Below are 115,343 nucleotides of genomic sequence, written 5' to 3'. Positions count from 1 at the left end.
GCCTGATGCTGCGCTTGCTGTGCCTGCTGGCGTGCGGCTGCGGCTTCGCGTTTTGCCTGGGCGGCTTGGCGCTGCGCCTGGGCGGCCTGGCGCTGGATCGCCTGCTGGCGCGCGCGGTCTTGCTGCATCTGGCGCTGCTGCGCTTGTTTTTGCTGCTGTGCTGTACGCTGTTGCGCCGCGCGTTGCTGGGCCTGGGTACGGGCCGCCTGTACGGCGTTGGCGTGGGCGAGGGCCTTGGCCTGCGCCCCAGCGCGGGCCTGCTGCTGCATGGCCGCCTTGCGCTGCTGTTCTGCCTGGCGCTGCATGGTCTGCTGGCGGGCCGCCTGGAGCCTGGCCTGCTGCTGCGACAGGCGGGCCTGTTCCTGGGCGATCTTCTGTTGCCGCGCATTCTGCTGGGCTTGCTGCGCGGCGATTTGCCGCTGCGTGCGCTGGATTGCCGCCTGCTGGTCCTGCTGGCGCCGGGCCTGGTCGCGCTGCTGTTGTTGTTGCTGCTGCTGGCGCTGCAGGTCTTGGCGGCGCCGGGCATCCTGCTGCGCCTGGCGGTCGCCACCAAGCCAGCTTGGCATCCAACTGGACGCGCGCGGCTCGCGCTGCGGCGGTGCATAGTTGACCGGCTGCGGCGGCGCAGAGCGGAAGCCCACGCGCTGCCATTGGTCGAAACGCTGTGCCTCGGCCGCGCGGCGCTGGCTTTCTTCCTGCCAGTGCGCGCGCTCCTGCGCCTCGTGCGCCTGGTGATAGGCGCGCCACTGGTCCTGCTCGGCCATGTCTTGCGCCCATTGCGCGCGCGAAGCCGCGATTTCGGCGCGGCGCGCGGCCCAGTTCGCGGCAATCACCCCGCGATGCTCGCGCTCGCGCGAAAGGCGATAAAGATAATTGGCGCGATCATAATAGCGCGACGCGTAATCGGCGCGGCGTTCATAGACATCTGACGGCAACAGGCCGCCGCGCTGGTCATATACAGCCACCAGTTGCGGCCCCGAATAGGCGTAGCTGTATTGTGGGTCGCGCACGAGGTAGGGCGTATCGGCGCCCGGCTGGTAATAGTAATAGCGATAGCCGCCATCGATCGGTTCGGCATAGCGGCGATCGCCCTGGCTGGTCTGCCAGACCCATGGGCTGACGCCGCCATCGTCATAGGTGTAATCCGGCGGCGCATCGCCGATCGCCTGGGTCACGCTCTGGGCGCGATCGAGATAGGCATAGGCATCGCTGCGGTTTTGCACCTGCGCCACGCGCACGCGCTGCTGCACCGGCAGGGCCTGGGCCGCCGGCGCGGGGGCCATTGCAGTGGCGGCGCCCGGTTGCAGCGGCACCGCCGCCGGCAATGCCGGCAGCGCGCCGCTGGCCTGGGCCGAAGGGCTCGCTTCGGGCGTGTCAGCCTTGTTGCAGGCGGTCAGAGCTATCGCCATGGCACTGGCCAGGGCGATTTTGAGCGTTGTCTGGCATTTCGACATGGCGTTTCATCCTGTTGCGCCGATCGCGCGGTGTTGCTTGCCACGATGCTCGCAGCAGCCTGAACCCACGTTGGCTCGCGCATTCATCGGCCCATAACGCGCCGATGCCGGTGATGATCCGCAAACAGATGAAACGCCGCGCCGCCCGGCCCCTTTTCGCGCGTCAGAAGTGGTACTTGCCGGCCAGTTCCAGCTTGTCGAGCGTGCCGGCCGGTGCCGCGGTTATGAAGGTCTTGCGGGCGTGACGATATTCATAGCCGATGTCGATGGCGGGAAGCGGCGACCAGAACAGGTTGAACGCGGTGCTCCACACCGTGTGGGTATTGCCGTTGGCATAGACCTGGTTCATGCCGGGCAGCATCTCGTAATGGTTGCTCTGCCAGGCGCCGATCAGGTTGGCGCGGAGCGTCGACCCCAGCGGCACGTGCAGCGCCGCCATGACGGCCGCGGTGTCGATGTTGCCATAGCCCCTGGCGCGCACGCCGTTGCCCACCATTTGATATTCCTGGGCCAGATCGGTCGAGCCCAGGCCGACATAGCGCCCGATGTTGCGGCCATAGGTGATCATGAACCGCAAGTCCGCGCCCTGGTCTTCATCCAGCCAGATCTTGCCACCCAGGCTGCCGCCAACGCCCAGCCGGCGGAAGTTGCCGGCTTCGCCGTGGATCTCGCGGGCCAGCCCGGCCAGCGAGAGTTCGCCTTGGCGCCCGCTCCAGCCCAGCCGCGCGGCCAGGTCCGGCTTTTGCGAGCGATGGTTGTCTGCCCAGCCGTTGCTGCTGGTTTCCGCCACATGGCTTTCCGGCTTTTCCAGCGCAACATGCAGCGCCAGGCCATCGCCCAGCGGCTGGGAATAGCGCACCAGGGGCTGGCGCACGAAAACCAGTCCTTCGGTGGCGCCGATATAGTCGGTCGATTCCGGCAAGGCCCCGGTGAACTGGAACGTGGTCCAGTCCTGGCCCACTGTCCAGCGATCGACTTTCACGAACGCGCGGCGCAGATAGGGCGTTTCGCGGTTGGGCACCGTCAGGTCGGCATCGGGCCCCGGCAGTGGCTGGAAATCCACCTCGACATAGCCGTCGATGGTGTGGCCGGCCACGATGTGGTGGGTGGACAGGTGCAGCTCGGTCTGGCGCAGGCTGGTATTGGTAAACCGCCGGCCGCTGCCGGTTGGCGATGGGATCATGGTGGGCACATAGATGTCGCGCCCCAGCGCATTGTTGGCCAGGCTGGTGGATTCCACCCGTGCGATCGACGCCACCATCTTGATCGTGCCGCCCAGGCGTATCGCCGGCTGGCCCTCATCGCGCGGCGACGCCGGGCGATCGGGGGTGATTGCACCATGTGCCCGTTCCGCTGTGGGTGCCGAGGCGGCAGCCAAGGCCGTTGGCGTTGGCGCTACAACAGCAGGTGCGGGGCCGCCTTGGGGTGTGGCGCGCGCGGCGGCCAGTTCCTGGCGTGCTGCGGCCAGGTCGTCCTGCATCTGCGCCATCTGCGCTTCGATCCGCGCAATGCGCGCTTCCAGCGCTTTTTGCGGGTCGTCGGGCGCCTGGGCAGCATTGTCTGCCGCCGCCGGGCTGGCAAAGGCCGGGGTGCCAAGGGCGGGCGTGGCCAGCATGGTGGCGGCCATCAGCAAGGCGGGGAAGCGAGGAGATTGGGTCAAAGGGGCACCTGGTCCGAAGATGAAACCTTGAACCGCCTGGCGGCGGCATGCGGTGCGACCCGATGCGTTGCTTTGTCTGGCAAGCGTTTTATTGCGGGAATGTATAAGGATAATTGCGTATTTTGTCCAACGGTTTGCCGCCTTGCAAAACCGCTTCTCACACAGGCCACAAAAAAGGCGCACCCGGCAGGGCGCGCCTTTTTTGGTTTGGGCTTTTCCGGCTCGACCGGGGCCGATGGGTTCAGCCCTTGGGGGCGAGCACCATCAGCATCTGGCGGCCTTCCATGCGGGGGAACGCCTCGATCTTGGCGATTTCAGCGACATCTTCCTGCACGCGCTTGAGCAGGTTCATGCCCAGCTGCTGGTGCGAAAGCTCACGGCCGCGGAAGCGCAGGGTGACCTTCACCTTGTCCCCATCCTCGATGAAGCGATGCACATTGCGCATCTTCACGTCATAGTCGTGATCATCGATGTTCGGACGCATCTTGATCTCCTTGATCTCCTGCGTCTTCTGGCTCTTGCGGGCGGCGTTGGCCTTTTTCTGCGCCTCGTAGCGGAACTTGCCCACGTCGAGGAACTTGCACACCGGCGGATCGGCGTTGGGCGAGACTTCGACCAGGTCCAAGCCGACTTCGGCTGCCTGATCGATCGCTTCACGCGTGTACATCACGCCAAGATTCTCGCCGTTTTCGTCGATCACGCGCACCTTGGGCACGTTGATCATCTGGTTGTAGCGAGGGCCGCTCTTGACGGGGGGCGCCAACATGCGCCGGGGCGGGGGAGCTATAGTGCTATCTCCTGAAGTTGATCCGGGTGCGAGTCATGGAAAGGACTCAAGGCGCGCTCATATCACAACAGCGCGGTAGATAAAGGGCCTTCGGGCGAATGTGGGCCTGCAATCGGTGTCTTTCAAGCCGCAGCGGCCTGCCACAGTGGGAATTGGGCCACACGTGCGGCCGTTGGCACCAGTGCCGTGATGCTGCGCGCCGGTTGCATTGCCTTGAGCAGCGCGGGATGCGCAGCATCGAGGCCGCCGGTCAGCGCGCCGAATGCCGGCAGGATCAGCTTGCGTTCGCTCATCACCGCGCAGGGGCGGCTGACCCGGCGGCCGCGCGTGGCCAGGCGCAGGCAGGGGTGGAAGTGGCCGGAAAGCTCGGGCCGGGTTTCGCTGGCCTGCGCCTCGTGGCGCAGCACGATCCCGTCCACTTCCAGTTCGGCCAGCATTGTCCCTGATGCCGCCCCATCCTTTTCGTCATGGTTGCCGGTGATCCACACCCAGTCCACCCGCGCGGCCAGTGCCGCCAGCCGCTCTGCCGCGCGCGGCTCCAGCCGGGCAGGGCCATGGGCATCGTGGAAATTGTCCCCCAGGCAGAACACACGCCGCGCGCCGGTGTGGCTGATCAGCGCAGACAGCCGGTCCAGCGTTTCGCGGCTGTCATAGGGGGGCAGCATCTGGCCGGTTCGCGCAAACCAGCTGGCCTTTTCCAGGTGGAGGTCGGCCACCAGCAGCGCCTGCTGCGCCGGCCACACCAGCGCGCGGGCCGGGCCGAGCAGCCATTCCTGGCCGGCAAAGGGGAAGGGGGCGAACGAAAGGGGAACCATGGCTTTCCCTTGCCGCAGCCCCGCCGATTTGGCAAGCGCTGGTACCCAAGGAGATGGCATGACCGACTGGACCACCCACACCGCCCGCGCCCGCGCCTGGTTCGAAAGCCTGCGCGACCGGATCTGCGCGGAATTCGAGGCGATCGAGCGGGAGGCGGGCAGTGACGCGCGCTTTACCTATCGCCCGTGGAACCGCGAGCACGAGGGCGAGCCGGTGGAAAACGGCGGCGGCGGCGTGCAGGGCCTGATGAAAGGCCAGGTGTTCGAGAAAGTGGGCGTCAACGTCTCCACCGTGCACGGCGCGTTCAGCCCGGAATTTGCCCGCACCATCAACGGCGCGGACCCCGAAAACCCTACGTTCACCGCCACCGGCATCAGTCTGGTGGCGCACATGGCCAATCCCCATGTGCCGGCCGTGCACATGAACACGCGCTTCCTCACCACGCGCAAGGCCTGGTTCGGCGGCGGCGGCGATCTCAATCCGCCCTTGCCCTATGCCGAAGATACCGCCGATTTCCACGCCCGCTTCCAGGCGGCCTGCGATGCGCACGATCCGGCCTATTACCCCCGGTTCAAGGCCTGGGCGGACGAATACTTCTACATCCCCCACCGCAAGGTCCATCGCGGCGTGGGCGGCATTTTCTACGATCACCTGGAATGCGACAGCGACGCCGCGTTCGAGGCGAACTTTGCTCTGACGCGCGACGTGGGCGAGGCGTTCCTCGATGTCTATCCCCGCCTGGTGCGCCGCCGCATGGGCCAGGCCTTTACCGCGCAGGACGAGCAGCAGATGCTGGAATGGCGCGGCCGCTATGCGGAATTCAACCTGGTCTATGACCGGGGCACGCTGTTCGGCCTCAAGACCGGCGGCAATATCGAGGCCATCCTGATGAGCCTGCCGCCGCGCGCGGTGTGGAGCTGACGCCATGGCCATTGCCGACGTTGCCGCGCCGCTGGGGCAGGGCTTTCACGCGCTCGCGCCGGGCGACCTTGCCGCCGTGGTCACCGCGCTGGACATGCGCGAGGCGCCCGCCAGCCTCAAGCGGCTGGTGCCCGAGGCCGAGGTGCCGCTGCAACTGGTGCGCTGGAAAGCGGCCGACCCGGCCAAGTACCGCCTGCTCTACCGCCGCGTGGGCGCCAAGTGGCTGTGGTGGTCGCGCCTCGCGCTCGACGACGCCGCGCTCGCCGCGATCATCCACGATCCCCAGGTGGAGATTTACGCCGTGGCCGACCGCGCCGGGGTGGAAGTGGGCATGCTGGAACTCGATTTCCGCAAGCCCGGCGAAGCGGAAATCGCCTTCTTCGGCCTGATCCCCGGCGCCACCGGCAAAGGCTTCGGCAAATGGCTGATGCGCCGCGCCCTGCAAAAGGCGTGGAGCCATGATGGCGTAGGCCGCGTTTGGGTGCACACCTGCACGCTCGATGGGCCGAGCGCGCTGCCGTTCTATATGGCGCAGGGGTTCGCGCCTTACGCGCGCTTCGTGGAAGTCTTTCCCGACCCGCGTGGGCTGGGGCTGCTGGGGGATGAAGCGCCGCAGGTGCCGGTTTTGGGGGTGGGGTGACGATTTGGGAGTGAATCGGAGTCACAGGTTGCGCAACCGACTTGCGGATAACTGCCACTGTCTTGTTTTTCGGCACTACGCTAGCCTCGCAATTCAACAAACCGAAGCTGAAACCCGCCGTTTGATGGCTATGAGATGTCTCTCCCGCCGAGTTCAAGCGGCAGCAGATTTGAGCGCTGAAGACGCCTAGAAAACTAGGGGGCATTCAATGCTTGCAATCACCTCTGTTCGCCGCTCTTGTAAAAGGTAACGTACGGGGGAAGCAGATGGTCGAGCCCAGATGGAAAACGTTTGAAGAACAAGTGCGGGGTATTGCTGCACTGATTTTCGGCCGCCCTTGCGATCCCGGCCGTATCGCTGGAGTGAATTTCGACGGCCTCGTCGAGATCAGTGAATTGGAGACCGCAGCCATCGAGATCAGTATCCAGCATGATCTCGATAAGGTGCGTCAGGGCATCACCCGCTTAACGCTCGCCCGGCAGACTCTCGCCGTTGAGGCTACCTTACTTAGAGGCTTCATAGTTCTATCGAGGGAGCCGACTCAGGCGATGCTCGATGCCGCCGCCGCTGCAAAGGTGGTCGTGGCATCCCTCAACCAGTTTGCAGCCACTTACTTTGAGTTTCCCCGATACAAAGACGCACGGCTTGCTGCATCGTTTGGAAGTTCGATCGATCCGGTGACCGGTGGGATCGATACGGTGAAATACGTCTCCGTCAACTATGAGCGAGTGGGTGGAGGCCCAGACATCTCTGTGCCTGATATTGCACAAATTCTACTTAATGGACATAATATTGTCTTGCTTGGTGAATATGGCTCTGGGAAAAGCAGATGTATTAGAGAGATATTTTCCTATCTTTCGAAAAATTGGGATGTTACGTTCCCATTCCCATACGCAATTAACTTACGTGAATGCTGGGGGCTGGATAGAGGTGATGAAGTCATTAGGCGAGGGGCCTATACACTCGGCCTTGATGACCTTGCGGCTGCTACGGTGCGTGCTTTCAATCGCGGGAGCCTTATCCTTCTTTTGGATGGCTTCGACGAATTAGGTAGCCAATCCTGGAGTACAGATGAAAGCCGGCTTCGGCAATTGCGTGCGAGGGCACTTAGCGGTGTAAAGGACCTTGTTACAAAATCAACGTCAGGATGTTTAATTGCGGGCAGGGAGCATTATTTTTCATCTAATGAAGAAATGCTTTCATCTTTAGGTTTATCGAGTATTAACACTACTATACTTCGCGCTAAAGATCAATTTACAGACACTGAGCTAGAGCAGTATTTTGATGCTGCAGGACTGGCGATTGAGCTTCCGTCGTGGCTGCCAAAAAAGCCGCTCATTTGTCAGACGATTGCTTTGCTCTCGGATGATGAACTGGGGCAAATGTTTTCAATAAAAAGCGAAGGGGTTGAGTTTTGGAATCACTTTATTCGAGTTGTTTGCCAGCGTGACGCACGGATCAACGCATTTTTTGACGCTAACACGATCTACCTTGTCTTCGTAGCCCTGAGCCGGATCACAAGAACCCGGCCAGCGAATATCGGCCCGGTCTCACAGCGGGATCTCCAAGATGCGTTTGAAGCCGTCGTTGGGCAATTGCCAGTGGAGGAAGCCTCGGCAATGCTGCAGCGCTTGCCAAGCCTAGGTCGCATCGGAGCCGAATCTCAAGATCGACAGTTCGTAGATATGTTTATCCTTGATGGTCTGAGGGCCAAAGACGTTGCATCCTTGGCGATCGTAGATGACCCGCAGCGACAGAAGGTGTTTGTAGAGCCATGGATTAATGCACTCGAGCCGCTTGGCCAGGCGATCTTGGCTTCTGACATCACGAGTCGAGTGGACCAGTTCAGACAGATCGCTGCGAGGTCCAGTGCGGACAAAAATGCGACGTTGGCGTCTGACATTGTAAGCAGCATCTGCCGCGCCGATATTAAGGGTGCAGACCTGCAGGGTTTATCTATCTCGGGCGGAACATTTACTGAGCTGACGCTGAATGACACACCCGTATCGAATTTGACGATCTCGGAGGCCACGATTAGGCATCTAATTTTGCCTAATTCCCCCCCACCGAAAGTGCTGATTCAGACGTCCCTAGTCGAGAAGGTTTCTGGGGCAGCGTCATTTTCAGGCCTTCCCGGGTGGGTGCGCCTTGAATCGGTGGACCAGTTTGACAGCGTTCAGACAGTAGCGCAAATTCGAAAGGCGGGCCTTTCTCCGGCTCATGAAATACTCGTAGGAATATTGAAGAAAACGTTCAAGCAAAAGGGCGCTGGTCGCAAAGAAGAAGCATTGTTGCGTGGATTTGGGGCAGGCGCATCAAAAAAACTTGCGACCGAAGTTCTTTCTCTACTGATGAGAGAGAAAATTCTTGATCGTCACAAAGGAGACGAGGGCTGGATATACAGTCCCAGTCGTAGCCAGACGGCGCGAGTGTTCACTTTGCTCGACCAACTGCGCTCGTCGAATGATGCCTTGTGGTCATCCGTCGACAATCTCAACTAGGGGATTTTTCTGTAGAGACGGCGGCTACGCTAATCTGATTAAATAACCAGTCGGTCAGCGGCTCAGGTTAGGCCATTTGAGCATGTAGATGTCGCACGAACGGAGGACGGCTCAGGCCGGCGCCGCGAATGTCGAGTTTTGCTGCCGTCCCCGCAGCCCACCACACTTCTGTCTCCTGGGCTTACGCCATCCGGTCCAGACTAGGCTGTTAAGGCATGACACTGTTACCCCCCAATCACACTTATCGCCAAAATCCCCCAGCCTTTCCCCTTGCCCTAGACCACCGCTTTCCCCCATCTAGGGCAGGTAATGCTCCGCCAATATGAACTTGTCGAACGTGTGCTGGCCTATGCTCCCCAGGCGGACGAGGCCATGCTCAATCGTGCCTATGTCTATACCGTGCAGAAACACGGGACGCAGAAGCGCGCCAGCGGGGATCCCTATTTCTCGCACCCGGTGGAAGTGGCCGGGTTGATGACCGAGCTGAAGCTCGACCAGGAAACCATCGTTACCGCGTTGCTCCACGATACGGTGGAGGATACGCTGGCCACGGTCGAGGAAATCGAGCGCCTGTTCGGCCCCGACGTGGCGCGGCTGGTCGATGGGGTGACCAAGCTTTCCAAGATCGAGACGATGACGGAAAGCGAGCGCGCGGCGGAGAACCTGCGCAAGTTCCTGCTGGCGATGAGCGAGGACTTGCGCGTCCTGCTGGTAAAGCTGGCCGACCGCCTGCACAACATGCGCACGCTCCATTTCATCAAGAGCGAGGACAAGCGCCGCCGCATCGCGCGCGAGACGATGGAGATCTATGCCCCGCTGGCGCAGCGCGTGGGCATGTACGAATATATGCGGGAAATGCAGTTGCTGGCGTTCGAGCAACTGGAACCCGAAGCCTATGCCACGATCACCGGGCGCCTTTCGGCGATCCGCAGCGAGGGCGGGGGCGAGGTGGGCGACATTGCCCTGTCGATCAAGCAGGCCCTGGCCGAAGCGGGCATGCGGGTGGAAGTGGCGGGGCGCGAGAAGCACCCCTATTCGATCTGGAAGAAGATGGCCGAACGGCACGTCTCGTTCGAGCAGATCACCGATATCATGGCGTTCCGCGTGTTGGTGGACGATGTGGGCGATTGCTATCGCGCGCTCGGCATCCTGCACCAGACCTGGCAGATGATCCCCGGGCGGTTCAAGGACTATATCTCCACGCCCAAGATCAACGGCTATAAGAGCCTGCATACCTCGCTGATCTACAACAACGCCCGCCGCGTGGAAGTGCAGCTCAAGACGCGCGAGATGCACCACCGCAACGAATACGGCCTGGCCGCGCATTGGGCCTACAAGCAGGGCGGGGAGCCCGATGCCCAGGTGGGCTGGCTGCGCGACCTGGTCGAGATTCTCGATGCCAGCCACGATCCCGACGAGCTGCTCGAAAACACCAAGATGGCGATCTACCAGGATCGCATCTTTGCTTTCACCCCCAAGGGTTCGTTGTTCCAGTTGCCCAAGGGCGCCACGCCGATCGACTTTGCCTTTGCCGTGCACACCAACCTGGGCGCGCAGGCGGTGGGGGCCAAGATCAATGGCCGCCACGTGCCGCTGCGCACCCCGCTGGGCAATGGCGACGTGGTGGAAATCATCAAGAGCCGCAATTCCGAGCCGCAGCTTTCGTGGCTGGGCTTTGCCGTCACGGGCAAGGCGCGCGCCGCCATCCGCCGCGCGGTGCGGCAGAAGGAACGCGCCGAAGTGGCCCTGATCGGGCGCAAGCTCTATGAGGAAATCACCGAGCGGCTGCCCACGCAAGTGGGCAAGAAAGCCCTGGCCGATGCGATCAAGCGGCTGAAAATGAACGGCGAGGAAGACCTGATGGTGGCCATCGGCACCGCCAAGCTGGATGATCGGCAGGTGATGGAAGCGCTGGTTCCCGGTAGCACCGCGAACTTGCCCAACCCGGAAGACTGGCCGCGCCAGCAGCGCGCCATCGCCGTGCGCGGGTTGACGCCGGGCATGGCGTTCAAGCTCGCCGAATGCTGCCACCCGGTGCCGGGCGATCGCATCGTCGGCCTGCGCCGGCCGGGCAAGGGCGTGGAAGTCCATTCGATCGATTGCGAGCGCCTGGCCGATGGCGTCGATGCCGATTGGATCGACCTGTCATGGGACAAGCGCACCGACGGCGCCGTGGGCCGCCTGCGGGCAGAGCTCTACAACCGCCCGGGCACGCTGGCGGAAATGGCCGGGATCTTTGCCAAGAACCACGCCAACGTGGTCAACCTGGAAATGACCCAGCGCGAAAACCCGTTCCACACGTATCTGGTCGATCTGGAAGTGCGCGACCTGGCCCATCTGACGCGGATCGTCAGCGCCTTGCGCGCCAGCGATGCGGTGGCGCAGGCAGACCGCATCTAGCCGATCCAGCCGCGCGCCGGCGCGCGCCCTGGTCAGCGATAGCGCTCGATCGCGGTCAGCGGCTGAAACGCTGCCGCGCCGTGCCCGGCATAGACTTCCTGGCGCAGCCAGAGCCTTTCCGCCTCGGCTTCGTCGGCCGAAATGTCGCGCGTCCAGAACCGCAGGGTTGCGTTCCAGCGATAGGCACGCGCCTTGAGGCGGTCCTTGGCTTCGAACGGCGCATCCACGGCGTTGACGCGAAAGCTGTCGCGCGCCGACGCGGCGAGCAGGTGCGAGAGGATCGTGCTGTCGTCGTCCAGCCGATGCGCGAGCAGGGTGAGCAGCGCGAGAATGTCGTTTTCGGCGCGGTGCCCCTCGTAGAACCAACCGCATTGCGCGACGAGATGGGCCAGCGCCCGCCCGTCGAACCCCAGCGCCAGCCAATCCAGTTCGGCCATGGAGCAGGCCCAGGCCTTACCGGCGGCGGCGGGCAGGCGCTTGTCGACGAAGGGACGGTCGAACCGCGCGTTGTGGGCAATCACCAGGTCGGCCGAGGCGAGCAGTTCGAGCGCCATGGCTTCGTCGATCGCCTGGTCCTTGAGCACGGCATCGGTGAGGCCGGTCAGCGCGGTGATCCGGGGATCGAGCGGAAACCCAGGGTCTTCGCGCCAGACGCGCGGCTGGCCCACTTCCACGATATGCCCCGCCGCATCATAACGAAAACGCTGGATCGCCAGTTCGATGATCTTGTCGCTCTGCGCGTCGAGTCCGGTGGTCTCCACGTCGAGCACGACCCCGATCCTTAGCGGCGCGCCGGGATCGGCCTGGTGGAACCGGCGCACGGGGCGCAGGCGCCGCAGCACGCGATAGTCGGCGCTTTCCGCCAGGAAACGCGCGGCACGGGCAAATTCGTCGGGGGCAACGGCGGACATGATCGCGCCCTACCGCCAAAATGGACGGAATTGAACCCGGTCCGCAGGCGGCCTCAGGGTTTGCGCATGGCATGGCGGACGAAAACCGCCCGAACGATGGAATCGAGATCCTCGGTGCTGATATCGGGCCGGTCTTCCAATTCATCGAGGACTGTGGCCAGGTCGGCAGGATCATAGTCGATCGCCATCGGCACGCCATGTTCGGGCAGAGTTTCGTTGTGATGCGGATAGCGGCTGCCGGTGCAGTTGTTGAACAGCCACCCCGCCGCCAGCAGCGCCAGCGTATTGCTCGCCGCGGGCGACAGCAGGAATGTCCAGGGCCAGGGCGCGCCATGCGCCCCCATCGCCGCGACCAGCGCCATCGCCCCGCCCGGCGGATGCAGGCATCGCAATGCATGCATGGCCAGAATGGCCAGGCCCACCGCGAGCGGCAAGACCAGCCACGGCTCCAGCCCGACCCTGGCCAGCAGCATCCCGATCAGGGCCGAGACGAGATTGCCGCCCAAGACGGCGCGCGGCTGGGCAAGCGGGCTGGCCGGAACCGCAAACACCAGCACCGCCGATGCGCCGATCGGCGCGACCAGCGCCGCCGACGCTCCAAACGCCCCCATTGCCCAGGTCCCGAGCGCCAGGCTTGTGCCCATGCCCAACCACGCACCAATCGACGAGCGAAGCGGATGCTGCCCGCGCGCCAGCCACGAGCGGGCAGCGCGGGAAGGGGAGAACACCGCCATCCAGTTCATGCCTCGCTGCCTGGCCATCGCCCCCCGGTCCCATCCTTGGGCGGCAATCTGGATCAAGGCCATGCCGCGCGCTACCGGCCGATAGCGACCCGCGCCGAATTTACCAACCGCATGAGAGGTTTTGCCCTGGAAAACACGCACGATGATGCCGGTGTACAGCCACGAAGCGAAGCGACGAGCCTTGTCGAACGACCTGGCTTTCGCACGCAAACCCTTGAAAAGGCGCGCATATTCGAAATCATAGCGGGCCTTTGGTGCATCACCTGCCTGCCAACGGTTCGCGTACCACCCTGACGCGTTGTCGGATCAGCTTCATCGCGCGGCAACCCAGGGCGAACGTGCGCCGATCGGGCCCAGCTTTTCCAGCAAGTGCATGCCCTGCAACTTGCCATCGTAATAACGATGCATCTGCGCCACGGTGATCGAGGCGGGGGTGGGCAGAAGCTCGGGCTGCGTCTCGTATCGGCCGGTGCGGTGCTGCGCTGCCAGCAGATCGAGATAAGGCTGGCCCAACGAGGTCGGCACGAACGCCGAGATGGTGGGGTGCGTAATGAGGTAAGGCTGCACCAGCCCCGACATGGTGCCGATGCTGACGACGATCCCCTGCTGCACATCGACGATGTCGGTGCGTGCATCCGGGTCGGTCGGGCGGATCGGCGGCGCGCCGCAAGGAATCGGCACCGAACCGTCGGGATTGGCCGGAAGCTGCGGAGCGTCTCCGCCAATGACCTTGAGCACTTCGGCGTCTTCGGCAACGGGGCCGCCATTCTCCATCATGCGGCAGCTTTCCGCCGGGGGCGGACCTTCGATCGCGGTGTCGAAAATGGAACGTCCGGCCCGCAGCAATGTCGCGCGGTCGGGCAGCCGGTTGGGGGTGACATTCTGCGTCCACGCAGCGGGCAGATGCGCAAGCCCGTTGGGGTTGAACATGAAGCCGCCATCGCTGCGCGATCGGTCGACATAGAACTCGATCTCGGTGATCTTGCGATCCGCGAGCCTGATGCGGCCGAACAGCAGGGCCTGGTGCGTGCCCTCGGCGATGTTCGCCAGGAGGAACAGGTTCTGGGTTTCCGGGTCGATGACATAGAATTTGTCACTGGCGCGCGTGGCGGTGTGCCAGATCGTCATCATCGCCAACGCGGCCGGAACGCCGTTTTCGGTGGCGCGATAATGGCGCGCCAACGGCACCGCGCCGGGATCGTGCGCGACGATGGAGGCGAGCACCTGGTCCGCCGCCTGGGCCAGGCAAGCGCGGCTGCAGGCAGTGCCGGCCGGTTCGGCGTGAACCGCCGGTGCAGATGCAAGCATGGCAGAGCAGAGCAAGTGTCGAAGCGAGAGGCGCATCGTCGGTAGTCTCCAGTAGGAAGGCAACAAATTCATGCCGCTTTGTGCTTGCGCACGCGTGCAAGGGCGGCAATTTGACCGTCATGAGCGACGATCAACGGCGAATCCGAACCAAGGCGGCAACCTCTTTCGATGTCGCGCGGCTTGCCGGCGTTTCGCGCTCGGCGGTCTCCCGCACCTTCACCCAGGGCGCCAGCGTCGCCCCGGAAACACGGTCGCGGGTGATGGAAGCGGCCAAGGCCCTGCGATATCGGCCCAACCTGGCGGCGCGATCGCTGATCACGCGGCGCTCCATGATCGTGGCCATCGCCGTCAGCCATCTCGACAACCAGTTCTACCCGGCGATCGTGCAGCGCATTTCCGAGCAATTGGCGCCGCTTGGCTATCGCCTGCTGCTTTACGTCACCCATGGCGAGGAAAGCCACGAGCCGCTGCTGGGGGAACTGCGCCATTTCGGGGTCGATGCCCTGATCCTGGCATCGCGAGGCTTTGCGCCGGAACTGCTCGCCGAATGCGACCTGGCCGGGTTGCCGGTGGTCATGCTCAACAATGCCAGCCCGGCTTCGCACGGCGTCATGGTGGTGGGCGACAATTATCGCGGCGGGGCCGCCCTGGCGCGCTTCCTGATCGCCGGAGAACACCGCCGTTTCGCCTACCTTGCCGGTGATCGCGGGGTTTCCAGTTCCGAAGAACGGCTGGCAGGATATGCCGCCGCGCTGGCCGAAGGCGGCAGGGACGCGCCGCTGGTGGTCGACGCCGGCTTCGAATTCGAGCGCGCCTTTGCGGCTGCCAGCGATGTGCTGCGCGGTCCCGCGCGGCCCGACGCGCTGTTCTGCGCCAACGACAACATGGCCTTTGCCGCGCTGCAGGTGGCCCGGCAAAATGGCCTGGCCCCGGGACGGGACATTTCCATCGTCGGGTTCGACAATGTCGCGATCAGCGGTTGGCCCGACCTGGCGCTGACCACCTATTCCCAACCGGTCGATGCCCTGGGCGCCAAAGTTGTCGAGGTGCTCGTGGCGCTGATGGCAGGCAAGGCGGATGATACGACCGAGCATCGCGTGCCTGGCCGCCTTGTCGTGCGCGACACCGCACGCCAGCCGGCCCACGGCATCTTCACCTACGCCGATGGCGAACGCGGCTGGCATCCTGGCGCGCCCTAGAACCGCACGGTGGCGGCCACGCCATAGGTGCACGGCGGGGCGATCAACAGCACGCTGTCGATGGGATTGCTCGCGCCCAGGGTACGCACCGCCCGGTTCTCGATATTGCGCACAAACGCACGCACATCCCAGGCCTTGGTGCCCGCCTCATAGCGTAGGAATGCATCGCTTCGGGTGAAGCTGCCCTGATAGGAATCGGTCGATCGCTCGACGGTCGTCCAATAGCCGCTGCTGATATGCGTGTTGGCATGGAACGTCACCGTGCCGCCATTGCCGAGATGGAAGTCGTGATCATAGGCAACGTCGAACGCGGCCGTCGGCGAGTTCGGCATTTCCTCGGCCGTATGATCCACGCTGCCAGCCAGCACCGAGGTATAGCGGAATGCCCCGAAACGGGTATGCAGGTACGTGGCATTGACCATCAACCTATCGTCGGCAGACAAGCGCAGGCGAGCCTCTGCTTCGGCACCATAAATCTTGGCCGTGGCAGCGTTGGCCGTGACCAGTGCAAAGGAACCGTCAACGAGATCGGGATATTGCGCCTGATAGTCGCGATAGCTGTAGTGGAAGGCTGCAAGGTTCAGCGTAAGCAGATTGCCGAAGAAGCGGTTCTTGCTGCCGATTTCAACCGAAGTGATCTTTTCGGGATTGTAAGAAGCGGCCGGGAACTGCTGCGCAAAGCCGCCAGCCTTGAACCCGCTGGCAACTTGCGCATAAAGCAGCGAGGCCGACGCGAGATCGGCCTCCACGCCCGCTTTATAGGTCAGCGAATTCCACGCCCGGCTGGCAATGGCGTCAGGCGCCCCGCTGCCATCGGTATAGACAAAACGCGCGTCCTTGCTGTCGCGCGTATAGCGCAGGCCGCCGGTCAGGCGCAGGGTTCGTGTCAGCGGCACGGTCACATTTGCAAAGGCGGCATAAGACTTTGCCGTGGCCGTGCGCAGTTCCGGGTTGGAAGCGGCCGCCGCCGTGGCGTCGATCGGGCTATCGACCACCTGGCGCAATTCCTGGTCGTGGTAATAGAACAGGCCGGTGACCCACTTGATGGCTGAGCCATCGGGCGAACTGGCGCGCAACTCGACGGAATTCTGGCGCCCCTCGCGATGCACCGACACAGCTGTAGGCGAAAGCAGGACGTTTGCCTCGTTCTTGCTGAAATCGTTGTGCGAGGCGAGCAGCGTGAAATTGGCGATCGAGGTGGTGTAATCGATCTGCGCGCGAGCGTTCCAGGAATCGATATCCAGCAAGCCCTTCGGCTTGTCGCTATACCACGCATCGCCATGCGAAGAGAGCGGCGCCTCGACGCTGCCGACATCGTGGCCGCCTGAATGCAGGTAATCGCCGGCGATCAGGATGCGCAGCGAATCCGTCGGCTTGGTCAACAGCTTGAGCCGACCGGCCGTCATCCTGGCGTCGTTGTTGCCGTTGGATAGATAGCCGCTGTGATTTTCCGTGGCAATGGCCGCGCGCACGGCCGTGTCTTCGCCGATCGGGGCATTGATGGCGCCTTCGGCATGAACGGCATCGTAGTTGCCGACCTGGGCCGTGGCATAGCCCTCGAAGCGCCCGAGCACCGGATCGTTGGTGACGATGTTGACCGCGCCCGCCGTGGCGTTGCGGCCATAGAGCGTTCCTTGCGGCCCGCGCAGCACCTCGACGCGATTGACGTCGAACATCAGGCTTGTCGGCACCTCGGTCTGCTGCTGATAGACGCCATCGACGTTGAGATTGACCGCCGGATCGCCCAGTTGCGCGTCGGCGTTCGACCCAACGCCACGAATGTAGATCTGGGCGCCGTTGGCATTGCCTTGCACTTGCACCGAAGGCACGGTCGCGATGGCATCGGCCACGCTGTTGCGCGCCTGGTTGAGCAAATCGCCGCCGCTGAACGCGGTGATGGCAACGGCTGCCTTTTGCACGGACTCGCTATGGCGTTGCGCGGTAACGATGATGTCCCCCGCGGCCGAAGCGCCTTCGCTCCCGGCAGACACTTGGGCGTCCTGCGCCCATGCGCCGGGGGCGTAAAGCAATGCCGCTCCGGCGAGCAAATGGAAACCAAGGCGCATCGATCCAATCCTCTCTCTGCGTGGTCAAAGGCCACGCTTGCGCCTGTTTTTGCACAGGTGTGCAAAATCCGTTTATCGATTATTTGGGAGCGTATTCATCCATTGCGGCGATAACCGGAAAACCGCGTGGCCGATCGGCACCGGCACGATCGGTTCGCGTGGACGGCCCGATGGAAGGCGGTAACCCCACAATCGATTTTTGCACGGCAGCCGCACGCCTCTTGGGCGCAGCCTGCGTCGGCGAGACGCTGCACGCCACGGCGTCCCAGGCCACTATCTGCTTTCCGAGCAGGGCCGGGCGCTGTCGCCCATGCTCCAGCGCTGGATGGCGGACCGCATGCGCGCCACCGTGCGCAGCGTGCCTTCCACAGGTCCCCATCGCCCAGATAGTCTGGATTTATCGCGCCTAGGCGGCGCTGCGCGATCGACGATCAAGATCGATTTCTCGTTCCCGTCGGATTTGAACTTCAGCCGCGAGAGCGCGGAGCCCTGGGTCGACCCGTAGAGATCGAGCTCGTGTGCGCCCACCAGTTTGCAGGCCTTTGGCACGGGCCTGGCGGAGCGGAAGGTCCCCGCCGGCAGAGTCCCTCGCGCGCTATGCGATCGAGCGCACCGCTTGATGCCCCGCGCCCGGTTCGGGCGCGGGGCGGTCCGCTCAGTCGGCAGGGTTCCAGATGATCGCGAAGGCGTCCTCGTCGTCCTGCCCGGCGGCGCGGCCGAGGTTGGCGTAGAGTCGGCGCGGACCGAATTCGGGGGCGGCGAGCGACAGCGATACATAGTCGCGGCCAGACATCTCGCCGCGCCGGATCCATCCGGCCCCGACCTCGACACAGGCCGCGTGTGATTTTCATCGCTTGCGGCCGGGTTGCAGCGGCACAACGGACGGGGCACGTTTTCAGGGCTGCGCCACGGTTATTGCGTTCCCGAATGGCTAGGCGGCGTGGACAAATTCCACAGCGCCACGGCTGGAGGCAAAAACCGCCAGTTCAAGGAGGCGAGGTGAAGCAATAGTGGGCCTATTGCTAGCCGAGCCGACGTGGAAATGGCGGTTTTTGGTCCAGCCCCGCAGGGGTTGCCCTGTAAAAGGCCCTGGCAGCGTTGCTCTGCCTTGAAAGAGGCCCACTCTTCCTGCGGCTTCGCGCCTCGCCAGGGCCTTTTACAGGGCAACCGTGGCGTTGTGGAATTTGTCCACGCCGCCTAGCGCGATCAGCAATTTCTGACCACTTGGAGATCTTCCAGGTTCGGCGTGTGAACATCTCCTCCCGACGAAGGCCGCCCTTTGCACAAGAACCAAATACTTTCGCTGACACTAAAGCCGATCTAATGTCGGGCCGCTGATGTAATCCCAGTTTCACATTGCGGATGCGTGAAGCAAGGAGGAGGCGTGCCATGGACTATTCCATCGATTATGTTCGGAAGCATCTGCCACCCGAGGACCCGCCGCTCGAGCGAGTGCCGCGCGATGTTGTAAACGAGATTGCGCGGTGGCGTGATGTGATCAAGGATGGCGATGTCGAACTGACCGCGAGGGCGACTCGTTGGACCTATGCGGTGTTCGCCGAGCTTGACCTTGGTCGCTTCCTGTTCGAGCGGGACTTTCCGCTCTTCTGGCCGTCCGTTGCGCTGTCCTCGAGTCCTTTCGAAGCTGTGTCGTTCGGGCTGTTCGACGAGAAGAGCGAGGCAGCGGGCCTCGGCATAATCATCGATGTGCCGGGAATGCGAGACCGCAGGTTTGAAATCGTCGATTACCTTCTGTTCCCGCGCCTCAACAACCAGAAGTTCCCGCTCGCTATCCGTTACTCCGAACTCGACCTACACGTTGCGCACCCGCAGGGCGCGACCAGTGCTTGCTGGGCCAAATGCAATCGGAACAGCTCTGTCTGGGGTGTGCTGACGGCGGGGCACGCGGTCTCGACCCGAACCGGTGGATCGGTGCCCATGGTGACGGGGGGATCCGCGAGCGTGGCCAGGACCTACTATCAACCGGTCGATGCGGCGTTCGTGAAGACTGCCGCGCCGACCGGGGCGACCTATCAACTCGGCGTTTTGTCCTTCCCGGCGATGACCATGACGGTGACAGTGCATTGCCAGGGCGGCAGCACAACGCGCACGATCGTCGATGTGACCACCAATTGCGGCGTCACCCACACGCGCAAGATTGGGATTCGCTTCTGCATCGACCGTCCGGCGAGCCCGGGAGATTCCGGCGCGTTGGTGACCGTCGCCAACGGCGATGCGGTCGGCATCTACACTGGCGACATGAAGGTGCCGGGACCACCACCTGGCGTGCGCGGCCACGCCCAGAATTTCGAGCAAGCAGTTTACGCGCTCGACGTCACCCCTTACCTTTGAGGAGCAGGCCGATGGCCGATGAATCGCGAGAAGACTGGGAACTCTCGATCTTTGTTCCGGAGGACACGACTGCAATCGAAGTCACGCCTGATGACGCGGTTGGCGAACATTCGCTGCGAGATTTGCTCTCTGGCGCCAAGCGGGTCACGCGGGTCGGCGCGGTCGAGATCCAGGCGCAATGGGTGCGGACCGTCGATGCGTTGATGAAGTTGAGCTCGACTATCGCCAATCGCTCGAAGGAATGGACGATCGATGAGATCGAGGTCGGATTGACGCTCAGCGCCAAAGGCGAGTTGCTGTTCATCGCCGAGGCTGGAGCCGAGGCCAGCATCAAGTTCACGCTAAAGCGTCGATCGGATGCAGGTGCAGCGGCAAACCCGCCGGCGGCCTTGCCGTAGGGCAACTGATCGCGGCGTTCGGGAACATTCCTTCGTGAGGTAGCCCGAACCGGCCATCGTAATTGTCGCCGCGCAGCCTGGCGCATTTCGTAAGGCGCCGATACCCGCTTCGCTGGGCAGAGCACCATGTGAATGCAGAAGGTCGCCGCATGAACGGCGGCTTTTCTGAAACCGGCCATTCGCTGTTGGCCTCCTGAATGACGGGAATGTCCAACGACGCGGCGTTCGCCGCAGGAAAACCGACCAAAGCCGGCCATGCGAGCGATTTCCTCTGAACGTCTCCTTCGAACATGAGCTGCCGTTTGAATGCACCGCCCAGGAGGACCGGGCGGTGCGTTCGATCACGCTTGGGCGGCGAAAGTGCGGGCTACGTCAGCGGCGCTTATGCCCTCTAGCGCGAGCCCGTAGCCGGTCCCTTCATCGATCAGCCGTCGGAGCGTCTGGGTCAGCGCGATGCGGGTGTAGCGGCCGGTGAGCGGCGGCAGCGCGGCGATGCCGTCGGCGATCTCATGGGCGCGGGCGAGCAGGCGATCGGCAGGCACGATCTCGTTCACGACGCCGTAGTCCTTCGCCGTTTCGGCATCGAGCACCTGCCGGGTCAGCAGGAAGTAGCGGCCGCGCACCGATCCGATCACGTGTGGCCACAGGACGTGTACGCCGTCGCCCGGGACGATGCCGAGCTCGAAATGCGGCTTGTCCTGGAACACGGTCTGGGGCGTGGCGAGGATGATGTCGGTAAGCAGCGCATATTCGCTGTGGAGGAGCACCGGCCCATTCAGCGCGGTGATCATTGGCACCTCGATGTCGAGGATGTTCGACAGCACCTTGCGGCCCTCGCGCAGTATCTTGTCGTAGCCTTGGGGCGTAAAGAAGTCGAAACCGTCGGCGTCGATCGTGTCCATGAAGGCATCCCCCGAGCCCGTCAGGATCACCGCGCGGTTCTCGCGGTCCTCACCGATCTGGTGGAACAGTTCGACGAACTGCTCATGCGTGTGACCGTTAAACACGAGCTTGCCGCCGTCGGTGTGCAGCGCCACTTCGAGCACGCCATTGTCCTTGCGGGTGAGGTGGGCGTTGGGGAATGCGTCGCGATAGGTCTCGAACTTTGCCATGATGCTGATCCTCTTGGGTAGACCGCCCGGAAGCGGCGGCGTGAGCATCAGCTAGGCGGTTCAAGGCCGCGACGGACGATAGTGCAGGGCGATAAGGCTTATGCCTTGCCGGAATAGCTGCCCGTTATTGCCGCTTCCACAAAGCTCGCGAACTGGCGTGCCTTGGCACTCGCCATCCTCCCGGCCGGGAACACGGCCCAAAGATCGATCGGCGGAAGCGCCCAGTCGGTGAGCACTCGTTTGACCGCGCCGCTCGCCAGTTCGGGCACGAACATCCAGTCCGAGCCGATCGTCAGGCCGATGTCGGCCAAGACCGCAGCGCGCAATCCCTCCGCCGCGCTTACCCGCACACGGCCGCGCACCGTAACCGATGCAACCGTCCCCTCCCGCGTGAACGACCACGTGTTCGACAGCTGACTGTAGATGATCGTCTCGTGCTCGGCGAGATCGGCGGGGGTGCGCGGTTCTCCGGCGCGCGCGAGGTAGCTGGGTGTGGCGAACACGGAGCGACCGCCCGTCGCCAGCCTGCGGGCGACTGCGGCGGAATCCGGCAGCGACCCCATACGAAGCGAGATGTCGATGCCCTCCGCGACCAGATCGATGACGCGATCGTCCAGGATCACGTCGATCTCCAGTTCGGGATGGTGTTCGAGGAAGTGTGGCAGCAGCGGTATGATGTGAAGCCGCGCAAAGGTTGTCGCCGCTGAAACGCGCAGGCACCCTGACAATCCGGCGCCGGCACCGCGCGCGGCAAGCTCGGCTTCGTCCGCCTCCTGAAGGGCGGCCTTGGCACGCTCGTAGAAGCGTTGGCCGGCCTCGGTCGGCGTCAATCCGTGAGTGGAGCGGATCAACAGGCTGACCTGAAGCCTGCCTTCGAGCTGCGCGATCGTCTTGGAGACGGCGGGCTGGCCGACGTTGAGCTGGCGTGCGGCAGCCGAGAACGACCCGGTTTCCACCACTCGGACAAGAGTCAACATTGCCTGATACCGGTCCATGCCATTCCTCCTTGGAATGAGCGTTATCGCTCAGGCCCTGCTGCCGTGTCGAGCGGGATAGAGGCATTTGTCTTTCACGCCTTCGGATGGGCCGAAGCGATGGGAGCGCCAGAACATGATGACGTGGCTGATGCGGGCTGCTGCGGGGTCGTCCGTGCTCGACAGCCTCCTCGTCTTTCAGATCACCGGCAGCCCGGTTCCGGCGCTCCTCGCGCTGGCGGCACCCATCCTGCACTCCCGTCTGCCTCTCAAGGAAAATGATCATGTTTGACGTCTACGCCTTCGCCACGCCCAACAGCATCAAGGTACCGATCGCGCTTGAAGAGCTGGGCCTCGATTATGCCCTCCACACCGTCAACGTACGCAAGGGCGAACAGAAGGCTTCCGACTTCCTGACGCTCAACCCGAACGCCAAGGTGCCGGTGCTGGTCGACCCCGACGCGGAGAACGGACGGTTCGTCCTGACCGAGTCCGCCGCCATCCTCGTCTATCTCGCCGAGAAGACCGGTCGCCTGCTGCCCACCTCGGGTGAGGGCCGGGCGCGTGTCTTCGAGCAGCTTTTCTTCCACGCCTCGGCTCTCAGCCCTGCCTTCGGTCAGTCCGGCTTCTTCCAGCGCTTTGCCACCGAGCCGCAGCCGATCGCCATCGAGCGCTTTTCGAGCGAAGCCAGGCGCACGGTCGCCGTTGTCGATGGCCTGCTGGCCAAGCACCGCTTCGTTGCCGGGGACGCATTCACGATCGCCGACATCGCCCATTTCGGCTGGCTGTGGCGCCGCGAATTCGCCGGCGTCGGGCTCGACGACACGCCCAATGTCGCCCGCTGGTACACCGAAATCGAGGCTCGCCCCGCGGTTCTGCGCGCCATCGCCCGGGTGAATGCACTGATCCCTGCCGCTTGAGCGCCAGTCTAGGAGTAATCGTCATGTCCAAGTTGTTCACGCCGGTTGCGGCCGGTGCGCTCTCCCTCGACCACCGCGTCGTCATGGCTCCGCTTACGCGGATGCGGTCCGATCCGGGTGATCGGCCGAACGCGCTGATGCGCGACTATTACGCGCAGCGGGCCTCGCGCGGTGGCCTCATCATCTCGGAAGCGACCCCGATTTCGCGCCAGGGCTATGGTTATGCCGGCGCACCTGGCATCTACGATGACGCGCAGATCGCGGGTTGGCGGGCGATCACCGATGCCGTGCATGAGCGGGGCGGCCAGATCGTCATGCAGCTCTGGCATGTCGGGCGCCAGTCGCATCCAGACATCCAGCCTGATGGCGAGGCTCCGGTCGCGCCATCGGCTATCGCGGCAGAGGGCTATGGCTATGCCGCACATGGGCCGGTGCCTTTTACGATGCCACGTGCCCTGGAGCGCGCCGAGATTCCCGGCATCATCGCCGAATTCGGTGCAGGCGCCGCGCGTGCCAGGGCCGCCGGATTCGACGGCGTCGAGATCCACGGTGCCAACGGCTATCTGCCCGACCAGTTTCTGCAGGACGGCACCAACAAGCGCACCGACGATTATGGCGGGCCGATCGAGAACCGGGCACGCTTTCTGCTCGAGGTCACCCAGGCCGCGATCGCCGCTTTCGGCGCCGATCGGGTCGGCGTGCGCCTGAGCCCGAGCGGCACTTATGGTTCGATGTCGGACAGCGATCCCCAGGCGACCTTCGGTTACGTGGCAGGCAAGCTCGACGAGCTGGGCATCGCCTATCTTCATGTGGTCGAACCCCGTATCAAGGGAACCGAGCTGATCGCGGCGAGCGAGCCGATCGCGGTGCGTCACCTCCGCCAGCTCTTTCGCGGCTCGATCATTGCCGCTGGCGGGTTCGACCGCGTGGGCGCCGAAGCCGTCCTCGACAGTGGCGACGCCGATGCGGTGGCATTCGGTCGGGCCTTCATCGCCAACCCGGATCTGCCCGAACGGCTCCGCCTCGGCCGGCCGCTCACGCCTTATGACCGGGCGACCTTCTACGGCGGCGATGCGCGCGGTTACACCGATTACCCGTTTTACGCCCACGCCGCCTGAACGCCATTTCGCGGCGGAATGGGGCGATAGTCCGCTTGCGCGACTGCCAGTCCGGGCGGGACCAGCCCACCTCTCCCCTGCTACCCGATACACGGAGACCTGACATGACCCTTCAAGCCAAACTCGACGCCTTCAAGACCGATTTTGAAGCGGGCAAGCCGCCCTACAATGTTCCGCCGGCCGTCATCGAAACGATGCACCGCGCAACCGCTGAATTGATCGCTAGTGGCGCCACTACCCGCGTGCTCAAGGCCGGCGACAAGGCGCCATCGTTCACGCTGAGCGACCCGGACGGCAATTCCGTCTCGTCAGAGAACCTCCTCGCCAAAGGGCCGCTTGTGGTGAGCTTCTACCGCGGGGTTTGGTGCCCTTATTGCAACATGGAGCTACAGGCGCTCCAGGCGGCGCTTCCCGAGTTCGAGAAACTTGGCGCCAGCCTGGTCGCCATCTCGCCCCAGACTGCGGTGAACAGTCGCAAATCGGTCCGCCAGAACCAACTCGGCTTTCCGATCCTGTCTGACGCGCACAACGACGTCGCGGCCGCCTTCGGCCTACGCTTCGAGCTGCCCGACTATCTGGTCGACCTCTATAAGGGCCTGAAGAACGACTTGCCGGCGTTCAACGGTGACCCGAGCTGGACGCTGCCGATGCCCGGTCGCTTCGTCATCGCCCGGGATGGCGTGATCCTCTACGCCGAGGTGAACCCGGACTATACCCGCCTCCCCGAGCCCGAGGACATGCTCCCGGCGCTGCGTCGCGCCGCGACCGTCTCTGCCTGAACATCGACCCCGGCTGCTGTTTGCGGCCGGGGCCTTTCTTGACGAGGTGCCTGATGTCTCGAACCTTCCTCATCACCGGCGCCAGCAAAGGCATCGGCCTGGCGCTCGCGCATTGGCTGACACGCGACGGGCATCAGGTCGTCGGTCTTGCACGCCATACTGTGCCAGACTTTCCTGGCGTGCTTCTGCCTGTCGACCTCGCCGACGCACAGGCGACCGATGACGCGCTGATGGATCTTACGGCCCGCTTTCGCTTCGACGGCGTGATCAACAATGTCGGCCTCGTCCGGCCGCAACGGCTCGGCGCGGTGGAACTGCCCGCGCTGGACGAGGTCATGCGTGTCAATCTTCATCCGGCGCTTCAAACCGTTCAGGCGCTACTTCCGGGCATGGCCGAGCGACGCTGGGGACGGATCATCAACATTTCCAGCCTCACCGTCCTCGGCTCGGTCGAGCGCACTGCCTATGCCGCGGCGAAGGCTGCGCTGGTCAGCTTCAGCCGATCCTGGGCGCTGGAACTGGCGACCACCGGTATCACCGTCAATGCGGTGTCGCCCGGTCCGACCGAGACTGAACTCTTTCGCGCCAACAACCCGCCCGGCAGCGATGGCGAGCGCCGCTACTTGTCCGGCGTGCCGATGGGCCGCTTCGGCCAGCCCGACGAGATTGCCGCCGCGATCGCCTTCCTCTTGTCCGAGAGGGCCGGCTTCATCACCGGCCAAACCCTGCACGTCGATGGCGGAGCCTCGATCGGCAAAGCTGCCTTCTGACGGCGACACCCAATATGGATATCGAAAATATGACCGATCAAACTGTCCTCGTCGTTGGCGCTTCCCGCGGGCTGGGCTTTGCTCTCGCTGCCGAATGGCTCGACCGCGGCTGGCACGTCATTGCAACGGCACGCGGCAGGTCGGACGGACTGGCCGCACTCGCGGAGCGCCATGACGACAGGTTAGAGATTGAGACAGTCGACATCAACGACGCTGACGGCGTGCGGGCCTTGCGCAATCGGTTGGACGGCCGTCGTCTGGACGTCCTCTTCATCAACGCGGGCATTGCTCGCGCGATCGAGGAGAGCCCCGCAACTGCAAGTGAGCGCGATTTCCTGGACATGATGCTGACCAACGCCTTCTCGCCTGTACGCGCGGCCGAGATGCTACGCGACGTGGTATCCGAAGGAGGGACGATTGCGATCATGACATCCGAACTCGGCAGCATTGCGAACGCCAACGGGGGCTGGCAACTCTACTCGTCCAGCAAAGCCGCGCTCAACATGCTCATGAAGGGCTATGCTGCGAAAAACGCTGCCGACGGGCACACGCTGCTGCTCGTCGCGCCGGGCTGGGTTCGGACTGAAATGGGCGGCAGCGAAGCGACCCTTTCGATCGAGGAAAGCATCCCTCTTGTCGTTGATATGATCGCAGCAAGTCGCGGCAAGCCGGGTTTGCGCTATGTTGACCGCTTCGATGAAGAACTGCCTTGGTGAGCGTTGCATAGCTCGCCGCTCGGAAAAGCAGCGCGGAGGCGCAACCGCGCTGCGGGCGCACATACCGGTTGAGTAAACGCTGGCCGTTGGGTCCCGACGGGACATGCCGTTCGGCAGATCACTCGGAAACGGCAAAGCGCGTCCCAAGCGCCCGTGTCCGGCTCTCTATCGGAAACGGGCGCCGAAGAGTTCCGATCTCGGTGTTTTCGGCGTGGGCAAACAGGGGCTTGGCGGAGCGGGAGGGATTCGAACCCTCGATACGCTTTTGACGTATACTCACTTTCCAGGCGAGCGCCTTCGACCACTCGGCCACCGCTCCGCGTGCACTGGAAGGCGCGCACTAGCGGGCTGTGTGGGGTTGCGCAAGGGCGGTTTGGCGATCACAACAGCAAAATGTGGATACGCCCCGTTGCCGCGCTTGCGCTGGTTGTTGCCGCCCCCGGTTTTGCACAGGGACAGGCTGCTGCGCCTGTTGCCGCGCCCAGTTCGGCGCCCAGCCCCGCGCAGATCGTCGCGGCGGCGCCGGCTGCGGATTGGGTGGCGATCGCGGCCGATCAACTGCTGGTGATGGATCTGGCACCGGGCCGGGATCGCGCCGCGCGGCGGGTGGTGATCCAGCTTTTGCCCGCGCCCTGGTCGCAAGGCTGGGTGGGCAATATCCGCAAGCTGGCCGCCGCGCATTGGTGGGATGGCACGGCAATCAACCGCGTGCAGGACGGCTATGTGGTGCAATGGGGTGATCCCTTTGCCGAGGACAAGGCGCGCGCGCGGGCTTTGCCAGCGGGGCTGCAAAGCGTGCCACAGAGTGGCTACACCTTGGCGGCCGGTGCTGCGCCGGGGTTGGAAGGGCCTCGCCTGACCGATGGCATCTATGCAGCGTCGGGCCGGTTCTACCAGGGCTGGCCGATCGCGGCGGGGCCGGGCGCATCGCCGGAAACCTGGCCGGTGCATTGCTATGGCACGGTCGGCGTAGGGCGCGACATGCCGCCCGACAGCGGCACGGGGGCTGAACTCTATGCGGTGATTGGCGATGCGCCGCGCCAGCTCGATCGCAATATCGCGGTGGTGGGGCGGGTGATTTCCGGCATGGAGTGGCTGTCCAGCCTGCCGCGTGGCAAAGGCGAGATGGGCTTCTATCGCCAGGCAAAAGAGCGCACGCCGATCGTGCGCGTGCGCCTGGGCAGCGAGGTGCCGGGCCTGCCGACGTGGCAATACCTGTCCACCAGCAGCGACAGCTTTGCCCGCTATGTCGATGCCCGCGCCAACCGGCGCGATCCGTTCTACATTCGCCCGGCAGGCCGGGTGGACATCTGCAACGCGCCGGTGCCGATCCGCCCCAAGCCGTGACGCCGCCGTTGTTCATCATGCATCCGTTCGGGCAGCACGGCTGATTGCCGGCCAAGGGAGCCCCACCATGACCGATATTGCCGCCATCCTGCCCGACTTGGTTGCCCTGCGCCGCGACATTCACCAGCATCCCGAGCTTGGCTTTTGCGAACATCGCACCGCGGCGCGCATCGCCGAGGAACTGCGCGCCTTGGGCCTGGCCGTGCACGAGGGCATCGGCGGCACCGGCCTGGTGGGCGTGCTCAAGGGGACGCGGCCGGGCACGCGCACGGTGGGCCTGCGCGCCGACATGGACGCGCTGCCGATTACCGAGCAGACCAATCTGCCCTGGGCCAGCCGCACGCCTGGCACGTTCCACGGCTGCGGGCATGATGGCCATGTCGCCATGCTGCTGGGCGCGGCGCGGGTGCTGGCGGCCGAACCCGATTTTGCCGGCACCGTCCATTTCATCTTCCAGCCGGCCGAAGAAGGGCAGGGCGGGGCGCGGGCGATGATCGAGGAAGGACTGTTCGAACGGTTCCCCTGCGATCGCGTCTATGCCCTGCACAACTGGCCGGGGCTGCCCGCGGGCACCATCGCCACCCGGCCCGGCGCAATCATGGGCGCGGCTGACAAGTTTCGCGTGGTGATCACGGGCAAGGGCGGGCATGCCGCCATCCCGCAGGATACCCCTGATGCGATTCTGGCCGCAGCGGCCCTCGTGCAACAGCTCAACACCATCGTGTCACGCGCGGTGCCCCCTGTGCAGGCAGCGGTGCTCTCGGTCACCGAAATCCACGGCGGCGAAGCGCATAACGTGATCCCATCCGATGTCGTGGTGGGGGGCACCGTGCGCACGTTCGATCCGCAGGTGCAGGCGCGGATCGAGGCGCGCATCCAGGCCATTGCGGCAGGTATCGCCACGGCGTTCGAAGTGCGGTGCGACCTTGCCTATGATCGCTATTACCCGGCCACGATCAACGATCCGGCCGCTGCCGCCGATGCCCTGGCCGTAGCCGCCACGGTGGCCAATGCCGAACTGGCGCCCGAACCGGCTGCCACTTCGGAAGACTTTTCGTTCATGCTGCAACAGCGGCCCGGCGCCTATATTTGGCTGGGCCAGGGCGTGGGCGACCATCCCGCGCCGCTGCACAATCCGCACTACGATTTCAACGACGCCGTGCTCGAAACCGGCATTCGCCTGCACTGCGCGCTGGCCCGCCACTGGCTGGCCTGAGAGCCTGAGCCGAAAGTCCTGCGGGCCGGTTTGGCGGGTCTTTTGCGCCACGACAGCGTCGGCCGTTCGCTTACCCTTCGGCGCAATACCGGCGCATCTGCGCCACCAGATGGGCAAAGACCGCGTCGATGCGCGGCGCATGGCGCAAGTCTTCGTGCGTCACCACCCAGGCATCGAGATGGGCCACGGTGATCTGCGGGAACACGCGCACCAGGTCTTGCCGGCCCACCGGCACCTGGATCACGCCGATCCCCAGGCCGGCGGCCACGGCGGCGCGCTGGGTCGGGTGGCTGTCGGTGCGTATGGCAAAGCGCACCGGCCGGCCGACGAATTCGGCCAGGCGGCCGGCCAGGGCCAGGTCTGCGCTGGCGCGATCCGGGCCGATCAGGCGGTGATCGACAAGTTCGGCCGGGCTGGCGGGCAGGCCATGGGCCGCGACATAGGCAGGCGCCGCAAACAGGCCCAGCGCGATCTGCCCGACATGCTGCGCGCGCAGGGCACCTTGGCTCGGGCGGACCATGCGGATGGCGATGTCGGCTTCCTGGTGCAGCAGGTCTGCCGACTGGTTGCTGAGCGCCAGTTCGATATCGAGCGCGTGATGGCGTGCCAGCAAGGGTTCCAGCATCGCAGGCAGCACGGCAATCCCGATGAAATCAGCCACGCTCAGCCGCACGGTTCCGGCAATCTCCCCCGGCGCCCCGCTGGCGGCGCGGTGAAAAGCCTGGGCGGCATGGGCCATCTGCCGCGCCGGTTCGGCCAAGGCCAGGGCTTGGGCCGTGGGCACCATTCCCCCCGCGGCGCGAATGAACAGCGGCTGGCCCAGCGACCTTTCCAGGGCATCGATGCGAAAGCGCACGGTCGGCTGCGCCAACCCCAGCGCGCGCGCCGCCGCCGACAGGCTGCCCGTATCGATCACGGCCAGGAACGCCTGGTGACTGTCCCAATCGAGTGTGCGCATGTTCATTGAAAAATGATGAGCCGCTTGCAGCTTCCTGTCAATTTTCGATATGCCATGCAGCGCCTAGGTCTGGGCCTTCGACAATGAAGGATCATGACCATGACCAAGACCATCCTGATTTTGGGCGCCACCGGCGGCATCGGCGGCGCGGTTGCGCGCACGATGCTGGCGCGGGGCTGGGCGGTGCGGGCGCTGGTGCGCGATACCGGCCGGGCGGCAGCCCAGTGGGGGGAGGGGGCGGCGCCGCAATGGCTTGAGGGCGATGCGCTGCGCGCCGACGATGTGATGGCCGCAGCGCAAGGCGCGGCGGCGCTGCTCCACGGCGTCAACCCGCCGGGCTATCGCAACTGGGAAACCCTGGTTCTGCCAATGCTCGATGCCAGCCTTGCAGCGGCACGGCGCCACGGCGCGCGCCTGCTCTTGCCCGGTACGATCTACAACTATGATGCGGCGGCAACCCCGGTGATCGACGCTGCCACGCCGCAGCATCCGCGCGGCCGCAAGGGCGCGATCCGTGTGGAAATGGAACGCCGCCTGGCCGCCGCCGCGCCCGAAGTGAGCAGCATCGTCCTGCGGGCGGGGGATTTCTTTGGGCCCGGTGCTGCTCAAAGCTGGTTTTCCCAGGCGCTGGCCCAGCCGCCCTACCGCGTGATCACCCAGCCGGGCCGCGCCGGCATTGGCCATACCTGGGCCTATCTGCCCGATCTGGCCGAAACCTTTGCCCGCCTGCTGGAATTGCCCGAAGGGAAACTGGCCGCGGCCGAACGCCTGCAATTCGGCGGGTTTTGGGACCACGATGGCCGCCAGATGGCCCAGCACGTGCGGGCTGCACTGGCGCAGCCCGACCTTGCCGAGCGGGCGTTTCCTTGGTGGCTCATGCGGATGGCCGCGCCGCTGGGTGGCTTCCCGCGCGACGTGGCCGAAGTGGCGCAGTTCTGGCGCCACCCCGTGCGGCTGGACAATGCACGGCTGGTTGCGCTGTTGGGCAAGGAGCCCGCGACGCCCATCGCCCAGGCGATAGGCGCCAGCCTTTCCGCGCCGGCCTGATGCGCGTGGGGGGCGAGCGCCGCGCCACAGGATTTGGCGATGTGCGAAGACCTTAGCACGCTTGGCACCATGGAACGATGCCCGCCGGCAATCGTTAAGGCCCGTGATTTCCCCATAGCGAAAGGGCGCATCGTGATTGGCAAGATCGTATCTGCAGTGATCGGCAAGAAGATCGCCGAACGTACCCCCGGGCTGAGCGAAGGCGGTGGCGCGCTGCTGGGCGTGGCTGCGGCCACGGCGCTGCGCCGTCTGGGCCCGATGGGCATGGTGGCTGCGGCAACCGGCGGCTGGCTGGTGAAGCGCCACCTGGCCAAGCGGCAGGCCCGCCAACAGCAGGCTTACTGATTTCCTGGGCCGCGCGTGCCGGTTGCACGCGCGGCCAATAACTGAACGAAACCGTTTCATTTTTCGTTCGCATCTCCGGGCAGGGCGCATCGGTGCCCGGTCCGTGTGTCCGCTTGCGCGCTGCGCAGGGCGGCGCCAATGGCACAAGGACCCATTCCCATGGCACGCAAGCCCCAGACTCCGTCGACCCCCGCCGAACATTCGCCTGCGCTGGACAACGCCCTGCGTGATCACCAGCCCGGCGCAGGCCGGGCCGATTACGCGACAGAGCCCGGCAATGCGGGCGAAACGCACCAGAACGTGCAGCAGGGCGAGCCGGGCGCCTACCTCACCGACAATTTCGGCCATCGCCTGGCGGACAACCAGAACAGCCTGAAGGCCGGAGAGCGTGGGCCTGCGCTGCTGGAAGACTTCATCCTGCGCGAAAAGATCTTCCATTTCGATCACGAGCGCATTCCCGAGCGCATCGTTCACGCGCGCGGATCGGGCGCGCATGGCGTGTTCGAAGTGACCAAGGCGATTCCTGAACTGACCAAGGCCGGCCTGTTCCAGGAAGCGGGCAAGACCTGCCCGGTGTTCGTGCGCTTTTCCACCGTGGCCGGCGGCGCCGGATCGGTGGACACCCCGCGCGACGTGCGCGGCTTTGCCGTGAAGTTCTATACCGAGGAAGGCAACTGGGACTTGGTGGGCAACAACATCCCGGTGTTCTTCATCCAGGATGCGATCAAGTTTCCCGACCTCATCCACTCGGTGAAGATGGAAGCCGATCGCGGCTATCCCCAGGCTGCCAGCGCGCATGACACGTTCTGGGATTTCGTCGGGCTGATGCCCGAATCCATCCACATGATCATGTGGGCGATGAGCGACCGCGCCATTCCGCGCACGTTGCGCACGATGGAGGGCTTTGGCGTCCACACCTTCCGCCTGGTCAATGCCAAGGGCGAAGGCCACTTCGTCAAGTTCCACTGGAAGCCGGTGCAGGGCCTGGAATCGCTGATCTGGGACGAGGCGGTGAAGATTGCCGGGGCCGATCCCGATTTCCATCGCCGCGACTTGTTCGAAGCGATCGAGCGCGGCGCGTTCCCGGCCTGGGACCTGGGCGTGCAGGTGTTCGACGAGGCCTTCGCGGCCAAGCAACCCTATGACGTGCTCGACGCGACCAAGCTGGTGCCCGAGGAAGACGTGCCGGTGCAGATCGTGGGCCGCATGACGCTCAACCGCAACGTGGACAATTTCTTTGCCGAGACCGAGCAGGTTGCGTTCCTGCCATCGAACGTTTTGCCGGGCATCGATTTTTCCAACGATCCACTGCTCCAGGGCCGGCTGTTCTCGTACCTCGACACGCAGAAATCGCGCCTCGGCACGACCAATTTCCACCAGATCCCGGTCAACGCGCCCAAGTGCCCGTTCCACAACATGCAGCGCGATGGCCTGATGCAGACGCTGGTGCCGACCGGCCGCGCCAATTACGAGCCCAACTCACTCAACGAAGCGGGTGAGGACAGCGGCCCGCGTGCCAGCCCCGAAACCGGCTTCACCTCGTTCCGCGAAAACGGCGAACGCAACGATCCCACGGAAAAGGTGCGGGTCCGCGCCGAGCTGTTTGCCGATCACTATAGCCAGGCTGCGCTGTTCTTCCATTCGCAGACGCAAAGCGAGCAGGCGCACATCGCCTCGGCGCTGGTGTTCGAACTGTCGAAGGTGAGCCTCGACCATGTGCGCGCACGCGTGCTGTCGCGGTTGCGCAATGTGGACGAGACACTGGCGCAGCGCGTGGCCGATGGCCTGGCGGTGGACCTGCCGGAAAAGGCCCCTGCGGCCCGCAAGCCGGTGGCGATGAAGCCGTCCGACGCGCTGTCGATCCAGAAGCAGGCCAAGAACACCTTCGAAGGCCGCAAGGTGGGCATCCTGTTTGCCGAAGGTTCGGACAAGGCAACGATCGACACGCTCAAGCAAGGGATCGAGAAGGCCGGCGGCGCCGTGGTCCTGGTGGCGCCCAAGGTTGGCGGCATCGCGGTCAAGGGCGGCACGCTCAAGGCGGATGGCCAGCTGGACGGTACGCCCTCGGTCATGTTCGATGCCGTGGCATCGGTGTTGATGCCCGAAGCAGCGGCCAAGCTGGCGCAGCAGGGTGCGGCGGTGCAGTGGTTCATGGACGCCTATGGCCATTGCAAGACCATTGCCCATTGTCCCGGCACGCAAGTTATCCTCGACAAGGCCGGGGTGGAGAAGGACGAAGGCGTGGTGCCCAACGAAGACCTGCTCAAGGTGGGCCCGGTGCGCCATTTCGCCCGCGAGCCCAAGGTGCGCGCGCTGGCGTGATGCCGGGCCCGTCCGCTGCATGAATTCCGTCACCCCGGATCAAGTCCGGGGTGACGAACGTATAGCATAAGCCGAACCATACAGGACACGCCGACAATGACCCAGCGCCAGACCCCGGAAGCAGAGGCACAAGCGATCAAGGTGCCCGAAGCGGCCGGGGGATGGGGATCGCTGGAGGGCATTGTCGCGACCGAGCTATCCCAAGCCGCCGGGCCAGGCGCGCTGGACACGTTGCGCCATCTCAACAAGCCCGACGGCACGGCCTGCACTTCTTGTGCCTGGATCAAGCCGCCCAATCCGGCGGCTTTCGAGTTTTGCGAGAACGGCGCGAAGGCGACGCTGTGGGACCTGACCAGCGCGCGCTGCACCCCGGCGTTCTTTGACCAGCACACGGTCAGCGAACTGTGGGGCTTGAGCGCCAACGAACTGGAGCGCGAAGGCCGGCTGACCGAGCCGCTTCGCTATGACCCTGCCAGCGATCGCTATGTCCGCGCCACCTGGGACGAGGCATTTGCCGCGATCGGCAGCCGGCTGAAGCAGACGCCGCCAGACGCCATGACATTCTATGCCAGCGGCAAGGCAGCGCTCGAACCGAGCTATCTGTTTGCCGCTTTCGCGCGGATGCTGGGGCACAACAACCTGCCCGACAGCTCGAACATGTGCCACGAGACCACGTCGGTGGGGCTCAAGAAAGTGATCGGTTCGCCGGTCGGCACCTGCCAGTTGGAAGACCTGGAGCAGTGCGACGCGATCTTTTACTTGGGCCAGAACCCCGGCACAAATTCCCCGCGCATCCTGCATCCCTTGCAGCAGGCGGTGAAGCGCGGTTGCAAGATCGTGACGTTCAACCCGCTCAAAGAAGCCGGGCTGGTCGAGTTCATCAACCCGCAAAGCCCGGTCGAAATGCTCACCGGCAAGGCGACGCGGTTGAGCCATCTCTACCTGCAAGTTCGCCCCGGCGGTGACATCGCCGCGCTGATGGGCGTGTGCAAGCATGTGCTGGCGCGCGCCGAGCGCGAGGAAGGGCTGCTGGACCAAGATTTTATTGCGCAACATTCGCATGGTTTCGAGGCGTTCCGCGCCAAAGTGGAGGCGACCGGCTGGGACGCGCTGGAGGCGGCAAGCGGCGTGACGCGGGCCGAGATGGAAGCGGCGGGCGACGTCTATGCCGATGCCAAGGCGGTGATCGGCATCTATGGCATGGGCCTGACGCAACAGGTGCATGGCAGCGAGGCGATTGGCCTGCTCGTCAACCTGCTGTTGCTGCGCGGCAATATCGGCCGGCCGGGGGCGGGTTGTTCGCCCATTCGCGGCCATTCCAACGTGCAAGGCCAGCGCACCGTGGGCATCACCGAAAAGGTTTCGCTCGCCCCGGTGGAAAAGTACCGCGAAGTGCTGGGCCTGGAAACACCGCAGGAAGATGGCCACAACACCGCCAAATTCCTGGAGGCGCTGCTGGCGGGCAAGAACCGTGTCTACCTGGGCCTGGGCGGCAACCTGGCCATGGCGGTGCCCGACCACGGGCCCGTGCACGCAGCCTGGCGGGAGATGGACCTGACGGTGCACATCGCCACGCGCCTCAACCACACGCACCTGCTGCCGGGCAAGGAAAGCTGGATCCTGCCCTGCCTGGTGCGCTCGGAAGAGGATATCCAGGAAAGCGGCAACCAGTTCGTCAGCATCGAGGACAGCTTCAGCCACATCTACAGCTCGATGGGCCGGCGCAAGCCGGCGAGCGCGCATGTGATGAGCGAGACGGCAATCCTGTGCGAACTGGCCAAGGCCACCCTGCCGTTCCACCCGCGCTGGCTGTGGGACGAATGGCGCGCCGATTACACGCGCATCCGCGAATTGATCGCGCAGACCTTTCCCAAGGAATTTGCCGAGATGGACCGCCGGATGCACGAGCCGGGCGGCTTTTTCCGGGGCAACGACGCGCGCCGCCGTGTGTGGCACACGCAGAGCGGCAAGGCGGAATTCACCGATCCCAGCGTGCTCAATGCAGGGCCACAGGATGAAGCGGCCGATACGCTGCGCCTTGTCACGCTGCGGTCCAACGACCAGTTCAACACCACGGTCTATGGCATGAATGACCGGCTGCGCGGTCTTTCGGGCGAGCGCACCATCGCATTGATGGCGCCGGGCGAGATTGCCCGGCTGGGCCTGGCCGAAGGGCAGCGGATCACGCTGGTGACGGCCACCGACACGGCCACGCGCCGCGCGGTGGGCGGCCTGAAAGTCGTGCCCTATGACCTGCCGGCTGGCACGGTGGCGGGCTATTTCCCCGAACTCAACGCGCTGGTGCCTCTCGGCTTGCGGGAAAAGCTGTCTGACACGCCGGCGTCAAAGGGGGTGCCGGTCAGGGTCGAGGCCTGACCGGCGGGCTTTCAACTCAGTTGGCCGCTTCTTCCGCATGCGCCACCGGGCAGCCTTGCTGCATGGCCACGCGGAAAGTGGACGACTGGCGATAGGCGCGGCGGCGGGCGCGGTTGATGCCGCCGAGCGGGCGGTGGGCGGCCAGGGCGTTCCAGGGCGAGAAGTGCAGCGTTTCATCGATGCGCTCCACTTTGTCGGCGCTCCAGCTATCCTGCGGCTCCATGCGCAGCGTGGCGACCTGCACGAACGGCGAAACCGCTTCGGGCCATTCCACGCTGGCATCCTCGACCGGTTGCTGCCCGAGATCGCGCAGCAACTGCACTTCGAATGCCCATTCGCCGGTGAGGCCCGCGGCATCCTGGCGGATGGTTTCGCGCAAGCCATCGGGCCGGCCTTTGGTGTCGATCACCTGGCCGGTCAGCGCCGTCAGCGCCGGTGACAGCGGGCGCAGGCGAAACTTGGCGACGTGATCACCAAAGCGGAACGGCGTGGTGGAAAAATAGGTTTCCCCCAGGGGATGCACCTGCGGCGCGCCACCCATGGCGGCCAGTGCGCCCGATTCCAGGCCGACCTTGCCCAAGGCGCTGTTGATGAAGCCGAGCACCGTGGACAGCGCAACCTTGGCACCGGGCGCGCGGTCGGTCGTTGCGGCGAGCAGCTTGAGCTTCCCGGCAAACTTGTCGGCGCTGGGCGCGGCAAACACCGGGCTGTTGACCATCAGGAAGTCCTGCGCGTCGCCTTCGGCCTCAGCCACGAATTCGCCCGGCACGCCTTCCACTTTCAGGGCAAGGCCGCGCGGCAGCACGACATTGTCATCCAGGATATCGCCCGGATTGGTGGAGACACGGAAGGAGGCGCGATAGCTGCCCGGCGTGGCGAACAGACCCTGGGCCAGTTCCGGCGGCAAATGCGCGTCGATGGTAAACGTGCCTTCGAACAGGCCATGGGCCTTGGCATGAACGGCGCGCACCGGCCGGCCATAATCCTTGGCGGTGGTGTGCAGGATGTGGTCGAACGACTTTTCCAGGGAAGCGTCGGTTTCCGCTTCGTTGTCCTGAACGTGTTCGATATCGGGCGAATAGCGGATGGGGGCTGTAAGCACGAAAGCCTTCCTTTCAGACGGCGGATGCAAAGGGATCGGGCAGGGCGGGGATGATCTTGTCGAGCGTGAGGGGGAAGCTGCGCACGCGCACGCCACAGGCGTTGTAGACCGCGTTGGCAATCGCCCCGGCCGCGCCGCAGATGCCCAGTTCGCCCACGCCCTTGGCCTGGAGCGGGCTGGCCGCCGCGTCCCGCTCTTCCAGCAGGATCACCTCGATCGCCGGCACGTCGGCATGCACCGGCACGTGGTATTCGGCGAGGTCGTGGTTGACCAGGTGGCCATCGCGCGTGTCGAAGGCGAGTTCCTCGGTCAAGGCGCTGCCGATACCCCAGACCATCCCGCCCAGGCATTGCGAGCGGGCGGTCTTGGCGTTGAGCACGCGGCCAAAGCCGAAAGCGCCGGTCATGCGGCGTACCCGCACTTCGCCGGTAAAGGCATGGACGGCCACTTCGGCAAAGAATGCGCCGTAGCTTGCCTGTGAAAATTCCTTGGCGGTCTTGCCCGGTTTGATCGAGCCGGTTTCGACCAAGTCGTGCCCATCGAGCAGATCGGGCAAGCCGCGGCTTTCGCCGCCCGGCCCACTGGCGCTGCCATCCTTGAGGGCAAGGTCGGTTTCGTCGCAGCCCAGGCGCTTGGCCAGCGTTTCGCGGATGGCCTCGCACGCGCGCATCACGGCGGAGCCAGTGGAGATCGCGCCGAAGCTGCCCCCCGAACCCGCGCCGGCGGGAAAGGCGGTATCACCGAGCGTCACGGTCACTTGCGCGATCGGTAGGCCCAGCATTTCGCCCGCAATCTGGCCCAGGATGGCATATGTGCCGGTGCCGATGTCGGTCTGGTCGGTTTCCACCAGCGCGCTGCCATCGGCCCGCAGGGTGACGCGTGCCTGGGCAGGCACCATCATGTTGACACGGGCGGCGCTGGCCATGCCCATGCCGATCCACCATTCACCCTCGCGGGTCTGGCACGGCCGGGTTTGCCGCGCGCTCCAGCCAAAGGCCTTCACGCCTTCTTCCAACGCCTGGGTCAACATCCGCGAGGAATAGGGCGTGCCCTCAACCGGCACGGTGGCGGGCAGGTTGCGCTTGCGCAAGTCGATGGGATCGATGCCGATCTTTTCGGCCAGTTCGTCCATCGCCGCTTCCAGCACTTGCATGCCGACCGCTTCGCCCGGCGCGCGGACAGAGCCGGCGGTAAGGCGGCTGATGCGTGCCACCTCCACCTTGAGCAGGCGGTTTTCGCCGCCATAAAGGAATTCCGTGGCCTGGGTGACGGGTTCGGCAAACTTTTCGCCCGGCAGGTTGGATACCAGCGCTTCGTGGCCCAAGCCGATCAACCGGCCGGCGGGATCAGCCGCCAGCCGCACGCGCTGGCGCGTTTCGGAACGGCGCATCACGGTCTGGAACACCTGCTGCCGGGTCATCACCACGCGCACCGGGCGGCCCAGTTCGCGCGCGGCGATCGCGGCCGAGACGGCTTCGTGCGTGATGCCCAGCTTCGATCCAAAGCCGCCGCCGACATAAGGCGCGATGATCCGCACCTTGTCCGCCGCAATGCCCAGGCAATCGGCGATTTCCTTAACGTTGTAGGCCAGCATCTGATAGCTGCCGTGCAGGACCAGATTGTCGCCCTGCCATTGCGCGATGGTCGCATGCGGCTCCATCGCGGCGCTGGCGTGGCCGGGCGTTTCGTATTCCACGTCGATGCTGAACGCGGCCGTTTCCATCGCCTGGTCGAGGTCTCCGCCCTCCACCGGCTTGCTGTCGGACGGTGCTTCCACCTTCACGCCGGAGCCATGCGGATCGAAGGGTGCGGGATCGCTGGCATCGGTATAGTCGATACGCAGCGCCAGCGCCGCGTCGCGCGCCTGTTCAAAGGTTTGCGCCACGACCAGGGCCACCGGCTGGCCGAAATATTCGACGCGTGCAGCGTCCTGTTGCGGTGCCTTGGCGGCCATGCCCTGGGCAGAGCGACGCGTCATCGCCGGATCGGCGATCACCGCCAGCACGCCTTCGCGCGCGAGAACGTCGTCGCGATGGATCGCGCTGACCTGGCCCTGCGCGATCGAGGCGAGGACGAGAACGCCGTCGACACAGCCGGCGATGCGCCATTCCGCAGCGTAAGTGGCCGTGCCGCTGACCTTGAGCGGCCCTTCGGGGCGATCGAGCGGCTTGCCGATCACGCCCTGGCGCATGTGGTCGAGCCGGTTGCGCTCGTCGGGTTGGTTGTACATGTCGGAAAGGGGCAGGTGCATCAGCTCAACCCTTCGTCGCTTGCGCCAGCGTCGCGGCAAGGGCGCGCGCGGCAAGGGGAATCTTGAAGTCGTTGGCGCCAAAGCCACGCGCATCGCGCAGCAAGATCTCCGCGGCCTGGGCAAACAGCGCGGGCGAGGGGACCTCGCCCACCAGCACGGCTTCCACCGCCGGATCGCGCCACGGCACGGTGCCAAGGCTGCCGAAGGCCAGCGCGCAGCGGGCGATACGCCCCTGTTCCATCGTCAGGTCCACGGCCACCGAAACCAGGGCAAAGGCATAGGACGCGCGATCGCGCACCTTGCGGTAGACCTGGCGGCCGCCGGTGGGCGCGGGCAGCTTGACCGCGGTGATCAACTCGCCCGGTTGCAGCACATTGTCGCGGCTGGGGTCTTCGCCCGGCTCGCGGTGGAACATGGCGAGCGGGATCTGGCGCAGGCCGAAGGGCCCTTGGGTGAGCACCACCGCGTCGAGCGCGAGCAGCGCCACGGCCATGTCACCAGGATACGTGGCAATGCAGGCCTCGCTGGTGCCCAGCACGGCGTGGATGCGGTTGAACCCTTCGCGCGCGGCGCAGCCGGTCCCAGGCTCCCGCTTGTTGCAGGCTTGCGTGGTGTCGGTGAAATAGCCGCAGCGGGTGCGCTGGCACAAATTGCCGCCGGTGGTGGCGCGGTTGCGCAGTTGCGGGCTAGCGCCGGCAAGGATCGCCTGCGAGAGCAGCGGCCAATCCTGGCGCACGCGCATGTCGGCCGCGCAATCGGCATTGGTGACGAGCGCGCCGATGCGCAGGCCATCACCGTCATAGCCGATGGTGTCCAGCCCGGTGCGGCGGATCGAGACCAGCCGTTCGGGCGTGGCGACCTGCAATTTCATCAGGTCCACCAGGTTTGTGCCACCGGCAATCGCCGTGGCGCCCTGGCCCATCGCGGCAAGTGCGGTGTCGGCGTTGGGAGCGTGGTCGAGCGTGAAGGCCTTCATGCCACGTCCTCCGCCGCGATGACGTCTTCCAGCGCGGCAATGATATTGGCATAGGCGCCGCAGCGGCACAGGTTACCGCTCATCCGCTCGCGCAGTTCATCGGGCGTGGGGGTGGGATGGGCAGCCACGTCGGCGCTGACCGCGCTGGGCCAGCCCTGGGCAAGTTCTTCCATCAGCGCCTTGGCCGAACAGATCTGGCCCGGCGTGCAATAGCCGCACTGGAACCCATCGTGCGTCACGAAGGCGCGCTGCAAAGGGGCCAGCACATCGGGCGTGCCGATCCCCTCGATCGTTTCGATCGTGTCGCCCCCGTGCAGGGCGGCGAGCGACAGGCAGGCGTTGATCCGCCGGCCATCGACCAGCACGGTGCAGGCACCGCACTGGCCATGGTCGCAGCCCTTCTTCGTGCCGGTCAGGCCAAGATCGTCGCGCAGCCAATCAAGCAGGGTGCGGCGGGGGTCGGTCGGCAGCGCATGCTGCGTGCCATTGACGTTTGCCGTGCTGTCAGGCGCGGTGAGTTGGGCGGTCGCCAGATTGGTGGCCATGGCCGGAAGCAAGCCTCGTCTTGGGGGGATTGTCCGGTTCGAACGCGCAACAGGCCGCAATGATCCTGGGATACCGTTATTGCCGCAATGGGTGGGGCGCGTTCAGGCGAAGCGGCGGGCGCCCAGCGCACTGGCTGCCACCACCGCCATCACCGGCAAGGCTGCCGGGCTCACGCTTTCGCCCAAGACCAGCGCCGCGAGGCCTAGGCCGAGGAACGGTTGTAGTAATTGCAGCTGGCCCACGCTGGCAATGCCGCCCAGATCGAGGCCGCGATACCAGAAGATGAAGCCCACCAGCATCGAGATCAACGAGACATAGGCAAGGCCCGCCCAGCTTTGCCAACCCACGCCCGCGAGGCCAGCGGCAGGGTGCAGCGCCAGCGTGCCGAGCAGCGCGGCGGGCAGGCTCAGCACCAGGGCCCAGCAGATCACCTGCCAACCGCCCAGCGCCCGCGTCAGCACGGCGCCTTCGGCATAGCCCAGCCCGCACACCACCACCGCCGCCAGCATCAGTCCATCGCCCAGGGCAGAGCCCGCCGCCCCGCGCGACAGGGCAAAACCCGCCACGGCCGCCGCACCCAGCGCGGCAAAGGCCCAGAATGCCGGGGAGGGGCGCTCTTGCGCGCGCAGCACGCCAAACGTGGCGGTGCTGAGCGGCAGCAGGCCGGTGAAGACCAGCGAGCGCGCGGCCGAGATATGTTCGAGCGCGAGGGCGGAAAGCAGCGGAAAGCCGAGCACGCAGCCGCCCGCGACGACCACCAGCGCGCGCCATTGCCCGCCTTGTGGCAAGGGCTGGCGGCCGAGCACTAGCATGGCGCCGCCGATCAGCCCGGCAATGAGGGCGCGTGCGCTGGTCAGCAAGAGCGGGGCAATGCCGATAATCGCCAGGCGCGTGGCCGGCATCGATCCGGCAAACATCGCCACGGCGAGCATGCCGTTGGCCCAGCCGCGTTGTCTTGCATCCATCGTTTGCATCCCTGTGTTTTGCAGATGCGCGCCGGTTTCGCGAAAACGGGCTGGTGCGGCCAGATACAGGGCGGTACAGTGATGCTATTCTGTACCGGTCAAAGGGGTGATACAGTTGGCCACGACTACGCGCATCGACAGTGTGATTGCGGGCATACGCAGCCGCATTGCCGCACGCCTGCTGTGCGCGGGCGATCGCCTGCCTTCGGTGCGACAAAGCGCGGCCAGCTTTGGCGTGTCGCCCGCAACCGTGGTGGAAGCCTATGACCGGCTGGTGGCCGATGGCGTGATCCAGGCGGTGCCGCGCTCGGGCTTTTTCGTCAGCCACCTGGCCAGCGCGCCGCAAAGCCCATCGGCGCGCGCGCCGGTGCGCGACCATGCGATCGACCCGTTCTGGGTTTCGCGCGAGTCGCTGGACCAGGGCGGCGGCGCAGTGGCGATGCCGGGTTGCGGCTGGCTGCCGGCGGAGTGGATGCCCCAGGCGGCGCTGCAGCGCGCGCTGCGCGAGGCGATGCGCGACCCTGCCAACCTGGTGCATTACGGCACCACCGCCGGCGACCCGGCGTTGCGCCGCCAGATCGCCTTGCGCTTCGCCGCCGAAGGCATGGTCTGCGATCCCGATCGCATCCTGCTGACCGCCTCGGGATCGGCGGCGGTGGACCTGATCTGCCGCCTGCTGTTGCGCCCAGGCGATACCGTGCTGCTCGATGATCCGTGCTATTTCAATTACCAGGCGCTGGTGGCGGCCCATGCCGTGCGGGCGGTGAGCGTGCCGTTCGGCCCGGGCGGCCCCGATGCCGATGCCTTTGCCGCCGTGGTCGCCGCGGAACGGCCGCGCCTCTATCTCACCAATTCCAGCCTGCACAATCCCACCGGCGGCAGCCTGTCGCTGCCCACGGCGCACCGCCTGCCCGGCATTGCCGCCGCGCACGGCATGGTGATCGTGGAGGATGACATCTTTGCCGATTTCGCCCCCGGTCGCCCGACCATGGCCGCGCTCGACGGGCTATCGGGCGTGATCCGCGTGGGCAGCTTTTCCAAGACGATTTCGGCCTCGGTGCGCTGCGGCTATATCGCCGCGCGGGGCGAATGGATTGCCGCGCTGGCCGATCTGCAACTGGCAACCGGGTTTGGCGGGCCAAGCCCGCTGGTCACGGCCGCGATCGGCCTGGTGCTGGGCCAGGGCGCCTATCGTCGCCATGTCGAGCAGTTGCGCCGCCGCCTGTCGCGCGCGCGGCGACACACCGCGCAGGCCCTGGCCCGGCTGGGCATCGAGACGCGCCCTGACGAAGGCGCCGGCTTTACCCTGTGGTGCCGCCTGCCCGCCGGGATGGACAGCGCGGTTCTGGCGCAACGCTGCCTGGACCTGGGCGTGGTGCTGGCGCCCGGCAACGTGTTCAGCCCCAGCCAGAGCGCGGGCGCGTTCATGCGCTGGAACGTGGCGCAATCGAGCGATGCGGCCCTGGCCGCGCTGGCGCAGGCGATGGCTAGGTCGTGAACTCATAAATGGCGCCCCCGAGGCGCCAAAATGGCGAACATATCGGGCCAAAGTGACCGCCGCGAAGGCCGGTAGCCTTTGCAAGGGCACTTTGGGTTGAGATGGAAGCCATTTTGGCGTCCCTCCGGGATTTGACCCAAAGGCCCCCTCGCAGCGTCGAAAGCACTTGAAATATGTAAGATATTCCTGCGCGCTTTCTACTCGCGACGGGGCCTTTGGCCTCAAACCTCGGGGGCGCCATTTATGAGTTCACGACCTAGACCGTGACGGCCTGGGCCACCTGGCCCTCTGCCCCGAAGACGCGGAGATAGCGGGCAATCTCGTCCGGGGTGCCGGTGGCCTTGGCGGGGTTGTCAGACAGCTTGACCGCCGGGTGGCCATTGGCGCTGGTGACCTTGCAAACCAGCGAGATCGGTTCGAGCGCGGCGTCGCCATCGGGCGCGCAGCCGCGGAAATCGTTGGTGAGATTGGTGCCCCAGCCAAAGCTCATCCGCACCCGCCCGTGAAAATGGCGATAGGTCTGCTCGATCGTGTCCACGTCCATGCCATCGGAAAAGATCAGCAGGCGTTGGCGCGGATCGACGCCATGGGCCTGCCACCAGGCGATGATCTGCTCGCCGGCGGGAATGGGCGGGGCGCTGTCGGGCCGGAAGCCGGTCCACCCTGCCAGCCAATCGGGGGCATGGGCCAGGAACGCCGTGGTGCCAAACGCATCGGGCAGGGCGATGAGCAGGTTGCCGTTGTAGTGCTGGCGCCATTCTTCCAGCACGCGATAGGGCGCCTGGGCCAGTTCCGCATCATCCTTGGCCAGGGCAGCGGCCACCATGGGCAATTCGTGTGCGTTGGTGCCGATCGCCTCCAGATCGGCATCCATGGCCAGAAGCACGTTGGACGTGCCGATGAAGCGATCGCCCAGGCCCTCTTTCAGCGCTTCCACGCACCAGCGCTGCCACAGGAAGCCGTGGCGCCGCCGCGTGCCGAAATCCGAGAGGACCAGATCGGGCAGGGTGCGCAAGCGCTCCACCTTGTTCCACAGCTTGGCCTTGGCGCGGGCATAGGTGACATCGAGCGCGAACTTGCCCTTGTCGCGCAGGGCGGCGCGCGAACGCAGTTCGTTGATGATCGCCAGCGCCGGGATTTCCCACATCGTGGTGTGCGTCCAGGGCCCGGCGAAATGCAGTTCGTACTGTCCGTCGCGGCGGTGAAGCGCGTATTCCGGCAGTTGGAAATCGGCGAGCCAGGCGATGAAATCCGGCGCGAACATCTGCTGGCGGCCATAGAAGCTGTTGCCGGCCAGCCAGATCAGTTCCTTCTTGGTGAACCGCACGGTGCGCGCATGATCGAGCTGGGCGCGCAGTTCGCCTTCGTCGATCACATCGGCCAGGCGCACCCGCGTGGTTCGGTTGATCAGCGAAAACGTGGTGGCAACGTCCGGATGCACATGCCGGATCATCTGCAACATCAGCAGCTTGTAGAAATCCGTATCGAGCAGGCTGCGCACGATCGGATCGAGCCGGAAATTGTGGTCATAGGCGCGACGGGCGATGTCGGTGAACGTCATGGCCCGTCCTTACGCCATTGGTCGCGCTTGGGAAGATGCGCCCGCCGGCGATCGTGCCGGCGGGCGCGGGAAAGGTCAGGCGAAAGACTGGCGCGGCAGGCCTTGCGGATTGGCCGCCTGCAGCGCGGCGGGCAGCAGTGCATCGGGCAGCGCCTGGTAGCACACCGGGCGCAGGAAGCGGTGGATGGCCATGGCGCCGACCGAAGTGGAACGCCCGTCGCTGGTGGCCGGATAAGGGCCGCCGTGAACCATCGAGCGGCTTACTTCCACGCCCGTGGGCCAGCCATTGGCGAGGATGCGTCCCACCTTGCGCTCCAGCACCGGGATCAGCGGCGCGGCCAAAGCGTGGTCCGCTTCATCGAGGTGCAGCGTGGCGGTAAGTTGGCCTTCGAGGGCTTCGAGCAATTGGGCGATCTCGTCAGTGCTCTGCGCGCGCACCACCAGCGAGGAGGGGCCGAACACTTCCTCGGTCAACCGGGAATCGGCCAGCAGCCGCGCAGCATCCACGGTGAGCAGGCGCGCCGCGCCGGTTTGCGCATTGCCGGCGGCACCGGCGGCCACGACGTTCACGCCATCGCTGCTGGCCAGGGTTTCGATGCCCTGGGCATAGGCGGCGGCAATCGCGCGGGTCAGCATGACCTGGGGCGCAACACCGGCCAGCGCCTGCGCTGCGGCGGCGAGGAAGCGTTCGAGATCGGGGCTGTCGAGCGCGATGACCAGGCCCGGATTGGTGCAGAACTGCCCGGCAAACAGGCTGAGCGAGCCGACATAGGCCTTGCCCAGGTCTTCCGCGCGCGCGGCGAGCGCGGCGGGGAACAGCAGCACCGGGTTGATAGACGACATTTCGGCATAGACCGGGATCGGCTCAGCGCGCGCCGCGGCCACGCCCATCAGCGCCACGCCACCCCGGCGCGAGCCGGTAAAGCCCACCGCCTTGATCGCCGGATCAGCCACCAGCGCGGTGCCGATATCGTTGCCCGGCCCCTGGACCAGGCTGAACACCCCACCGGGCAGCCCGCTCTTGGCCACGGCCTCGGCAATGGCTTCGCCCGCCAGGCGCGAGGTGCCGGGGTGCGCGGGATGGGCCTTGACCACCACCGGACAGCCGGCGGCGAGGGCCGAGGCGGTGTCACCACCGGCCACGCTGAAAGCCAGCGGGAAGTTGGAGGCACCGAACACGGCCACGGGGCCAAGCGGGATCTGCCGCGCAGCGAGAGCCGGGCGGGGCAGGGGCTGGCGATCGGGCAAGGCGGCCTCGATCACCGCGCCGGCCCAGGCACCTTCGCGCACGACCGTGGCAAACAGGCGCAACTGGCCCGTGGTGCGGCCCAGTTCGCCCGCCAGGCGGCCCTGCGGCAGGCCGGTTTCAAGCATGGCGCGGGCGATGATCGCCTCGGCCCGTGCTTCGAGCGCGGTGGCGATCGCTTCGAGGAAAGAGGCGCGGGTTTCGGGCGCGGTTTCGCGATAGGTATCGAACGCGGTGGCGGCCAGGGCGCACGCCTGGGCGATATCGGCCAGCGGCGTGATCGAGAAATCGCCTTCCAGGGCATGGCCGGTGGCGGCCTCGATCCCGGTGAAGGTTTCGGTGCTGGTGCGGCTTTCGCCGCCGATCAGATAGGCACCGTCCATGGGCGCATGCTCCTTCGCAGTTTCAATGGCAATCGCGGCTGTGTGATGGGGCACGCCTTGGGCACCGCCCTTATCGCCTTTGCCGCACGGCAGATAGGAAATCTGTCGTGGTTGCGCTACCATCAATATCGCCCGGTGGCGAGAAACTCCGTCATGCGCGCTGCCTCGGCGGCGATGTCGAGGTTGCGACCGGCGAGCCATTCATCGTTGAAGCACGTCGAAGCATAGCGTTCGCCGGAATCGCACAGGATCGTGACGATCGAGCCCTGTTGCCCGGCCTGCGCCATCTGCGTGGCGAGGCGCGCGCAGGCAACCAGGTTGGTGCCGGTCGATCCGCCCACCCGGCGGCCGAGATGGCGCGAGAGCACGCGCGCGGCTGCGATCGAGGCGGCATCCTCCACCACTTCCATCCGGTCGATCACGGCGGGCACGAACGAGGGTTCGACGCGCGGGCGGCCGATCCCCTCGATCACGCTGCATGCGCCGTCCTTGCGCAGGATCGTGCGGTCATGCCAGTGGCGGTGGAACACCGATGCCGCCGGATCGGCCACGCAGATGCGCGTGGCATGGCGGTGATAGCGCACGAAGCGGCCCAGCGTGGCCGAGGTGCCGCCGGTGCCCGCGCCGCAGACGATCCAGGTGGGAACCGGCGCGGGCTCGCGCGCCATTTGGGCAAAGATGCTTTCGGCGATGTTGTTGTTGCCGCGCCAATCGGTGGCACGCTCGGCAAAGGTGAACTGGTCCATGTAGTGCCCGCCGCGCGCGGCCGCGAGGGCCTGGGCTGCGCCGTAGACGGCGCCGGGCTGGTCCACTTTATGGCATTGGCCGCCCAAGGCTTCGATCGCGGCGATCTTTTCAGCGGCCGTGGTGGCCGGGATCACCGCCACGAACGGCAGGCCAAGCATTCGTGCGAAATAGGCTTCGGATACGGCGGTAGAACCCGACGAGGCTTCTACCACCGTGGTGCCTTCACTTATCCAGCCGCTGCACAAGGCGTGGAGGAACAGCGAGCGCGCGAGGCGGTGCTTGAGGCTGCCGGTGGGATGGCTGCTTTCATCCTTGAGGTAGATGGCAACATCGGGCAGCGCGGGCAGATCGAGCGGAATCAGATGGGTGTCGGCCGATCGGGCATAGTCCGCCTCGATCCGGGCGATGGCCCAATCGGCCCAGCGTCGCGGTTGGGCGATGGTGTCCTGGTCCTGACCGATCTGGCGCGCGTGCATCCTGATAAATCCCTCCTGCTGGCAAATCCGTGTGCAGCATAGCAGCGCGCGGGACGCAGGAGGGTGCAAAGACCACGGCCATTTCCGCCGTCCGTGCAATTTAGATGCGTAAAATCCGGATCGGATTGCATCCTGGTTGCGCCTGATGGCGCAACCGGTTCATTTCACCTCGACGTGGCCGCCAAAGCCATAACGCATGGCGGAGAGCACCTTGTCGCCAAATGTGGTTTCGTTGCGGCTGCGATAGCGGGCGAACAGCGCGGCGGAGAGCACATAGGCCGGGGCGGCCTGTTCCATCGCCGCTTCCACCGTCCAGCGGCCTTCGCCCGAATCCGCAACATTGCCGGCAAAGCCATCGAGCGCATGGTCGCGCGCCAGGGCATCGGCCGTGAGATCGAGCAGCCACGAGGCAACGACGCTGCCGCGGCGCCAGGTCTCGGCAATGTCGGGCAGGTTGAGATCGAAGCGCTCGTCTTCGGGCAGCGTGTCCGACGCCCTGCTTTTCAGGATATCGAAGCCTTCGGCAAAGGCCGCCATCATGCCGTATTCGATGCCGTTGTGCACCATCTTGACGAAGTGGCCGGCCCCGGCCGGGCCCGCGTGAAGATAGCCCTTTTCGGGGCGCGGATCGGCTTGTTCGTCGCGGCCGGCCGTGCGCTCGATCGTGCCGACGCCCGGCGCCAGGGCTTCGAGAATCGGATCGATCGTGGCCACCGCTTCGGCAGCGCCGCCCACCATCATGCTGAAACCGCGGTCAAAACCCCAGACCCCGCCCGACGTGCCCACGTCGACATAGTGGATGCCCTTTTCGGCCAAGGCCTTGGCACGGCGAACGTCATCCTTGAAAAAGCTGTTGCCGCCATCGATCACGATGTCACCGCTCTGGGCGAGATCGGCAAGCTGGGCGACGGTCTGTTCGGTGATCTCGCCAGCGGGCAACATCACCCAGAACACGCGTTGCCCGTCGAACTGTCCGGCGGCGTTGGCCAGCGACGTCGCGCCTTTGGCGCCTTGCTCGACCAGGGCGGCGACGGCCTTTTCCGAAACGTCGAAGGCAATGATTTCATGGCCGGCGCGCATCAGGCGTCGGGCGATACCGGCGCCCATGCGGCCCAGGCCGATGATGGCAACACGCATGCAAGCAATCTCCTGTCGAAATCCTGTAGAGGGTGGCCACACGGCAGATTTCAGCGGCCCCGCGCGATCGCCTCGTGCGCCAGCTTGATCACGTTGTCACGGGTGTAGCCGAACTTTTCCTGAAGTTTGGCGAGCGGGGCAGACGCACCGAACGTGGCCATGGTCACGGTGGCGCCGTCGAGGCCGACATAGCGATCCCAGCCTAGCGCGCCGCCCTGTTCGACCGCCACGCGGGCCCTGACGGCATGGGGCAGCACGCTTTCGCGATAGGCGGCGTCCTGCGCTTCGAAGCGGTGCCAACTGGGCATCGACACCACCCGCGCACGCACGCCCTGGTTTTTCAGCTCTTCCCAGGCGGAGACGACGAGCGGCAGTTCCGATCCGGTGCCGATCAGGATGACCTCTGGCGCACCCTCGCAATCACCCAGCACATAGGCGCCGCGCACCACGCCTTCGGCACTGGCAAGGTTGCTGCGATCGAGCGTGGGGATGGCCTGGCGCGAAAGGATCAGCGCCGTCGGCGTATGCGTGCTTTCGAGCGCCAGCCGCCAGGCCACGCTCACTTCGTTGGCATCGCCAGGGCGGATCGTGTCGAGGCCGGGAATGGCCCGCAGCGTGGCCAGGTGCTCGATCGGCTGGTGGGTTGGCCCATCCTCGCCCACGCCAATGGAATCGTGGGTGAACACGAAGACCGTGGGCAATTCCATGATCGCGGCCAGGCGGATGGGCGCGCGCATGTAATCGGCAAAGACCAGGAACGTGGCGGTGTAGGGCCGCAGGTAAGACAGCGCGAGCCCATTGGCGATCGCCCCCATGGCATGCTCGCGCACGCCGAAATGCAGGTTTCGCCCGCCGCGATCGGCCACGGAAAACGAAGCGACGCCGGTGATCTCGGTCTTGGTGGAGGGGGAAAGGTCGGCCGCGCCGCCGATCAGCGCCGGAATATGCGGGGCCAGGGCGTTGAGCACTTTGCCGCCCGCCTCGCGCGAGGCGAGGCCCTTGGCATCGGGCGCAAAGCTGGGCAGGGCATCCTGCCAGCCTTCGGGCAGGCGCCCGGCACGCAGCAGGTCGAACTCTGCCGCGAGCGCGGGGTAGACCGCACGATAGCGTTCGAACAGGGCTTCCCACGCTTCGCGCAGCGGGCGGCCGCGCCCGGCAACGGCGGCGGAAAAGCTTTCCTTGACCCCATCGGGCACGAAGAACGACTTGTCCTGTGGCCAGCCATAGGCGGCCTTGGTGGCGCGCACGCCGTCATCGCCCAACGGCTCGCCATGGGCCTTGGCGCTGCCCGCGCGCGGGCTGCCCCAGCCGATGACCGATCGCACCACGATCAGCGTGGGGCGGTCGGTAGTGGCCTGGAACTGCGCCAGCGCGCCGTGCAAGGCGCCCAGATCGTTGGCATCGTCCACGTGCAGCACTTGCCAGCCATAGGCCTGGAACCGCGCGCCCACGTCTTCGGTAAAGGCAAGGTCGGTCGATCCCTCGATCGAGATCGTGTTGCTGTCATAGATCCAGCACAAGTTGGACAGGCGCAGATGCCCGGCGAGCGAGGCCGCTTCGCCCGAGATGCCCTCCATCATGTCGCCATCGCCGCACAGGGCATAGACGGCATGGTCGAACAGGGGGAAGCCTTCACGGTTGAAATGCGCGGCCAGGGCCTGCTCGGCCATGGCCATGCCCACGGCATTGGCCACGCCCTGGCCGAGCGGGCCGGTGGTGGTTTCCACCCCCGTGGTCATGCGATATTCCGGGTGGCCCGGCGTCTTGGAGCCCAACTGGCGGAAATTCTCGATATCTTCCAGGCTGACGGCGGGCTTGCCGGTCTTGGCGCCCTGCGCGTCGATTTCTTCCACGCCGGCCAGGTGCAACACGGCATAGAGCAGCATCGAGGCGTGGCCAACCGAGAGCACGAAGCGATCGCGGTTGGGCCAATCGGGGCATGCCGGATCGGTGCGCAAGACATCGTGCCACAGTGCATAGGCCACCGGCGCCAGGGCCATCGGGGTGCCGGGATGCCCGGAATTGGCCTTCTGCACGGCATCCATCGCCAGGGTGCGGATCGTGTCGATGGCCAGAACGTCGGGCGCCAGGCGTTCCGGGCTGTGGTCGATGGTATCGGGCATGGCAGGGTTTCCCGTCGTGGCAGGGAGGGAGATCGGGCAGGCGAATTACGGATCAGGCAACGAACCATCCCGCCCCTGGTTTCGCACGACGCGGTGGGCCGAGACGATTTTGCCTTTTTGTGCAGGAGCCTGATGCCCGGCGCGGCGTTTGTTCGGCAATGATGGGCACCCGGGGTGCCCCTGCCGGAAAGGATGCCCGATGCCCGATGCCGAGCTACCCATCGATGCCACGGCGCTGCGGGCCAGGGTGGCCGCCGCCGTATTGCCGCCGCCGATCGTGGAATTCTGGCAGCGCGCGCATGTCAGGCTGATGCCCGATGCCACGCGAACCGTGCTGCGCCCGTTCGAGCTGGCCTATCCGCAAGACTATTCCAGCGAGCCGGGCGACCGCGTGCGCGCGATCGTGGACCGGGTGATCGGCCTCGACGATGCGGCCGTGACCCAGGCCTTGGCCTATATGAAGGAATTGCTTGATGCGCGGCACCGCAACGTGCTGGGCACGCTGGAGCGGCGCGCGGCAGAGATCATCGCCATCGCGCCGCAAGCCGCACGGCTGGAAGTGGACCGTCGCCTGCTGATCGGTGGCATGTTCCTGCAGGAATATGCCTTCGAGGCGGCCGCCCTGTTCAACCCGTCGATCGTGCCGGCGCCCCGGCAGGAGGGCGCGCCCGATGGGGGCATGCGTTTCATCTGCGCGTTGCGCGGAATCGGTGAAGGGCACGTGTCGTCAATCACGTTCCGCACCGGAGACTGGGATGGCGTGGCGCAAGTGACCATCGATTCCCCCGCGCGGCTGGCTGCGTCCCCCCGGATCGACGCGCAGGATGAAGACGGCAATGCCCTGCGGCTGCATTTCGATGGCGTGCAGGATGTGTCCGAAGCCGTGCTCTTTCCGCTCACGGCGGCGCAGGCCCGCGGGCTGGAAGACCTGCGGCTCGTGCAGTTTGCCCAGGATGATGGCAGCATCTGCTACCACGGCACGTTCACCGCGTTCGATGGCGTGACCGGCCGCACGCAGATGCTCTCCACCCGCGATTTCCGCCGGTTCGACATGCGCACGCTGACCGGGCGGGTGGCGGTGAACAAGGGCATGGCGCTGTTCCCCCGGAAAGTGGGTGGCCGCTATGCCATGATCGGCCGGCAGGACAACGAGAACATCTGGCTGATGCGATCCGACAGCCTGTGGCACTGGGACGAGGCCGAGAAGATCGTGTGCCCGCAATATGTGTGGGAATTCGTACAGATGGGCAATTGCGGATCACCGATCGAGATCGACGAGGGCTGGCTGCTCATGACCCACGGCGTCGGGCCGGTGCGCAATTACACGATCGGCGCCGTGCTGCTCGATCGCGATGACCCCTCGCGCGTGCTGGCGCGGGCCAAGCTGCCGCTGTTGCGCCCTGGCCCGGAACAGCGCGATGGCTATGTGCCCAATGTCGTCTACAGTTGCGGCAGTCTGGCATTGGGGCGGCGCCTGCTGGTGCCCTATGGCATTGCCGACAATTTCGCGAGCTTCGTCACTTGCGACCTAGATCCCTTGCTGGCGCACATGGGCTGACCCTGCAAACAGGGCGTGGACGCTGCTGAGCGGGCGCTAGGCGCGGGCGGTCTGGCGCAGCCAGGCATTGACGCGCGCGGTGTCAGTCAGTTGTGGCCGGGTGAGTGGCTCGACCAGGTGATAGCCCCGCGGGCTGGACAAGGGGCGTTCGGTCAGCCGTACCAGGCTGCCCGTCCTGACCAGGTCGTCGATCAGCGGGGCCCAGCCCAGCGCCACGCCTTGTCCGAGCATCGCGGCCTGTAGCACGATCTGATAGTTGTTGAATGCCAAGTCCTGGCGCGCGGCAGGTGCAGGCACGCCCATGCCGGCAAACCAGTCTGGCCAGTCGAACCAGCGGGTGGGGCCGCCACCACGCAAGTGGAGCAGGCGCATCTGGGCGATATCGGACGGGGCCAGGGGCAGGGCCAGGGGCAGGGGGCGCTGCGCCAGATAGCTTGGCGCGCAGACCGGATGGACTTCTTCGGCAAACAGGCGGTGCGCGCGGCATCCGGGCCATTGGCCATTGCCGAACAGCACGGCCAGGTCGAAGTCGCTGCCCAGGGCATCGGTGGTGCCCTGCGAGGTGGTAAGGCGGATTTCCACCTCGGGCATCAGGTCGGTCAATTCCGCGATGCGCGGCATCAGCCACCAGGCGGCAAAGCCGAAATCGGTCAGGATCGTGACCGTCCGCGTAGCGCGGTGGCGCGATGCGCTGGCAACGCCGGTGGCCAGCGCTTGCAGCCCTTCTTCCACGCGGGGCAAAAGCCGCTCTCCCGCCGCGGTCAGTTCCACGCCGCGATGATGGCGTTCGAACAGGGATACGCCCAGTTCGGCCTCCAGGTGGCCGATATGCTGGCTGATTGCGGCCTGGGTCATGGCCAGTTCGCGCGCGGCGCCCGAAAAGGTCCCCCGCCGGGCTGCCGCTTCAAACACCAGAAGGCCGCGGAGCGGCAGCCGTGCATAGGTCCCAGGCGAAAGCTCCACTTATACCCCCTTAAGCAGACAGCGGCTTCCCCGCCGCTTTGCCTTCGTTCTAGCTTATGCCTTCCGATTTGCCAGGGTGGATTGCGGGGCATGACCGAAAAGCCGAACTTCCTCGTTCTCATGGCAGACCAGTTGATGGCCGATGCGCTGCCGTTCCTGGGGCAATGGCCGGTGCACGCCCCGCGGATGGCGGCGCTGGCCGAACGCGGGGTGGTGTTCGCCAATGCCTATTGCCCGAGCCCGCTGTGCGCGCCATCGCGCTTTTCGCTCTTGGCCAGCCAATTGCCCTCGCGCATCGGCGCGTATGACAATGCGGCCGACTTTGCCGGCGATACACCCACGATCGCCCACTATCTGCGTGCCGGCGGGTGGCACACGATCCTGTCGGGCAAGATGCACTTCGTGGGCGCAGACCAGTTGCACGGGTTTGAAGAGCGGCTGACGACCGACATCTATCCCGCCGACTATGGCTGGACCCCGGATTGGACGCGGCCCGAACACCGCCCCACCTGGTATCATTCGATGGACTCGGTGGTTACCGCCGGGCCCACGGTGCGCACCAACCAGATCGATTTCGACGAAGAAGTGGTCTTTACCACGCGGCGCAAGCTGTTCGACATCGCCCGCAATCCGGCGGCACGGCCGTTTTTCCTGGTTGCCTCGCTCACCCATCCGCACGATCCCTTTGCCATCCACCGCCGCTACTGGGATCTGTATGAAGGCGTCGACATTCCCATGCCCCGCCTGGGGCGCGCCGACGTGGCCGACGATCCCCACGCGCAGCGCCTGCGCCATATTTGCGGCACCGATCTGATGCCGGTGACCGAGGATCAGGTGCGCGCCGCGCGCCGCGCCTATTTCGGGGCGATCAGCTTCGTCGACGAGCAGTTCGGCCTGATCCTAGACACGCTGGAGGAAACCGGGCTGGCCGACAACACCGTGGTGCTGGTCTGCGGCGATCACGGCGAGATGCTGGGCGAGCGTGGGCTGTGGTACAAGATGAACTTCTTCGAGAACGCCGCACGTGTGCCGCTCTTGGTCCATGCCCCGGCGCGCTTTGCCCCAGCGCGGGTGGATGCGGCTGTCTCGACACTCGACATCCTGCCCACCTTGCTCGATCTTGCTGGCCTGCCGCCGGCCGATGCCGCCCCGGTCGACGGGCAGAGCCTGGTGCCGCACCTGCAGGGCGAGCAGGGCCATGACGAGGCCTTGGCCGAATACCTGGGCGAAGGGGCGATCGCGCCGGTGGTGATGATCCGGCGCGGGGACTGGAAGTTCATCCATTGCCCCGCCGATCCCGACCAACTTTACAACCTGGCGCAAGACCGCGACGAAACCCGCAACCTGGCCAATGATCCGGCGCATGCCGCATTGGTGGCCAGCCTGCGCGAGGAAGTGGCCGCGCGCTGGGACCTGCCCACCATCGCTGCGCAAGTCGTGGCCAGCCAGCGCCGGCGCCATCTGGTGGCCCAGGCCAATGCCACTGGCACGCTGACCCATTGGGATCACCAGGTGCCGCGCGATGCGTCACGCGAATATATCCGCGCGCACATGGACCTGGAATTGCTGGAAGCGGTTGCCCGTTTCCCGCGCGTGCGCTTCGATTGATCGCAAGGGGGGACGGGGCAATGGGGGCAGGCATGGTGCAGCAGACCGACAAGGGCCCCGCAACTGCCCCGCCGGGCCCGGCGGCACCGCGCGCCGGCCTCACTCTGGCAGCGATCGGCGCCGGCACGGCAGCGGCGCATATCGGCAACAATTTCACCACCTATCTCGTGGGTGGATTGATCGACGCCTATGGTTTTTCCGCCAGCGCGATGGGGCTGTTCGCCATGCTGGAAACGCTCGCCTATGGCGCGGCCATGCTGGGCGTGGCGCGCTGGGGCGGCGGGGGCGGCGTGGTCGGGGGGCCACGCCGCCTTGCGCTGGCCAGCACCGTGCTGGTGGTCTTGGCGCAGGCGCTGTCGGGGCTGGGGGGCAACCTGCCGCTGCTCCTGGCCGGACGGCTGGTCACCGGCTTCGGCTTTGGCCTGATGAACGGCGCGGTGAACCTGGCAGCGGGGCAGACGGCGCATCCGGCACGGGCGATTTCGGTGGGCATCGCCTGCCAGACGGTGCTGTTTGCCGTGGTCAACATCGTCTTGCCCGAAGTTTCCGCGCATCATGGCCTGGCCGCGATGTTTGCCGCGCTGGCCTTGCTTTCGGCGGTTCTGGGCCTGGGCGCCATGGCACTGCCGGGTGCGGCGCGCGCCGGCCACGCTGCAATGGCGGCGCGCCAGCCGATGACGCGGGCGGGCTGGCGTCTCTTGTTCGCCATGGGCCTGTTTGCCGGGGGAAGCCTGTCGATCTGGCCGTTCATGGAACGCGCCGGCCACGCCATCGGCCTGGCGGCCACCACGTTTGGCCGCTACCAATCGCTGGCCACGATCGCCAGCGCGCTGGGCAATGCCGCGCTTGCCGTGGTGATCACCCGGCTGCCGCGCCGGGCCCTGCTGGCGGGCGGGTTGGTGGCCTGCGCGGTTTCCTGTGCTTTGCTTACCACGGCCAGCCTGGCCTGGGTCTTTGCCGTGGCCCTGGTGGTGTTCAACGCCAGCTGGTTCATTGCCTATCCCATGCTGTTGGGCCTGGCCTATGACGAAGCGCCCGACGGCCGGCTGGCGGTGATGATGACGGCCACCTGGCTGCTGGCACAATCGGTGGGGGCGCTGGCCGCTGGCGTACTGGCCGATGCCACCGGATCGTTTGCCGGGGTTGGCCTGGTCGGCTTTGCCGGCTGCGCCCTGGCACTGCTGCTGACACTGCCCATGGCGCGCAGCCCGGCGCGGCCAGCGGCCCTCGCATCTTGACAGCGCCGCCCTGGCCCTCTCTGTGCTGGGGCAATGACCGCATCCACGCCCCCATTGCCCGCCGCCCTGCCGATGCACGAGCGCATCCGCCAGGAAATCGAGGCGCGCATCATGGCGGGCGAACTTCGTCCGGGCGAGCGCATCCCGTCCGAACTCGAACTCATGGCGCATTATGGCTGCGCGCGGATGACGGTGAACAAGGCGCTCTCGCGCCTTGCCGAAAGCGGCCTGCTGGAACGGCGCAAGCGGGCGGGCACGTTCGTGGCGCGGCCGCGCACGGTCTCGATGGTGCTCGACATTCCCGACCTCGCGCTCGAAGTGCAGGGGCGCGGGCAGGTCTATGGCTTTCGCCTGCTTTCGCGCAGCCTGGGGGACACCGCCAGCGACCGCGAGGCGGCGGCCGAACTGGGTGACGTTGGGCCGATCCTGCGGCTTTCAGGCCTGCACCTGGCCGATGGCGCGCCGCTCGCCGTGGAAGAGCGCGTGACCAACCTGGCGCTGGTGCCGGGGATGGCGGATGTGGATTTTACCGCCGATCCCCCCGGTGGCTGGCTCTTGCGCCATATCCCCTGGACCGAGGCGGAAAACCGCATCGGCGCGCTTGCCGCCAGCCGCGAACAGGCCAAGGCGCTGGGCATTCCCGCCGGATCGCCCTGCCTGGTGGTGGCGCGCCACACGTGGCGCGGGGCGGACAGCGTCACCTTCGTGCGCCAGGTTTTCGTGGCCGGCGCCTATGAACTCGTCGCGCGGTTCGGGCCGGCGCGGTAGTTGCACAATTTGCGCGCCTGATGCACGATTGGCGCATGGATCGCACAGACCTTCGCATTCTTGCGCAGCTTCAGGCCGATGCCTCGGCCAGCCATGCCGACTTGGCCGAGGCCGTGCACCTCTCCCCCTCGCAATGTTCGCGCCGCATTGCGCGCCTGCGCGAAACGGGGGTGATCCGGGGCCAGGTGGCCTTGCTGGACGAAGCGGCGCTGGGGCTGGGCGTGGAAGCCTATGTCACGGTGACGATGGCATCTTATGCGCGCGAGGTGGTGGGCGGCTTTCACGAACGCATCGCAGGGCTCACCGCCGTGGTCGATTGCTGCGCCTTGACCGGAGACGCCGACTACCTCCTGCGCATCGTCGCCACCGACCTGGCCGCGTTCACCCGCCTGATCAACGACGAGATCCTGGGCCATGGTGACGTCGCCAACTTGCGCTCGTCCATCGTGCTCGACCGGATCAAGCGCACCACGGCCTTGCCCTTGCCGCGCGGTTGACGCGTAGAATGGTGCTTTTCTGCGTTAGTCACGCATATTTAGGGGTTTTTCCTCGTAACTTCGCGCGGAACGTGCATCGGCTTTGGAGTAGACTGCCAGGGTCAAGCCGGCCGCTTTTGATGGCCGGCACCTGCTGGTGGAGAGACACGCGCCATGGCCGCATCGACCGATCTTTTCGACAATCCCCTGGGCCTTGATGGGTTCGAGTTCATCGAGTTTGCCAGCGCCGAACGCGGCAGCCTGGGCCCGGTGTTTGCGCGCATGGGATTTACCCACATCGCCAACCACCGCAGCAAGGATGTGGAACTGTGGCGCCAGGGCGGCATCAACCTGATCGCCAACTATGAGACCCGCAGCCCGGCCGCCTATTTCGCCGCCGAGCATGGCCCTTCGGCCTGCGGCATGGGCTGGCGCGTGCGCGATGCGGCCAAGGCCTATGCCGCGGCGCTCGACCGCGGGGCCGAGCCGGTGGAAGTGCAGACCGGGCCGATGGAATTGCGCATTCCCGCCATTCGCGGCATTGGCGGGTCGATCATCTATCTCGTCGACCGCTATCACGGCGGCCAGTTCGGCGATCTTTCGATCTACGATATCGATTTCGTGTATCTGCCCGGCGTGGACCGCCAGCCCAAGGGCGCGGGCTTCCACACCATCGATCACCTCACCCACAACGTCTATGGCGGGCGCATGGCGCACTGGGCCAGCTTCTACGAGCGCGTCTTCGGCTTCCGCGAGATCCGCTATTTCGACATCAAGGGCGAATATACCGGCCTTACCAGCCGGGCGATGACCGCGCCCGATGGCAAGATCCGCATTCCCTTGAACGAGGAATCGCAGAAGGGCGGCGGCCAGATCGAGGAATTCCTGCGCGCCTACAACGGCGAGGGCATCCAGCACATCGCCTTTGCCTGTGATGACCTGATTGCCGGATGGGACACGCTCAAGGCCAGCGGCACCCCGTTCATGAGCGCGCCGCCGGCCACCTATTACGAGATGCTGGAAGAGCGCCTGCCCGGCCATGGCGAGCCGGTGGACGAATTGCAAAAGCGCGGCATCCTGCTCGATGGCTCCACCGTGCAGGGCGATCCGCGCCTGCTGCTGCAGATCTTTTCCGAAACGCAGGTCGGGCCGGTGTTCTTCGAATTCATCCAGCGCAAGAAGGACGAGGGCTTTGGCGAAGGCAACTTCACCGCCCTGTTCGAAAGCATGGAGCGCGATCAGCTGCGCCGTGGCGTGCTGAAAGTGGGGGAGGACGCCTGATGGCCATGGCCCAGACCCAGGCCCCGCTGCTGGGCGGGGTGCACCACGCGGCCTATCGCTGCCGCGATGCCAAGGAAACCGTGGAATGGTATGCCCGCGTGCTGGGCATGGCCTATACCACTGCCTTTGCCGAGGATCACGTGCCCTCCACCGGCGCGTTCGATCCCTATATGCACGTGTTCCTCGATGCTGGCGGCGGCAACGTGCTGGCTTTCTTCGAGCTGCCCAACCAGCCCGAGATGGGCCGCGATCCGGCCACGCCCGCGTGGGTGCAGCACCTGGCGTTCAAGGTGGCGGACGAGGCCGCGCTGCTGAGCGCCAAGGCGCATATCGAGGCGCAGGGCATCGATGTGCTGGGCCCCACCTGGCACGGGCTGTTCAAGTCTATCTATTTCTTCGATCCCAATGGGCACCGGCTGGAACTGGCGTGTGACATCGGCACGGATGAGCAAGTGGCCAAGGCGCGCGAGGTGGCCCCGGCCATGCTGGAAGAATGGGCGCAGACCCGCCGTGCGCCGCGCCACGCTGCGTGGTTGCACGAGCAGCCTGGCGAGGAGCCGCAGGCGTGATCGACCATACCCACGATCCCCGCGCGCAAAGCTGGGTGGAGGGCGCTGCCGGCCATCCCGATTTCCCGGTGCAGAACCTGCCGCTTGGCGTGTTTTCCCTGGGCGAGGGCGAGCCCCGGCGCATCGGCACGGCAATCGGTGGCCATGTGCTCGACCTGGCGGGCCTTGCCGCCGATGGCGCTTTGCCACAGGGCTTGGCCACGGCGCTGGCCCAGCCCACGCTCAACGCGCTGTTTGCGTTGGACGATGCGGAGCGGGTGGCGCTGCGCCATGCGCTGTTTGCGCTGCTGTCGAGCGAGCGATGCCGGCTGAAAGTGACGCCGCACCTCCATCGCAGCGAGGACGTGGCGCTGCATCTGCCCTTTGCCATCGGCGATTACACCGATTTCTACGTGGGCATTCACCACGCCACGGCCATCGGCAAGCTGTTCCGGCCGGATAATCCGCTGCTGCCCAACTACAAGCATGTGCCGATCGGCTATCATGGGCGCGCCTCGTCCGTGCGGGTTTCGGGCACGCCGGTGACGCGGCCGTGGGGCCAGCTCAAGGCGCCCGATGCGCCAGCGCCGGTGCATGCGCCGTGCCGCCGGCTGGACCACGAGCTGGAACTGGGCCTGTGGATCGCCGGGGATAACGCGCTGGGCGAGCCGGTGCCGATCGACACGGCCTGGGACCGGATCGGCGGGCTGTGCCTGCTCAACGATTGGTCTGCGCGCGATATCCAGGCCTGGGAATACCAGCCGCTGGGGCCATTCCTGGCCAAGAACTTTGCCACCACGGTATCGCCCTGGGTGATCACCGCGCAGGCGCTGGCGCCGTTTCGCATGGCCGCTGCGCCCCGGCCCGACGGCGATCCGCAGCCCTTGCCCTATCTGCGCGAAGGTGGGGAGGGCGCGCTTTCGATCACGCTGGAAACCACGCTGCACACCGCCGCGATGCGCGCGGCGGGGCTGGCGCCGCATCGGCTGAGCCAGGGCAACGCGTTTGACGCGATGTATTGGACACCCGCGCAGATCGTGGCGCACCATGCCTCGAACGGCTGCGATCTGCACGCGGGCGATCTGCTGGGCACCGGCACGCTTTCCGGGCCCACGCCAGACAGCGCAGGCAGCCTGATGGAACTGAGCCAGGGCGGCAAGGCGCCGCTGGCTCTGCCCGGCGGGGAAACCCGCACGTTTCTGGAGGACGGGGACGAACTGGCGCTGCACGCGCGGGCCGAGCGGGACGGTTATGCCACGATCGGCTTTGGCCCGTGCGTGGGCCGGATCGCGGCGGCGCGCCATGCCTGACCTGACGCTGCACGGTTATTGGCGATCCAGCGCGGCATGGCGCGTGCGCATCGCGCTGGCGCTCAAGGGCTTGCCCTATGCCACCGTGGCGCACGATCTGCGCACTGGTGCGCAAGCTGCAGCGGCCTATCGCGCGTGCAATCCGCAGGGGCTGGTGCCGGCGCTGGACACGGGGGAGGGCGAGGAAGCGCCGCTCACCCAATCGCTGGCGATCATCGAATGGCTGGAGGAAACCCAGGCCCAGCCCGCGCTGTTGCCGGCCGATCCCTTGGGGCGGGCGCGGGTGCGGGCCATGGCCCAGGTGATTGCCTGCGACGTCCATCCGCTGGGCAACTTGCGCGTGCTCAAGGCCTTGCGCGGCGATCTGGGTGCCGATGAGGCGCAGGTTGCGGCGTGGCTGGCACGCTGGATGGGGGATGGGTTCGCCGCCTTGGAAACCATGGTGGCACAATGGGGTGGGGCCTTCGCCTTTGGCGATGCGCCCGGCCTTGCCGATTGCTGCCTGGTGCCGCAGATTTACGCTGCGCGCCGGTTTGGCGTGGGCCTGGACGCCTATCCCCGTCTGGTGGCGATCGACGCCCGCTGCGCCGGCCTTGCCGCCTTTGCCATGGCACATCCGGCCGCGCAGGCCGATGCCGATCCGTCCTGACGCTTAGAGCGCGCTAATCGCCGGGCGAAAGCGGCGCGATCGGGATTGGCATGGCCGGCACGGGAAAGGGAAACCGTCCATCCTGGACTGTCTCTTCCAGGCTGCTGGCATTGAGCACCAGGCCCTTTTCGGTGACGACGCGAAAACTTCTGCGGGTATCCAGGTCCCAGCGCAGCATCAGCCGGACGATTTTGGCCAGGGGTTCGGGGCGCACGCTTTCCACCCTCGTGAAAGTCGAGCTTGGAAACGGTGACAGGCCATCCTCACCTGGATCGGCGTCGGGTGCGGACCATTCCAGCCAGGCGCGCTCCGTCCAATCGATGTGCATGGCGGCCCCCGTGTTGTTGGCGCCGTGTTATTGCGGTGCCAAATGAAACTTTCTGCCAGTCGAAAGAAGCGGTCCCGGACCAAACCATAGACGTTTGGGGCCAAAAAGCAATTGCTTGCCAAAATGGCGGCATGTTCTTGCGATCCGATATATTGCATTGCACCAATTGCTCGATCGGCTGAGTACCTGACGCCGTGCGCAGACACGAGCCGGGCGGGCATGCCGGGTGCAAAGTGGCGAAGGGATTGAAGGCCACGGCCTTTTATGAAATGAAGCCAGGGAAATCCTAACAAACGTGAAGGTTGGGATGACCGGGAGATAGGGAATGGCCAAGCGAATGGGCCTGATGGCCGCACGGCCTGCCATACTGATGGCCATGCTGGCGGTGCCAGGCGTGGCTTTGGCCCATGGCGCGCCAACGACAGCCCTGGCCAATCGCTGCCCCGCGCTGGCCGGCGCACGGTTTGCGCCAGCCGACGGCGGCCGCCCCGTGCAGATCCTGGCGGCGCGATTGGTGCCGGCCAGTGCCGCAGCGCCCGCGGCGCAAGGCGAGACGATGCCCGCATTGCCCGCCCATTGCCAGGTGACCGGCGTGATCGATCCGCGCACGGGCGCCCATGGGAAGCCCTATGGCATCCGTTTCGAAGTCAACCTGCCGCTTGCCTGGAACGGCCGCTTTCTGTTGCAGGGTGGGGGCGGGCTCAACGGCACGGTGCGGCCGGCAGTGGGCAGCGACGCGGCCGGCACGGTGCCGGCACTGGCGCGTGGCTTTGCCGTGGCCAGCCATGACAGCGGGCACCAGGGCGCCGTGTTCGATGCCGCATTCCGTGCTGACCAGCGCGCCACGCTCGATTTCGCGCAAGCCGCCGTACCGGCCGTGGCGCAACTGGGCAAGGCGATTGCCGCGCGGTTCTATGGGCGGGCGCCCTCACGCAGCTATATGGCGGGCTGCTCCACCGGCGGGCGTGAGACGATGCTGGCCATGGAACGCTATCCCACGCTGTTCGATGGCCTGGTGATTGGTGCGCCGGCCATGCGCACCGGCTTTTCCAACCTGGGCACGTCTTATGCCAAGGTCATGTTCAACCAGGCCGCGCCGCGCGATCCGCAGGGGCTGCCCATGCCCGACAAGGCCTTTTCCCCGGCCGATCGCAAGACGATCCGTGACGGCTTGCTGGCGCAATGCGATGCGCTGGACGGGCGGGCCGATGGCATGATCATGGCCGTGGCGCAGTGTCACTTTCGCCCGGCCGCGCTGCAATGCCGGGAAGGCCAGCAGAGCGGATGCCTGAGCGCGGGCCAGGTGAATGCGCTCACCCGCGCCTTTGCCGGGCCACGCGACGCGGCCGGCCATCCGCTCTATGCCCCGGTGCCGTTCGATACCGGCGTGGTCGATACGGCCGGGCCGATTTCCGGTTATATCGCCGACGGGCGGAGCGATATCCTGGGGCCACCCAATCGTGACCTGGCGATCGATCTCGATGCCCGCGCTGCCGTGATCCGGGCCGATTGGATGCAGGCGCTGACCGATACCGATGGCTGGACCGACCTTGGCACGTTCCTGGGCCATCAGGGCAAGGTGCTGTTTTACCATGGTGTCAGCGACCCGTGGTTCTCCGCGCTCGACACGCTCGATTACTGGCAGCGGGCGGGGAAGAGCAATGGCGCGGCCTGGGCGCAGGGCAGCCGGTTCTACATGGTGCCGGGCATGGCCCATTGCCGCGGCGGCGATGCGTTCGACCGGTTCGATCTGCTGGGCGCCGTGGTCGATTGGGTGGAACAGGGCAAGGCGCCCGCTGGCGTGGTCGCCACGCGCAGCGCGGGCACGGCGGCGCGGCCGCTCTGCCCCTGGCCGTCTTACGCCCGGTATCGCGGGGGTGATCCGGCGCTGGCGGAAAGCTATTCTTGCGCTGACGCGGGCGCGGGGGGCACTGAGGCGGGCGGCTGATCGGTCCACCGGCCGCCCACGGCCTGGGCCAGGGAAATGGCGGCGGTCTGGCGATCGATCACCGCCTGGATTTCCGTCTGCCGGGCCGAAAGCGCCGCGGTCTGCGCGGTGATGACCGAGGCATAATCGACCAGGCCATTGCGGTACTGGTTGTTGGCGATGGTTTCGGCCTTGCTTGCCGAAGCGGTCGCTTCCGTCCGGCGCTGCGCCACCTCGGCCAGCACGCGCGTGCCGGCCAGATTGTCTTCCACCTGCTGGAACGCGGTGAGCACGGTCTGGCGATAGGTGGCCACGGTCTGGTCATACTGCGCGCGCGCCTGCACCACCGCGCCGTGGCGGGCGCCGAAATCGAGCAGGGTCATCGCGCCGCTCACGCCCAGCGACCATAGGCTGGTGGCCGCGCGAAACAGCTGGTCGATCACGCTGCTGTTGGTGCCCACGCTGCCCGACAGCGTGACCTGGGGGAAATAGGCGGCCTTCTGGATGCCGACATTGGCATTGGCGGCAGCGACGCGGCGTTCGGCCGCGGCGATATCGGGCCGGCGTTGCAGCAGGGCGGCGGGCACTTGCGCCGGGATTTCGGGCACGACCGGCTGCCATTCGACCGGCGCCAGCGCGAACGTGGAGGGATTTTCCCCCACCAGCACGGCAATGGCGTGTTCCAGCACGGCGCGCTGGCGATCGAGATCGGCGCGCGTGGCCTGGGCATTGCTCAGCGTGGTCTGCGCCTCGAACACGTCGGAATGCGCAACGGTGCCCGCATTGTACTTGTTGGTGGCGATGGTCAGCGCACGGGTATAATCGGCCACGGTGCGATCGAGCAGCACCCGCTGTGCATCGATGCCGCGAAGCTGCACATAGTTCGTGGCGAGTTCGCCTTGGGCGGAAAGCGTGGCGTTGGCGAGGTCGCCCTCGCTGGCCTGGGCACTGGCTTTGGCCTGGCTCAGCGTGTTGCCGAGGCGCCCCCACAGGTCGGGCTCCCAACTGGCGCCGATGGACAGCGAATAGCGCGAAACCGCAGCGCCGGTGTTGGTGGTGGTCGCGCCGGTGCCGCCGGTCACGGTTTCACCCTCGAAGGTTTGCGAGCGGGTGCCGCTGACCGAACCGGTGAGCGAGGGAAACAGGGCGGAGCGCTGCACCTGGACGAGGCCGCGCGCGGCCTGGTACGCGGCGCGATAGCTCGCCACGTTCTGGTTGGTGACCGCAACGCGCCGCTCCAGATCATCGAGCACGGGATCGCGGAACAAGTCCCACCAGGCGCCGCGGGCCACCGCATCCGATGGCGTGGCCACGGCCCAGCCTGGCTCTTCCTTGAACTGCGCAGGGATCGCCACGCTGGTGGGCACGCGATAGGCGGGCGCCATCGAGCAGCCGGTAAGCAGCAGGCCGGGAATGACGAGCGCGGAAAGGCGGGAAGAAGGCGCGCGCATCAGGCGGGTACTCCTTGGATGGGGGCCGGCGGCGCCGCACGGCGGGGGCGGCGGCGGAAGCGGTCGAGGGCGAGATAGACCACCGGGGTGGTCATCAGGGTCAGCACCTGGCTGGCGACAAGACCGCCAAAGATGGCGATGCCCAGCGGTCGGCGCAGTTCGGCCCCGTCGCCAAAGCCGATGGCGAGCGGCAAGGCGCCGAGCGCGGCAGCCAGCGTGGTCATCAGGATCGGGCGGAAGCGCTTGAGGCAGGCCTCGCGCACGGCGTCCACCGGGGCAAGGCCCTCGTTGCGCTCGGCCTCCAGCGCGAAATCGATGATCATGATCGCGTTCTTCTTCACGATGCCGATCAGCAGGATGATCCCGATCAGGGCGATGATGTCGAACTGCCCGCCGCTGGCGATCAGCGCGATCATCGCCCCCACCCCGGCCGAGGGGATCGTGGAAAGCGCGGTGAGCGGGTGGATCGCGCTTTCATAGAGCATGCCCAGCACGATGTAGATCGCCACCAGCGCGGCCACGATCAACAGCGGCATGCTGGCAGTGGACTGGGCAAAGACTTTGGCCGTGCCGCCGAATTCGCCGTGCACGGTGGCGGGCAGGGCAAGGCTTGCCTGCACTTGTGCGATAAGTTGCGAGGCCTGGCCCAGCGAAACGCCCGGCGGCAGGTTGAACGAGATCGTGGCCGAAGGTTCGCCATCGGAATGGCTGACCGAGGCATCGGTGGAGCCGGTGTTCCAGCGCGCGATGGCTGAAAGCGGCGTCATCGTGCGGGCGCTGGTGCTGACGGCGCTGCCGCTCGCGACCAGGGCGCCGCCGGCCGCTGCACCGCCCGAGCCGGTGAGATTGGCGGCCGAGCTGGCCGAACTGATCGCATTGCCCACGGGCAGGTAGATGTTGTTCAACGCCTCAGGCGAACCATTGAACTGGCGATCGGCCTCCATCACCACGTGATACTGGTTGAGGCCGGAATAGATATTGGCCACCTGCCGCTGGCCGAACGCGTCATAAAGCGTGGCGTCCACCGTCTGCATCGGGATGCCCAGCCGCGCGGCGGCATCACGGTCCACCTCGACAAAGGCGTCGGCACCGGCATCCTGCTGGTCGATATCGACGTCGGTGATCAGGTCCCCATGGGTCTTGAGCGCGTCGACCAGCTTTTGCCCGGCGGCCTGGAGCACATCGGCGTGATCGGCCTTGAGCACGTATTGATAGGAGCTGTTGGTCTGCCGCCCGCCGGCCTGGAGATCCTGGACCGGATTGAGGAACAGGCTGACCCCGCGCACCCGCGCGAGCTTGGGCCGCAGCCGGGCGATCACTTCGGTGGCGGGCGGACGCTGCGAACGATCCTTGAGCGTGGCGAACAGGAACCCGCCGCCTGCGCGCGATCCGCCGGCGAACGAGACCACGGTATCGACCGCCGGATCGGATTTGACGATGCGGGTGATGCGGGTGAGCTTGTCCTGGAGATCGGCAAAGGAAATCGACTGGTCGGCGCGCACGCCGCCCATCAGGCCGCCGGTATCCTGCTGCGGGAAAAAGCCCTTGGGCGCGATGGCGATGAGCCAGACATTGAGCGCCACGGTCAGCACCAGCACCAGCATGACCAGGCCGCGATGGGCCAGCGCCCAATCGAGATTGCGGGCATAGCGCGCTTCGGACCATTCGACCCAGGCGCGCGCCTTGCGCATCACCCAGCTCTTGCTTTCCTGGCCATCGAGCAGGCGCGCGGCGAGCATCGGCGTGGTGGTAAGCGAAACGACCAGACTGATCGCCACGGCGACCGACATGGTCAGGGCAAATTCGCGGAACAGCCGCCCGACGAGGCCGCCCATGAAGATCAGCGGCACGAACACCGCCACCAGGCTGACCGAGATGGACATGACGGTAAAGCCCACCTCGCGCGCGCCGCGCAGCGCGGCGGGGATGGGTGCCATGCCTTCTTCCACATGGCGGCTGATGTTTTCGACCACGACGATGGCATCATCCACCACGAACCCGGTGGCGACGGTGAGCGCCATGAGCGAGAGATTGTCGAGCGAGAAGCCCGCCAGGTACATCACCCCCAGCGTGCCGAGCAGCGAGGCGACCACGGCGGCCGCCGGGATCAGCGTGGCGCGCCAGGATTGCAGGAACAGTCCCACCACCAGCACGACCAGCAGCGTGGCGATCAGCAGCGTCACTTCCACTTCGTGCAGCGAGGCGCGGATCGTGGCGGTGCGATCGGAGCCGATCGACAGATGAATGTCGGGCGGCAGCGCCGCCCTGAGCGCGGGCAACTGCGCCTTGAGCGCATCCACCGTTTCCACGATATTGGCGCCGGGCTGGCGGCTGATCAGGATGGGCACCGCGCGCTTGCCGTTGAACAGCCCCATGGTGCGCACATCTTCGGGGCCATCGGTGACGTTGGCAATGTCGGACAGGCGGACCGCCGCGCCATTGCGCCAGGCGATGACCGTATCGCGATAATCGGCCGCATGGCGCCCGGCCTGGTTGGAATAGACCTGGAAACTGCCATTGCCGGTATCGAGTATGCCCCGCGGGCGATTGGCGCTTTCCGATTGCAGTGCGGTGCGCACGTCTTCCAATGCAATGCCGGCGCGCGAAAGGGCCAGCGGATTGACCTCGATCCGCACCGACGGCAGCGCCGCGCCGCCCAGTTCCACATTGCCCACGCCCTGCACCTGGAGCAGTTTCTGCTGCACCACATTGGACACGGCATCATAGATTTCCGAAGGGCTGCGCGTGTCCGAGGTGAGCGCCAGGATCAGCACCGGCGCTTCGGCAGGGTTGGCCTTGCGATAGCTGGGATTGCTTTTTAGCGTGGCGGGCAGATCGGCGCGTGCGGCGTTGATCGCGGCCTGCACATCGCGCGCGGCGCCATCGATGTTGCGCGACAGATCGAACTGCAGCGTGATCTGGCTTGACCCGACGCCCGAGCGGGAGGTCATTTCCGTTACCCCGGCAATCGTGCCCAGATGCCGTTCCAGCGGCGCCGCTACGGTCGACGCCATGGTTTCGGGGCTGGCGCCAGGCAGGTTGGCCTGAACCATGATCGTGGGGAAATCCACCGCCGGCAGCGGCGCTACAGGCAGGTTGAAGAAGGCCGCCACGCCCGCCAGCATCAAGCCGATGGTGAGGAGCAGCGTGCCGACCGGGCGCCGGATAAAAGGCGCGGAAATGGTCATGCCGGGCGCGGCGCAGGGTTGGCGCGGTGCTTCTCGCGCCGCTCGCGCCAGCGTTCGAGGCCCAGGAAGATCACCGGCGTGGTGAACAGGGTGAGCACCTGGCTGAAGATCAGGCCGCCGGCAATGGCGATGCCCAGCGGCTGGCGCAGTTCATGGCCCATGCCCCCGCCAAAGATCAGCGGCAGCGCGGCAAACAGCGCGGCAAAGGTGGTCATCATGATCGGGCGGAAGCGCAAGTGCGCAGCCTGGCGGATGGCATGGTCCGGATCGGCGCCTTCCTCGCGCATGGCTTCGAGCGCGAAGTCGATCATCATGATCGCGTTCTTCTTGACGATGCCGATCAGCAGCACGATGCCGATGATGCCGATCACCCCAAGGCCCGATCCGGTGAGCCACAAGCCGAGCAGCGCGCCGATGCCGGCCGAGGGCAGGGTGGACAGGATCGTGATGGGATGGACGAAGCTTTCATAGAGCACGCCCAGCACGATATAGACCACGACGATCGCGGCGAGGATCAGCCACAATTCGTTCGAGAGCGAGGACTTGAACGCCGACGCCGCGCCCGAGAAATTGGTGGTGATGGCGGCCGGCATGCCGATGGTCTGCTCGGCCCGTTCGATCACGGAAACCGCCTTGCCCAGCGAGACGCCCGGTGCCAGGTCGAAGCCGATCGTGGCGGCGGGGAACTGTGCCTCGCGGCTGACGACAAGGGCAGTTGGGCCGGTGTGGATCGCAGCGACGGTGGACAGCGGCACTGTGGTGCCGTTGCTTAGCGGAATGCGCAATTCGCCCAGCGCCTGCGGGCTGGTGACCGAGCCGGGCTGGGCTTCGAGGATCACGCGGTTCTGGCTGGACTGGGTATAGATCGTGGACACGATGCGCTGGCCGAAGGCGTCATACAGCGCATTGTCGATCGTCAGCACCGACAGCCCGAGCCGCCCGGCGATGTCGCGGTTGATGTCCACCGTCACCGCCTGGCCGCCGCCCATCACGTTGGACGTGACGTTTTGCAGATGGGCATCGTTCTTGAGCGCCCCGGCGAGCTTCTCGCCCCACTGGTTGACCAGGTCCTCGTCTGCGCCTTGCAGCGAAAAGCGATAGGCGTTGACCCCGGTTGACGTGTCGATCGTCAGGTCCTGCACCGGGCGGAAATAGGTTTTCACCCCCACGATGCCGCTGGTCGCCTGGGTGAGGCTGTCGATCACGCTGGAAAGGTTGCCCCGGTCGCTTTCGCTTTTCAGGTTCACCACCATGCGCCCTTGCGAGAGCGTGGGGTTCTGCCCGTCCACCCCCACCGAGGAACTCAGGCTGTCCACGGCCGGATCGGCCAGCAGCGCCTGCGCCACCTGCTGTTGCAGCGCGCTCATCCGGGTATAGCCGATGTCCTGGCCGGCAACGGTCGTGACCGCGATCTGCCCGGTATCCTGCTCGGGAAACAGATCCTTGGGGATCACCCAGAACAGCACCCCGGTGATGACCAGGGTGGCGGCGAACACCGCCATGGTCAGCCCGCTGCGCGCCATGACCCAATCGAGCGCCGACACGTAGCGGGTGGCAAGGTTATCGAACCAGCCGCGGGTGGCGCGGGTGATGCGATACTGGCGTTCTTCATGTTCGGGCTTGAGCCAGCGGGCCGAGAGCATCGGCACCAGCGTGAGCGCGACCAGCGCGGAAATCAGGATGGTGACGGCCAGCGTCACGGCAAATTCGCGAAACAGGCGGCCGACCACGTCGCCCATGAACAACAGCGGGATCAGCACCGCGATCAGCGAAACGGTGAGCGAGATGATGGTAAAGCCGATCTCGCTGGCGCCTTTCAGCGCGGCCTCGAACGGCTTCATGCCCAGCTCGATATGGCGGGCGATGTTTTCCAGGACGACGATGGCATCATCGACCACGAAGCCCGACGCGATGGTCAGTGCCATCAGCGTGAGATTGTTGATCGAGAAATTCAGGAAATACATCGCCGCAAAGGCGCCCACGAGCGAGAGCGGCACGGCGATTGACGCCACCACCGTGGCGCGCAGCGAACCCAGGAACAGGAAGATCACCAGTGTGACGAGCACCACCGCCAGAACCAGTTCCATCCGCACATCAGCCACGGACGAGCGAATGCCGGCGGTGCGATCGGTCAGCAGCGTGACGTGCACGTCGGCCGGCAGTTGCGCTTCCAGTTCGGGCAGCGAGGCCTTGATCGCATCGACCGTGCCGATCACGTTGGCGCCGGGCTGGCGCTGCACGTCGAGCACCACGGCCGGCTGCCCATTCATCCACGAAGCAAGACGCGTATTCTCGGTAGCCTGGACCACGTTGGCCACGTCGGAAAGCCGCACCGGCGCACCATTGGCGAAGGCCACCACCAGGCTGCGATAGCTGGCCACGTCGGATAGCTGGTCGTTGGCATCGATCGTCCAGCTTTTGGTCGGCCCGTCGAAACTGCCCTTGGCCGCATTGGCATTGGCATTGGCAATCGCGCTGCGGATCGATTCCAGCGACAGGCCGCGCGCGGCGAGCGCCGGCACATTGGCCTGGATGCGCACGGCCGGGCGCTGCCCGCCCGACATGGAGACGAGGCCGACGCCCGAAACCTGGGAAATCTTGTTGCTGAACTGGCGTTCGACAATGCCTTGCACTTCGCCCAGCGGCCGGCTTTTCGAAGTAATGCCAAGGCTCAGGATCGGGGCGTCGGCCGGGTTGACCTTGGCATAGATCGGCGGGGCCGGCAGGTCGGTGGGCAGCAGGGTATTGGCCGCATTGATCGCCGCCTGGACTTCCTGCTCGGCAATGTCGAGCGAGAGGTCGAGCCGGAACTGCATGGTGATCACCGATGCCCCGGCCGAGGAGGCCGAGGTCATGCGCGTCAAACCCGGCATCTGGCCGAACTGCCGCTCAAGCGGGGAAGTAACGGTCAGCGCCATCACATCGGGGCTGGCGCCGGGGTAGAGCGTGGTCACCTGGATCGTGGGATAATCCACTTCCGGCAGGGCCGAGAGCGGCAGCATGCGATAGGCCACCAGGCCTGCCAGCAGGATCGCCACCATCAGCAGGGTGGTTGCCACCGGGCGCAGGATGAACAGGCGGGATGGCCCGCCGGGCTGGGCAGGGGCGGGCGCGTCAGGCGCGGGCGTGTTCATCCCGCGTTGCCGGAATTGGCGCCGGAATTGGCGCGGCGATGATGCTGGCCGTTGCCGCCGCCGCGATTGCCGCCGTTACCGCCCGCTCTGCCGCGCTTGCCGCTCTTGTTGATGCTGGCGCCGTCTTCCAGGCCATCGGCGCCTTCGATCACCACCGGCGTGCCGGCATTAAGGCCCGACAGGATGGCAAGGCGATCACCCGCCGTGGGCCCGACTTTCACGACGGTGAGCTTCACCGTGTTGTCAGGCTTTACCACGAAGACAAAATCGCCCTGGCTGCCGTGGCGCACTGCGCTGACCGGCACGGTGACCACGTCATGCAGCGTCTGCACCAGCATGGAGACATTCACGAAAGCGCCGGGGAACAACACGTTGCCGGCATTGGCAAAGCGCGCCTTGGCCTTGACCGTGCCGGTCGTGGCATCCACCTGGTTGTCGAACGTGAGGAAGCGGCCTGTGGCAAGGCGGGTGGCGCTGTTCTGGTCGCGCGCTTCCACCGGAAAGCCGCTGCCGGCGCCAGCGCCCTGGCCGATGGCGGAAAGCTGCGCCTGGGGCAGGGCAAAGCTGATGTCGATGGGATCGACCTGGGTGATCACCACCACGCCGTTGGTATCGGACGGGGTCAGGTAATTGCCGATATCCACCTGGCGAATGCCCACGCGGCCGGAAATCGGCGCCTTGATCGCGGTGTAGTCCAGGTTGAGCGCGGCCGTGCCGATGGCGGCGCGATCGGCCGCCACGGTGCCGACCAGCTGGCCCACCGTGGCGCGCTGGGTATCGACCTGCTGGCTGGCGATCGAATCCTGCTTGAGCAGCGTCTGGTAACGGTTGAGATCGAGGCGGGCCGAAACCAGCTGTGCCTCGTCGCGCGCGAGGTTGGCGCGCGCCTGGTCGAGCGCCAGGCGATAGGGCCGGGGATCGATCTGCGCCAGGACCTGCCCCTGGCGGACCATCTGCCCTTCCTGGAACATGATCTTGAACAGCACGCCCGAAAGCTGGGTTCGCACGGTCGCCGTGACGATGGGCTGCACCGTGCCGAGCGCGGCCACGGTCACCGGCACATCGGCCTTGGTGGCGGGCGCGATATTGACGGCGGCCGGCGGACGGCCACCGCGCTTGTCACCGCCGCCCTTGGCCAGCCAGCGCGCGCCCAGGGCCAGGCCCAGGAACACGGCGACAATCACCAGTGCGATCAGGACCGTGCGTTTGCGGTTGGCAGAGCGATGAACGGGCGGTTCTTGATCCGGGGAAACGGGGGTACTCGCGTCGGCAGCGCTCATTTAGCAAACCCTTGCAACACCTGCGACTCGACGGTCCCGGATCGAGCACCCGCGTTTTCGGCGATGGTCCGGCGCGGTGCAAGCCGTCTTGTCTCTCAAGTTGTATCAGAATGCCCCGGTCGATTTTCCGGCGTTGCCGGGCGGCGGCGTGGGCGTTCCGGCATGCAATTGCCGATCGGGTGCAAAGGTTCCCGGCGTGAAGCGGGGCATGTGCAGATAGCGGGGGGTAAAGCCGGAAAGCTGGGCCAGGTGGTCAGGATCGGGCAGGGTGATGCTGCGCCCTTGCCAGTGCAGCAGGCCCCGCCCGCGCAAGTCCTGCACCACGCGGTTGACGTGAACCGAAGTGAGGCCGGTGGCTTCGGCCAGGGTGATCTGGGTCACCGGCGCGACAAACCGCCCGCCTTCGGCCAGGCCCAAGGCGGCCAGGCGATAGTGCAATTCGCACAACAGCGCACCGATCCGGGCCAGCGCCGGCCGTGCCGCCAGGTTGAGCGTCCATTCCCGCTGCGTGCCCAGCATGGCGCAGGCATCGAACGCCAGGGCCTGGCGCAGCTTTCGCGAGCGCAGGCAGGCGCGATCGAACACGTCGGGCGCAATCAACGCGCAATGCATCTCGCCCACGGCGCCGATCGAGTGATCCATCTGCTCGGCCGCCAGGGCATCGGGATTGCACAAGTCTCCCGGCAGCAGGAACGCCACGATCTGGCGCCGCCCGTCTTCCAGCAGCTTGTAACGGCACCCCCAACCCTCGGTCACCAGCTTCACGAAATGGATCGGTTCGCCCTCGCGGATAAGATCGGTGCCGGCGGGAACCAGGCGCGCTTCGGTTCGCAGCAGCGCGTCAAGCGTCACCTGGTCCTGGAAATCCAGTTCGACATAGCGGGCAAATTTGGCCTGGAGGGGATTCATGCGGTTCCGTGGTGGGGGCGAGTGTCCGGCGCGACGCGCCGGCATGTCAAACGCAACACCCGATGTCGGTGCTTGTTCCCCTTGCTCTCGCAGATTGGTTTTCGGGGCCGATGGGCAGGCGCAGGGATTGAAGCATGTTGCGGGAAATCATTGTCACCAAAGGATGCCTGAACATGACAGATCGTTCTCCAGCCCAACCCGCCATTGCCCCGCGCCAGGTGCGCGGCGCACCCGTGGGCCAGCAATCGACCCATGACGAAGAACGCGATAATCCCGGCCAGATGACCGGCGGCACCGGCGGCATGGGGGCGCCACCGCCCAGGGAACAGCCGATCGACGAACCCGTGCCCGACCCTGTTGCACTGCCCCCCGGCAGCCATGCCAAGGACGGTTCCGAACGTCTTGACGGCGACAGGCTGCCCAAGCCCCCTACGGATGCCGACGCAGAGGATGGCGAAGCCGAGGTGGACGAGAACGCGGCATCGCGATGGGAATGAACGGTGGGGCGCGCGTGGTCGCGCGCCAGGCCAGCCCGGTCGCGGCGCCAGATGCGCCCTGTCTCTGACACGCCACGGTTGGTCGCCCCACCTTGGTAAAGCAAACTTATGTGAATTGTGCCGAATGCTTCGCGCCTACGTTTTCTCCTGATTCGACAAAGGCATCGCGCCAGAAACCAGGGGAAAGGACATGACGCAGGAAATGCAGCAAGCGACCAGCCACGTGCGCACGTTCCGTCGCCACGAATTTCTGGCGCGCGCCGACGAACGCCAGAACTGCGTGCTGCGGATCGAGGAAGGCTGGGCGGCGCAATATCGCCTGGTGCCCGATGGCCGGCGCCAGATCATCACCCTGTTCCTGCCGGGCGACTATTGCGAGCCGCAATGGCTGTTGCAGGGGCGGGCGACGTTGCCGATCGTGGCCTTGACGCGGGTGCGTGCCCGTGCGCTGCCCCATGCCCGCATCCAGGCGCGCGCGCCGCATGAAGAAGACAGCATGACGCGCGTGCTCGATGCCATGCTGGTGCTGCTGCGCAACCGCGAGAAATGGATTTTCAACCTGGGCCGGATGACCGCAACCGAACGGTTGTGCAACCTCTTGTGCGAATTGTATGCGCGGCTCCAGGCACGCAACCGGGTTGTGCAAGACCGCTGCGCCATGCCGCTGACGCAATATGACCTGGCCGATATCGTCGGCATTTCACCCGTTCACGTGAACCGCGTGTTGCAAACTCTTCGCGGCGATGGGTTGCTCGATCTCAAGGGCCGGTGGATGCAGGTGCGCGACCTTGCGGCGCTGCAACGACTGGGCGATGTTGCCACAGAGCCCGGCCCCGGCATGCCCCGCGCGGCCTGACCGACCGGGCGGGGCCGCGCGGATCATCCGTTGACCACGGTGCCGCCGTTGGGGTGCAGCACCTGCCCGCTCATGTAGCTGCTGTCGGCGCAGGCCAGGAACAGGAAGGCCGGCGCCACTTCGTTCGGTTCGCCCGGGCGGCCCATCGGCGTGTCTTCGCCGAAACTGCGCACCTTTTCTGGATCGGCGCCGCCTTGGGGGTTGAGCGGGGTCCAGATCGGGCCGGGCGCCACCGCATTGACGCGGATGCCCTTTCCCACGAGGTTTTCGCTGAGCGAGCGGGTGAAGGCGGTGATTGCGCCCTTGGTGGCGCTATAGTCCAACAGTTGCGGCGCACCCTTGTACATCGTCACGCTGGTGCAGTTGATGATCGCACTGCCTGCGCCCAGGTGACCGACCGCAGCCTGGACCATGTGGAACATGCCGAAGATATTGGTGCGAAACGTGCGCTCCAACTGCTCCTTGCTGATATCGCGGATGTCCTTGGCGGGGTGCTGTTCTCCCGCGTTGTTGACCACGATGTCGATCCGGCCAAAGCGATCGATCACCCGGTTGACGGTGTCCTGGCAGAAGGCCGGATCGCCCACGTCACCCTGCAGGGTGAGGGCGTCAGCCCCTTCCTGGCCCACGATCGCGGCGGTGTTCTCGGCATCCTGCTCATCGTGGCGATAGACGATGGCAACATTGGCACCTTCGCGGGCATAGAGCGCCGCCACGGCACGACCGATGCCGCTGTCACCCCCGGTCACGATCGCCACCTTGCCGGCGAGGCGGCCGGAACCGGGATAGATCGGTTGCCACTTGGGATCGCGGGCGAGCGATTGTTCCTGGCCCTGCCGATCGGGTGCGGCGGCGGTGCCGGCCTCGGCATCGGCGGCCTTGCCGGCTTGCTCGTGCTGGGTCTCGCCCACTTTGCCCAGGCTGGCGGCTTGTGAATCGGTCATGAAAACGGTCCTTGCAGGGGCAGGCGGCACGCGCCGCGCATCGGGGATGCTTTTGAAAACCCCCAAAACAAGAAAAGGTGGCAAGGCTTTACATATGTGAAGAAGGCTGTGTGACAGTCATTTCATAAGGCCGCCGACGGCGCGGGGGCGCGCTCATGGTTTGAGGATGCGATGTTGCCGCGCCACTTCGATGCTCGTTTCGGGGCGCTTGTCCGCGCCGCCGCCATGATCGCCGCCACGATTCCCGTTTGCGTCGTTGCCCCGATCATCGACCTGCCTTGAGCCTGCCTGCGATGCCGTACAACGCCCTGGCCCGGCGCCTGGCCTGCTGCTTCCCGCTTGACGAGGACGACCTGCGCGCGATCGACCGGCTTTGCGCCGTGCCGCGCCGACGCGTCGCCGCGCGGCGGGAATTCCTGCGCGAGGGCGATCGCCCCGGGCAAGTGCACATCCTGCTGGAAGGGTGGGCCAGCCGCCTGGTGATGCTGCCCGATGGCCGCCGCCAGATCACCGCGTTTCACTTGCCCGGCGACATCCTTTGGCGGCCGATGGGCGACGTGCGCATGGACTTCTCGATCCTGGCGCTGACGCCGGCCATGGTCGTGCCGATTGCATCGGGGGCGTTCGAACCCTTTGTCACCGCGCATCCGGGCATCGCCATGGCCCTGGCCACGCAGGATCGGGTGGCCGAAGCGGTTCAGCGGCGCTGGCTGGTCAACTTGGGCCAGCGCACCGCATTCGAGCGGATCGGCCACCTGTTTTGCGAATTGCACCATCGCCTCGATGCCATCGGGCTGGCGCACGAGAACAGCTTTGCCTTTCCCGTCACGCAAGTGGAACTGGCCGAGGCAACGGGCCTGACCCCGGTGCACGTCAACCGCGTGCTGCGCGACATGCGCCTGCAGGGGCTGATCGACCTAGAACACCGTGCCCTGCGCATCCTGCAGTTTTCCGCGCTGGCGCAGCGCACGCTGTTCGATCCTGCTTATCTGGAGCCGCACGGGCCGCTCCGCCTGGCATGACGGGGTTTCGCCTCGTGTCGCTAACCCTGGTTGCACCGGGGCGGGTGCGACCACCATCTGCGCGTTGATGTTTTGTGCCCCCGCACAGGAGAACGACGATGAGCAACGAACGCAACCCGGTGGAAGAGCAACGCGGCCCGGCCGGCGATGCCATTCCCACCAACGATGGGCGCGATGCCCGCACCGCCGGCGGCCAGCGAGCCGAACCGGTGGAGAAGCGGCCCAGCGTGAGCCAGGTCACGCCCGAGGACTACCCCCTGGCAGACCGCAAGGCCGGCGCTGTCTGAGACAGCCGCCGTGCCACGATACGCAAGAGGCCGACCTTGCCAAATGCAGGGCCGGCCTCTCCTCGCGTGACGTGGCGAGGGCGCTGGATCAGTATGGGTAAGAGAGGCCGTAGTGCGAATGAACCTGGCGGCCATATTCCGGGTCGTGCAGCGGTTCCGCTGTGGCCCCATAATGCGGCCCGTTTTCAAGCGTGTCGCGGTCCAGGTTGACGACATAGCCGCCTTGGCTGGTGTCGTAGTTCAACGTGTTCCAGGGCAGCGGATAATAGTCGCTGCCAAAGCCGAGCACGCCGCCGAACTGCAAAACGGCGTATTCGACCTGGCCGGTGCGCTTGTTGACCATGAAGTTGTAGACCGATCCGAGCCGTTCGCCATCGGCGCCGTAGACCGCGGTGCCTTCCACCTTGTTGGAGGCGATCAGGCTGCCGGTTTCCTGGGTGGCAATGCTTTCAGCCATCGGTACTCTCCTGTGCTGTGCTTTTCCCGACAACCCGGAACGGGCGCGAAGAGATTGCCCAGGGACGCGCCAAAGGGATGGCCTGTGCGGCCAGCGCGCCGGGCAGAAGCCGATGCTGATCCAAGAAAGTATTGTGTTTGGACGGCGCAAAAAAAGGGCGGCCATCGCCGTGGATGCCCGCCCGGAAACATGGGTAGATAAAACGAGGCTCTCAGACCGCGATGGCGGCCAGCAGCTTCTCGCTATAGCGTTCATCGGCCGGGTCGAACCCGGCGAACACGCTGGCCGGTTCAGACGTGAGCACGACATCGCGCAGGCCAGACAGGCGGAACGTGCCCAGCTTTTCTTCGACAGGCGCCACGCCATCGCGTTCGCGCACCACGGCATCGACATGGGGGGCACCGTGCCGCTCGAACAGGGCGTGCGGCGCCAGCGTCACATCGCCACGGTTATAGACCGCGCGCACGCACAGCTTGTTGGCAATGGCAAAGCCCAACATGTGCACCGACTGTTCGATATCGGGTGCGCTGTCCGCCGTTTCGGCGTTGCTGGAGGAAGTCTGATTCTGCTGCATCGCAACATATTAGGCGAATCGCGGCGCAAGGGCAATCGGGACGAAAACGGTGGCCCGGCAGGTGAAAATGCACGCCCACGGATTTATCACTTGCAATTGCGATCCATTATCAATAAACCGATCGGGCAACGGGGCGAACCCTCCTCCCGTCTGCGGATGGCTGGCTGCCATCCTGATCTCCCTGAACTTTTGGCGGGGCGCCGCACTTCGCCCCGCCAATTTTTTCAGCCGAGATCACCTCTAGCCGCGCAGGCGCAACCGGTCAGGCAGCGCGTGCGGCCTGGACCACCGTCTGCTCGATCACACCAAACGGCGTGCTGCCGTCCGCGCCTTGCGCAGCCATGCGCACGGTGTCGCCAAAGGCCATGAACGCGGTGGCCGGCTTGCCATCGGCAATGATCTCGATCGCGCGGCGTTCGGAAATGCAGCTCGATCCCACCGTGGCGTATTCCGGGTTGGACACCGTGCCCGATCCGATCACCGTGCCGGCCACCAGATCGCGCGTGCGCGCCGCGTGGGCGACCAGTTCGGGAAAGCTGAAATCCATCGCCCCGCCGTTGGCATGGCCGAAATGCTGTCCGTTCCAGTCCACCGCCAGGTCCAGCGCCACGCGGCCATCGCGCCAGCCATCACCCAGCGCCGCGGGCGGCACGGCAAAGGGAGCCATGCTGCACGGTGGCTTGGCCTGGATCCAGCCGAACCCGGTCTTCATTTCGATCGGTGCCAGCGTGCGCAGCGACCAGTCGTTGATCTGCACCACCAGCTTGATGTGCGCGGCCGCGTCCTGGGCACTGGTGCCCATCGGCACGGCATCCACGATCACGCCGAATTCCCCCTCGAAATCGATGCCGTGGGCAACGTCGGGAAAGGGCACGGGATCGCGCGGGCCATAGAACCGGTCCGACACGCCCTGGTACATCAGCGGGAGGTCGGTCTCGATCGGCGGCATGTTGAACGCCACCTGCATCAGATCGCCATGCGTGCCGAAGGCCGAACCATCGAGCCACTGCCACGTGCGCGGCAGCGGCGCTGCGAGAAGCGCCGGATCGAGCGGCAGGCCCGCGCCGCCGGCCAGTTCGTCGGCCAGGGCCGCCAGCGCCGGTTCGGCTTCACTCCAGTTCTCGATCGCGGCGAGCAGGTTGGGCAGGGCAGGGCCGCCGGGCAGATGGCGCGTGCCATCGGCCGAAACCACCACCAGTTGCCCGTCGGGCGCACCATTGCGCAAAGTTGCCAGGCGCATGCCGCTCACTCCTCGATGATCGCGACGGCGCGGGTCCACCCGGCCGAGGCACCCTGGATCTTGGCAGGGAAGCAGCTGACGGTGAAGCCGTGCGGGGGCAGGCTTTCCAGGTTGTGCAGCTTTTCCAGGTGGCAATAGCCGATGTCGCGGCCGGCCTTGTGGCCTTCCCAGATCAGCGAGGTATCGCCGGTTTCCTTGACCTTTTCGGCGGTATAGCTGAACGGCGCATCCCAGCTCCAGGCGTCGGTGCCGGTCACGCGCACGCCGCGCGTGGTCAGGTACATGGTGGCTTCATAGCCCATGCCGCAGCCCACGTTGACGAAATCGGGCCGGCCCAGGGCCTGGCCGGCCGCGGTGTTGACCAGCACGATGTCCAGCGGCTGGAGATCGTGGCCGATGCGCTTCAACTCGTCTTCCACGTCTTGCCCGGTGACGACATAGCCGTCGGGAAAGTGGCGGAAGTCCAGCTTCACGCCGCGCTGGAAACACCATTCCAGCGGCACTTCGTCGATGGTGATGGCGCGCTTGCCGCCATCCATCGTGGGGTGGAAATGCCACGGCGCATCCAGGTGCGTGCCGTTGTGCGTGGTCAGCTTGACCCATTCGGCCGCGGCAAAGCCGGCGCCGTCGATCATGTCGTCCTGGGTGACGCCGGGAAAGAAGTGGCCAAGTTCGCCGACGGTATCGGCATGGGTCTGATAGGTGATCTCGGGCCGCATGAACGGCGGGTCGCTCACCACGTCGTTGCACAGGGTGATCGACAGATCGATGAAACGGCGGGCCATTTTGGGATCCTCTCGTGACGATGCCGGCCGGCCCGCGCATCCCGCGCGAGCCGGCCGGCATTCTTATGCTCAGGCGGTCTTGCCGCCCAGTGTCTCGGCAAACCAGTCAGCCAGCAAGTCGCGGCCGTACGACATGTTGTCAGCGCCGACATGCTCCACCCCACCTTCGCGCGGGGTGAAGATCACCTTTTCGCGGCGTGGGGAATTGACCAGCTGATCATAGAGATCGTCGGCATAGGCGACGCTGATCTGGCGATCGTTGGCCCCATGGGTGACCAGGAACGGCACCTTGATGTGGTCCATGTGGCCGTTGAGGTTCATGGCTTCGGACTTGGCCAGGAAATCGTCCTGGTCCTTGGCGCCAAAGGCCCAGTGCACGTGCGCCCAATAGTGCGGCACGGGGTTTTCGCCCTCGCGCTGCATCCGCTTGTCCTGCACTTCGCGCCAGTTGTGGTTGGCACCCCACACCGCGCCGCTGGCAAAGCGCGGCTCGTAAGCCACCGCGCGCGGGGCAAAGTGCCCGCCCAGCGAAATGCCGGTCATGCCGATGGCCTTGGGATCGACCTCGGGTTGCTGTTCCAGCCAGTCCACCGCCTTGGATGCCCAGCTTTCCGAATGCGGATCGACCGGCAGGCCCTGGAGGCGCAGCGTCTCGCCCGAGCCGGGCTGGTCGACGCAGAGCGTGGAAATGCCGCGACGCGCCAGTTCCACCGGCAGGTTGGTCCAGTAGAGCAGTTCCTTGCAGCTATCGAGCCCGTTGCAGAACACCACGACGGGCTTTCTTCCTTTACCCGGGGCGCGGGTGAACAGGGCGGGCATGGTGCCGGTTTCGAGCGGGATTTCCACCCGTTCGCGGTTGATCTTGCCCAGCTGCGTGGACTTGTCGAACGCGGCCCGCGCCTTGGCATAGGTTTCCTTGCGACCGGGTGCGCCGTGGCCCTGCATGCGCTCTGCCGTAAACAGGTAGAGCGAGGCGCGCTCCAGCTTGGTGGAGGCAGAGAACAGGCGGCCCTTGGCTTCGTCTTCGCCGGCCAGTTCCAGCAGCTTGTCGCCCATGGCGACCCAGGCCTTCATGAACTGCGGCGTGCCGGCATCAGAACCGTTGGCGGCCGCGTCCTTGATCGGCTGGCACATGTCGACGATCTCGCCGATTTTGCCGCCCGATTCCATGGCGATGGCAACCGACAGGTTCCAGATATAGTTCGGGAAGTATTCAAACAGCGCCATGACGATCAAACTCCCGCCGGCTGGAACAGGCGCGCGTCGGGCGCGGGATGCGGCATGGTCTGCGGCCCGCCGACGCCGATGCCCCACTGGTCCATCACGTTTGGCGCGGGGACGTGCACCTTGGCTTCATGCGTTTCGAAATCGACCACTTCGAGGTCTGCGGTGTATTCCACGGCAAAGCCGGCGGGCGTGGTAAAATAGCTGAACGTGTTGTTGCCGGCGGTGTGGCGGCCAGGGCCCCAGCGCAGATCGGTGCCGCGCTTCTTGAGGCGGCTGGCGCCGCGCATCATGTCGTCCACCGACAGCATGTCATAAGCCACGTGGTTGAGGCACGGCGGCCCGGGCAGGATGGCGACACGGTGATGCGCCTCGTTGCAGCGCAGGAAGCACATGAAATCGCCCAGCCAGTCCGACACCTTGAAGCCGAGCACGTCGGTGAAGAACGCCACCATGGCTTGGTGATCGGGCGAATGCATCACGATGTGGCTGATCTTGACCGGCACGCCTTCCCAGCGTTCGAGCGGGCGCTTGTCGCCCCGCGCCACGCCCGCCGAAATTTCGAACGGCAGCCCGTCGGGCGAAAAGAAGCGGAAGCCATAGCCACCGCCCGGCGCATCGAGCGTGGCAGGGGCGTGGATCACCTTGCAGCCGGCCGCCACGATCTTGTCGTGCAGGGCATCGACATCAGCGGGCGTCTCGGCGGCAAAGGCGATCACTTCCACATGGTTCACATCGGCCTTGTGCAGGCGCACCACGTGGTGTTCATCATGGCCCTGGGCCTTGAACCAGGCCAGGCCATCGCTGGCGGCCACTTCGGTAAGGCCCCAGTCGTCTGCGTAAAAGGCGCGTTCGGCGTCGAAGTTTTCGACGCCATATCCGACATAGCGGATTTCGGTCACTCGGCTCATGGGTTTGGGATCCTGGCTGAATAAAAAGGAGGGAAGAGGGAAATCAGATCGGTTGGGCGACGACGGCGAACATTTCGGCGGTCGCCTTGTGGTTATCCACCGGCGGTGCCTTGCCCAGCTGGCCCATGCAGATCGCCAGCGAGCTTTCGACGATATAGCGGCAGCGTTCGTAGCGGCGCGTGCGGTAGGCGGTGAAGGCCGCTTCCACGCTGTCGGCAGCGGTCAGTTCCTGTGCCAGCACGATCGCATCTTCGATCGCCATGCCCGCGCCCTGGCCCAGGTGCGGCGTGGTGGCGTGCACCGCATCGCCCAGCAGCACGACGCGGCCCTGGTGCCATGGCCCGTGCAGCATCATGCCTTCGAGCGGGCGATAGACCACGCCGTCATCGTCGGTGATCTGGCTGGCGAGCGCCTGGATCTGCGGGGCGGTGCCGACCAGCTTGCTGCGCATGGCCTCTGCGATGCCCTGGGTGGGATAGCGCGGGTTGTCCGGTTCGGGCGTGGTCACGTACATGTACATGGTCTGCGCCGAGATCGGCACCAGGCCCACGCCGGTGCGGCCGTTGTAGACGTGCAGCGCGTCAAGGTCGGCCGGGCGGGGGAAGTTGTAGCGCCACACCGCTTGCCCGGTGAACTGCGGCTTTTCGGCCTGCGGCAGCACGGTCTGGCGGGTCTGCGAATAGACCCCGTCGGCGCCCACCACCACGGCATAGCGTTCGCGGCTGCCATCGGACAGCGTCACGTCGACGCCATCGGCATCCTGGTCCAGCGCGGTCACGGTCAGTCCCAGGCGGATTTCCGCGCCAAGGTCGCGGGCGCTGTCACCCAGCACCTTTTGCAGGGCACGGCGGCCGATGCCCACGTTCGAAGGCTTGCCTTCCACCAGCGACGGCGTGGGCACGCGGGCCACGCGCGTGCCATCGGGCACATAGATTTCCACCGCGTCAAAGCCGCAGGCGGCATCGAGGAAGGAATCGAGCACGCCCAACTGGTCCATCGCGCGGATGACGTTGGATTGCTGGATGATGCCCACGCCATAGACCGACCAGTTGGGGTCTTTTTCGATCACGGTGACACGATGGCCGGCGCGGCGCAGCGCGATTGCGGCCGAAAGGCCGCCGATCCCGGCACCTACCACCAGAATGGGCAAATCTTGCACGTCAGGTCTCTCCCAAGGACTGCTTGTGACCCGCACCCTAAAGGAGAATAGGAATTGAGATACTAGATTGTTTTGATCATCATCGATCCATGAAATGGATCAACTGCGAAACGCCGCCTCGCGCAGGCGCGCCATCAGCCAGCGCAGCCCTTCGTCGCTGGTGCGGGTGCGATGGTACTGGATCATCTCACGCATCGGCTGGAACGGGAAGGGCAGCGGCGCCATCGCCAGCGGAAAGGCCGCCACCATGCGCCGCGCCAGCCGTTCCTGCACCACGGCCATGCGCTGCGTGTCCATCAGCATCCACGGGATCGTGCTGAACGAGGGCGCCTCGATCTCGATCCGCCGCGCCATGCCGATCTGGTTGAGCTGGCGGTCGGCAAAGGCGTGATCGCGCGAGGCGCCGATGCGTACCGAAACGTGGCCTGCCGCCAGGAAGGCATCGCGATCGGGTCCTTGCCCGGCAAATGCCGGGTTGTGCGCCCAACCCATCACCACATGGCGTTCCTCGCACAGCAGTTCGCTCGGGTGGTCGGACACGATGAACTGCTCGGGCGCGATCAGCAGGTCGGCGCGGCCTTCGCGCAGGTCGGCATGGGCAGCGTCGCTGGGCAGCACCAACTCGATGCGCATCCCCGGCGCCAGGCGCGGCAGGGCCTGAAGCACCGGGGCAAGTACGGCGGTTACCACATAGTCCGACGCCACCAGGCGGAAGGTGCGCTGCGTGGTGGTGGGATCGAACCGGCTGGCGGTGACCAGCATGGCTTCGACCGTGCGCAAGGTTTCGCGCACCTGCGGCACCAGCGCTTCGGCAAAGGCCGTGGGGTACATGCGCTTGCCCTGGGCCACCAGCAGGTCGTCGGCGAAGAATTCGCGCAGGCGGGTCAGCGCCGCGCTCATCGCCGGCTGGCTCAGGTTCATCTGCCGGGCGGCGGCGGAAACGCTGCGGTTTTCCAGCAGCACGTCGAACGCGGCAAGCAGGTTGAGATCGAGACCCTTGAAGCGCATGAATTGCCTGTCGATGGTTGGTGGCAGGATCGATCGATAGCATGGATCGATCGGTCTGTCCGCGTGCCAGCGCGCTTTTCACCTCATGAAACGGCAGGCACGCCGCGCCGTGGCGCGGGGCGCGGGGCGGGGATACACCCTTTCGGGCAAGGCCATGCGGGCACACACGCCACGCCGGCCGGCAGACGAGAGGGGATGATGACAAGGTCCATGCTGATCATGCTGGCGGCTGCCCTGCAGCTGCCGGCCCCGCCCGCCGGTGCCCAACCCGCGCAAGCGCCACAGCGCCTGGGGCAAGTCCAGCCACATCGTGCCCCGGCGCAAGTCTATGCCAAGGTCTGCGGCTATTGCCACGGGCGCAACGTGGGGCCGATCATCCTGGGACGCCAGCTGCCGGCCGAGGCGGTGAAATACATCGTCCGCCATGGCCAGAACGCCATGCCGGCGTTCCGCCCCACCGAAATTTCCCCGGCCGAACTCGATGCCCTGTCGCAATGGGTTTCCACCAGCCCGGCCCGCAGCGAGGAGCACGGACAATGAGCCTGGACCTGCATCGACGCGGCCTGCTGGGCGCGGGGCTGGCCGGGGTGGCCAGCGTGGGATGGAGCACGGGCGCCACGGCGGCCAAGCCGGCGCCGCTTGCCCCCGGCCGCAGCGTGGCCGACTTTGCCGGGGCGATGAAAGCCTTTCGCGGCGTGGTGGGTGCGGAATGGGTGTTCGGCGATGAGGAAGCCGTCGCCCCCTATGACAAGGCCTATATCCCCGATCCGGCACACCGTTACAAACCGGTGGGCGCGGTGTGCCCGCAATCCTTGGAAGAAGTGCAGGCGATCGTGCGCATCGCCAACGAATATCGCCAGCCGCTGTGGACCGTCTCCACCGGCAAGAACATGGGCTATGGCATGACCTCGCCGGCCACGCCGGGCCAGGTCGTGCTCGATCTCAAGCGCATGAACCGCATCCTGGAAGTGGATGCGGAACTGGGCACCTGCCTGCTGGAGCCGGGCGTTACCTACCAGCAGCTCAAGGACTATCTCGACGAGAACAAGATCCCCTTGTGGATCGATGTGCCCACCGTGGGGCCGATCGCCTCGCCCGTGGGCAACACGCTCGATCGCGGGGTGGGGTACACGCCCTATGGCGAGCATTTCATGTTCCAATGCGGCATGGAAGTGGTGCTGCCCAGCGGCGAAGTGATGCGCACGGGCATGGGCAGCATCAAGGGCAGCACGGCCTGGCAGGCGTTCAAATGGGGCTATGGCCCCTATCTGGACGGGCTGTTCACCCAATCGAACTTTGGCATCGTCACCAAGATGGGCATGTGGCTGATGCCGAGGCCCCCGGTCTACAAGCCGTTCATGGTGCGCCACGCCGAAATGGCCGACGTGCCCCGCATCATCGAGGCGATGCGCCCGCTGCGTGTGTCGAACCTGGTGGCCAACTGCAACCTGATGATGAGCGCCAGCTACCAGTTGGCCATGTTCAAGCGGCGTAACGAAATCGTGCCCGATGGCGCGCTGCTGGACGAGGCGAGCCTGAAAAAGGCGGCCAAGGCCAATGGCCTGGGCATGTGGAACACTTATTTCGCGCTTTATGGCACCGACCAGACGATTGCCGGGGTAGAGCCGATCATCCGCGCCAGCCTGACGGCCAGTGGTGGCGAAGTGCTGACGGCGGCGGAAATGGGCGACAACCCGTGGTTCCACCATCACCAGACGCTGATGCAGGGCGGCCTCAACCTCGACGAGATCGGCCTGTTGCGCTGGCGCGGATCGGGCGGGGGTTTGGCCTGGTTCGCTCCGGTGGCCGCCGCGCGCGGGGTGGAGGCGGAGCGGCAGACCGCGCTGGCCAAGGCCATCGTGGAGCGCCACGGCTTCGATTACACCGCCGCCTATGCCATCGGCTGGCGCGATCTGCACCACATCATCGCCCTGCTGTTCGACAAGGCCGATCCGGCCGAACACCAGAGGGCGGACGAATGCTATCGCGATCTGGTGGTGCAGTTCGGGGCCAAGGGCTGGGCCAGCTATCGCACCGGGGTCAATTCGATGGACCTGGTGGCGCAGCAATATGGCGAGGTGAACCGCCGCTTCAACGCAACGCTCAAGCACGCGATCGATCCCAACGGGATCCTCGCGCCTGGCAAATCGGGGATCATCTGATGCGTTTTACCGGAAAGACCGTGGTGATGACCGGCGGCGCCACCGGCATCGGGGCGGCCACGGCCGTGGCCTTTGCCCGCGAAGGGGCGGCCGTGGTGATCGGGGACTGGAACGAGGAGGCGGCCCGTGTGGCCGACGCCATCGTTGCGGCTGGCGGCAAGGCCACGTTCCGCAAGGCCGATGTGCGCGATCCTGCCGTGCATGGCGATCTCGTCGCCTTGGCGCTCGACACGTATGGCTCTCTGGACATGGCGTTCAACAACGCCGGTGTCCTGCCGCCGCCATTGCCGCTGCACGAAGTGCCGCCCGAAAACCTCGACCTGATCTTCGACGTGGACATCAAGGGCGTGTTCTATGCCATGCAGGCGCAGATCCGCCATTTCCTGAGCGTGGGCGGCGGCGCCATCGTCAACACCGCCTCGGTCGCGGGGGTGGTCGCCGATCCCAACATGTCACACTATGTGGCGGCCAAGCACGCCGTGGTCGGGCTGACCAAGGCGGCGGCGGTGGAATATTCCGCGCGCAATATCCGCATCAACGCCATCGCGCCCGGCTTCATCGCCACGCCGATGACCCAGGCCTGGCTCGACAGCGAGGATTTTCGGAAGGCGTTCTTTGCCCACAACGTATCGGGCCGCGCCGGCGCGCCCGAGGAAGTGGCCGGCACCGTGCTGCATCTGTGCAGCGACGCGGCCAGCTTCTGCAACGGCGCCCTGTTCGTGATCGACGGCGGCCAGACTTCTCATTGAGGAAGGTCGGCACATTGAGGGAGATACCTGTCATGAAGATGCGGATGTTCATCCTGGCCGCCGCGCTGCTCGGCGCGGCGCCGGCCCTGGCGCAATCGGCGGCCAAGCCGCTGCAATACGAAGTCATTCCCACCGGGCCGATCAGCATGTTCGCCAATGTCACCCTGATCAAGGGAGACAAGGACGCGGTGCTGGTGGACGTGCCGTTTGCCCGTTCCGATGCCTATCGCGTCGCGGCCGCCGTGCTCGACAGCGGCAAGCACTTGAAGACCATCGTGATCACCCATGATCATCCCGATCACTTCTTTGGGCTGGACGTGCTGGCCGATGCCTTTCCCGATGCGCAGATCGTGGCCAATCCCGTCGCCGCGCAAGACATGGCGCGGTCCATCCCTATCAAGTTCAAGCGTTGGAGCGGGCAACTGGGCACCAACGCCCCGCGCCGCCCGGTGCAGCCCGTGGCCATGACCGGCGACAGTGTCGATCTGGAAGGGCACCGCTTGCAGGTCTTGGGGCCGATGCAGGGCGACCATGTGGATTCCACCGTGGTGTGGGACGCGCAAAGCCGCACGCTGGTGGCCGGAGACGTGCTGTATAACGGCGTCCACGTCTGGCTGGGCGAGCATACGCCGCAACGCTATGCCGCCTGGCTCGCCACGCTCGACCGGCTCGATGCGCTGCATCCCGTCACGGTCGTCGCCGGGCACCGCCATCCCGGCGCGCCGAACGACAATGGCGCGACCGGCTGGACGCGGGATTATATCAAGACCTTCGTGGCCGCGCGTGCGGCCAGCCATTCCGCGGCCGAAATCGCCGCGGCCATGAACAAGGCCTACCCCGACGCCACCGAAGTCTATGGTGGGTTCCTGCTCGGCACATCGAGCAAAGTGGGCGCCGGGGAAATTCCGCCCTGGGATGAGTGAATGGAAGAGGGCGTGACGCGGTGGCCCTTGGCCCCGCGCCACGCCACTCAGATCAGGCCTTGGCCGCCGCGATATAGGCGTCGATGCACTGGTCCAGCACGGGCAGCGGCATGGCGCCCGGCAGCAGGCCGGCATCGTGGAACTTGCGGATGTCGAACCGGTCGCCCAGCGCGGTGCGTGCCCTGTCGCGCAGGCGCAGCCAATCGAGCTTGCCCAGCATGTAGCTGCACGCCTGGCCCGGCCACACGCAATAGCGTTCCACTTCGGTGATCGCCATGGTTTCGGGATCGCCGATGGTGTCGGTGTAGAATTTCACCGCCTGTTCGCGGCTCCATCCCTTGGCGTGCATGCCGCTGTCCACCACCAGGCGCACGGCGCGGAAGATGCTGTCGTGCAATTGGCCGACATGGCCCAGCGGGTCGTTTTCATAAACGCCCATTTCCACCGCCAGCTGCTCGGCATAGAGCGCCCAGCCTTCGCCATAGCCGGAGAAGAACTGGATCTTGCGCAGCGTGGGCAGGCCCGCTTCCTGCGCCAGCGAAAGCTGCAAGTGATGGCCCGGCACGCCTTCGTGATAGGTGAGGGTGGGCAGGGTCCAGCTCGGCACTTCGGCGGTGTCGCGCAAGTTGATGTAATAGGCGCCCGGCCGCGTACCGTCGAGAGAGCCATTCTGGTAATATCCGCCCGGCGCGCCGGCTTCGATCGCCTTGGGCACGCGGCGGATGTTGAGCGCGGTCTTGGGCAGGGTGCCGAAGTATTGCGGCAGGCGCGCTTCCATGGCCTCTACCTGGCGGTTGAGGTCGGCCAGCAGCTTGTCCTTGCCCGCGTCGGTATTGGGATAACGGAACTTGGGATCGTCATAGAGCCCGCGCAGGCGCTGGCCCACGGTGCCCTGGGTATAGCCCTGGCTTTTCAGGATCGCGTCCACTTGCGCGCTTTGCTGCGCGATCAGTTCCAGGCCCGTGCGGTGGATTTCCTCGGGCGCCATGTCGCTGGTGGTATAGCTTTGCAGCGAGAGGCGGTAGAGTTCCTCGCCCTTGGGCAGGCGGGCCACGCCGGCGGTGTGCACCGCCTTGGGCAGCAGGCTTTCCAGCAGGGCGATCTGGCGGTCGAGCGCGGGCTGCACGCGCTTGGCCACGATGGCCTGCGCGCGCGCATCCCATGGGCCGGCGATGTGCTGCTCGGCGGTGCGGCGGGTGATCGAGGAAACCAGGTTGGATTGCGCGGCGGGCACGTCGCGCAGGGCCTTCAACTGGGTGAGCGCCTTGGCCAGGATGAAATCGGGCGGCACCACGCCGGCTGCGCTGTCGTGACGCACCGATTGGCTGTCCTGGTCGATCGCCGTGGCAAAGGCATCCAGGCGCGAAAGATAGGCATCGGCATCGGCGGCATTGGCGATGGTGTGCTGGCTATCGAGGAAATCGGGAATCTGCTGATAGCAGCCGGTCAACTGCGTCACGACATAGGGCGAACCCACGGTCGCGAACGTGCGGTTCATCGTATCGTTGAGCTGGGTGGAATAGAGGATGCTGGCATGGTTCCAGCGGTTGTTGCCGGTCAGCTTGGCTGCATCGATCTTGCGCAGCGCGGCCAGGTCGCGCGCGGTGCGCGCCTTGGCCTCTTCCCAGGCGTGGAGCGAGCGATCGTCCAGCCGCGCCTTGGCCGCTGCATGGGCGCCGCTATCCACGCCCAGGCTCGTGGCCATTTCCGGCGAATGGGCGAGTTGCTCGGCCAGCATCGCATCGAACAGGGTGTTGAGGCGGCGGTCTTCCGCGCTGCCTTCGGCGCTCGCCGGGCTGGTGCCGGGCGTTGCGGCACGAACCTGGCCAAGCGTGGAAAAGGCGGCCAGCCCGGCGCTGGCGACACCGGCCTTGAGGATGTGGCGGCGGTTCATCGGCAAATCCATTCTTGGGCGTTCAGGGGGCTGCCGCGCCCGCATTGGGGGGGCGCCGGGCGCGGCAGCGGGGGATCGGGTCGTCGAGGGCACGACGACCACACCGCTGCGCTAGCCGATGGTTTCCGATGAAAGCAAAGCCGCCTGTCGATGCCAGCATGTCGTTGGCAGAATGGCGCAGGCGTGGGCGATCACGCCACCTGCGCGTTGTGGGCACGCTGCCGGCGCAGGAAATGCGCGCCGATGCAGGCGGCAAACACGGCCAGGCTCAAGGCCACCTGCAGGCGTTGATCGGGCATCAGCGCCATCATCACCAGCACCGCGATGATCCCGCCCACCGCGACCCATGAGATCACCGGGAAGGCCCAGACTTTCACCGCCAGTTTTTCGCCTGCCGATTCCAGCCGGCGCCGCAGGGCGATCTGGCTTACCGAGATGAGCAGGTAGACGCACAGGATCGTCGCGCCCGACGACTGCAGCAGGAAGGTGAACAGCCCATCGGGCGAGAACACCGAGGTGAGCACTACGGCAAAGCCCGCCACGCCCGACACCACGATGCCCAGCGCCGGCACCCGCCGCGGCGATACCCGCCCGAACGCGGCCGGGGCATCGCCGCGCTGGGCCATCTCAAACAGCATGCGCGAGGTGACGTAGATCGCCGAATTGAGGCACGAGACGATCGCGGTGAAGATCACCGCGCCGATCACGCCCTTGGCGCCGGGCACCTTGATGATCGACAGGGCGGCCACGAACGGGGATTGCCCGGAAACGACCGTATCCCACGGCAGGATCGCCAGGATCACCGCGATCGAGCCGATGTAGAAGAACATGATGCGCAACGTGACGGTGCGCGCCGCACGCACGATGTTGCGCGCCGGGTCTTCGGTTTCCACCGCGGCGATGGTCGCCACTTCCGAACCCATCATCGAAAAGATCACCACGGGAATTGCGGTGAACGCCGCGCCTAGCCCGGTGGGAAACGCGCCGCCATGGTTGGCAAAGTTGCTGGTCAGACGTGCCAGCCCCGGCCCGAACCCAAAGATGTAGGCCAGGCCCAGCGCCATGAAACCGACTATCGTCACCACCTTGAGCGAGGCGAACCAGAACTCGAACTCGCCATAGGTCTTGACCGAGAACAGGTTGACCATGGTCATCGCCGCGATCAGCAGCGCAGCCAGCGCCCACATCGGCAGGGGGATGAACGGCATCAGCATGTTCGCCCCGGCAATCGCCTCAACCGCGATGGTGATCACCCAGAAATAGTAATAGAGCCAGGCCGTGGTGAAGCCCGCCCAGGGCCCCAGGCCCAGCGCGGCATAGCCGGTGAACGAGCCCACGCCGGGCCGCGCCATGGCCATTTCGCCCAGCATGCGCATGATCACGAAAACCAGCAGGCCGCACAGCGCATAAGTCAGCAGCACTGCCGGCCCGGCGATATGGATCGCCGCGCTCGAACCCACGAAGATGCCGGCGCCGATGATCCCCCCGATCGAGATCATGGTGACGTGGCGCGCTTTAAGCGAATGGGCCAGCGCTTCGCCGGGGGGAGATGCAGACATGATCAGTGACTCGCTTTCTTGGCAGACTGCTGGGCGCGATAGCCACGCGCCTGCTGGTCGATCAGATAGGCATGGATGGCTTCCACATCGGCTTTTGTCACCACGTCATCGAAGCGGGCCATGCCCAGCGGCGCCAGCGCCCCTTTGAGCACGATGTCGTTGAACAGGCCATGCACCTCGCGCGGCAGGCGCGACAGGTCGGGCGTGACGCCCGGCGAACCCAGCACGTGGCAGCGGGAGCAGTTTTCGGTGAACTTGTCCTCGCCACGCGCGATCAGCGCCGGGCTGGCCTTGAGCGGCGGCGGCGCGGGATAGGGCAGCGGCTCGCGCTTGTCGGGCATGGGCACGGCGCCGCCGCCCAGCTTGAACACCAGGATGCGGTTGGCGTTGCGGTTGCCATAGGCGGCACTGGAGGGCGGAATCGGGAACGTGATGCCCGATCCGCCATAGCCGGCCTGCACCGCCACGTATTGCACGCCCGCGATTTTGTAGGTCATCGGTGCGGCCATGATATGGCTGCCGGTCTGGATCGTCTTGATCGGCGCGCCGGTGCGGGCGTTGTAGATCCACAAGCTGCCGTCGCCACGCCCCTGGAACACCAGGTTGCCCGCCGTGCTCAGCACCCCGCCATCATACCCACGCACCCCTTGCGAGGTGACGCGTTCCCACACCACTTTACGGGCCACCGGGTCCCACGCGCGCAGGACTTCGCGCACCAACTTCACGCCGGGGCGCTCCTTCTGCAATTCATCCTTGGCGGGCAGCGGCCCCAGCGTGCGCTTGAGCGCGGCAGGATCGTAGAGATCGTCGGGGAAAATGCCGTCGGACGAGAAGAACCCTTCGAGATGGGTGAGCGAGCCGCCGTTGGCCTTCATGTTGAGCAGCACGTTGCCCGCGTCGATCGCCGGGATATAGACCAGGCCGGTCTGCGGGCTGAACGACATCGGGTTCCACGTGTGCCCGCCGGCCCACGAGGGGTATACGTTCTTCGGGCTCTTGGAATAGTCCGCCTGCTGCGTGACCATGGGACGGCCGGTCGCCAGGTCCACGCCCTTGGCCCAGTTCACATAGGTGAACGGATCGGCCGACAGAAGTTTGCCGGTTTTCAGGTCCAGCGTGTAGAAAAAGCCGTTCTTGCAGGCCTGCATCACCACGCGGCGGGGCTGGCCGCCCAGGTCCAGGTTGGCGAACACGAACTTCTGGACCGCGTCATAGTCCCACTCGTCGCCCGGCGTGGTCTGGTAGTACCAGTTCATCCGCCCGCTCTGGGCGTTGACCGCGATGATCGAGGCGTTGAACAGATCGTCGTGGCGCTTGCCGTCGGCCGACCGCAGATAGGGGGAGGCATTGCCGGTGCCGAACACGATCTGGTCGGTTTCGGGATCGTAGGACAGCCCGTCCCACACCGTGCCGCCATTCTGCGTGCGGCCATCGCGGTTCGGCCCCCACGACTTGGCCGCCAGTTCCAGTTCGGGATGCTCGAACGGCTGGCCCGGCGCGGGCGGCACCGTGAAGAAGCGCCATTTGAACGCGCCGGTCTTGATGTCCCAGGCGGAGATATAGCCGCGCAGGTCGCCATCGCCGATATCGGCCCCGGCGTTCCCGATCACCACGCTGTCTTTGGTGAGGACCACCGCGCCGGTGGAGGCATAGGGCTGTTTGCGGTTGACGATGGTATCGGCGATCCAGCGCGCCTGGCCGGTCTTGGCGTCGATCGCGTGGAGCCGCCCGTCTTCCGAAGCGACGAAGACCGTGCCGTCCCGATAGGCGACGCCCCGGTTGACCACGTCGCAGCAGGCATTGCGCCCCCACTGACCATCCACCTGCGGATCGTATTGCCACAGCAATTTGCCGGTGGCGGCATCGAGGGCGTAGACATTGCCCCAGATGCCCGAGGTGTACATGACCCCGTCGATCACCAGCGGCGTTGCTTCCTGCCCCCGTTCGGTGCCCATGTCATAGGACCAGGCATAGCCCAGATCGCCCGCGTTGGTTTCGTTGAGATCGGATAGCGCGGAAAACCACGTGCCGGCGGTGTCTCCCCCGGTCAGCGGCCATTCCGCCCCGGCGAGCGGCGCGGCAGCACGTTGGCCCGGCGTATCGGACGCGACATCGGCGCGGGCGCTGGTGCAGGCGTAGAGCAGCAGCGCGCCCGAGCCCAGCACGGCGGAGGCAAGCAGGAGCAGGGCGGGCCGGCGCAGGTTTCTGGCGCGCAGGGTTTTCATGGGCTGGCACTTTCCGGCGGGGGAGGGCGTTTGGCAAGATAGATCACAGTTTATCCACAGCCGCAATCGCCGACCGCCACCCGCCCGTTCGGCGCGAGGCATCGCGTGCGCCATGGCCATCATGACCAAGGCCCGAACCCTTTGCCGGGGTTCGGGCCTTGTCTGTCGGGGTGATCAGTTGCCGAAGTTGACCCGGGCGGTAAGGCCCCAGGTGCGCGGCTTGCCATAGACGCTGAGCGCATCACCCCAATAGAGCGACCCGTCGAACGCGTAGGAGCGATAGACCCGGTTGAACAGGTTGTTGACGAAGAACGCCAGTTCCAGCCTGTTGCCCGCCGGGATCACGCCGATACGCGCGTTTTCCACGTGGTAGGCGCCTTCACGCTCGTCGGGCGCGCAGAGCACCGAGAAGCAGAACTTGCCGGTGTAGAGTGCATCGCCCTGGAGCGAAACGCGCGCGCCGCCCAAGCCGAATTCATAGCGGACCAGGGCATTGCCGGAAAAGCCCGGCGCCTGCGGCAGATCGTGGTTCACCACCGTGACGCCATCGGGCAGCAGCACGTTCTTGACCTTGCTGTCCTGCACGGCGGCCGAGGCCTGGAGCGTGAAGCCCTCGATCGGGTGGGCGGTCAATTCGGCTTCCACGCCCTTGATCGTGGCGGGCAGGTTGCGCACCAGCTGCGTATAGCCGACCTGAACATAAGCCTGGTAGTTCTTGTAATCATAATAGAACGCAGCAAGGTTGAACTGCACGTCCGGGCCGATCTTGGTCTTCAGCCCCACTTCGTAGTCATTGAGCGTTTCCGGCCGGTAAGGGATGTTGTTGAGCGTATCGATCAACGCCTGGCCGGGGAACGGCGTGCCGGTGGAAAACGTGAACCCGCCTGACTTGGAGCCGCGGTTGTAGCTGGCATAGAGCAGCGTGTCGGGGCCGGGCTTGTAATCCAGCTCTGCCCGCGCGGTGACGCCGTCATAGGTGGGCTTGGCCGCCGAAGGGGTGACCGTGATGCCGGCCGCATCGGCAGCGCCGGTGGGATCGAAGAAATTGATCCCGCTGGGCCCCCAGTTCACCGTCAGGCCCGAGATCGACTCCTTCGCCGTGTACCAGGCCAGCTTGCTGTCACGCCAATAGCGCGCGCCCAGGATCAGCTTGAAGTGATCGTCGAACTTGTATTCGTCCTGCGCGAACACGGCGAAAGACTTGGTGCGCTGATAGAACCGCACGGTGGGATCGTACTGGTCGAACGGGGTGGCGTACTTGGCGCCATAGTTGCCGGTCAGCAGCATGCCGAAGGCGCCGAACGCCAGGTAGTTGTTGCCGAAACGGGTGGCGGCGCGCAGTTCCTGGGTGATCTGCTGTGTGCGGGCGCGCTGGTAGAAAATCGTGCCCGAAGCATAGCAGGTGATGCTCGGCGCCGTGGCGCAGGGCCCGGTGGTGTAGGGCGGCAGCGCCACCCCTTCCTGATAGGGCAGGCCCGGCACGCCATCGTCGCTTTCGATATAGAACTTGGCGAGGTTCTGGTAATCGGTGATCGAGGTGACGTCGAACGCGCCCAGCTTGGCTTCCAGGCGCAGCGTGGCGGCAAACTGCTTGCGGTTCACATAGTTTTCGCCCGCGCTATAGGTCTGCCACGGGTTGCCGCCCTGGGTGGCGGTGATCGCCGGATTGGCATAGCCATTGGCGACCGAGCCGGGCACGCCGTTGTTGTAGGACGTGCCGCCGTAGTTGTTCCAATAATCGCAGACCTGGTTGGCGGCGAGGAATTCGCCCTGGAATTGCGCATTGGGGCAGGCCGGGGTGAGGGTATAGACGCCGGCCTGGCGCTCGTGATCGGCCTGGGCATAGCGCACCGTCAGGCGGGCGCGGAAATCGCTGGACGGGTCCCACTGCAGGATACCGCGCGTGGCCCAGTGGTTGTTGGCGCCCAGATCCGCGCCACCGGGCAGCAGGTTCTTGATATAGCCGGAATCGCGATCGTAGATGCCCGAAATGCGCGCGGCCAGGGTATCGGTGAGGCCGCCGTTGAGCGCGCCTTCGAACACCGACTGGTTGAAGCTGCCGGTGGTGGCGGAAACATAACCGCCGAAATCGTGCGTGGGCTGGTTGGAAATGAACTGCACCGCGCCGCCGGTGGCGTTGCGGCCGAACAGGGTGCCCTGCGGCCCGCGCAGCGCTTCGGTGCGGGCGAGGTCGAAGATCGGGAAGCTGGCCGTGGTGATCGAGGCGGCGTAGCTATCGTCCTGATAGACCGCGACGGGCGGTTCCTGCTGGTCGCCATAGTCGTTTTGCGACACGCCGCGAATGTTGAACACCACCTGGCTTGAGCCATAGGCATTGTACTTCAGGTTGGGGATGGCGCGGACGATATCGGTGGCGTTGTTGATGTTGAGCGCGCGCAGGTCCTTGGCCGAAATGACCGAGACCGCGATGCCGACATCGTTGAGCTTCTGTTCGCGGCGCTGCGCGGTCACCACGATATCGCCGCTGCCGGTTTCGGCCTGCGGCGCGGCAGCCGGGGCATCCGCCGGGGCGGCGGTTTGCGCCTGGGCCAGGCCGGGCACCAAGACGATCGCCGGCATCATGGCAGTGGCCGCCAGGGCCATGCCGCGCAAGCGGCGGCGCGTTGCGGATGAAGATTTTTGTTTGTTTTGATCGAGGCCAAGGCCCGAAAGCACCAGGTTACGCATGACAGCTTCCCTCCAAGCCGGCCCCTCGTTGTGGGGGCACAATACCTGCACCCGGATCGTGCATCAGGAACGCAGGCGCAGCAACCCTCTGGCAACAGAGTGAAAGCCCTGGCAAGCTACGCGGAAGTGTTGCGGACTTTGGGTGTATAGTGCTGATTAAATTAGATTAACTCGGAATTTCCGGTTGCTTTTGGTAATAACACCTACTTACTACTCTCATTAACTTGCCTAATGGCGGGATAGGCTGGGCGGGGGCGGCGTTCGGCAACGGCCAGGGCATCGTGTCAGAGGCCCGGCGAGGAGTCGTCCAAGGGGCCGGATCACCCTTTCGGGAAGCACTATTTCTAATCCCTCGCATTAGTTTGTGAAATGGTGCAGTGCCGTGATTGCGAAGGCGCACGCGCTGGCATAGCGCTATTGTCAACAGGCAGCCAAGCAAAGCCGAGGCATGACATGAAGACTACTGCGCGCGTTGTGGTGATTGGTGGCGGCGTCGTCGGCGTCAGCACGTTGTATCACCTGGCCAAGATGGGCTGGTCCGATGTCGTGCTGATCGAGCGCAAGGAGCTGACCTCTGGGTCCACCTGGCATGCCGCCGGCCTGCTGCCGCTGTTCAACCTGTCCTATTCGGTGGGCAAGCTGCACCAGTATTCGGTGGATCTCTATCCCAGCCTGGAGGCCGAAACCGAACTCAACGTCGGCTTTTCGCGGGTGTCCAACATCCGCCTGGCCAACAGCCCGGACCGGATGGACGAATACCGCTATTACGCGGGCGTGGCCAAGACCATCGGGGTCGACGTCAATTTTCTGACGCCCGAACAAGTGCATGAAATCTGGCCGCTGGCGCAGATGGATGGCGTGCTCGGCGCGATCCAGCACCCGGCCGATGGCTATATCCAGCCGGCCGACCTGACCCAGGCCCTGGCCAAGGGCGCGCGCCAGCGCGGCGCCACGATCATGCGCAACACCACGGTCACGGGCATCACGCAAAAGCCGAACGGCGAATGGGTGGTGGCCACCGACCAGGGCGAGATCACCTGCGAGCATGTGGTTTCGGCCACCGGCAGCTTTGCCCGCCAGACCGGCGCGATGGTCGGCCTGGACGTGCCGGTGATCCCGGTGGAGCATCAGTACATTGTGACCGAGCAGCACCCGGCCATCATGGAGCGCCGCGCCAAGGGCCTGCCCGAAATGGGCGTGCTGCGCGAAAGCGATTCGAGCTGGTACATGCGCGAGGAAGCCGGCGGCCTGCTGCTTGGACCCTACGAAGTGGGCGCGCCGGCCTGCTATGTGAAGGGTCCGGCGGCCAACAGCGAATACGAGCTGTTCCCCGATGCGCTCGAACGCCTGGAGCCCTATATCCTCTCGGCCATCGAGCGCGTGCCCGCCTTTGGCGAGCTGGGCATCAAGAAGGTTTACAACGGTGCCATCGCCTACACGCCCGACGGGTCGCCCATCGTCGGACCGGCGCCGGGGCTGAAGAATTTCTGGCTCAATGAAGGCCACAGCTTCGGCATCACGGCGGCAGGCGGCGCGGGTTGGCAGCTCGCCCACTGGATCGTGGGCGGAGAACCCACCATCGACATGATGGGTGTGGACCCGCGCCGCTTCGGCACGTATGCCGATGAAGGCTATCTCATCGAAAAGAATGAGGAAGCCTATGCCAAGGTGTTCACCGTCCACTACCCGGACGAAGAGCGCGAGGCCGCGCGGCCCCTGCGCCAGACGCCCTGCTATGACCGGATGAAGGCGCTTGGCGCGGTGTTCGGCAGCGTGTTCGGCTGGGAGCGTCCCAACTGGTTCGCGCCCGCAGGCTATGAACTGAGCGAGGCCGATCTCGACAAGCCCGAGACGCTGCTCAACCACAACCACCCCGATGTGCCGGGCGCGCCGATCCGCGAAAAGTGGTCGTTCCGCCGCTCCAACTATTTCGAGCATGTTGGCAACGAATGCCGCCATGTGACGGAAAAGGTTGGCATCCAGGACATGAGCGCCTTTGCCAAGTGCCTGATTTCCGGCCCCGGTGCGGAAGAATGGCTGGGCAAGCTGTTGTCCAATGCTATTCCTAAGAAGATCGGCCGCGTCACGCTGTCCTACCTGCTCACCCCGGCCGGCGGCGTGCGCAGCGAATTCACCGTCTACAAGCGTGGCCCGCAGAGCTACTATCTGGTTTCGGCTGGCGCCCTGGAATCGCATGACCACGATTACCTGATCAAGGCGCTGCCCGCCGATGGTTCGGTGAAGTTCGAGCGGCTGACCACGGCGATGGGCGTGCTGGTACTCGCCGGGCCGCGGGCGCGCGACGTGCTGGCCAAGGTGACGCACACCGACTTGTCGAACGAGGCCTTCCCTTGGCTGACCGGCAAGCGCATTTCCATCGGTGCCGCGCCGTGCGACGCGCTGCGGGTGAATTTCATCGGCGAACTGGGTTGGGAATTCCACCACCCGATCGAGATGCAGAACTACATCTTCGACAAGCTGATGGCCGCCGGCGCCGAATTCGACATCAAGCCCTTTGGCATCCGGGCGATGACGTCGATGGCGCTGGAGAAGAGCTACAAGCTGATCCCCCGCGAACTGTCGGTGGAATACAACGCGCTGGAAAGCGGGCTTGAGCGCTTCATTTCGTTCAAGAAGCCGGACTTCGTTGGCCGTGACGGGCTGCTGGCGAAGAAGGAAGCCGGCCTTTCCTGGAACCTTGTTACCCTGGAGGTGCTGGGCGTTACCGATGCCGATGCCCGCGGCTCCGAAGCAATCTATCGCGATGGACAACTTGTTGGCCGCGCCACGTCGGGCGGCTATGGTTGGCGCACGGCCAAGTCGCTGGCGCTGGCGATGATTGCACCCGAACACGCAAACCTTGGCACCGAGCTGGAAATTTCCATTCTCGGCACGGTGCACAAGGCCGTGGTGATCCCAGACTCGCCCTTCGACCCCGAAAACCTTGCCTTGCGGAGCTAGTCCCATGCGCGATTTGGAATCGATTGCCGAACTGCTGAACCAGGATCGTCCCGGATATACCTTGCCCCAGGCGCTCTATACGAGCGAGCAGGCGTTCAAGTTCGATACCGAGGTCATGCTCAAGTCGGTGTGGCTCTATGCCTGCACCGTGGCCCACGTGAAGAACCCCGGCGATTTCTATGTGTTCGAAATGGCCAACAATTCGGTGTTCATCGTGCGCGGCCGGGATGGCGCGATCCGCGCGTTCTACAACACCTGCACCCATCGCGGCTCGCGCATCTGCCAGGTGCAGGCCGGCACGATGCCGCGCATCATGTGCCCCTATCATTTCTGGACATTCGGGCTGGATGGCAAGCTGATCGCTGCGCGCGGCATGCCTGAAGGCTTTGACAAGAGCGCGCATGCCCTGCGCGAAGTGGCGCTGGAAAATTGCGGCGGCCTGCTGTTCATCTGCCTGGCGGAAAATCCGCCGCCGATCGACCGCGCCAAGGCCGACATCGCCGCCGCGATCGGCATCTACAACCTGGACAAGCTGAAAGTGGCGGCGGTGGAAGACCTGCACGACACGGCCAACTGGAAGCTGGTCATGGAAAACAACCGCGAGTGCTATCACTGCGAGGCGAACCATCCCGAACTGCTCAATTCGCTGAGCGGATCGGGCTTTGGCCGGGGCAACCCGGAAGATGGCGATGCCAGCGACGAAGCCGATGTGGCCGACCAGGTGGAGCACTGGAAGGCGCTGGGCGTGTGGCAGGACCTGGTCGAATTCCCCGATGGCGGCTGGCACCGGGTGGGGCGACTGGGCCTGGCCCATGGTGCGCTGTCGCAGACGATCGACGGACAGCCGGCGTCGCGGAAGCTGATATGGTCGGTCGATCATGCCGAGCCGACCAGCGTTTCGGTGTGGACCCAGCCCAATTCGTGGCACCATTTCTGCTGTGACCATGTCGTCACGTTCAGCGTGATGCCGCAGGGGCCGGATCGTTCGATCCTGCGCACCTCGTGGCTGGTCCACGAAGACGCCGTGGAAGGCGAGGACTACACCGTCGAGAACCTGACGCACGTGTGGAAAGCCACCAATCGCCAGGATCGGCGCCTTGCCGAAATGAACCACGCCGGCATTGCCACCGATGGCTATCGTCCCGGGCCTTATGCCCTGGAGGAAAACCTCGTCGATGCCTTCAAGACCTTCTACGTCGAGCGCGGCAAGGCTGCGCTGGAAGCGGCAGGACAACCCTGAGATGATGCGCTTTTCCGGGCTCAATCTTATTGCGCAGGCCTTTTCTGGGCACCAGTCGTGGCCCGAACAGTGGCCCGACAAGGCGCCCAAGGCGGCCTACGACGTGATCATCGTGGGCGCCGGCGGGCACGGCCTGGGCGCGGCCTATTACCTGGCGGCCAAGTACGGGGTCACCAATGTTGCGGTGATCGAAAAGGGCTGGCTGGGCGGTGGCAACACCGGGCGCAATACCACGATCATCCGTTCGAACTACCTCTACGATGAAAGCGCCCACCTCTATGACCATGCGGTCAAGCTGTGGGACGGGTTGAGCCAGGAGCTCAACTACAACGTGATGTATTCGAAGCGGGGCGTGCTGATGCTCGCGCACAACGTGCACGACATTCAGAGCTTCAAGCGCCACATCCACGCCAACCGGTTGAACGGCGTGGACAATGAATGGTTGAGCCCCGAAGAGTGCCAGGCCTATTGCCCGCCGCTCGATATTTCGCCCAATGCGCGCCATCCGGTGCTGGGCGGCGCGTTGCAGCGGCGCGGCGGCACTGCCCGGCACGATAGCGTGGCCTGGGGCTATGCCCGCAAGGCGACGGCGCTGGGCGTGGACATCATCCAGAACTGCGCCGTCACCGGCATTCGCCGGGGCGCGGATGGCGCGGTGCTGGGGGTGGAAACCGAGCGCGGTTTCATCGGCGCCAAGAAGATCGGCGTTTCGGCGGCGGGCAATACCTCGGTCGTGATGAACATGGCGGGGCTGGAATTTCCGCTGGAAAGCTATCCGCTCCAGGCGCTGGTGTCCGAACCGGTCAAGCCGATCTTCCCTTGCGTGGTCATGTCCAACACCGTCCACGCCTATATCAGCCAGTCCGACAAGGGCGAACTGGTGATCGGCGCGGGGACCGACCAGTATACCTCGTATTCGCAGCGCGGCGCCTTGCACATCATCGAGCATACGCTGGCGGCGATCTGCGAGATTTTCCCGATCTTTACCCGCATGCGCATGTTGCGCACCTGGGGCGGGATCGTGGACGTGACGCCCGATCGCTCGCCCATCCTGGGCAAGACCCCGGTGCCTGGGCTCTATGTCAATTGCGGGTGGGGCACCGGCGGGTTCAAGGCGACACCGGGCGCGGCGGACCTTCTGGCCCACACCATCGCCCACGATGCGCCCCATGCGATCAACGCGCCGTTCAACCTGGATCGCTTCCGCAACGGGCGGCTGATCGACGAGGCGGCCGCGGCCGCCGTGGCCCACTGAGCAAGGGGCAGGAGCCAAGCCATGCTGTTGATTCGTTGCCCCTATTGCGAAGAAGACCGCCCCGAGGTGGAATTCGTCTATGGCGGGGAGGCGCATATTGCCCGGCCGCTCGACCCGGCCGCGCTGAGCGATCAGGATTGGGAGCATTACCTCTACATCCGCCGCAACCCGCGCGGGCGGCACCATGAACGCTGGCGCCACACCCACGGCTGCGGACGCTTTTTCAACGCGGTGCGCGACACCGTAAGCGACCGTTTCGAACAAACCTACAAGGCCGGAGAAGCGCGCCGATGAGCGGCTATCGTCTTCCTGCCGGCGGCCGGATCAACCGCGCCGCGCCGCTGGATTTCACCTTTGACGGCCGCGCGCATCGTGGCTTTGCCGGAGACAGCCTGGCTTCGGCGCTGGTCGCGTCGGGCCAGATGCTGTTCGGCCGCTCGTTCAAGTATCACCGCCCGCGCGGGATTTTGGGCATGGGGACGGAAGAGCCCAACGCGCTGGTGACGGTGGATCGCGGCGAAACCGGGCCGGGCTGGGGCCGCGCCACGCCCAACCTGCGCGCGCCGTCCGTCGCGCTGTATCAGGGGCTGGACGCGCAGAGCCAGAACCGCTTCCCTTCGCTCAAGTTCGACCTGGGCGCGGTGAACGACCGGCTGGGTGCGCTGTTTCCCGCCGGGTTCTACAACAAGACCTTCATGTGGCCGCGCTCGGCCTGGGAAAAGCTCTATGAGCCGGCGATTCGCCGCATGGCCGGGCTGGGTGCCAGCCCGGCGACGCGCGATCCCGATCATTACGACGCGACCTATGCCCATTGCGAAGTCTTGGTAGTGGGAGGTGGCCTGGCCGGCATCGACGCCGCGCTGGCGGCGGCGCAAGGTGGCAGCCGGGTGATCCTGATCGACGAACAGGAAGAACTGGGCGGTGGTGCGCTGTCTGACCAGGCGCTGTGGGGCGAAGTGGCGGACAAGGCCATGGCGCTGCGCCGGCTGGACAATGTGACCGTGCTGACCCGCACCACGGCTTTCGGCTATTACCACCAGAACTTCGTGGGCGCGGTGGAGCAACTCACCGATCATCTGGCGCCGGGCGAGGCCAAGGGCGCGCGCGAGCGGCTGTGGCGCATTCGCGCGGGTGAAGTGGTGCTGGCGCAAGGCGCGATCGAGCGCCCGCTGGTGTTCGATGGCAACGATGTGCCCGGCGTGATGCTGTCGAGCGCAGGCCGCACCCTGGCTGTGCGCTATGGCGTGGCGGTGGGCCGCGCCGTGGCGGTGATGGCGGTGCACGACAGCGGCTGGCGCGATGCGCTGGCGCTCAAGGCCGCAGGCGTCAACGTGGTGGCTTTGATCGACTTGCGCGCGCAAGTGGCCGCCGACCTGGTCAGCGCCGTGCGCGCGGCGGGCATTGCCGTGCATCTGGGCCACGCGGTGACGGGCGTTTCGGGCCGCCATGGCGTTTCCGGCATCACCTTTGCCGCCGATGGCACCGGCCATTCGCAGCAACTGGCCGTGGATGCGCTGCTGATGGCCGGCGGGTGGACGCCCACGGTGCATTTGTGGAGCCACGCCAAGGGCAGCCTGCGCTGGGACGCCGGATGGGGCGCCTATCTGCCCGACGTGCCACAGGAAAACTGCCGCGCCGTGGGCGCTGGTGCCGGGGCTTGGGATCTGGGCAGCGGCCTGGCGCTGGGTACGCTGCCCGGCCCCAAGCCGATCTGGCAGACCAAGGCTTTCGTCGATTTCCAGAACGACGTGAAAGCGCGCGACATCGATCTGGCTGTGCGCGAGGGCATGCGCTCGATCGAGCACATCAAGCGCTATACCACCAACGGCATGGCGACCGACCAGGGCAAGACCAGCAACCTCAATGGGTTGCAGATCGCCTCGGGCAGCTTGGGGCGTGCCGTGACCGATATCGGCCTCACCACGTTCCGCCCGCCCTATACGCCGCAAACCTTTGGCGCATTGATGGGGCACCACAAGGACGCGCTATTCCAGCCGATCCGCAAGACGGTGATCGATGGCTGGGCCGATGCGCGCGGTGCGGTGTTCGAGAACGTGGCGCAGTGGCGCCGTGCGCGCTATTTTCCGCAAGGGGGCGAGGACATGCACGCCGCCGTGGCGCGCGAATGCCTGGCGGTGCGGCAAAATGTGGGGATGTTCGACGCTTCCACCCTGGGCAAGATCGAAGTGGTCGGGCCCGATGCCGCCGAATTCCTCAACCGCATGTACACCAACCCGTGGAAGGCGCTGGCGCCGGGCCGCTGCCGCTATGGCCTGCTGCTGCGCGAGGACGGGTTCATCACCGATGACGGCGTTTCGGCGCGGCTGGCGCCCGACCGCTTTCACCTGACCACCACCACCGGCGGCGCGGCGCGCGTGCTGGCGATGATGGAAGACTATCTCCAGACCGAATGGAGCGATCTGGACGTCTGGCTGACCAGCACGACCGAGCAATGGGCGGTGATCGCCGTGCAAGGCCCGCTGGCGCGCGAGGTGATTGCGCCGCTGGTGGAAGGCATCGACCTTTCGCGCGAAGCCTTCCCGCACATGGCCATTCGCGAAGGGCGCATCTGCGGCGTGCCGACACGGCTGTTCCGCGTGAGCTTTACCGGCGAACTCGGCTATGAAGTCAACGTGCCGGCCGAGCATGGCCGCATGGTGTGGGAAGCGATCCACGCCGCCGGCCAGGCGCACGGCATCACCCCTTATGGCACCGAGACGATGCACGTCCTGCGCGCGGAAAAAGGCTATGTCATCGTTGGCCAGGACACCGATGGCACGCTGACGCCCGATGACGCCGGCATGGCCTGGGCCGTGGGCGCCAAGAAGCCCGACTTCGTGGGCAAGCGTTCGCTGGCGCGGCCCGACATGACCGCGCCAGGGCGCAAGCAACTGGTCGGGCTGTTGACCGAAGATCCGAACGAGGTGCTGGAGGAAGGCGCCCAGATCGTGGCCGATCCGGCCCAGCCGGTGCCGATGACGATGCTGGGCCACGTCACCTCGTCGTATCACAGTGCCACGTTGGGGCGGTCGATCGCCATGGCCGTGATCGCCGATGGCCGCGCGCGCGATGGCCAGGTGATCCATGTGCCGATGCCCGGGCGCACGATCCGCGCGCGGGTCACGGCCAGCACGGTGTTCTATGATGCGCAAGGGAGCCGCCTCGATGTCTGACGCCATTGCGATTCCCCCGCTGGCCGTGGCCGGCACCGACCTGGCGCTGGAAAGCAACGCGGTCCTGCCCGGCGGCGTGACGCTGACGCTGGAGCCGCCGGCAAGCCGCTGGTCCTTGCGCGCGCGCACGGCCGAGGCGCTTGGTGCCGTGATCGGCCGCGCCGTGCCGACCCGCATCGGCGAGACACTGGATGGCATCGCCTGCCTTGGTCCCGATGAATGGCTGGCCGATCCGCCCGCCGGAACCGTCGTGCCCGACGGTGCTGGGCAGCCCGTCAGCGTGGTGGACGTGTCCGCGCGCGGCGTGGTGATCCGCGTGGAAGGCGCCAGTGCCGCGCGAGTGCTGTGTTCGGGCTGCCCGCTCGATCTCGAACGCTTTGCCGTGGGCCGGGCCACGCGCACGGTGTTCGAGACCGTGGAAGTGATCGTCTGGCGCGAACAGGCGGACATGTTTCGCGTGTTCGTGTGGCGCAGCTTTGCCCCTTGGCTGTGGCACGCGCTCAAGGCGGTGCAACTGGGCTGACGCTCAGTCGGGCGCGGGGTGCGCCGCGCCCTTGAAGCGCAAGGTGGCAACCAGGCCGTCGGCCTGCCAATCTAGCGTGATGGCGCCATCGCGCAGGCGCACGATGCGGTCGATCAGGTTAAGCCCCTGTCCGCCCTCGCGCGAGGTGGCCGCCACGGGACGGCTGGATTTTTCCTGCCACACGATCACCAGGTCGCCATCCTCGTCGCGGCTGGCGAGCCGGATCTCGCCGCCATGGGCGATGGCGCCATGCTTGGATGAATTGACGGCGAATTCGCCCACGACGAGCGCGATGGTGTCGGCCAAGGCGCGGGCGATCGGGATGTCTTGCACGGCGTCCATCGCCACCGGGCAGAACCCGCTGCTGAAGGGCATGGTCAGGGCCTCGATCAGGTCGACCAGGCTGCATGGCACATCGCGGCTGGTGAATAGCGCCTGGGCACGGCCCATGGCCAGCAGCCGCTCGGCCCTTTCGGTGGCGAATTCGGCGTTCTGCGCGTCCCCACGGGCAAAGCCGCGGATCAGGCTGGAAATCATCGTGTAGGTATTCTTGAGGCGGTGGTGCAGTTCGCGGGTGGCCGTTTCCAGCACCTGGCGGGCCAGTTCGGCGTCCGTCACGTCGCGCGAAACGGCCAGGTAGCTGATCAGGTTGCCCGTGTTATCGCACAGCGCCGAAACGCTCACGTCCCACCAGCGGCTTTTGCCCTTGGCCGTTGGGCAGTGCGCCCGGAACCGAGACATGCCGCCGTCCAGCGCTGCGGCATAGCCGCTCTCGATATGGGGCCTGGCTTCGGCAGGCCAAAGATCGGCCCACTGCTTGCCGATCACGTCGACGGGGGCATCGATTTCCATGGCGCAGATGCCGTTGGGGTTCATGTAGGCGACCGTGCCATCGAGCCCGATGACTTTCACGCAGTCTACGCTCTGGTCCAACGCGGTGGCCAGGGAGACGTGGGAAATTCCGGCAACTTGTTGGGAAAGTTTGATGTTCGTCATGTCTGCTGCCGGAGTTCCCCATCACATCCGGTCAGGCGGGCTGCGCGCGCACCTTCACGATTGCTATCAAATCGGTGGAAACGATCTTGGTTCCCGCGATCGGCGACAGATGGGCAATTTTTGGGCTTGGCCCCGAACACCGCAGCCCACGCTGCCTAGTTGCGCTCCACGACATTGGCGATCTCGTCGCACTTGCTGTCGCCCATCCGGGCGCAGGCGCGCAGCCAGAACAGCGCGGTCTTCTTGCTTTGCGGCACGCCTTCGCCCAGCGCATAGGCCAGGCCCAGGTTGCGCGCGCAGTCGGGCTGGTATTTCGAGGCGATGCGGGCGCATTTGGCATAGAGATCGCTGGCGATCGTGGAGTTCTTGCCCACGCCTTCGCCCTTGGCATAGCTGAGCGCCAGGTTGAACATCGCGCGCGGATCGTTGTGCCCGGCGGCCATGCCATACCAATAGACGGCTTTCTGCAGGTCTGCCGAAACCACGCTGTCATCGGAATAGATATCGCCAAGCGTGCCCATCGCATCCACGTCTCCGCCGCGGGCGCGCAATGTCAGCTTGCCGATATAGAGCGAGATTCGTTCGGCCTGCGCCCGCTGGCTTTCCTGCTGGCGTTGCCGCTCGGCCGCGGCCGCCAGAGCTGCATCGCCATCGTTCTGTCGGCTTTGCAGCATGGCATCGATGCCCGTCTCCAGCCGCCAGCCGCTGGCGTTTTCCACCACCAGCTTGCCGGTCATGCGCTCTTCCGTGCAGGTGCCGGCAAAGTGGGCGTCGCCCGACGCGCTGTCGAGCGCACAGGCGCCTGCCCGCACCGCGCCGCCCAGCGCGATGCGCTGGTTAAGGCCCGGTCCGGCCAGCGCCATGGTTGCCTGCATCGTGCCGTTGCGGATGGCCAGATCGATGCGGGCCGTGCCGGTCACGTCGCGGCGGCTGCGATAGGCGGTCGTCGAAAAGCCCAGGTCGATCCTTGTGCGGCCCAGGTTCAGCGAGGCCGGCGTGCGCTGGATGCGCCCGGCATTGCCGGAAAATTGGCCCGCGTAGACAAGATGGCCGCGAAAGGCAGCCTCTGTCGTGGGCGCGAGCGGTGTTTCCACGCGGTGCCAGACGCCGCCGGGATCGCGGCACACGCGCACCGGCACGGCGACATCGCCGCTGGTTGCCTGCATCGTCTTGCATTCGCGGCCGCCGCTTTCCTGTGCCACCGAATTGGCGGGAAGGGCAAGTATGGCAAGCGCAATGACAGTCAAGACCGCATTGGGCCTGAAATATAGCGACATAACCCAAATGGGGTACATACGGAAATGCCCTGTCTCGATTCGTTACTTCCGAACCATGCGACTTGATGCTAGCATCTTCTAGAGTGAACCAGCATGGGGACGGGGGCTTATGCAAAAGAACCTTATTGCAATTGTCATGGTATTGTCTTCCTTGGGTCTTGTCTTGATGCCGGTGGAGGCGCAAGCCAAGTGCGGCGGCAATGGCGGGCAAGTGGCCGGGGCCGTGGTCGGTGGCGTATTGGGCGGCCTGTTGGGGCGCAGCGTGGCTGGCGGACGGGACAAGACCCTGGGCACCGTGCTGGGCGGCGCGCTGGGCGTGGTCGTCGGCAGCCGGATCGGCAAGTCGCTTGATCGCTGCGAGCAGGAGAAGATGGCCACGGCCACCGAAGCGGCGCTCAATGCCAAGGGCAGCGATCAGGCGTCGACGCAGAAATGGACCAGCGAGACGCGGCCCGGCGTGGGCGGAACGGTGGTGGCCTCCACGCCCCAGGCCCAGCCCGACGGGCGCGTGTGCCGCAATGTCAGCCAGGTGAACTATGTAGATGGACAGGAAATGAAGGACAATCCGCGGTTCTGTCGCACGCCGCCCAGCAGCGCCTGGGCCCCGGCCTGAGCCGCTGCGCCATGGCCAAGTTGAGGTGGGCGATCGCCCTTCCGGCCTGTCTGGCGCTGGCCGTGCCACCGGCTGGCGCCCAAGGCACTTATTGCGGGGCGGAGCCGCCCGACGCGGTTTTCGCCGTGCCCCATTTCGACGATGAGCAGATGACCTATTCGGTCATCGAGCAGGGTGGGGTGCGCGTGCTCTATGCCAGCGGCGGCGTGGGGGACGAGGAAGGCAGCCGCCTCGCCGCCGCGCTTTCGCAGGCGGGGAACGTGGACGAAGTGTGGCTATCCTCGCCCGGCGGCAATCTGGAGCAGGGCATGGCCATGGGCCGGGCGCTGCGCGCGCGCCGCGTGCTGGTGCGGGTGCCGCAAGGGCGCGCCTGCATCAGCGCCTGCACCGTGGCGTTCCTGGGCGGGGCGCTGCGCACCGTGGACAACGGCGGCTATTACGGCATCCACATGTTCTCGCTGTTCTTCGACAAGAAGGAAGCGGCGGCACGACAGGTGGAACTCATGAAGCTGCTGGTGGCGGCCGAGCGCGTGAAGAAGGGCACGTCTTCGGAAGTCTATCGCGAGATCATGATGGATTACGAACGCGGCACCGCGCTCGCGGCCGGACGGCTGGCCCGCTATCTGGTGGAAATGTCGGCCTCGCTCGAATTCCTGGGCGGCATGTTCGGCCAGCGCCAGCTTGGCGTGTGCTTTGTCAACGATACCGGCCTGCGGCGGTATAATATCGTCAACATTGATTAAGCGGCTTGGGAAAGGTGGGTAGCGGGCAGGGTGCCGGAATTGGTGGGAACCGGGCGTCGGCGCAGGAACGATGCCGACCGTGCTTTATGAGCATGGCTTGCCCCAATGGTCGCGGTGCCTATCGTCAAACTCAGCGCCGAAAATCCGGATCGCTTCTCTAAGAAGCTCTTGGCCCGCCGCGGAATAACCCGAAAGGGCAGCGTCATCCTCCAGCCCCATAAGTGCTGTCATGAAGTAGCCGTAGCAATCAGCCGGCGTGTCTTTGCCCGAGTTCTCAGCCATCATGCTACATAAATGTCATTAGGCACTATCGTCCGCAAGTGGGCGTCAGCTGACCAGCGGCTTTGCCAAGCCCACTGCGCCGAACGGGCCGAGACTTGCGGGAGCGATCATTTCCTATCGAAGGTCACGACGTAAGCCTTGAGCAAATGAGGAAACGAAAACGACAGCTTCTCGAAGTAGGGCGCCGCCAGCTAAGCAGCCGGTGATTCCAGCGACCAGAAATATTTCCATATCGTTGTGGATGAAGGTCCAATCGCCATCTCGGCGCCAGATCAACGCGGCAACTGAAAGGCTTGCAACGCCGGCAATTGCCGCAGCCAACCTTAGAAACTTGGGAAGGAAAGCGCCAGCCGTCGTCACGACGGCGAGTATGATCAATAGGGCTGACCCGCTCACTCGATGTACCCCAGTTATACGACCTTCTTACCTCCAAGCACCTTCATGCCGCGCGTTGAGGTTATTGCCGCGCCAGCTTGCACGTATGCGGAACGTTCGCAATGTCCAAATGAGGACAGCAGCCGCTATTCCGTTTTGACTCGGCGCAGATCGCCAGCGGGTGCAAAGAACGGGGGCGGAAAGCGGACATTAGGAAACTGGTCGATATAGCGCCCCAATGAAACTCTACACTTCCGCAGGCCGAGAGCTACTCGATACAGGTGATGACCGGTCCGGCCACGACCTCGACAGCATCGATCTGTCTGGCCGTGATCTTCGCCAGGCGGATCTTGAAGGGTTCAACTTCAGTGACGCCAGCTTACGTTCGGCCGATCTCCGAAACGCCGACCTCTACTGGGCAATCATGTTCCGTGCCGATCTGACGGACGCTGATCTACGTGACGCGGTTTTGCGCGGTGCCGACCTGAAAGAGGCCAGACTGGCTGGTGCAGACCTGCGGGGTGCCAATCTTACCCAGGACAACGTCGGAGGAGCTACGCAACTGCAAGGTGCCTGCCTCGCCGACGCTAAGCTGCAAGGCGCGTTGCTGACTGGCGCTGAATACAATGATGCGACGCAATTCCCGCAGGGGTTCGACCCCGAAGCTCACGGGATGAGGAAGGCCACCCGCTGATCCAACTTGAACGTCGGCAACGGGGCGCTTGCAGCCCAGCCACATGGTTCACGCCGCCATGGCTTCAGCCCAGCAGCGGCCCGGCCCAAGGGTGGGCGTTGATCAGCGGTGGCAAGACCTGGTCCAGCAGGGTTTCGCGCGCCAGCGAGGCGGTCTGGCCGGGCAGGTCGCCCAGTTCGCCCATGCGCGCCACCACCTGGATGCGCCGGGCGAAGCGGCCGCGTGGTAGCGGCTCGACCCGCAGTTGCGGCATCAGCTGGGGCAGGGCGGCCAGGCACAGCAGCGAGGTGATGCTCCAGCCGATACCCATGCCCACGGTGGTCAATTGCTGGTGGATGATTTCCACCTCGATCACGTTGGGCAGGCGCAGCTTCATGCGGGTGAGCTGGCTTTCGATACGCTGGCCCATCCCGGTGTCGAGCGAATAGCGCACGAAGGGCAGGCGCTCGGCCACGTCGGCCGGTTCCACGCTGCCGGTGTGATCGGCCGGGAAGATCATCACGAAAGGATCGTCGATCACGTCGTGGTGTTCGATGCCCGGATGCTTTTCCAGGGTGTTGCTGCCCGTGACCAGCATGTCGCAGCGGCGGGCCAGGAATTCCTGCTGCTGCTTGAGCGAGATGCCCGAGCGCACGCGCCACGATCCCACGCGCATGCCGTGGCGGCGCAGGAGCGGTGCGGTCAGCAGGTTGGCCAGGCTTTCCGACATGCCGACCGTCAACTGGTCGATCGGCTGCTGCGCGCCTTCGCGCACTTCATCGTAAGCGGTGCGGGCGTTGGCGAGCAGCTTGCGCGCGCGTTCGTGCAGGGCACGGCCCGACGGGGTGAGCCCCAGTGGCCGCAACGAGCGATCGAACAGCGGCGCACCGATGCCCTGCTCCAGCCGGGTGATGGTTTGCGAAACCGCCGACTGGGTGATGCGCAATTGCTGGGCGCAGGCCGTCATCCCGCCCAGTTCCACAGTCAGGACAAACACTTCCAAGCCGTGCAGATCGAATTCGGCGGGCAGGCGCATGGGCATTGATCCTCTGGGGCCGCCCTTTGCCGGCCCCCCGGTGTTTTCCTTGTGCCATCATGAAGCCTGAACTACCAGATTATATCTGCTTATTGTGTGTGCTGGCCCGTTCCTGTCGCGGGCAAGCCGTCCTATCAGGGTGGCAACCAGCGGAAGGGAGCTGACGTGGCGCTTTTGAAACCGGATTTCGTCCTGCTTGTCTCGTGTCTGGATCGCAAGGGCCTGGTGGCGGCGATCGCCACGTCGATTTCGGCGCAGGATTGCAACATCGTAGAAAGCGCGCAGTTCGATGATGCCGTGACCGGCCGCTTTTTCATGCGCGTTGCGTTCACCGCGCCTGCGGGCATGACGGTGGAAAAGTTCAACGAGGCATTCCTGTCGGTGGGCAGCGCCTATGGCATCGACTGGAAGGTGTTCGACCTGTCGGTCAAGGTGCGCGCGATCGTCATGGTCTCAAAGGGCGGGCATTGCCTGAACGACCTGCTCTATCGCACGGCCACGCGCTATCTGCCGATGGAAGTGACCAGCGTGGTGTCGAACCACACAACCTGGCAGCGCCGCGTGGAGCACGAGGGCATCGCGTTCCATCATCTGCCGATCACGCCGGAAAACAAGGCCGAGCAGGAAGCCCGCCTGCTGGAGATGATCGCGCAGCAGAATGTCGATCTCGTCATCCTGGCGCGCTACATGCAGGTGCTGTCGGACGCGACGTGTCGCGCGCTGGAGGGCCGCGTGATCAATATCCACCATTCGTCGCTGCCGGCCTTCAAGGGCGCCATGCCCTATCACCGCGCGTATGAGCGCGGCGTGAAGATGGTGGGTGCCACCGCGCACTACGTGACACCCGATCTGGATGAAGGGCCGATCATCGCGCAGGATGTGTCGATGGTGGACCATGCCGATACCGTCGACGACCTGATCGCCCAGGGCCAGGAAACCGAAAGCCGCGTGCTGACCCGCGCGGTCAAGGCCCATTGCGAGCATCGCGTGATGCTCAACGGCCATCGCACCGTCGTGTTCAAGTAGGGGGTGTTCGAATGAGCGAGGCGCAGCTTTACGCCGATCTTGCCGCCCTGGGCATCGCCTGGAATGCCTTGGAACACGAAGCGGTGTTCACCGTGGAGGAAAGCGAGGCGATTCACGCCGCGCTGCCTGGCGCGCACACCAAGAACCTGTTTCTCAAGAACGCCGACGGCACGTTCTGGCTGGTGACCGTGGACCATGCCAAGCGCATGGATCTGAAAGCGCTGGCCGGTGCGGTGGGCGCCAAGAAGTTCAGTTTCGGCAAGGCCGAGGACATGGAGCGTCTGCTTGGGGTGACGCCGGGCGCGGTGACGCCGCTTGCCGCGATCAACGATGCGGGCGGTGCGGTGCGCGTGGTGATCGATGCGGACTTGGTTGACGCCGCGAAGGTTCACGTTCATCCCTTGCGCAACACGGCAACGATCGGTCTTTCCGGTGGTGATTTGTTGCGCGCCTTGGCAGGCTGGAATCACGCCCCGATCGTGTCAGGTATTCCGGAGCGGCCATGACTGTCAGCACCTTCGACCTGTTCAAGATCGGCATCGGGCCGTCCAGCTCGCACACGGTGGGGCCGATGGTGGCGGCCCGCCGCTTTACCGAAGCACTTGATGCCGCTGGCCTGCTGGGCGCGACGGCGCGGGTTTCGGTCGATCTCTATGGGTCGTTGGCGCTGACCGGCAAGGGCCACGCTACCGATGTGGCAGTGATCCTGGGCCTGGCCGGGGAAGTTCCCGCAACCGTGGCGCCCGATGCCGTGGCCGGCATCGTGGCGGGCGTCAATGAACGTGGCCGTGTTGCCCTGCTGGGCCGGCACGACGTGGCCTTTGCCCCGGCGCAGGACATGCGCTTTCTCCAGCGCGAGCGGCAGCCCTATCACAGCAATGCCATGGCGCTGGCCGCCTGGGACGCAGCGGGTGACATGCTCACGCGGCGGCTCTTTTATTCGGTCGGCGGCGGCTTCGTGCTTGATGAAGACGAAGTGATCCGCAATGCCCCGGCGCAAGACCTGCCGGACTTGCCCTATCCCTTTGCCAGCGCGGCCGAACTGATCGAGATCGGCGAGGCGACGGGGTTGACCTTTGCCCAGATCATGCTGGCCAACGAACTGGCCTGGCGCAGCCCTTCTGAGGTGGATGCCGGGCTCGACCTGTTGGCCGATACCATGGCCGCCTGCATCGATCGCGGCTGCGGACAGACCGGTACGCTGCCTGGGGGGCTCAACGTGCGGCGCCGCGCCGCGCCGCTGGCGCAGGAATTGCAGCACCGCCAGCAGATGTCGTTGTCGGAACCGCTGGCCGTGCTCGACTGGATCAACTTGTGGGCCATGGCGGTGAACGAGGAAAACGCGGCCGGCGGCCGTGTGGTGACTGCGCCCACCAACGGTGCGGCCGGCATCATCCCGGCGGTGTTGCGTTATTACGAACGCTGCTATCGCGGCGACCGGGCAGGGCGGCGCACGTTCCTGCTAACGGCGGCGGCAATCGGCGCGCTGTACAAGCGTAATGCCTCCATCTCTGGCGCGGAAGTGGGCTGCCAGGGCGAAGTGGGCGTGGCCTGCTCGATGGCGGCAGCCGGCCTCACCGCAGCGCTGGGTGGCAACAACGCCCAGATCGAAAACGCTGCCGAAATCGGCATGGAGCACAACCTGGGCCTGACCTGCGACCCGGTGGGCGGCCTGGTGCAAATCCCCTGCATCGAGCGCAACGCCATGGGCGCGGTCAAGGCCATCGACGCCTCGCGCCTGGCCATGCTGGGCGATGGGCAGCACATGGTGAGCCTTGACAAGGTGATCGAAACCATGCGCCAAACCGGCGCAGACATGCGTGACAAATACAAGGAAACCTCGCTAGGCGGCCTCGCGGTCAACGTCGTGGCCGTCAACGTGGTGGAATGCTGAGCGAGTTCGAGGAGACACAATCGATGAAAGCCCTGGTCTGCGTGAAGCGGGTGATCGACTACAACGTGAAGCCGCGAGTGAAGGCGGATGGCACGGGTGTCGAGCTGGCGAACGTGAAGATGAGCATGAACCCGTTTGACGAGATCGCGGTGGAAGAAGCGATTCGCCTGAAGGAAAAGGGCGTTGTTTCGGAAGTGGTTGCGGTGTCGGTGGGCCCGGCGAAGGCGGCCGACACGCTGCGCACGGCGCTGGCGATGGGCGCGGACCGGGCGATCCTGGTGCAGTCGGACGAAGACGTGGAGCCGTTGGGCGTGGCCAAGATCGTGGCA

The 115,343-nt window shown here is 65.6% G+C and carries 97 protein-coding genes, 1 tRNA gene and 1 pseudogene (2 of these 99 cut by a window edge); 52 read left to right on the top strand and 47 right to left on the bottom strand.

From position 1 onward, the window contains the following. From FHT19_RS18975 to pdeM, 4 genes are all read right to left on the bottom strand, one after another. On the bottom strand, positions 1–1,454 hold the 5' portion of the coding sequence (locus FHT19_RS18975) for a hypothetical protein (protein WP_169476355.1). It extends 106 nt beyond the left edge of the window; only the first 1,454 of its 1,560 coding nucleotides appear in the window; its start codon is at positions 1,452–1,454; the stop codon falls past the left edge of the window. Positions 1,455–1,617: 163 nt separating this feature from the next. Further along, positions 1,618–3,114, bottom strand: a complete 1,497-nt coding sequence (locus FHT19_RS18970; RefSeq protein WP_169476354.1) for a DcaP family trimeric outer membrane transporter — start codon at positions 3,112–3,114, stop codon at positions 1,618–1,620. A gap of 241 nt (positions 3,115–3,355) precedes the next feature. Next, positions 3,356–3,880: a translation initiation factor IF-3 gene (infC, locus tag FHT19_RS18965; protein ID WP_168557660.1), complete on the bottom strand. Its 525-nt coding sequence runs from the start codon at positions 3,878–3,880 to the stop codon at positions 3,356–3,358. 143 nt (positions 3,881–4,023) lie between these two features. Further along, complete coding sequence (pdeM, locus tag FHT19_RS18960; RefSeq protein ID WP_169476353.1) at positions 4,024–4,716, bottom strand: ligase-associated DNA damage response endonuclease PdeM; 693 nt, start codon at positions 4,714–4,716, stop codon at positions 4,024–4,026. 58 nt (positions 4,717–4,774) lie between these two features. Between pdeM and hemF the strand changes: the two genes are divergently transcribed. From hemF to FHT19_RS18940, 4 genes are all read left to right on the top strand, one after another. Then, on the top strand, positions 4,775–5,638 hold the full coding sequence (gene hemF / locus FHT19_RS18955; RefSeq protein WP_169476352.1) for an oxygen-dependent coproporphyrinogen oxidase: 864 nt from the start codon (positions 4,775–4,777) through the stop codon (positions 5,636–5,638). A 4-nt stretch (positions 5,639–5,642) separates the two neighbouring features. Then, complete coding sequence (locus FHT19_RS18950; protein ID WP_169476351.1) at positions 5,643–6,278, top strand: GNAT family N-acetyltransferase; 636 nt, start codon at positions 5,643–5,645, stop codon at positions 6,276–6,278. Between the two features lie 266 nt (positions 6,279–6,544). Then, positions 6,545–8,779: a hypothetical protein gene (locus FHT19_RS18945; RefSeq protein WP_169476350.1), complete on the top strand. Its 2,235-nt coding sequence runs from the start codon at positions 6,545–6,547 to the stop codon at positions 8,777–8,779. A 309-nt stretch (positions 8,780–9,088) separates the two neighbouring features. Next, positions 9,089–11,179 (top strand): bifunctional (p)ppGpp synthetase/guanosine-3',5'-bis(diphosphate) 3'-pyrophosphohydrolase, encoded by a 2,091-nt coding sequence (locus FHT19_RS18940; protein ID WP_168557666.1) that lies wholly within the window; start codon positions 9,089–9,091, stop codon positions 11,177–11,179. A gap of 32 nt (positions 11,180–11,211) precedes the next feature. Here FHT19_RS18940 and FHT19_RS18935 read toward each other — a convergent pair whose 3' ends face one another. Next, on the bottom strand, positions 11,212–12,090 hold the full coding sequence (locus FHT19_RS18935; RefSeq protein WP_169476349.1) for a 3'-5' exonuclease: 879 nt from the start codon (positions 12,088–12,090) through the stop codon (positions 11,212–11,214). Positions 12,091–12,143: 53 nt separating this feature from the next. Beyond that, complete coding sequence (locus FHT19_RS18930; RefSeq protein WP_169476348.1) at positions 12,144–12,851, bottom strand: HPP family protein; 708 nt, start codon at positions 12,849–12,851, stop codon at positions 12,144–12,146. An 18-nt stretch (positions 12,852–12,869) separates the two neighbouring features. On the opposite strand from FHT19_RS18930, the gene FHT19_RS18925 reads away from it, so the two are divergent. Further along, positions 12,870–13,127, top strand: coding sequence for a hypothetical protein (locus FHT19_RS18925; protein WP_169476347.1), 258 nt, complete (start codon positions 12,870–12,872; stop codon positions 13,125–13,127). Positions 13,128–13,145: 18 nt separating this feature from the next. On the opposite strand, the gene FHT19_RS18920 is transcribed toward FHT19_RS18925, so the two are convergent. Then, positions 13,146–14,141: a hypothetical protein gene (locus FHT19_RS18920; RefSeq protein ID WP_169476346.1), complete on the bottom strand. Its 996-nt coding sequence runs from the start codon at positions 14,139–14,141 to the stop codon at positions 13,146–13,148. Positions 14,142–14,260: 119 nt separating this feature from the next. On the opposite strand from FHT19_RS18920, the gene FHT19_RS18915 reads away from it, so the two are divergent. Beyond that, positions 14,261–15,340, top strand: a complete 1,080-nt coding sequence (locus FHT19_RS18915; RefSeq protein ID WP_169476345.1) for a LacI family DNA-binding transcriptional regulator — start codon at positions 14,261–14,263, stop codon at positions 15,338–15,340. Here FHT19_RS18915 and FHT19_RS18910 read toward each other — a convergent pair. Both FHT19_RS18910 and FHT19_RS24470 read right to left on the bottom strand, forming a co-directional pair. Further along, positions 15,337–17,406 carry a TonB-dependent receptor gene (locus FHT19_RS18910; RefSeq protein ID WP_169476344.1) on the bottom strand — a complete coding sequence of 690 codons (2,070 nt, stop codon included), beginning with the start codon at positions 17,404–17,406 and terminating at the stop codon, positions 15,337–15,339. The two genes, FHT19_RS18915 and FHT19_RS18910, sit on opposite strands and share 4 nt — an antisense overlap. A gap of 655 nt (positions 17,407–18,061) precedes the next feature. Next, positions 18,062–18,335 (bottom strand): annotated as a pseudogene (locus FHT19_RS24470) (DUF736 family protein). Between the two features lie 460 nt (positions 18,336–18,795). Here FHT19_RS24470 and FHT19_RS18900 point away from each other — a divergent pair. Beyond that, positions 18,796–19,758: a hypothetical protein gene (locus FHT19_RS18900; protein WP_169476343.1), complete on the top strand. Its 963-nt coding sequence runs from the start codon at positions 18,796–18,798 to the stop codon at positions 19,756–19,758. An 11-nt stretch (positions 19,759–19,769) separates the two neighbouring features. Then, positions 19,770–20,156 carry a hypothetical protein gene (locus FHT19_RS18895; RefSeq protein WP_169476342.1) on the top strand — a complete coding sequence of 129 codons (387 nt, stop codon included), beginning with the start codon at positions 19,770–19,772 and terminating at the stop codon, positions 20,154–20,156. A 341-nt stretch (positions 20,157–20,497) separates the two neighbouring features. Here FHT19_RS18895 and FHT19_RS18890 read toward each other — a convergent pair whose 3' ends face one another. Together FHT19_RS18890 and FHT19_RS18885 are read right to left on the bottom strand one after the other, a co-directional pair. Further along, a complete protein-coding gene (locus tag FHT19_RS18890) occupies positions 20,498–21,268 on the bottom strand; it encodes an enoyl-CoA hydratase/isomerase family protein (protein ID WP_169476341.1) in 771 nt (256 codons plus the stop codon). Between the two features lie 98 nt (positions 21,269–21,366). Then, positions 21,367–22,263 carry a LysR family transcriptional regulator gene (locus tag FHT19_RS18885; RefSeq protein ID WP_168557676.1) on the bottom strand — a complete coding sequence of 299 codons (897 nt, stop codon included), beginning with the start codon at positions 22,261–22,263 and terminating at the stop codon, positions 21,367–21,369. Between the two features lie 115 nt (positions 22,264–22,378). Here FHT19_RS18885 and FHT19_RS18880 point away from each other — a divergent pair, with 115 nt between their 5' ends. From FHT19_RS18880 to FHT19_RS18855, 6 genes are all read left to right on the top strand, one after another. Then, positions 22,379–22,534, top strand: coding sequence for a hypothetical protein (locus tag FHT19_RS18880; RefSeq protein WP_169476340.1), 156 nt, complete (start codon positions 22,379–22,381; stop codon positions 22,532–22,534). Further along, a complete protein-coding gene (locus FHT19_RS18875) occupies positions 22,527–23,162 on the top strand; it encodes a glutathione S-transferase N-terminal domain-containing protein (protein ID WP_169476339.1) in 636 nt (211 codons plus the stop codon). Before FHT19_RS18880 ends, FHT19_RS18875 begins: the two co-directional genes overlap by 8 nt. A 23-nt stretch (positions 23,163–23,185) precedes the next feature. Then, positions 23,186–24,280: an alkene reductase gene (locus FHT19_RS18870; RefSeq protein WP_169476338.1), complete on the top strand. Its 1,095-nt coding sequence runs from the start codon at positions 23,186–23,188 to the stop codon at positions 24,278–24,280. Positions 24,281–24,384: 104 nt separating this feature from the next. After that, positions 24,385–25,059 (top strand): peroxiredoxin-like family protein, encoded by a 675-nt coding sequence (locus FHT19_RS18865; RefSeq protein WP_169476337.1) that lies wholly within the window; start codon positions 24,385–24,387, stop codon positions 25,057–25,059. A gap of 53 nt (positions 25,060–25,112) precedes the next feature. Beyond that, positions 25,113–25,829, top strand: a complete 717-nt coding sequence (locus FHT19_RS18860) for an SDR family oxidoreductase (protein WP_210425784.1) — start codon at positions 25,113–25,115, stop codon at positions 25,827–25,829. Positions 25,830–25,858: 29 nt separating this feature from the next. Next, positions 25,859–26,545, top strand: coding sequence for an SDR family NAD(P)-dependent oxidoreductase (locus FHT19_RS18855; protein WP_169476336.1), 687 nt, complete (start codon positions 25,859–25,861; stop codon positions 26,543–26,545). 228 nt (positions 26,546–26,773) lie between these two features. Here the strand turns inward: FHT19_RS18855 and FHT19_RS18850 are convergent. Then, a tRNA-Ser gene (locus FHT19_RS18850) sits at positions 26,774–26,864 on the bottom strand. 74 nt (positions 26,865–26,938) lie between these two features. Between FHT19_RS18850 and FHT19_RS18845 the strand changes: the two genes are divergently transcribed. Further along, the gene (locus tag FHT19_RS18845) at positions 26,939–27,892 is read left to right on the top strand and encodes a peptidylprolyl isomerase (RefSeq protein ID WP_169476335.1); all 954 of its coding nucleotides are present in this window, start codon (positions 26,939–26,941) and stop codon (positions 27,890–27,892) included. Between the two features lie 67 nt (positions 27,893–27,959). After that, entirely contained in the window at positions 27,960–29,108 is a 1,149-nt protein-coding gene (locus FHT19_RS18840) for a M20 aminoacylase family protein (RefSeq protein ID WP_169476334.1), read from the top strand. A gap of 70 nt (positions 29,109–29,178) precedes the next feature. On the opposite strand, the gene FHT19_RS18835 is transcribed toward FHT19_RS18840, so the two are convergent. Continuing rightward, positions 29,179–30,072 carry a LysR family transcriptional regulator gene (locus FHT19_RS18835; RefSeq protein WP_169476333.1) on the bottom strand — a complete coding sequence of 298 codons (894 nt, stop codon included), beginning with the start codon at positions 30,070–30,072 and terminating at the stop codon, positions 29,179–29,181. Between the two features lie 93 nt (positions 30,073–30,165). Here FHT19_RS18835 and FHT19_RS18830 point away from each other — a divergent pair, with 93 nt between their 5' ends. The 4 genes from FHT19_RS18830 to FHT19_RS18815 all read left to right on the top strand — a co-directional run bounded on the left by FHT19_RS18830 (position 30,166) and on the right by FHT19_RS18815 (position 36,156). Further along, complete coding sequence (locus tag FHT19_RS18830; protein ID WP_169476332.1) at positions 30,166–31,113, top strand: NAD(P)H-binding protein; 948 nt, start codon at positions 30,166–30,168, stop codon at positions 31,111–31,113. A gap of 132 nt (positions 31,114–31,245) precedes the next feature. Beyond that, a complete protein-coding gene (locus FHT19_RS18825) occupies positions 31,246–31,458 on the top strand; it encodes a hypothetical protein (RefSeq protein ID WP_168557685.1) in 213 nt (70 codons plus the stop codon). Between the two features lie 159 nt (positions 31,459–31,617). Continuing rightward, positions 31,618–33,780: a catalase gene (locus FHT19_RS18820; protein WP_169476331.1), complete on the top strand. Its 2,163-nt coding sequence runs from the start codon at positions 31,618–31,620 to the stop codon at positions 33,778–33,780. A gap of 96 nt (positions 33,781–33,876) precedes the next feature. Further along, positions 33,877–36,156 carry an FdhF/YdeP family oxidoreductase gene (locus tag FHT19_RS18815; RefSeq protein ID WP_169476330.1) on the top strand — a complete coding sequence of 760 codons (2,280 nt, stop codon included), beginning with the start codon at positions 33,877–33,879 and terminating at the stop codon, positions 36,154–36,156. 16 nt (positions 36,157–36,172) lie between these two features. Here the strand turns inward: FHT19_RS18815 and FHT19_RS18810 are convergent, their stop codons facing one another. The 5 genes from FHT19_RS18810 to FHT19_RS18790 all read right to left on the bottom strand — a co-directional run bounded on the left by FHT19_RS18810 (position 36,173) and on the right by FHT19_RS18790 (position 41,996). Further along, complete coding sequence (locus tag FHT19_RS18810) at positions 36,173–37,258, bottom strand: catalase family protein (protein WP_169476329.1); 1,086 nt, start codon at positions 37,256–37,258, stop codon at positions 36,173–36,175. 13 nt (positions 37,259–37,271) lie between these two features. Beyond that, on the bottom strand, positions 37,272–39,509 hold the full coding sequence (locus FHT19_RS18805) for a xanthine dehydrogenase family protein molybdopterin-binding subunit (protein ID WP_169476328.1): 2,238 nt from the start codon (positions 39,507–39,509) through the stop codon (positions 37,272–37,274). 4 nt (positions 39,510–39,513) lie between these two features. Then, positions 39,514–40,485, bottom strand: a complete 972-nt coding sequence (locus tag FHT19_RS18800) for a xanthine dehydrogenase family protein subunit M (protein WP_169476327.1) — start codon at positions 40,483–40,485, stop codon at positions 39,514–39,516. Then, on the bottom strand, positions 40,482–41,030 hold the full coding sequence (locus tag FHT19_RS18795; RefSeq protein WP_169476326.1) for a 2Fe-2S iron-sulfur cluster-binding protein: 549 nt from the start codon (positions 41,028–41,030) through the stop codon (positions 40,482–40,484). Before FHT19_RS18795 ends, FHT19_RS18800 begins: the two co-directional genes overlap by 4 nt. 102 nt (positions 41,031–41,132) lie before the next feature. Further along, complete coding sequence (locus tag FHT19_RS18790; RefSeq protein ID WP_169476325.1) at positions 41,133–41,996, bottom strand: DMT family transporter; 864 nt, start codon at positions 41,994–41,996, stop codon at positions 41,133–41,135. Between the two features lie 106 nt (positions 41,997–42,102). Here FHT19_RS18790 and FHT19_RS18785 point away from each other — a divergent pair, with 106 nt between their 5' ends. Continuing rightward, positions 42,103–43,494 carry a PLP-dependent aminotransferase family protein gene (locus FHT19_RS18785; RefSeq protein WP_248290556.1) on the top strand — a complete coding sequence of 464 codons (1,392 nt, stop codon included), beginning with the start codon at positions 42,103–42,105 and terminating at the stop codon, positions 43,492–43,494. 256 nt (positions 43,495–43,750) lie between these two features. On the opposite strand, the gene pncB is transcribed toward FHT19_RS18785, so the two are convergent. The 5 genes from pncB to tkt all read right to left on the bottom strand — a co-directional run bounded on the left by pncB (position 43,751) and on the right by tkt (position 51,167). Beyond that, complete coding sequence (gene pncB / locus FHT19_RS18780) at positions 43,751–45,055, bottom strand: nicotinate phosphoribosyltransferase (protein WP_168557693.1); 1,305 nt, start codon at positions 45,053–45,055, stop codon at positions 43,751–43,753. A 75-nt stretch (positions 45,056–45,130) separates the two neighbouring features. Further along, positions 45,131–46,684: an aldehyde dehydrogenase (NADP(+)) gene (locus FHT19_RS18775; RefSeq protein ID WP_169476324.1), complete on the bottom strand. Its 1,554-nt coding sequence runs from the start codon at positions 46,682–46,684 to the stop codon at positions 45,131–45,133. A 122-nt stretch (positions 46,685–46,806) separates the two neighbouring features. Next, positions 46,807–47,907 (bottom strand): PLP-dependent cysteine synthase family protein, encoded by a 1,101-nt coding sequence (locus FHT19_RS18770; RefSeq protein WP_169476323.1) that lies wholly within the window; start codon positions 47,905–47,907, stop codon positions 46,807–46,809. A 159-nt stretch (positions 47,908–48,066) separates the two neighbouring features. Continuing rightward, positions 48,067–49,086, bottom strand: coding sequence for a phosphogluconate dehydrogenase (NAD(+)-dependent, decarboxylating) (gene gnd / locus FHT19_RS18765; protein ID WP_348981806.1), 1,020 nt, complete (start codon positions 49,084–49,086; stop codon positions 48,067–48,069). Between the two features lie 8 nt (positions 49,087–49,094). Continuing rightward, complete coding sequence (gene tkt / locus FHT19_RS18760) at positions 49,095–51,167, bottom strand: transketolase (RefSeq protein ID WP_169476321.1); 2,073 nt, start codon at positions 51,165–51,167, stop codon at positions 49,095–49,097. A gap of 199 nt (positions 51,168–51,366) precedes the next feature. On the opposite strand from tkt, the gene FHT19_RS18755 reads away from it, so the two are divergent. Continuing rightward, the gene (locus FHT19_RS18755) at positions 51,367–52,725 is read left to right on the top strand and encodes a glycoside hydrolase family 130 protein (protein ID WP_169476320.1); all 1,359 of its coding nucleotides are present in this window, start codon (positions 51,367–51,369) and stop codon (positions 52,723–52,725) included. Between the two features lie 36 nt (positions 52,726–52,761). Here the strand turns inward: FHT19_RS18755 and FHT19_RS18750 are convergent, their stop codons facing one another. Beyond that, positions 52,762–53,688: a LysR substrate-binding domain-containing protein gene (locus FHT19_RS18750; RefSeq protein WP_169476319.1), complete on the bottom strand. Its 927-nt coding sequence runs from the start codon at positions 53,686–53,688 to the stop codon at positions 52,762–52,764. A gap of 90 nt (positions 53,689–53,778) precedes the next feature. Between FHT19_RS18750 and betC the strand changes: the two genes are divergently transcribed. From betC to maiA, 8 genes are all read left to right on the top strand, one after another. Continuing rightward, positions 53,779–55,296, top strand: a complete 1,518-nt coding sequence (gene betC / locus FHT19_RS18745; protein WP_169476318.1) for a choline-sulfatase — start codon at positions 53,779–53,781, stop codon at positions 55,294–55,296. A 32-nt stretch (positions 55,297–55,328) separates the two neighbouring features. Continuing rightward, positions 55,329–56,534 (top strand): MFS transporter, encoded by a 1,206-nt coding sequence (locus tag FHT19_RS18740; protein WP_169476317.1) that lies wholly within the window; start codon positions 55,329–55,331, stop codon positions 56,532–56,534. A gap of 33 nt (positions 56,535–56,567) precedes the next feature. Further along, positions 56,568–57,302: a histidine utilization repressor gene (gene hutC, locus FHT19_RS18735; protein WP_169476316.1), complete on the top strand. Its 735-nt coding sequence runs from the start codon at positions 56,568–56,570 to the stop codon at positions 57,300–57,302. A 35-nt stretch (positions 57,303–57,337) separates the two neighbouring features. Further along, positions 57,338–57,799: an Lrp/AsnC family transcriptional regulator gene (locus tag FHT19_RS18730; RefSeq protein ID WP_211184971.1), complete on the top strand. Its 462-nt coding sequence runs from the start codon at positions 57,338–57,340 to the stop codon at positions 57,797–57,799. A 153-nt stretch (positions 57,800–57,952) separates the two neighbouring features. Continuing rightward, a complete protein-coding gene (hppD, locus tag FHT19_RS18725) occupies positions 57,953–59,059 on the top strand; it encodes a 4-hydroxyphenylpyruvate dioxygenase (protein ID WP_168557704.1) in 1,107 nt (368 codons plus the stop codon). Beyond that, on the top strand, positions 59,059–59,628 hold the full coding sequence (locus FHT19_RS18720; protein ID WP_248290555.1) for a VOC family protein: 570 nt from the start codon (positions 59,059–59,061) through the stop codon (positions 59,626–59,628). Before hppD ends, FHT19_RS18720 begins: the two co-directional genes overlap by 1 nt. Then, on the top strand, positions 59,625–60,917 hold the full coding sequence (gene fahA, locus FHT19_RS18715) for a fumarylacetoacetase (protein ID WP_248290554.1): 1,293 nt from the start codon (positions 59,625–59,627) through the stop codon (positions 60,915–60,917). Before FHT19_RS18720 ends, fahA begins: the two co-directional genes overlap by 4 nt. Further along, on the top strand, positions 60,910–61,566 hold the full coding sequence (maiA, locus tag FHT19_RS18710) for a maleylacetoacetate isomerase (RefSeq protein WP_169476313.1): 657 nt from the start codon (positions 60,910–60,912) through the stop codon (positions 61,564–61,566). Before fahA ends, maiA begins: the two co-directional genes overlap by 8 nt. A gap of 13 nt (positions 61,567–61,579) precedes the next feature. Here maiA and FHT19_RS18705 read toward each other — a convergent pair whose 3' ends face one another. Further along, positions 61,580–61,894: a hypothetical protein gene (locus FHT19_RS18705; RefSeq protein ID WP_168557707.1), complete on the bottom strand. Its 315-nt coding sequence runs from the start codon at positions 61,892–61,894 to the stop codon at positions 61,580–61,582. Positions 61,895–62,219: 325 nt separating this feature from the next. Between FHT19_RS18705 and FHT19_RS18700 the strand changes: the two genes are divergently transcribed. Continuing rightward, positions 62,220–63,842 carry a tannase/feruloyl esterase family alpha/beta hydrolase gene (locus FHT19_RS18700; RefSeq protein WP_169476312.1) on the top strand — a complete coding sequence of 541 codons (1,623 nt, stop codon included), beginning with the start codon at positions 62,220–62,222 and terminating at the stop codon, positions 63,840–63,842. Here the strand turns inward: FHT19_RS18700 and FHT19_RS18695 are convergent. From FHT19_RS18695 to FHT19_RS18675, 5 genes are all read right to left on the bottom strand, one after another. Continuing rightward, entirely contained in the window at positions 63,794–65,272 is a 1,479-nt protein-coding gene (locus FHT19_RS18695; protein ID WP_169476311.1) for an efflux transporter outer membrane subunit, read from the bottom strand. The genes FHT19_RS18700 and FHT19_RS18695 overlap by 49 nt on opposite strands. After that, on the bottom strand, positions 65,272–68,460 hold the full coding sequence (locus tag FHT19_RS18690) for an efflux RND transporter permease subunit (RefSeq protein WP_169476310.1): 3,189 nt from the start codon (positions 68,458–68,460) through the stop codon (positions 65,272–65,274). The genes FHT19_RS18695 and FHT19_RS18690 overlap by 1 nt, the downstream gene beginning before the upstream one ends. Next, on the bottom strand, positions 68,457–71,594 hold the full coding sequence (locus FHT19_RS18685) for an efflux RND transporter permease subunit (protein ID WP_168557711.1): 3,138 nt from the start codon (positions 71,592–71,594) through the stop codon (positions 68,457–68,459). Before FHT19_RS18685 ends, FHT19_RS18690 begins: the two co-directional genes overlap by 4 nt. Beyond that, a complete protein-coding gene (locus FHT19_RS18680) occupies positions 71,591–72,874 on the bottom strand; it encodes an efflux RND transporter periplasmic adaptor subunit (protein ID WP_169476309.1) in 1,284 nt (427 codons plus the stop codon). Before FHT19_RS18680 ends, FHT19_RS18685 begins: the two co-directional genes overlap by 4 nt. 105 nt (positions 72,875–72,979) lie before the next feature. Then, the gene (locus FHT19_RS18675) at positions 72,980–73,783 is read right to left on the bottom strand and encodes a Crp/Fnr family transcriptional regulator (RefSeq protein ID WP_169476308.1); all 804 of its coding nucleotides are present in this window, start codon (positions 73,781–73,783) and stop codon (positions 72,980–72,982) included. A gap of 173 nt (positions 73,784–73,956) precedes the next feature. On the opposite strand from FHT19_RS18675, the gene FHT19_RS18670 reads away from it, so the two are divergent. Then, positions 73,957–74,280 (top strand): hypothetical protein, encoded by a 324-nt coding sequence (locus tag FHT19_RS18670; protein ID WP_169476307.1) that lies wholly within the window; start codon positions 73,957–73,959, stop codon positions 74,278–74,280. A gap of 190 nt (positions 74,281–74,470) precedes the next feature. Next, a complete protein-coding gene (locus tag FHT19_RS18665) occupies positions 74,471–75,136 on the top strand; it encodes a Crp/Fnr family transcriptional regulator (RefSeq protein ID WP_168557715.1) in 666 nt (221 codons plus the stop codon). Positions 75,137–75,159: 23 nt separating this feature from the next. Here FHT19_RS18665 and FHT19_RS18660 read toward each other — a convergent pair whose 3' ends face one another. After that, the gene (locus tag FHT19_RS18660) at positions 75,160–76,080 is read right to left on the bottom strand and encodes an SDR family oxidoreductase (protein WP_169476306.1); all 921 of its coding nucleotides are present in this window, start codon (positions 76,078–76,080) and stop codon (positions 75,160–75,162) included. A 293-nt stretch (positions 76,081–76,373) separates the two neighbouring features. Here FHT19_RS18660 and FHT19_RS18655 point away from each other — a divergent pair, with 293 nt between their 5' ends. Then, entirely contained in the window at positions 76,374–77,102 is a 729-nt protein-coding gene (locus FHT19_RS18655; RefSeq protein WP_169476305.1) for a Crp/Fnr family transcriptional regulator, read from the top strand. Between the two features lie 98 nt (positions 77,103–77,200). Further along, complete coding sequence (locus FHT19_RS18650; protein WP_169476304.1) at positions 77,201–77,389, top strand: hypothetical protein; 189 nt, start codon at positions 77,201–77,203, stop codon at positions 77,387–77,389. An 88-nt stretch (positions 77,390–77,477) separates the two neighbouring features. Here the strand turns inward: FHT19_RS18650 and FHT19_RS18645 are convergent, their stop codons facing one another. The 8 genes from FHT19_RS18645 to FHT19_RS18610 all read right to left on the bottom strand — a co-directional run bounded on the left by FHT19_RS18645 (position 77,478) and on the right by FHT19_RS18610 (position 84,747). After that, on the bottom strand, positions 77,478–77,846 hold the full coding sequence (locus FHT19_RS18645) for a PRC-barrel domain-containing protein (protein ID WP_169476303.1): 369 nt from the start codon (positions 77,844–77,846) through the stop codon (positions 77,478–77,480). A gap of 211 nt (positions 77,847–78,057) precedes the next feature. Beyond that, complete coding sequence (locus FHT19_RS18640) at positions 78,058–78,420, bottom strand: WYL domain-containing protein (RefSeq protein WP_246866308.1); 363 nt, start codon at positions 78,418–78,420, stop codon at positions 78,058–78,060. Positions 78,421–78,682: 262 nt separating this feature from the next. Further along, positions 78,683–79,660, bottom strand: coding sequence for a fumarylacetoacetate hydrolase family protein (locus tag FHT19_RS18635; protein ID WP_169476302.1), 978 nt, complete (start codon positions 79,658–79,660; stop codon positions 78,683–78,685). Positions 79,661–79,665: 5 nt separating this feature from the next. Then, positions 79,666–80,445 carry a cyclase family protein gene (locus FHT19_RS18630; protein ID WP_168557721.1) on the bottom strand — a complete coding sequence of 260 codons (780 nt, stop codon included), beginning with the start codon at positions 80,443–80,445 and terminating at the stop codon, positions 79,666–79,668. A gap of 69 nt (positions 80,446–80,514) precedes the next feature. After that, entirely contained in the window at positions 80,515–81,672 is a 1,158-nt protein-coding gene (locus FHT19_RS18625; RefSeq protein WP_169476301.1) for an alpha/beta fold hydrolase, read from the bottom strand. A 5-nt stretch (positions 81,673–81,677) separates the two neighbouring features. Beyond that, entirely contained in the window at positions 81,678–82,580 is a 903-nt protein-coding gene (locus tag FHT19_RS18620) for a VOC family protein (RefSeq protein ID WP_168557723.1), read from the bottom strand. 43 nt (positions 82,581–82,623) lie between these two features. Next, a complete protein-coding gene (locus tag FHT19_RS18615) occupies positions 82,624–83,739 on the bottom strand; it encodes an FAD-dependent oxidoreductase (protein WP_168557724.1) in 1,116 nt (371 codons plus the stop codon). A gap of 99 nt (positions 83,740–83,838) precedes the next feature. After that, positions 83,839–84,747, bottom strand: a complete 909-nt coding sequence (locus tag FHT19_RS18610; RefSeq protein ID WP_169476300.1) for a LysR family transcriptional regulator — start codon at positions 84,745–84,747, stop codon at positions 83,839–83,841. A gap of 195 nt (positions 84,748–84,942) precedes the next feature. Here FHT19_RS18610 and FHT19_RS18605 point away from each other — a divergent pair, with 195 nt between their 5' ends. The 4 genes from FHT19_RS18605 to FHT19_RS18590 are packed head-to-tail and all read left to right on the top strand — an operon-like array spanning position 84,943 to position 88,581. Then, on the top strand, positions 84,943–85,287 hold the full coding sequence (locus FHT19_RS18605; protein WP_248290553.1) for a cytochrome c: 345 nt from the start codon (positions 84,943–84,945) through the stop codon (positions 85,285–85,287). Continuing rightward, on the top strand, positions 85,284–86,909 hold the full coding sequence (locus FHT19_RS18600; RefSeq protein WP_169476299.1) for an FAD-binding oxidoreductase: 1,626 nt from the start codon (positions 85,284–85,286) through the stop codon (positions 86,907–86,909). The genes FHT19_RS18605 and FHT19_RS18600 overlap by 4 nt, the downstream gene beginning before the upstream one ends. Continuing rightward, the gene (locus tag FHT19_RS18595) at positions 86,909–87,658 is read left to right on the top strand and encodes a glucose 1-dehydrogenase (protein ID WP_169476298.1); all 750 of its coding nucleotides are present in this window, start codon (positions 86,909–86,911) and stop codon (positions 87,656–87,658) included. The genes FHT19_RS18600 and FHT19_RS18595 overlap by 1 nt, the downstream gene beginning before the upstream one ends. 32 nt (positions 87,659–87,690) lie before the next feature. Next, positions 87,691–88,581: an MBL fold metallo-hydrolase gene (locus tag FHT19_RS18590; protein WP_169476297.1), complete on the top strand. Its 891-nt coding sequence runs from the start codon at positions 87,691–87,693 to the stop codon at positions 88,579–88,581. A 52-nt stretch (positions 88,582–88,633) separates the two neighbouring features. Here FHT19_RS18590 and FHT19_RS18585 read toward each other — a convergent pair whose 3' ends face one another. The 4 genes from FHT19_RS18585 to FHT19_RS18570 all read right to left on the bottom strand — a co-directional run bounded on the left by FHT19_RS18585 (position 88,634) and on the right by FHT19_RS18570 (position 96,947). Continuing rightward, positions 88,634–90,475 carry a DUF885 family protein gene (locus tag FHT19_RS18585; RefSeq protein WP_169476296.1) on the bottom strand — a complete coding sequence of 614 codons (1,842 nt, stop codon included), beginning with the start codon at positions 90,473–90,475 and terminating at the stop codon, positions 88,634–88,636. 191 nt (positions 90,476–90,666) lie between these two features. Then, positions 90,667–92,034 (bottom strand): amino acid permease, encoded by a 1,368-nt coding sequence (locus FHT19_RS18580; protein WP_169476295.1) that lies wholly within the window; start codon positions 92,032–92,034, stop codon positions 90,667–90,669. A 2-nt stretch (positions 92,035–92,036) separates the two neighbouring features. Beyond that, the gene (locus tag FHT19_RS18575; RefSeq protein WP_248290552.1) at positions 92,037–94,259 is read right to left on the bottom strand and encodes a PQQ-dependent dehydrogenase, methanol/ethanol family; all 2,223 of its coding nucleotides are present in this window, start codon (positions 94,257–94,259) and stop codon (positions 92,037–92,039) included. A gap of 174 nt (positions 94,260–94,433) precedes the next feature. Then, the gene (locus FHT19_RS18570) at positions 94,434–96,947 is read right to left on the bottom strand and encodes a TonB-dependent receptor (RefSeq protein ID WP_169476294.1); all 2,514 of its coding nucleotides are present in this window, start codon (positions 96,945–96,947) and stop codon (positions 94,434–94,436) included. A 453-nt stretch (positions 96,948–97,400) separates the two neighbouring features. On the opposite strand from FHT19_RS18570, the gene FHT19_RS18565 reads away from it, so the two are divergent. The 6 genes from FHT19_RS18565 to FHT19_RS18540 are packed head-to-tail and all read left to right on the top strand — an operon-like array spanning position 97,401 to position 106,099. Continuing rightward, positions 97,401–99,908: an FAD-dependent oxidoreductase gene (locus tag FHT19_RS18565; RefSeq protein ID WP_168557732.1), complete on the top strand. Its 2,508-nt coding sequence runs from the start codon at positions 97,401–97,403 to the stop codon at positions 99,906–99,908. A gap of 4 nt (positions 99,909–99,912) precedes the next feature. After that, positions 99,913–101,148, top strand: coding sequence for an aromatic ring-hydroxylating dioxygenase subunit alpha (locus FHT19_RS18560; RefSeq protein WP_169476293.1), 1,236 nt, complete (start codon positions 99,913–99,915; stop codon positions 101,146–101,148). A 1-nt stretch (position 101,149) separates the two neighbouring features. Continuing rightward, positions 101,150–102,403, top strand: coding sequence for a sarcosine oxidase subunit beta family protein (locus FHT19_RS18555; RefSeq protein ID WP_169476292.1), 1,254 nt, complete (start codon positions 101,150–101,152; stop codon positions 102,401–102,403). A gap of 21 nt (positions 102,404–102,424) precedes the next feature. Then, positions 102,425–102,697 carry a sarcosine oxidase subunit delta gene (locus FHT19_RS18550; protein ID WP_169476291.1) on the top strand — a complete coding sequence of 91 codons (273 nt, stop codon included), beginning with the start codon at positions 102,425–102,427 and terminating at the stop codon, positions 102,695–102,697. After that, positions 102,694–105,576 (top strand): 2Fe-2S iron-sulfur cluster-binding protein, encoded by a 2,883-nt coding sequence (locus FHT19_RS18545; protein ID WP_169476290.1) that lies wholly within the window; start codon positions 102,694–102,696, stop codon positions 105,574–105,576. Before FHT19_RS18550 ends, FHT19_RS18545 begins: the two co-directional genes overlap by 4 nt. Continuing rightward, positions 105,569–106,099 carry a sarcosine oxidase subunit gamma family protein gene (locus FHT19_RS18540; RefSeq protein ID WP_169476289.1) on the top strand — a complete coding sequence of 177 codons (531 nt, stop codon included), beginning with the start codon at positions 105,569–105,571 and terminating at the stop codon, positions 106,097–106,099. Before FHT19_RS18545 ends, FHT19_RS18540 begins: the two co-directional genes overlap by 8 nt. 3 nt (positions 106,100–106,102) lie before the next feature. Here the strand turns inward: FHT19_RS18540 and FHT19_RS18535 are convergent, their stop codons facing one another. Beyond that, positions 106,103–107,095, bottom strand: a complete 993-nt coding sequence (locus FHT19_RS18535; RefSeq protein ID WP_169476288.1) for a PAS domain-containing protein — start codon at positions 107,093–107,095, stop codon at positions 106,103–106,105. 155 nt (positions 107,096–107,250) lie between these two features. Then, on the bottom strand, positions 107,251–108,297 hold the full coding sequence (locus FHT19_RS24790; protein ID WP_169476287.1) for a tetratricopeptide repeat protein: 1,047 nt from the start codon (positions 108,295–108,297) through the stop codon (positions 107,251–107,253). A 211-nt stretch (positions 108,298–108,508) separates the two neighbouring features. Between FHT19_RS24790 and FHT19_RS18525 the strand changes: the two genes are divergently transcribed. Both FHT19_RS18525 and FHT19_RS18520 read left to right on the top strand, forming a co-directional pair. Beyond that, entirely contained in the window at positions 108,509–108,985 is a 477-nt protein-coding gene (locus FHT19_RS18525; RefSeq protein ID WP_168557740.1) for a glycine zipper 2TM domain-containing protein, read from the top strand. 11 nt (positions 108,986–108,996) lie between these two features. Then, positions 108,997–109,728: a hypothetical protein gene (locus tag FHT19_RS18520; protein WP_169476286.1), complete on the top strand. Its 732-nt coding sequence runs from the start codon at positions 108,997–108,999 to the stop codon at positions 109,726–109,728. A gap of 84 nt (positions 109,729–109,812) precedes the next feature. On the opposite strand, the gene FHT19_RS18515 is transcribed toward FHT19_RS18520, so the two are convergent. Next, positions 109,813–110,013, bottom strand: coding sequence for a hypothetical protein (locus tag FHT19_RS18515; protein ID WP_169476285.1), 201 nt, complete (start codon positions 110,011–110,013; stop codon positions 109,813–109,815). Between the two features lie 610 nt (positions 110,014–110,623). Here FHT19_RS18515 and FHT19_RS18510 point away from each other — a divergent pair. Beyond that, positions 110,624–111,079, top strand: a complete 456-nt coding sequence (locus tag FHT19_RS18510; protein ID WP_169476284.1) for a pentapeptide repeat-containing protein — start codon at positions 110,624–110,626, stop codon at positions 111,077–111,079. Between the two features lie 64 nt (positions 111,080–111,143). Here FHT19_RS18510 and FHT19_RS18505 read toward each other — a convergent pair whose 3' ends face one another. Continuing rightward, on the bottom strand, positions 111,144–112,094 hold the full coding sequence (locus FHT19_RS18505) for a LysR family transcriptional regulator (RefSeq protein WP_168557743.1): 951 nt from the start codon (positions 112,092–112,094) through the stop codon (positions 111,144–111,146). Between the two features lie 165 nt (positions 112,095–112,259). Between FHT19_RS18505 and purU the strand changes: the two genes are divergently transcribed. The 4 genes in view from purU to FHT19_RS18485 are tightly spaced (at most 23 nt apart) and all read left to right on the top strand, a layout consistent with a single transcriptional unit that may run on beyond the window. Continuing rightward, the gene (purU, locus tag FHT19_RS18500; RefSeq protein ID WP_169476283.1) at positions 112,260–113,120 is read left to right on the top strand and encodes a formyltetrahydrofolate deformylase; all 861 of its coding nucleotides are present in this window, start codon (positions 112,260–112,262) and stop codon (positions 113,118–113,120) included. 11 nt (positions 113,121–113,131) lie between these two features. Continuing rightward, entirely contained in the window at positions 113,132–113,626 is a 495-nt protein-coding gene (locus FHT19_RS18495; protein WP_169476282.1) for a prolyl-tRNA synthetase associated domain-containing protein, read from the top strand. Then, the gene (locus FHT19_RS18490; RefSeq protein WP_169476281.1) at positions 113,623–115,014 is read left to right on the top strand and encodes an L-serine ammonia-lyase; all 1,392 of its coding nucleotides are present in this window, start codon (positions 113,623–113,625) and stop codon (positions 115,012–115,014) included. The genes FHT19_RS18495 and FHT19_RS18490 overlap by 4 nt, the downstream gene beginning before the upstream one ends. Positions 115,015–115,037: 23 nt before the next feature. Next, positions 115,038–115,343: the start of an electron transfer flavoprotein subunit beta/FixA family protein gene (locus tag FHT19_RS18485; RefSeq protein ID WP_169476280.1), read on the top strand. 441 nt of this gene lie beyond the right edge of the window; 306 of the gene's 747 nt are visible here — the first part of the coding sequence; it begins with the start codon at positions 115,038–115,040; its stop codon lies beyond the right edge, outside the window.

The organism is Novosphingobium sp. SG919 (assembly GCF_012932495.1).
Classification (GTDB): domain Bacteria; phylum Pseudomonadota; class Alphaproteobacteria; order Sphingomonadales; family Sphingomonadaceae; genus Novosphingobium; species Novosphingobium rhizosphaerae.
This window is presented reverse-complemented; position numbering and strand designations above follow the sequence as displayed.

Excerpts from the sequence above, each read along its gene's own strand:
- FHT19_RS18820 (WP_169476331.1), top strand. The coding sequence starts at position 31,618 with ATGGCACGCAAGCCCCAGACTCCGTCGACCCCCGCCGAACATTCGCCT.
- FHT19_RS18690 (WP_169476310.1), bottom strand. The coding sequence starts at position 68,460 with ATGACCATTTCCGCGCCTTTTATCCGGCGCCCGGTCGGCACGCTGCTC.
- FHT19_RS18525 (WP_168557740.1), top strand. The coding sequence starts at position 108,509 with ATGGTATTGTCTTCCTTGGGTCTTGTCTTGATGCCGGTGGAGGCGCAA.
- FHT19_RS18775 (WP_169476324.1), bottom strand. The coding sequence starts at position 46,684 with ATGGACGGTGCCTATCTGATCGGCGGCGAAAGCCGCACCAGCACCGAA.
- FHT19_RS18540 (WP_169476289.1), top strand. The coding sequence starts at position 105,569 with ATGTCTGACGCCATTGCGATTCCCCCGCTGGCCGTGGCCGGCACCGAC.
- FHT19_RS18875 (WP_169476339.1), top strand. The coding sequence starts at position 22,527 with ATGTTTGACGTCTACGCCTTCGCCACGCCCAACAGCATCAAGGTACCG.
- FHT19_RS18940 (WP_168557666.1), top strand. The coding sequence starts at position 9,089 with ATGCTCCGCCAATATGAACTTGTCGAACGTGTGCTGGCCTATGCTCCC.
- FHT19_RS18670 (WP_169476307.1), top strand. The coding sequence starts at position 73,957 with ATGACAGATCGTTCTCCAGCCCAACCCGCCATTGCCCCGCGCCAGGTG.
- FHT19_RS18855 (WP_169476336.1), top strand. The coding sequence starts at position 25,859 with ATGACCGATCAAACTGTCCTCGTCGTTGGCGCTTCCCGCGGGCTGGGC.
- FHT19_RS18685 (WP_168557711.1), bottom strand. The coding sequence starts at position 71,594 with ATGAACACGCCCGCGCCTGACGCGCCCGCCCCTGCCCAGCCCGGCGGG.
- FHT19_RS18770 (WP_169476323.1), bottom strand. The coding sequence starts at position 47,907 with ATGCACGCGCGCCAGATCGGTCAGGACCAGGACACCATCGCCCAACCG.
- FHT19_RS18845 (WP_169476335.1), top strand. The coding sequence starts at position 26,939 with ATGTGGATACGCCCCGTTGCCGCGCTTGCGCTGGTTGTTGCCGCCCCC.
- FHT19_RS18705 (WP_168557707.1), bottom strand. The coding sequence starts at position 61,894 with ATGCACATCGATTGGACGGAGCGCGCCTGGCTGGAATGGTCCGCACCC.
- maiA (WP_169476313.1), top strand. The coding sequence starts at position 60,910 with ATGCCTGACCTGACGCTGCACGGTTATTGGCGATCCAGCGCGGCATGG.
- FHT19_RS18630 (WP_168557721.1), bottom strand. The coding sequence starts at position 80,445 with ATGGCCCGCCGTTTCATCGATCTGTCGATCACCCTGTGCAACGACGTG.
- FHT19_RS18620 (WP_168557723.1), bottom strand. The coding sequence starts at position 82,580 with ATGAGCCGAGTGACCGAAATCCGCTATGTCGGATATGGCGTCGAAAAC.
- FHT19_RS18635 (WP_169476302.1), bottom strand. The coding sequence starts at position 79,660 with ATGCGCCTGGCAACTTTGCGCAATGGTGCGCCCGACGGGCAACTGGTG.
- FHT19_RS18555 (WP_169476292.1), top strand. The coding sequence starts at position 101,150 with ATGATGCGCTTTTCCGGGCTCAATCTTATTGCGCAGGCCTTTTCTGGG.
- FHT19_RS18935 (WP_169476349.1), bottom strand. The coding sequence starts at position 12,090 with ATGTCCGCCGTTGCCCCCGACGAATTTGCCCGTGCCGCGCGTTTCCTG.
- FHT19_RS18860 (WP_210425784.1), top strand. The coding sequence starts at position 25,113 with ATGTCTCGAACCTTCCTCATCACCGGCGCCAGCAAAGGCATCGGCCTG.
- FHT19_RS18800 (WP_169476327.1), bottom strand. The coding sequence starts at position 40,485 with ATGAAGGCCTTCACGCTCGACCACGCTCCCAACGCCGACACCGCACTT.
- FHT19_RS18730 (WP_211184971.1), top strand. The coding sequence starts at position 57,338 with ATGGATCGCACAGACCTTCGCATTCTTGCGCAGCTTCAGGCCGATGCC.
- FHT19_RS18880 (WP_169476340.1), top strand. The coding sequence starts at position 22,379 with ATGATGACGTGGCTGATGCGGGCTGCTGCGGGGTCGTCCGTGCTCGAC.
- FHT19_RS18550 (WP_169476291.1), top strand. The coding sequence starts at position 102,425 with ATGCTGTTGATTCGTTGCCCCTATTGCGAAGAAGACCGCCCCGAGGTG.
- FHT19_RS18915 (WP_169476345.1), top strand. The coding sequence starts at position 14,261 with ATGAGCGACGATCAACGGCGAATCCGAACCAAGGCGGCAACCTCTTTC.
- FHT19_RS18695 (WP_169476311.1), bottom strand. The coding sequence starts at position 65,272 with ATGCGCGCGCCTTCTTCCCGCCTTTCCGCGCTCGTCATTCCCGGCCTG.
- FHT19_RS18640 (WP_246866308.1), bottom strand. The coding sequence starts at position 78,420 with ATGCAGCAGAATCAGACTTCCTCCAGCAACGCCGAAACGGCGGACAGC.
- FHT19_RS18575 (WP_248290552.1), bottom strand. The coding sequence starts at position 94,259 with ATGAAAACCCTGCGCGCCAGAAACCTGCGCCGGCCCGCCCTGCTCCTG.
- FHT19_RS18585 (WP_169476296.1), bottom strand. The coding sequence starts at position 90,475 with ATGAACCGCCGCCACATCCTCAAGGCCGGTGTCGCCAGCGCCGGGCTG.
- FHT19_RS18545 (WP_169476290.1), top strand. The coding sequence starts at position 102,694 with ATGAGCGGCTATCGTCTTCCTGCCGGCGGCCGGATCAACCGCGCCGCG.
- FHT19_RS18570 (WP_169476294.1), bottom strand. The coding sequence starts at position 96,947 with ATGCGTAACCTGGTGCTTTCGGGCCTTGGCCTCGATCAAAACAAACAA.
- FHT19_RS18930 (WP_169476348.1), bottom strand. The coding sequence starts at position 12,851 with ATGGCCAGGCAGCGAGGCATGAACTGGATGGCGGTGTTCTCCCCTTCC.
- FHT19_RS18835 (WP_169476333.1), bottom strand. The coding sequence starts at position 30,072 with ATGAACATGCGCACACTCGATTGGGACAGTCACCAGGCGTTCCTGGCC.
- FHT19_RS18815 (WP_169476330.1), top strand. The coding sequence starts at position 33,877 with ATGACCCAGCGCCAGACCCCGGAAGCAGAGGCACAAGCGATCAAGGTG.
- FHT19_RS18650 (WP_169476304.1), top strand. The coding sequence starts at position 77,201 with ATGAGCAACGAACGCAACCCGGTGGAAGAGCAACGCGGCCCGGCCGGC.
- FHT19_RS18580 (WP_169476295.1), bottom strand. The coding sequence starts at position 92,034 with ATGTCTGCATCTCCCCCCGGCGAAGCGCTGGCCCATTCGCTTAAAGCG.
- FHT19_RS18520 (WP_169476286.1), top strand. The coding sequence starts at position 108,997 with ATGGCCAAGTTGAGGTGGGCGATCGCCCTTCCGGCCTGTCTGGCGCTG.
- hemF (WP_169476352.1), top strand. The coding sequence starts at position 4,775 with ATGACCGACTGGACCACCCACACCGCCCGCGCCCGCGCCTGGTTCGAA.
- FHT19_RS18900 (WP_169476343.1), top strand. The coding sequence starts at position 18,796 with ATGGACTATTCCATCGATTATGTTCGGAAGCATCTGCCACCCGAGGAC.
- FHT19_RS18830 (WP_169476332.1), top strand. The coding sequence starts at position 30,166 with ATGACCAAGACCATCCTGATTTTGGGCGCCACCGGCGGCATCGGCGGC.
- FHT19_RS18510 (WP_169476284.1), top strand. The coding sequence starts at position 110,624 with ATGAAACTCTACACTTCCGCAGGCCGAGAGCTACTCGATACAGGTGAT.
- pdeM (WP_169476353.1), bottom strand. The coding sequence starts at position 4,716 with ATGGTTCCCCTTTCGTTCGCCCCCTTCCCCTTTGCCGGCCAGGAATGG.
- FHT19_RS18920 (WP_169476346.1), bottom strand. The coding sequence starts at position 14,141 with ATGCTTGCATCTGCACCGGCGGTTCACGCCGAACCGGCCGGCACTGCC.
- FHT19_RS18740 (WP_169476317.1), top strand. The coding sequence starts at position 55,329 with ATGGTGCAGCAGACCGACAAGGGCCCCGCAACTGCCCCGCCGGGCCCG.
- FHT19_RS18805 (WP_169476328.1), bottom strand. The coding sequence starts at position 39,509 with ATGCACCTGCCCCTTTCCGACATGTACAACCAACCCGACGAGCGCAAC.
- FHT19_RS18625 (WP_169476301.1), bottom strand. The coding sequence starts at position 81,672 with ATGGCGCTGTTTGAATACTTCCCGAACTATATCTGGAACCTGTCGGTT.
- FHT19_RS18560 (WP_169476293.1), top strand. The coding sequence starts at position 99,913 with ATGCGCGATTTGGAATCGATTGCCGAACTGCTGAACCAGGATCGTCCC.
- FHT19_RS18505 (WP_168557743.1), bottom strand. The coding sequence starts at position 112,094 with ATGCGCCTGCCCGCCGAATTCGATCTGCACGGCTTGGAAGTGTTTGTC.
- FHT19_RS18655 (WP_169476305.1), top strand. The coding sequence starts at position 76,374 with ATGCCGTACAACGCCCTGGCCCGGCGCCTGGCCTGCTGCTTCCCGCTT.
- FHT19_RS18755 (WP_169476320.1), top strand. The coding sequence starts at position 51,367 with ATGCCCGATGCCGAGCTACCCATCGATGCCACGGCGCTGCGGGCCAGG.
- FHT19_RS18895 (WP_169476342.1), top strand. The coding sequence starts at position 19,770 with ATGGCCGATGAATCGCGAGAAGACTGGGAACTCTCGATCTTTGTTCCG.
- FHT19_RS18565 (WP_168557732.1), top strand. The coding sequence starts at position 97,401 with ATGAAGACTACTGCGCGCGTTGTGGTGATTGGTGGCGGCGTCGTCGGC.
- tkt (WP_169476321.1), bottom strand. The coding sequence starts at position 51,167 with ATGCCCGATACCATCGACCACAGCCCGGAACGCCTGGCGCCCGACGTT.
- betC (WP_169476318.1), top strand. The coding sequence starts at position 53,779 with ATGACCGAAAAGCCGAACTTCCTCGTTCTCATGGCAGACCAGTTGATG.
- infC (WP_168557660.1), bottom strand. The coding sequence starts at position 3,880 with ATGTTGGCGCCCCCCGTCAAGAGCGGCCCTCGCTACAACCAGATGATC.
- FHT19_RS18675 (WP_169476308.1), bottom strand. The coding sequence starts at position 73,783 with ATGAATCCCCTCCAGGCCAAATTTGCCCGCTATGTCGAACTGGATTTC.
- FHT19_RS18795 (WP_169476326.1), bottom strand. The coding sequence starts at position 41,030 with ATGGCCACCAATCTGGCGACCGCCCAACTCACCGCGCCTGACAGCACG.
- FHT19_RS18680 (WP_169476309.1), bottom strand. The coding sequence starts at position 72,874 with ATGAGCGCTGCCGACGCGAGTACCCCCGTTTCCCCGGATCAAGAACCG.
- FHT19_RS18790 (WP_169476325.1), bottom strand. The coding sequence starts at position 41,996 with ATGGATGCAAGACAACGCGGCTGGGCCAACGGCATGCTCGCCGTGGCG.
- FHT19_RS18600 (WP_169476299.1), top strand. The coding sequence starts at position 85,284 with ATGAGCCTGGACCTGCATCGACGCGGCCTGCTGGGCGCGGGGCTGGCC.
- FHT19_RS18665 (WP_168557715.1), top strand. The coding sequence starts at position 74,471 with ATGACGCAGGAAATGCAGCAAGCGACCAGCCACGTGCGCACGTTCCGT.
- FHT19_RS18605 (WP_248290553.1), top strand. The coding sequence starts at position 84,943 with ATGATGACAAGGTCCATGCTGATCATGCTGGCGGCTGCCCTGCAGCTG.
- pncB (WP_168557693.1), bottom strand. The coding sequence starts at position 45,055 with ATGACGTTCACCGACATCGCCCGTCGCGCCTATGACCACAATTTCCGG.
- FHT19_RS18945 (WP_169476350.1), top strand. The coding sequence starts at position 6,545 with ATGGTCGAGCCCAGATGGAAAACGTTTGAAGAACAAGTGCGGGGTATT.
- FHT19_RS18840 (WP_169476334.1), top strand. The coding sequence starts at position 27,960 with ATGACCGATATTGCCGCCATCCTGCCCGACTTGGTTGCCCTGCGCCGC.
- FHT19_RS18720 (WP_248290555.1), top strand. The coding sequence starts at position 59,059 with ATGGCCATGGCCCAGACCCAGGCCCCGCTGCTGGGCGGGGTGCACCAC.
- FHT19_RS18950 (WP_169476351.1), top strand. The coding sequence starts at position 5,643 with ATGGCCATTGCCGACGTTGCCGCGCCGCTGGGGCAGGGCTTTCACGCG.
- hppD (WP_168557704.1), top strand. The coding sequence starts at position 57,953 with ATGGCCGCATCGACCGATCTTTTCGACAATCCCCTGGGCCTTGATGGG.
- FHT19_RS18595 (WP_169476298.1), top strand. The coding sequence starts at position 86,909 with ATGCGTTTTACCGGAAAGACCGTGGTGATGACCGGCGGCGCCACCGGC.
- FHT19_RS18885 (WP_168557676.1), bottom strand. The coding sequence starts at position 22,263 with ATGGACCGGTATCAGGCAATGTTGACTCTTGTCCGAGTGGTGGAAACC.
- FHT19_RS18910 (WP_169476344.1), bottom strand. The coding sequence starts at position 17,406 with ATGCGCCTTGGTTTCCATTTGCTCGCCGGAGCGGCATTGCTTTACGCC.
- FHT19_RS18490 (WP_169476281.1), top strand. The coding sequence starts at position 113,623 with ATGACTGTCAGCACCTTCGACCTGTTCAAGATCGGCATCGGGCCGTCC.
- FHT19_RS18870 (WP_169476338.1), top strand. The coding sequence starts at position 23,186 with ATGTCCAAGTTGTTCACGCCGGTTGCGGCCGGTGCGCTCTCCCTCGAC.
- FHT19_RS18495 (WP_169476282.1), top strand. The coding sequence starts at position 113,132 with ATGAGCGAGGCGCAGCTTTACGCCGATCTTGCCGCCCTGGGCATCGCC.
- FHT19_RS18660 (WP_169476306.1), bottom strand. The coding sequence starts at position 76,080 with ATGACCGATTCACAAGCCGCCAGCCTGGGCAAAGTGGGCGAGACCCAG.
- FHT19_RS18645 (WP_169476303.1), bottom strand. The coding sequence starts at position 77,846 with ATGGCTGAAAGCATTGCCACCCAGGAAACCGGCAGCCTGATCGCCTCC.
- hutC (WP_169476316.1), top strand. The coding sequence starts at position 56,568 with ATGACCGCATCCACGCCCCCATTGCCCGCCGCCCTGCCGATGCACGAG.
- FHT19_RS18890 (WP_169476341.1), bottom strand. The coding sequence starts at position 21,268 with ATGGCAAAGTTCGAGACCTATCGCGACGCATTCCCCAACGCCCACCTC.
- FHT19_RS18610 (WP_169476300.1), bottom strand. The coding sequence starts at position 84,747 with ATGCGCTTCAAGGGTCTCGATCTCAACCTGCTTGCCGCGTTCGACGTG.
- FHT19_RS18515 (WP_169476285.1), bottom strand. The coding sequence starts at position 110,013 with ATGATGGCTGAGAACTCGGGCAAAGACACGCCGGCTGATTGCTACGGC.
- FHT19_RS18865 (WP_169476337.1), top strand. The coding sequence starts at position 24,385 with ATGACCCTTCAAGCCAAACTCGACGCCTTCAAGACCGATTTTGAAGCG.
- FHT19_RS18700 (WP_169476312.1), top strand. The coding sequence starts at position 62,220 with ATGGCCAAGCGAATGGGCCTGATGGCCGCACGGCCTGCCATACTGATG.
- FHT19_RS18590 (WP_169476297.1), top strand. The coding sequence starts at position 87,691 with ATGAAGATGCGGATGTTCATCCTGGCCGCCGCGCTGCTCGGCGCGGCG.
- FHT19_RS18535 (WP_169476288.1), bottom strand. The coding sequence starts at position 107,095 with ATGACGAACATCAAACTTTCCCAACAAGTTGCCGGAATTTCCCACGTC.